We start from the raw sequence: 113927 nt of genomic DNA, 5'->3' as shown, positions 1-113927 counted from the left end.
CTCATGTAGAGGGCTTGGTCTTTTTCCAGGCTCGTCGAGAGAATCTGTGGGTGAAGAGGCCGAACTCAGCTCGCAATTGCAGGCGGAACCTAATGACCAATTGGCAGTTGACTATTGACGCTAGCTTCGCATTAATACATCCACTTGTGGATCAACGCCCGGCCGAACCGCTCAACGAGTAGATCTTCCCCTGCTTCCTCTTTTTCATGCACATCGGCAAGCATCTTAATCATTAGCGCTTCAAGATAGCTATTGATATTAGACGCGAATAAAGTCAGCACTGGATCGGTATCGTGGTCAAAGTAATAGACGGCGCCGGTGCTTTTGTGGAAACAGAACATGTTGCCGTTTCCGAGATAGTCGCTGAACGCGACCATCTGCTTGGCCAGTACATCTTCCTGTTTTGACAGCCCTCTCTCCACCAGACCAGGAAAGGCCATAAACAGTGGCAGGATGGGTGTCGGCGCTTCTTTTTCCAGGGCGCACAGTTGTTCGGACAGCGCTAGAGTGCCTATTTCCAGATGGTAGCGTCGAAGATCGACGGGCAGCGCGCACCCAATCCGTCCTTCAGCCTGTGACACCGCATCCTGCGTAGCCGGTGTCAACTTCGGCATGGTTACGTGCCCGGCCCACAAATCAGCATAGGCCTCGATAACGGCGCGAAACCAGGCAAGACGCGCAGCCTCATCCGGCAGACTCGGCCATTCGAGAGGTGGCACGGAAGAGTTTGTAAGTGTCATCGGTTTTCTATCGTTAATGTTGACAACCGCCGCCGAAGCGGCGGGACTATTGCAACACTCGAATCACTCGTGCAGAAAGCAAGCTATATACACATCTCAGAAAATGCGAACAGTTTCTCGCCATGCTGCTGACTCGACTGCTCAATGCTTGCCATCATTTTCCTGGTTTCGTGTACGACGGTGCGCGGCGGTGCGAAGCAACTCACAGTATCGAGATCGACGTGCGGCCGCGAAGGGGCTCCCAACCGGTTTGCTCTTGTTGCAACAAGCCTGGTAGCGGGTACGACACACTGCATGAACGTCGCTTCGAATTCATTCCGGTCTGGGGTTTTGCCGTGATTCTGCTCTATTCGATGCGCCGCGTCGACTGCCGCCGGTGCGGCGTTAAGGTCGAAGCGGTACCGTGGGGCATCGGCAAGCATACGCTGACCAAAGCATACATGCTGCTCTTGGCACAGTGGGCACGCAAGCTGTCGTGGAAAGAGACCGCCGAAGCTTTCGCACCAGTTGGGAGAAAGTCTTCCAGGCGGTGGAGTGGGTCGCAGATTGGGGGCTGAATCGTCGTGAACTCTGAATGATTCGCGCCTTCGGCGTGGATGAGATTCAGTATGGACGTGGGCACCAGTACCTCACCCTCGTCTACCCTTCATGTCGCTGAGATTGATCGAATCGATAGTGGGTGACCGGTACGAAAACCATCGCCGGCGCTTGACAAGCCGGAATGAAATATTCCTGACTGAATGAATCAAGATGCCGCGACTGAAATCGACAATCGTTTTTATTTGAATGACCGATGTCGGCGGGAGAATCCCGTGGCGAGAATCAGGACGCACCTGCGTCGTCACTATCGACGCTGACGATGGCCTTGCCGAGATTGCCGCCCGAGAGCATCGCGAGAAAGGCGTCGACGATGTTCTCGAAGCCCGTCGTGACCGTTTCCGGCGCGACGAGGTCGCGACGCTGGAGGTGTGGGATCGCGAACGCCTCGAGTTCCTGCTGCAAGCTGGTGTAATTCTTCACGAGGAAGCCCTGCAGCGTCAGGCTCTTGCCCACTGCATCGAAGAGATTGCGCGGCGCGGCGGGAGGCTGCAGCGCGCTGTATTGCGCGACCGCGCCGATCAGCGCCGCGCGCCCGTGGTCTTTCAGGACGGCGATCGCCGCCTCGAGCTGTTCACCGCCGACGTTGTCCAGGTAGACGTCGATGCCTTCGGGAGCCCGCTCGCGCAATTGCGCGCCGACTTGCCCCGGCTGGTAGACAAAGGCATCGGAATACGCGAGATCGCTCGTCAGGCGCCGCGCCTTGTCCGCGCTGCCAGTGCTACCGATGATCCGGCCCGCGCCCAGCAATCTGGCGAACTGGCCGGCCGCGGTGCCGACGCCTCCGGCCGCCGCCGAGACATACACGGATTCGCCGGGCTGCAGGCGGACGATACGGGTCAACGCCACCCAGGCCGTCAATCCGGTGCCGCCCAGGATGCTCAGCCAGGTGGTGAGCGGCACGCCCTCGGCGGGCCGGATCACCCGCAGCGCCTGCGCCGGCAGCTGGGCGTAGGTGCGCCATCCCTGGCGGTGAAAAACCCAGTCGCCGGGCTGGAGTGCGGCATCGGTGCTGCGCAGCACCTGACCGATGGTGCGTCCCTCGAGCGGCGCGTGCAGCGCCCAGTCGCCGTCCATACATTCGCGCATATAGGGGTCGACCGAAAAATGCCAGTTCCTCACCAGGACTTCGCCAGGGACCAGCGGCGCCAGCGGCTGCCTGACAAAACGAAAATGTTCGCGACGGGGCTCGCCATGGGGCCGTTCGACCTGGTGGACCAGCGTATTGTGGGACGGCTGGTGCTGAAAATCGATTTCGCTCATTAACTATCCAGACTAATTGATAACGGACGGCTCAATACCGTGTTCGAACGACGATATATATGCAATGTCGATCGATCAATGGAGAAAAATGTCCACGCCATAACCTTATTGGCGACGAGAATTAAAAAAAACACCGAAGTGAGGCATCTCGATATCGAGGGGATCGAATTGATTCAATTCGTTTTGTTTGCGTGGACATTCTGCATACTTGCAGACACAATAAAAATGGAAATTTTTCAATTTCTCGTTTCCCCTTTTATGCGACTGATCGATCAGTTCCACCGGCTCGGCGAGTTTCTCGAAGGACAGGACAACCAGCCCGGCCTGCCGGCGCTGGCGCGCGCCCTGAACTGCACCGAACGCAACGTGCGAAGCCTGCTGCGCAAGATGGAAGCGCAGGGCTGGCTGCGCTGGGAGGCGGCCCGCGGCCGTGGCCACTTTTCGCGCCTCACCATCCTGGTGCCGCCGCAACACGCGGTACTCGACCGTCTGTCGGACTTGCTGGCGGAAGGGGAACTGGAGCAGGCGTTTGCCAGCCTGGCGGACGAGCAGCGCCGACAGCTACTGAAACGGTTGCCGGATTTCCTGGGCATCGATGCGGAGGGCTCGCGCAGCCATTGCCTGCGCATTCCCCTTTATCGAGCGGTGGACGCACTCGATCCGTATCGGGTAATCAGCCGGCTGGAAGCCCATCTGGTGCGGCAGATCTTTTCGCGGCTAACCGAATTCGACCGGCACACGCAGCGCGTCGTGCCAGCGCTGGCACATCACTGGGAGCCGGAAGAGGCCGGGCGGGTCTGGCACTTCTGGCTCCGGCCGAACGTCGTCTTCCACGACGGCAGGCCCCTGGAACCGGAGGACGTGCGGTACACGCTGCTGCGCATGCGTGACGAGCCGAGCTATTTCCAGCGCCTGTACCGGCATCTGCTCGACGTGGAAATCGCCGAAGGCCGGCGGATCGTGTGCCGCCTGAGCGACGTCGATCATCTGTGGCCGCAGCGCCTCGCGGCGGCCAACGCGTCGATCGTGCCGCGTCACCGGAAGCCCGACTTCGCGCGCATGCCGATCGGCACGGGGCCTTTCAGGCTGTCGCGCCACAGCGAATACCGCATCACCCTGTCGGCCTTCGGCCATCATTATCGCGAGCGTGCCCTGCTCGACGAACTGGATCTCTGGTTTCTTCCCTCGACCGAGCTGGCAGACGGCTTCGACCTCCGGTTCGGCCACTCCGCTTCCCGCGCGCGGGGCAACAAGGGCATCGTGCGGCTGCAGGCGGGCTGCACCTACGTGGTCTGCAACGCCACGCGCGACGGTTTTCGCCAGCGCGAACAGCGGCTTGCGCTGGCGGACTGGCTTGCACCCGACCGCCTGTTCGGGGCCGACGATCCCGCGCGACGGCCCGCGGCTGGCCTGTTGCCGGCCTGGCAGCATCGCATCGCGGCATCGGGCCCCCTGCCCTCGTTACCCGGGCACACCGAACTCACCCTGGTAACCGGGCAGACCCATGACGAACTGGCGCTGGCGCGCACCATCGAGGCCAGGCTGCGCGAGGCGGATATCCGGCTGCGGGTGATGGCGCTGCCTTATGCCGAGCTGATCCGGCGCGACTGGCTGGATGCGGCCGACCTGGTGCTGGGCAGCGAGATACTGCACGACGACGAGGATTTCGGATGCTACGAATGGTTTGCCGCCGACAGCATTTTCCGGCGGTGGATGCCGGCCGATGCCACGCTTGAGCTGGATCGCGTGCTGCAGGCGCTGCAGGCGCAAGCCGATGCGCGCGTGCGCATGACGGGCTACGAGGAAATCGGCAGGCAACTCGTCGAAGCGGGCTGGCTGATCCCGATCTCGCACGAGCATCAGCATATCGAGCTGGAGTCGCACGTTGCCGGCGTAGAGGCCGCGCCCCTGGGTTTCGTGCCGTTCGCCGATCTCTGGGTGCGGTGACGGACTCCCCCGCGCCGGAATAGTTGTCGCCTGGACAGGATCTTGAAATCCGGGGGCGATATTACGACGCATAGTGGCAAAATCTCGGGCTATCGCCCAATCTACAAGGTGCGCGCCGACGACTGATCATCCTCGCATCATGAATTCATTGACACCACTAGTGTCTGCACGGGGCACCAACGTAAGGCGGAGGTCTGGCGTTTGTCTCCCGAGGCACATCCACACACATTCTGGATCGGTCGACGTGTTGAAGTAGCCGAGGGTTCAAGAGCTGTAGGCGTTGCCGACGTCCTGCGGATACTCAGCCCCCTGCTCGAAAAGCCCGCAGATGGCTGACTATTAACGCGCTTGCCGAGTACCCGAGCCAACTGCGGATTCACGGATAAGCGTGCGGAACTGCGAGCATGTCGATACATAGAAAGCCTGGACCCAACCAGAAACCCCTCTCGCTACTCTGCATGCTCACGATCGAACGCACGATTGCTCGCTTCGATTGTCGCGAGCGCATTCTCCGCCCATGCCTTGAGATCGATGACGAGTGGAAGCAGCGTACCTGCCAGAGGGCTCAGCATGTACTCGACACGCAGCGGCAGTTCGTCATAAACATTGCGCACCACAAGTCCATCGCGTTCCATCGCGCGCAGCGTCTGGGTCAGCATCTTCTGCGACACACCTTCCAGGCGACGCTTGATGTCACCGAAACGCATCGGCCCATCCTTCATCGCGACCATGGCGAGCACCGTCCATTTCTGCCCGATACGCGCGAGCACCGCACGGGACGGACAAACCTTCAGGAACGCATCAGGCGGCAACTTGATCTTCTTCGTCATGGTTACTCTCAGGTACCTAATTGATTGCAGAAACCATTGTTGGAAGAATGATGCCACCCAATCAATCGTGAGGTACATGCCATGAAGATCGCATTCCTGGGCGGTGGAAACTTTGGCGGGAATCTGGCCGAATTGCTGGTAGCGGCGGGACATGACGTGGTGGTCGGTCTGCGTGATCCCTCGCGGGCGCGCTTGGGCGCACGGTACCGTATCGTGTCGCTGGAAGAGGCTGCGGCGCATGGTGACGTTGTCGTCATCGCCATCCTCTATCAGGCGTGTGTAGAGGTACTCCCGCCCCTTGCGCATCGGCTGACTGGCAAGATCGTGGTGGACGCAACGAATGCGCTCAAGGACGACTGGTCGCCACTTCCGCTGGGTGCCGACGGATCGGCGGCCGAGGCGATTGGCCACCTGCTGCCAGGCGCGCGTCTCGTGAAGTGCTTCAACACGGTGTTCGCCGACATCATGACGCTGGATCGCATCGATCGGGGTGGTCATGCCGTTACCGCATTCATCGCGGGCAACGACGTCCAGGCCAACACCACAGTCGCCGAGATCGCGGAAAGTGCGGGGTTTGCGCCCGTCGTGACCGGCCCCTTGCACAACGCCCGTTATCTTGAAGCCATGGCACACCTAAATATTCAGATCGCGGTAGGCCGGGGCGGCGGAACGAATGCCGGCTTCGTGTACCACCGCGCTCACGCTTAGCGACCCGGGCTCTCAACCTCGACGCAGTCGCCAATGCGGTCGCAGCCGTGCTGAAGTAGCGCGGCACCAGCGGGAGGCGGGCGCTTCGGGTCTCAGGTGCCATGCACTCGGGACGCGTCACCCGCTAAGACGCCTCCCGCCCCGCTACATGCTCGAGCAAATGCGCCACGAAGCGGGTCAGCTTCGGCAGTGGCCGCCGATCGTGCCGATACACGATATGAACCGGGTGTGGCTCAGGCAAATACGCCTGCATCACCGGCACCAGCGCCCCACTCGCCAGATCGTGCGCCACCAGGACTTCAGGCTGCAACAACAATCCCGCACCCGCGATAGCGGCCATGCGCAGCCCGTTCCCGTCGTCGCACGTGAAGACCGGATACTGCGAAACCTGCGGCCCGTCCCACCCGCCGAGCTTCCACCCGTTACGGCCATTCCACACCGAGTGCGAGAGGCAGTGATGCACGCCCAGGTCCTGCGGCGTCTCCGGACGCCCATGCCGCGCGAGATAACCGGGCGATGCACAGATCACCATGCGATAAAGGGTCAACGGCTTTGCGATCAGATCGACATCACCCAGTTCACCGATACGAATGGCGAGATCGAAACCCTCGTCAACCAGGTCGACGACGCGATTGCTCAATGCCAGCTCGATACGCACGAGCGGATACATCTGCTGGAAAGTCGCGGCCAGCGGCGCGACGACACACGCACCGAAGGTAATCGGCGCGCTGATACGCAACGTGCCGGACGGCGACGCGCGCAACCGTTCGACCGACGTCTCGGCGATCCGCACCTGTTCAAGCGCACGCTTGGCATCTTCGTAGAACACGCGCCCCGCATCCGTGAGGCTCTGTCGTCGCGTGGTGCGCTCCAGCATGCGCGCACCGAGGCGCTCTTCGAGTTCGCGCACATACTTGCCCACCATGACCGCCGATATGCCGAGCCGCTGCGCCGCCTCGGTGAAGTTGCCCCCTTCCACGACGGCAACGAAGGTTTCCATTGAACGCAGCTTGTCCATATTGCGAACCGGCGATTAGTAGTGTCGGAAATTAGAGCACATTTATCTCAATATTGGTTCGACGAACAATGGCCGCTCCAACCTGAAATCGAAAAGGAGTGGTTCCATGAAGATCGTTGTAATCGGTGCCGGCGGCGACGTAGGTCGTGCCGTGGCCAATGAGCTTGCGCGTGACGGAAAACACGACATCATTCGCGTGGGTCGCACCTCCGGCGACCATCAGGTCGACATCACCCGTGACGAGAGCGTCAGCGCGCTGTTCGAGAAGATCGGGCAAGTCGACGCGATCATCGCTGCCGCGGGCAATGTGATCCTTGCTCCGATCCAGGAGATGACGGCCGCCGATTTCCACAAGGGATTGCAGGACAAGCTGCTGAGCCAGGTGCGCGTCGCGCTGGTGGGTCAGCACTACCTGTTCGATGGCGGGTCGATCACGCTGACCTCGGGCATCGCGGTCGATGACCCGATTGCGCAGGGCGCCAACGCCGCAACGTCGAATGCCGGGATCGAAGGATTCGTGCGCGCGGCCGCATGCGATTTTCCGCGCGGCATCCGGATCAATGCCGTGAGCCCGACGGTACTGACGGAATCCATGGATCGGTTCGGTCCGTTTTTCCCAGGCTGCGAGAGCGTGCCGGCGTCACGTGTGGCAATGGCTTATCGACGCAGCGTGGAAGGCGTGCATAGCGGTCGCGTCTATCGGGTTGGTCATTGACGCAGCGGGCTCGCCTCGCGAGCCCGAATCCCGCGCGCCCCTGCCGCCCCCAGATTCCGCCAGGCCATTGCCGCGCCAACCACCAGCAACAGCACCGAAACGATCAACGCCCGCTCCATCCCGTGAACGAACGTCACGCCCCCGGCCTCCCGAACGAAGAAGCCGAACAGCGCGACGCCCATTACGCCGCCCACCTGCCGTGCCGTATTCAACAACCCAGACGCCACACCTGACTGCGTGCCACTCACCGCCGCGAGCGCCGCATCCGTGATGGTCGGTATCGTCAGCGCGATGCCGCTGCCTGCCAGCAGCATCGGTATCGCGAGCAGCCCGTTGGATTGCGCGGCGATCGCCGGCCACATCGCCAGATAGCCAATAGCGGAAATCGACAATCCGGCCGTCGCAAGCGTGCGCGCACCCAGCCGGCCGGTCAGTCGCCCGGCAACGATGCTCATGACCATCAGCACCCCCATCATCGGCAGAAACGCGACGCCCGTGCGCACGGGCGTCATATGCCACACCGACTGAAACAGCAGGCTCAACGTAAAAACAATGCCGTAGAACACCAGATTCGCGATCGCGCCGATCACGATCGAACTGCGGACGACCTTGTCCTGCCACAACGCGGCCGGCAGCATCGCGTCCGGATTACGCGCTTCCAGCCGGACGAACGCGATGCCCAGCCCGACGCACAATGCGAACGCACCCACGATGACCGGACTGCGCCACCCCAGAGCACTGATCTCGGTCGACGCGAACGTGAGCGCGGCCAGCGCCAACGCACCGGTCAGTTGGCCGGGAAGATCCAGGCTCCTTCCGCGCTGCGCTTTCGTGTCGGGCGCAAACCGCCAGGTCATCCAGATACCGGCCAGGCCGATCGGCACGTTGACCAGGAAAATGCTGCGCCAGCCCACTGCGGCGATGAGCAACCCGCCGGCCAACGGCCCCGCGGCCAGCGCGATACCGCCGCCCGCGCCCCACCAGCCGATCGCCCGGCTGCGCGCCGCTGCGTCGTCGAATGCGAGGCGCAGCACGGCCAGCGAGTTCGGCACCAGCAGCGCGGCGCCGATCCCCTGAACGAGACGCCAGGCGATCAACGCTTCCATGGAATGCGCCATGCCGCAGCCGATCGACGACAGCGTGAATATCGCGTAACCGGCAATGAATACGCGCTTTGCACCCAGCCTGTCGCCGAGGGCGCCGGCCATGAGCAGCGTCGCCGCGAACACGAGCGCATACGCATTGACGACCCATTGCAGGTCCGTGACCGCTGCCCCGAAGGCCGTTCGCAATGCATCGAGCGCGACATTGACGACGCTGACGTCGATCAGGACGACGGCAAAACCGAGGCACGCGGCCGTTTGAACCAGCCGCGGGTGATGTCTGGATGAGGTCTGCATCGGCAATCCTTCGTATTCGGAGGAGTGAAGCGTAGAGGATCGCCTTCTGTGCGAATATTCCGCAAAACAGCACAGCCACCTGGAGAAAATGCACCGATGTTCGACTGGGAAAACCTGCGCTACTTCGTGGCCGTCGCACAAACGGGGAGTCTATCGGCGGCCGCCAGGCGGTTGAATGTCGACCACGCGACCGTCAGCCGCCGCTTGAGCGCGCTCGAAGCCGAACTGAAGATCCGCGTGATCGACCGGTTGCCGCGCGCGTGCCGGCCGACCGCCGCCGGCCGGCAGATGCTCGAGTTCGCCGAGAAAATGGAGGAGCACGCATTTGCGATCGAGCGCCTCGCACGCACGGAACACCTGCCGATGCACGGCACCGTGACGATCAGTGTGCCGCCCGTACTCGCCAACAACTTCTTCGCGAATCATCTGCATGCATTCGCGCAATTGCATCCGGGCATTCGGCTGTCGATGGCCAGCCAGGCACAACGCGTGTCGCTTGCCCGTCGTGAAGCCGATATCGCCGTGCGCCTGTTCCGCCCGGAGGAGCCGCAAAACGTGACGCGCAAGCTGGGCGAGATGGCTTTCGGGCTCTACGCGAGCCGCGACTATGCGCACGCGTCGACGCCCGACAATTGGGCCTTCATCTGCTACGACGCGCAATTCGCGGAAATGCCGCATCAGAAATGGCTCGAATCGATCGCTCGAGGCCGTCGTATCGCGTGCGAGGTGAGCGACATCACGACCCAGCAGGCGGCGGCCCGTACGGGCATCGGCGTGGCTGGCCTGCCCGTGTTCATGGGCGACAGCGATCCCGGGTTGCAGCGACTGCCGTTCGACGGAGAACCGTACGCGCGGGACATCTGGCTGGTCGTGCATGCCGACCTCAGACATTCGCCGACGATTCGTGCGGCAATCGACTTTATCGTGGACGTGACGGGCAGGACCTTCGCGGCGGATGCCCGACCGTAGCGACGGCCGCCACGGGCGCCTGAGATGCCTGGCACAGGCGCCCGATAGCCCTGCCTGAGCCCGCCCTCACCTCACCGCTTCAACATGGACGAAAGCGGAGCGGAAACCGCCCGCCCCGGGCATCCGCGCACCGATCAGACCACCGACCTCAACCACGCAAGCACGTCCGACGGCGCACGCCCAGCCACCACCGGCTCCGGCGTCAACAGGCAGTAGTGCGAACCATCTTCCACGAACCCCATCGGCGCGACCAGCACACCGCTTTCGATATCGTCACGAACGAGATGCCACGGGCCGATGGCGACGCCGAGCCCCGCAACCGCCGCCTGCAGACTGAAGTAGAAATGGTCGAACACCTGCCCGCGCCCGCTGACGGCCGGCTGATTCGCGGCCACCGCCCATTCCTTCCACGCGTCCGGCCGTGTCCGCGCATGCAATTGCGGAACGTCCGTCTTCAACGAGCGCGCGCCGCGGCGAGCGGAAAACCACGCATCGACCTTGTCCGGCCGGCAAACCGGCCCCACCCGCTCCGCGAACAGACGCTCCGCGTGATAACCCGTCGGCCATGCAAAGTCATTGCGTCGAATCGCCATGTCGATGCCGCTGTCGAATGAAAACGGGCCACCCGCGGCTGCGAGATGAATGTCGACGCCCGCATGGCGCGCCTGAAAATCCGGCCAGCGCGGAATCAGCCAGCGCATCAGAAGCGTCGGTTCGCACGACAGCACCCAGCGCCGTGCGCGAGCGGCCTCGGTACGCAACTCCTGCGCGGCGTGACGCATCAGCCCCAGCCCGTCATGGACGGCCTGCGCCAGCTTGCGCCCCGCATCGGTCAGGAAGACGCGACGGCTGCGCCGCTGGAACAGCGCCACGCCCAGGTCGTCCTCGAGCAGCCGCACCGCGCGGCTGACCGCGCCGTGGGTCAGGCACAGCTCGTCGGCGGCACGGCTGAAATTCTCGTGACGCGCCGCCGCCTCGAAGCAACGCAGGGCCATCAGCGAAGGCAGGTTCGCACGAACCGGTTGTGAGTCAATCTCACCATTCTGGTCAGAAATCATCGCTTTTCCCGATGAAACGTGGCCCATAAGATTGCGCCATCAAGCCATCAATCGCAAGGACAAGACAATGACAGAACTGATAGTTGTAGTCACCATCACGCTGCTGGCCGTGATCAGCCCCGGCCCGGACTTCGCGATGGTCACGCGCAACAGCCTGATGCTGTCGCGCCGCTCGGGCGTGCTCACCGCGCTGGGTATCGGGCTGGGCGTGACGGTTCACGTGAGCTACACGCTGCTGGGCGTCGGCCTGCTGATCCGGCAATCGTTGTGGCTCTTCAATGCCGTCAAGCTGATCGGCGCGGTCTACCTGGTCTACCTGGGCGTGAAGATGCTCATGACGAAGGCCGGCAACGGGCAGCCCGACGCACCGGCCGCACCGCTGTCCGACCTGGCCGCGCTGCGCACCGGCTTCCTGACCAATGCGCTGAACCCCAAGACCACGGTGTTCATCGTCAGCCTGTTCATGCAGGCCGTGCGGCCCGACACGCCGTTGATCGTGCAGATCGGCTACGGTGCATTCATCGCCATCGCGCATGCCGGCTGGTTCAGCCTGGTGGCCGTGTGTTTCTCCGCGACGGCCGTCCGCGATCGCCTGCTGTCGCTGCGCCACTGGATCGACCGTACCTTCGGATGCCTGCTCGTCGGCTTCGGCGTCGCGCTCGCCATCGCACGCGGCGGGCGCTGATTCGAGCGTCCGCGCCGCACGCCGGCGCAAGCGCCGGGCGCGCCGCCGGTGCGCCGGATGCGCCGGATGCGGGGCGCAGCGCCGCGCGGCGCTGCGCGGCAGCGGCAGCGGCAGCGGCAGCGGCAGCGGCAACGGCAACGGCAACGGCAACGGCGCGTCAGCGTCAAAACACGCGTGCGATCGTGCGGGCTTCATCGATCGCGCGGCTGCGATCGACCTTTCCGTCGGCACCGAACAAGGTACGCTCGACGACGATGCCGGTGACGTCCGTCACGCCCACGAACCTGAGCCAGGTTTCCATGTACGGGCGCTGAAGATCGAACTCGGCGGCCGGCGTAAACGAACCCGGCGACTGATACCCGAGCCCGCGCGCGTAGACCACTGCCGCCTTTTTCCCGGCCAGCTTGCCGGTGAAGCCCGTCTCGTCGAATGTGAACAGCACGTCCTTCTGCGAGATCGCATCGATCAGGTGCTTGAGCTTGTACGGAATGCTGAAATTCCACAGCGGCACGCCGAACAGCAACTTGTCCGCTGCATGGAACGGCGCCGCGAGCTGCTCGATCCGCTGCCATGCCGCCGCCTGCGACGGCGTCAACGCGGTACCGCTCAGCCCCGCATATTTCGCGGCCAGCGCGTCTTCGTCGAATTCGGGCATCGCCAGATCCCAGACGTCGAGCTTCCGTATTTCATGATCGGGATGCGCGTGCCGGTACGCATCGAGAAACGCATTGCACACGTCGATGGATGCGGAATAGGCCTTGTTGGGTGAGCCTTCGATATAGAGCACGCACGTCATGGAGCCGGTCCTTGCCAAGAGTGACGGCGACGCGCCGGATGCGCGGTCGCCCACTGCGATTCGCAGCGTATCGAGCGCGCTTATAATTTTGAAACGATATTAATTGATTGAATTAACCCGGATTGGTGATCAATGGAGAATCCCCTCGACACGGCGCTGCTTCAGACGTTCGTCGCGGTCGCCGACGTGCGGAGTTTCACCGGCGCCGGTCGCAGGCTGCATCTCAGCCAGTCTGCGGTGAGCGCCCAGATCGTTCGTCTCGAAGAACAGGTCGGCCGGGCGCTGCTGGTGCGCAATACGCGCAGTGTCACGCTCACCGCGCATGGCCAGACGCTGCTCGGCTACGCGCGCGCGATGCTCAATCTGAGCGGGGAAGCGAGAGCCCGGCTGGGAACCGGCGACCCGGTCGATACCAAACTGCGTATCGGCGCATCTGAGGATTTTGCGGAAGGGTGGCTGCCGGACGTGATGCGCCGCCACGCGGCCGCGCGGCACGGCTTGCGGCTGGATCTGACGGTCGACATCGGCGACAGCCTGTTTCGACGGCATGCCAACGGCGAATTCGATCTCGTGATCGGCAGCCGCTGCTCGCACACGGATCAGGGCGCGACGTTGTGGCAAGAGCCGCTCGTCTGGGCCTTTGCGCGCCACGAGCAGTTACCGGAAGGCGAGGTGCCGCTCGCGTGCTTCCCCGATCCGTGCCCGTACCGGGGCGCCGCCCTCAAAGCGCTCGCGCTGGCCGACCTGCGCTACCGGATCGCATGCGAAAGCCCGAGCGTCATGGGCATCCGGACATGCGTGCGTGCCGGCATCGCAATCGCGCCGGTGCCGCGCAGCGCGATCGACGACACGCTCCGGGAGCTCGGCGTGTCCGACGGTTTGCCGGAACTGCCGGCAGTCGAATTCGTGCTGATGCATGACGCGCGGATGCCGGCCGCCGTCGAATTCGCCGCGACGATCTTCGACGAAGCCGCCGTTCGCACGGGGGCAGGCAAGCGCACCATGCCTTAGCCGACATCGTGCGGCCTGCTGATTCCGCCACGGCCGTGCGCGATCGCTTGCTGCCGCTGCGGCACTGGATCGATCGCATCTTCGGTGGCTTGCTCATGCGGGTTTCGGCATCGCGCACGGCGGGCGCTGATTCGAGCATCCACGCCGCACTGCCGATGCAATCGTCGTACACGCCGCGCCGATGCCCATCCGCCCCGCTCAGCGCTTGGCGCTCAATCCCGCCCGCACGCCCACCGGTTCCCGGCTCCGCCCGAGCAGCGCCGCCAGCGAGAGATCCGCGAGCTTGCCGAACGGCGCGCGCAGCAGGCTCGGCAGGTTCCAGCGCCCCTGCACGAACACCCCCTTCGCGTGACTCATCGCGCGGAATCCCTCGATGCCGTGATACGCGCCCATCCCGCTCGGACCGACGCCGCCGAACGGCAAGTCTTCCTGCGCGACATGCAGGAGCGTGTTGTTGATGCCGACATTGCCCGACGTGGTGCGCTTGAGCAACGACTCGCAGTCGCCGTCCTGCGCGCCGAAGTAGTACAGCGCGAGCGGACGCGGACGCGCATTCACGTAGTCGACGACTTCGTCGATCGTGCGATACGTGCGCACCGCCAGGATCGGCCCGAAGATTTCTTCCTGCATGACGGCCGTATCGTCGCCGGCCCCGACGATCAGCGTGGGCGCGAGGGTCCGCTTGCGGGTAGCGGCCTGCTGCGGGCTCACGCCCGCCTCGATCACGCGCGCGCCCTTGCTGCGCGCTTCGTCGACGAGACCCTTCAGGCGATCGTAATGCCGGTCGCTGACGATCGACGTGTAATCCGGGCTCGTCGGCCCGCCCGGATAGAAGCGTGCGACGGCCGCATCGTATTGCGTGACGAACGCGTCCAGGTCGTCTTCATGCACCAGCGCATAGTCGGGCGCCACGCAGGTCTGTCCGCCGTTCGACAGCTTGCCGAACACGATGCTGGACATCGTACGGCCATCGACGTGCCCCCTCGCGACGATCGCCGGGCTCTTGCCGCCGAGTTCGAGCGTCACCGGCACCAGGTTCTCGCTGGCCGCCTTCATGACCTTGCGGCCCACCTGCGTGCTGCCGGTAAACAGCAGATGATCGAACGGCAAGCCGCTGAAGGCGGCGCCGACTTCCGGGCCGCCCAACACGACCGCGACTTCTTCGCTCGGGAAGGTCTCCGCGAGCATCCGGCGCATCACCTCGCTCGTGCGCGGCGTCAGTTCCGACGGCTTGAGCATCGCGCGGTTACCCGCGGCCAGCGCGGTAGCCAGCGGAATGAAGGTGAGCGAGAACGGGTAATTCCACGGTGCCATCACGCCGATGACGCCCAACGGCTGGTACTCCACGTGCGCCTGCCCGGCCCGATAGAAAATCCCGACATGCCGGCGCTGCGGCTTCGTGAAGCGGCGCAGGTTGCGCGTCAGGTAGTCGATCGCCTGGATCACGCCGACCAGCTCCATGATCGCGGTCTCGTGCCGCGAGCGATTCCCGAAATCGGCGCTGATCGCCTCCTCCACTTCGCGGCGATATGCCAGCACCACGGCGCGCAGCCGCGCGAGCCGGGCCTTGCGCTGCTGCACGCTCGGCGGCCCCTCGCTGACAAACGCGTTGCGCTGGCGGGCCAGCAACACCGCCGGGTCGAAGCTCGAGATGGATTCGATGGATTCTGCGGAAACGGCCATGATGCACCTCACGAGGTTGCGTCGATGTAGACACTGTCAACTTGCATGCGGCGGATCATAGGCCCACAATGTGTTCCCTGTCAACATAGGAGCAACGCGATGTCGTCGGATGAGGATGCGGACGCCGGGCAAAAGGCTTATCACCACGGGGATCTGCGTCGCGCGATCATCGAAACGGCGCTCGACACGCTGCAGGAGCAACAGGGCTGGCAGTTCACGCTGCGTGAAATCGCGCGCCGCGCGAACGTCAGCCACTCCGCGCCGTACCGGCATTTCCCGGACAAGGCCGCGTTGCTGCACGAACTCGCGCTAATCGGCTTCGATCGCTTGCGCGACGATCTCGCCGCGTCCATCGATCCCGCGGCGGACGCGCCGGACGTGCTGCTCGCGCTCGCGTACGCCCATCTCGCATTCGGGCAGCGCAACCCGGATCTCTATCGACTGATGTTTGCCGCGGATGCCGGGGAGCCCTCGGACATCCATCTCGATCCGCGCGTGCAGGCGCCCTTCCTGCTGGTCGTCGACATCCTGGAACACGGCCAGCGCGCCGGCACGATCCGCCCGCGCCCGGCGCTCGGCCAGGCAACCGCCTGCTGGGCGCATCTGCATGGCCTGACGATGCTGGCGATCGACGGGCGGCTGGTGCGCGAGAAGGTCGGCGATCACGCGATCGAAGATGCGCTGACAACCTTGCTGGACGGACTCGTACTGCCCGCAAGCCCGGCGCGGGCCACGAAAACGAAAGGGCCTTGACCTTCAACTTTGCTTGAAGGTTATGGTTTGCCTCGGCAGCGTATCGAGGCCATGGGTATGGGTACTGCCATCCGACAATCCGGCGACGCGTCGAAGACGTCCGCCCGTGGCCGATGAAAGGGAAACCGCATCATGAGCAAGCGCATCCTTCACGTCGTCAGCAACGTCGCGCACTACGCCGATCCGTCGCAGCCGACCGGCCTGTGGCTGTCCGAACTGACCCATGCCCATCACATCTTCGCAGCGCAAGGCTATGAACAGATGCTCGTGAGCCCCAAGGGCGGCGTGTCGCCGCTGGAGCCGCGCTCGCTCAAATGGCCGCATGCGGACGCCGCCGCGAAAGCGTGGCGCGCCGACAAGGCCAATGCGGCACTGCTTGCCAACACCGCGCGCCCCGACGAGATCGATCCGGCCGATTTCGATGCGATCTACTTCACCGGCGGCCATGCCGTGATGTGGGACTACCCGGACGATGCGGGGCTGCAGCGGCTCACGCGCGAGATCTACGAGCGCGGCGGCATCGTGTCGTCGGTCTGTCACGGCTACTGCGGGCTGCTGAACACGAAGCTGTCGGACGGCTCGCTGCTGGTTGCCGGACGCCGGATCACCGGCTACTCGTGGGTGGAGGAAATCCTGGCCGGCGTCGCGAAGAAGGTGCCCTACAACGTCGAGGAGCAGATGCAGCAGCGTGGCGCGCGCTACGAGAAGGCGCTGCTGCCGTTCACGTCGAACGTCGTCGTCGACGGCCGCCTCGTGACCGGCCAGAATCCGCAATCGGCGAAGGCGACCGCCGAACAGGTCGTCGCGCTGCTGTGAGGTGACCGCCGGCGCCCCGCTAGGCACGGGTCGACCGGCGCACAACCGGTTCGTCACGATCGGCGGCGGCGGCAGCCTCGCCGCCATCCGCCGCGTCCGCCGCATTCCCTGGCGGAATCCGCGACAGCAATCGCTGCGCATGAGTTGCACAATCGACCGACTCCGGCTTCGCGGCGATTTCGGCGATCAGCGACATGACCTGCGCCTTGCTGCGCGCCAGCCGCGCCTCCAGCGCCTCGATGTCCCGCACCTTGCGGCCCAGCGCATCCAGCAGCGAATCGCATGGCCACTGCGCGAGGTCGGCCGGAATCAGCGTGCGAATCTCGTCGAGACTGAAATCCGCCTTCTGCGCGGCCGTGATCAGGTCGAGCACCGTCACCGCTTCCTGCGGATAGGTGCGATAGCCGTTCGCTTCGCGCTCGACGAGCGTCAACAGACCGATACGCTCGTAGAAGCGGATGCGCGAAGGGCTAAGGCCGGTGCGTTCCGCCAGTTCCCCGATCTTCATGTTCCGATACTCCCTGGCCGGATCGCGTCCGGTCATCTGCCCCGTCGTGACTGCAGGTCGTCTCCTGAATTTTGTTCGCAATCCGATCTTTATCGGCTTCCTGTCGAATGGCGGGCGGCGCGCGCGCTCAAATCACGTCGAAACGCAGCCCCGCATGGCGAACCAGACGCTCGATGTAGCGCTCGTCGAACATCGTCGCGGGCGTCCAGAAGCCGCCGCCGCGGCCGGTCTTGACGCCGTCGCCGACGCAATCCAGCGCGAGACTGATCGCGGCCTGGCCGAGCATCTTGCCGGTGGAGCCATAGCCCGGATCGCGATCGCCGATGACTTTCACGCGCAAGGTTCGCCCGTCGTCGGCACGGCCGAAGAAACGCAAATCGTAGCGGCCGGCCAGTTGGGCCGCAGCGCTCGGCCCCTCGCCGGGCTTCGGCAGCAGGAAACGCTCCATCAGGCTGCGCACCGGCTTGATGAGGACACCGACCATGAACGCGCCGAGGCCGGCCACCATCGTCAGCGCCGTCAGGCGACCCTTGAGACCCGTGCCCGTCATCACCGCTTCGTCGTACGTGAAGCGGCTGCCGTACGCGTTGCCGGCAAGCGCATTCGAGCGATGCACAACGCGCTCGTTGATGGCCGCCATCACGAATGGCGCGATCCACGCGTCGAAGTCGCGATCGAATGCCGCGGATCGCACCGCATGCTGGCGCACCGTGAAACCATGCCCCTGCGGGCACAGCGAATAAGGATCGAGCAGTTCCCTGCGCAATGCGGGATCGGCGGCCGCTTCCCGGACGACGTTGATCACGCTCGCCACGGTGCCGCCCGACGCGCCGCCCTTCAGCGTCCTGACACGCATCTTCACCTGCGCGGCCGGCGCGCCCCACTGCTGCCGCGCCTGTTGCTGCAGGAAGAACACGCCCATGTCCGACGGCACCGAATCGAAGCCGCAGCAATGGACGATGCGCGCGCCGGACTGCCGGGCCACCGGCTCGTACTTGTCGATCATCCGTTTGATCCACTGCGTCTCGCCGGTGAGGTCGCAGTAGTCGGTGCCGGTTTCCGCGCAGATCTTGACCAACGGCTCCCCGTAAAGCGCATAGGGGCCGACGGTGGACACGACCACCCGCGTCTGCGCGCAGAGCGCGCGAAGCTGCGCTTCGTCGGCCGCATCGGCGACGATGATCGGCACCGACTGCCCGGCCGCACCCAGCGTATCCCTCACCTGCCTGAGCTTCGCTTCGGACCGGCCGGCGATGGCCCAGCGCAGCGTCTCGCCGGAGCCCGGCAGGTACTCGGACAGGTAGCGGGCCAGGATCTGCCCGACAAAACTGGTGGCGCCAAATACGACGAGATCGTGGGTCGGCCGGGTCATGGGCGATTCCTCATGGGCGATTCCTTCGGCGCGGGCGTACCGCGGACAGGTGTGGCGTCAGCGCTGCTTTCCGGGTTCATCGAAGGCCTTCAACGGGGTCGGCAGGTTCAGGACCAGTTGCGCGTCCTTCACCACGTCGAGACGCAGGATGGTGGACGCGCCAAGCCCGTCGAGCAGCTGGCTCAACGGACCGCCGTGCCGCACGAGCTCGACGTTGCGCGGCAACAGGCGCTGGGCGAACGATAGCGCATTCGTCTGCACCGATGTCTGGTGCCATTCGCCGTCGATGCGATTGATCATCGTCGCCGTGCCCATGTGCGACTGCGACGGCACGTTGGTCAGTGCAGGCAGCGGCACGCTCAGACTCAGGTCCGGCCGGCCGCCCGGGCCGGCGATACGGGCGCTCGCGGTGGCGCCGAGGCTCACGTCGATGTCGGCGAGCCACTTGGGCAGCTGATAGCCGTGCACGCCGCGCACCCGCGCGATTTCCGTGGTGACCGGCAGCGCCAGCACGTGCGCGAAGAAGCTCCGGCGCCGCATCGAATCGATCAGCTCGAGCGCGTGCGACCCTGTCGCGCCGGGCCGGCGGACCACCACCGCGACGGACACTTCGTCATACGGATCGTTGTCGCACACCGAATACGAGAAGAAGGTCAGCGCGACCAGCCCGTAGCCGGGGAGCGCACGCAGCGGTTCGAGCGGCACCGGCAGCGTGGTCCGCAGGCGCTCGAGCGGCGCAAGAAACAGGAGCTGGATGCTGCTGGAACGGTAGTAGAAGTTCGGCGCCCAGGTCGGGCCGACCCGCGAAGCGGCCTGACGCTTCGGAATCCGACGGAAAAAATCGATGTTCCCCGCAGCGGGATCGCGCGCCACCTCGTCGAGGTCGGGATTCATCCGGAACCGGTCGTAATACCCGCCTTCGGGCACGTCGACCTTGTGCGGACCGAATTCGACCTGTGTAAACCGCCTGTCCATGTTCGTTGCCTCTCGTCGATGATCGACCGTGGCAGGCAACACCCGAAGCCTGCTGACTCACCGCCGTCAGCAAGCACTCTAAGATTAAAGTCAACTTTAAGGTCAAGGACCGGAATAGAGGGGCAAGTCGGATTGCGTTCACACGACCGGCCGGTGCGCGCCGTGGAGGCGCCGACTCACTTGGTGGTCGTGCGACGGCCCTTGCCGCGTATCGGCACCCCCTCCGGTTTGCGCAAACGATCCATCACCCATCGCGTACGCTCCGAGCAGTTCAGTTCGGTCGGCCGGTTCCGGTCTCCTGTCGGCGAAGCTGGCCAGGAACAGCATGCTGAAGACATACGCGGGTTTCCCGCATGGCATACCGACGTCCAACGCCGAGACGATCAACGCCGATCTGCTCGCGTTCATCCGCGGCTGAACGCCGAAAACGCCATCGCGGCCCTCAACGACAATCGCCGCTGAAGGCCGTGTTCTACCCGCTCTCGACAGCCGCTAGTCGAGCCCGCGAAGAAAATCGGGAACCGCTTCTCCGATCGATGCAAGATAGCCGGCCATCGCGCCGGCGACCTTTCGCACGGCGGGACGTGCCGTCACCCGTTCGCGCCACGCGAGCAGGCGGGGCGTTTCATCCGTCATCGGTGCGCCCTTGCGCGCGCCGAACAGCTGCGCCATGTAGAACGCGATGTCGGCATAGGAATACGATCCGGCCAGGAATTCGCGATCCGCAAGCACGCGCTCCATGCGCCGATAGTATTGCGCCGCTTCGTCACGCGCGGCGCGCGCGGCCGGATCATCCGGCGTCGCTTCCAGCCCCATCAGCCGGACGACGTGCGGAAAATAGATTTCGTCGCTGCAATGTTCGAGCTGACGCGCGATCGCGCGCGCCGCCGGATGCGCCGGCCACAGCGCGGGATCGGGCTTCAGATCCTCGAGATACTCGAAAATCTGCGTGGAATCGAACAGTTCCAGATCGCCGTCCATCAGCACCGGCACCTGCCGCTTCGGGTTGATGCGCAATACATCCGGATGTTTGGGATCGTAGCCGCGAAGCTGGCTGAACGGCGTCATCACCAGCTCGAAGTCGATGCCCTTCTCGTGTGCCGCAATCTCGACCTTCGCCCCGAACATGCTCAGCGGCCCGGAAATTATCTTCATGGTTCGATCCCTTGTGAGGTCATGCGCGACCCGCGTCGAATACGCTCACGCGTACACTGCCGAGCGTGCGGTCGGTACCAGCCGATGCGTCTCGGTCGCGCGGATCGGCCAGTTCGCCCATTGCGGCGCCATCTCGTGCGCCCATCGATTCGAGCGGCCGAATGCGTCGAAACGCGCGATGTCGGGAAATACCGCGATGCCCGCCAGCACCTGCTCGTTTGCCCGCACCGGCAATCGGCGAAAGTCGTTCTCGCGCGGCTCCGTGACATACCACCCCTGAGCGGTCGCTCCACCGGTGTCGAGAACGACTGACATGCATTCGCGACAAAACGCCAGCAGCTGCGCCGACGCCGGCTCGTTCAGATAGAAGATCGTGATATCGACGCATCCCGGCGGGATAACCCCGGCGTCGCGGCCGGCCCGGCGCGACAGGTCGACGGGCAGGTTCGATCCTTCCCACGCCGGGCGCAACAGCAGGACGTCGTCCGAATCGATCATCGTCGCGTTGGCCGCGTCGGCATGCGCTTTCCACACGGGGCCGCCGTAGAAATCCGTGAGCCCGCCCAGCCGGGTTTCCATGCTCTCGAAACCGCGCAACCAGACGAACCGGTCCGGACGATCGAGGTCGCGAAACTGCCCCATGACCGTCATGCCGACCGCTTCCTGCGGCTCGACCAGCTCGCGATCGAACAGATCGATCAGCACGTCGCGTTTGCCTGGATGGAGGGTGTACCGGCGCAGCTCGACGACGTCGAGTGGCGTTACTCGAATGCGCTCGTTCATGTTTGACCTCGGTGTCGATGGAACGGATCAGGCATGCGGCAAAGCATAAGTCCGATAACATGACACCTCATGTCAGGTATTCGAGCGAGGTGCTTCCGATGAAAGCCGGTCGCCTGTTGTCGATCATGATGATGCTGCAGGCGCGCGGCCGGATGACCGCGCCGGCGCTGGCCGACGCGCTGGAGGTATCCGAGCGCACGATCCTGCGCGATATCGACCAGCTTTCCACGGCGGGCGTGCCCATCTGGGGCGATCGCGGCCGCAACGGCGGATTTCAGCTGCGCGACGGCTGGAGCACCGATCTCACCGGCCTGACCGAGCACGAGGCGCACGCGCTGATCCTGGCGGGCCTGCCCGGCCCCGCGAGAGAACTGGGGCTGGACGGCATGGCGACCTCCGCACGGCTGAAAATGATGGCCAGCCTGCCGCCTGGCTCGCGCGAGCAGGCCGATCGCGTCGCCAGCCGGCTGCACATCGATACCGTCGACTGGTATCGCGCGCAGGAAACGCCCGAATTCCTGCGTGAAGTCGCCGATGCCGTGTGGGGTTCGTACCGTATCGACGTGAAGTATCAGAGCTGGCGCGGGCTGTCCCGCCGCGAGCTCGAACCGCTCGGCCTCGTGCTCAAGGGCGGCGCGTGGTACCTGATTGCCAGGGTGGTCGGCAAGCCCGGTGCACTCACGTTCCGGCTCGCGAATATCCTCGAACTCCATGCATTGCGCCGCCGCTTCAAGCGCCCCGCGCGATTCGATCTGGCGACGCACTGGCGTGACGCGATGAGCCGGTACGAAGCCGACCTCGATCGGCTGACCGCCCATATCGCCGTGTCGCCGCGCGGCGAAACCTGGCTGGCCAACGCACGGATCAAGACGGCGCCGGTCTCGCAGGATGCACGCAGCGCGGAAGTGCCACCGGGATGGAAAGCGTTCCTGATGCCCATCGAATCCATCGAGCACGGCGCGCGGAAACTGCTGGGGTACGGCGCGCACGTGAAGGTGCTTGGGCCGCAGACGCTCAAGGAGCGATTCATCGAAGAGGTGTCGCAGGTGAAGGCGCTCTATCCGGCGGGCGGTGTTTGACGCGTCGACACTGGCCGCAATGCGATCGTCGAACGGCATGCCGTATCGACCGTTTCCGGCGCCATCGTGCCATCCTGCAATACGTCAGGTCCGTTGCGCCTTCAGATGCTGCCAGATCTTCGCGAGAATGCCCTGCAGCGCATGGCGGTCGTGCTCGTCGAGACAGTCCACCAGTGACGCGCACATCGCCCAGAATGCCGGCAGCGCCCGGCCGAGCACGTCGCGCCCCTCGTCCGTCAACGTCAGTGAAATGCTGCGCCGATCGTCCTGATTCAGCGCGCGCGTGAGCAGCGCGCGCTTCTCCAGCCAGTCCAGCAGCCCCGTGACCGTCGAGCGCGTCACACCAAAATAATCCGCGATATATGACGGCGTCACCGCGCGGCTGTCGATCAACCCACGCTCGGCCAGCCCGAAGATCATCAGCACGTCGAGCTTGCTTTCCGTCAGCCCGAACGCCGTCAACGATGCGTTCGCACGATGCTCGACATCGTCGGAGAGCCAAAGCAGCAGCAGCCCCAGCCCGGCCGCCCCCGCATCGGTACCGCGCGACGCCGTTTGCGCCATCAACGCAAGATGCGGCCGTGCGGCCGACACGGCGTCGCCGGCCGGCGTGTCCATCTCGGGCTGGGGTGTCCGGGCAGCCTTCATCGCTTTCACGACTTTCGTCGCCTTCGCGGTCTTGTTGATCGTGGCAGGGGTCTTGCGTGCAGTCATGGGCGTCAATCGAATCGGCAATCGAGGAAGGGGCGGGTCAAATTATACGACGACCGAATAATTCGTTTACGTATAGTACGGTTTACGTACTATAATTTGTCACGCCGATGCCCTCCCGGCTTCCGCAACCTTCTGCCGCCCCGTCGGCGGCGCTATCCTGAACCGCATGAGGACACTGCAATGCCCATCAACGTACTCGAACTTCATCACGTCGGATTCGGTGTGACCCACGCCCAGGCCGATGCCATGCTCGACTTCTATCGTGATGTCCTGAGTCTGCCGCAGGATCCGGCGCGCTGGAAGATTCCCGGCATCTACGGCTCGTGGATCAACCTGCCCAACGGCACCCAGTTGCACATCCTGGGCACCGAAGGCGTCTCACGCTACGCGAAAGGCCCTGGCCAGGACCCCGTGTCGAATCACATCGCGCTCGCCGTCGAGGACGTGCTGGCTGCCGAGCAGGAACTCGTCGAGCGTGACATCGCGTACTTCACGCTCGACAACGTCGCGTCGCCCGATCTGAAGCAACTGTTCCTGCACGACCCCGCGGGCAATCTGGTGGAGCTTCACCAGTCCAATGCGCGCCGCGCCGGCATCGACAAGCCCGTTCAGAATCCTGCCCGCGTCGGCAACGAGTAACGACCGCTCCCGCTTCCAACGGATACTTTCCATGTATTTCGACATGCAAGCACTCAGCGGCCGGCAGCGCAGCAATCTCGTGCACTCCACCGTGCTGCCGCGCCCCATCGCCTGGGTGAGCTCCCGCAACGCCGAGGGCGAACTGAACGTCGCGCCGTTCTCGTTCTTCAACGCGATGTCCGGCGATCCGCCGGTCCTCTGCTTCTGCGTCGGCTCCCGAGACGGCGTGCTCAAGGACACCGCGCGAAACATCGCCGCACACGGCGAATTCGTGGTGAACCTGGTGTCGTCGGCACAGGCCCGCCGCATGGTCGTGACGTCGATCGACTTCGACACGGCCGTCGACGAATCCGTCGAGGCCGGCCTCGCGATGGCGCCGGGGCGCCTCGTCGACGTTCCGCGCATCCAGGACAGTCCTGCATCGATGGAATGCCGCGTGCGCCAGCTCGTCGATATCGATGCGCGCCGCACCCTGGTGATCGGCGACATCGTCGGCATGCATCTGATCGACGAATCGGTGACCGATACCGAGCGCATGTTCATCGACCCGTTGCCGATGCAACTGATCGGCAGGCTGCACAACCCGGGTTGGTATGGCGAAGTCACACACGCTTTCCAGATGCCGGCGCCGTCGCTCGCGCAGTGGCGTGACATGCAGCATGACGGTCTGGACCAGCAATATCTCGATGCACCGCTGCCGGTTGCGCCGGTACGTCAAGGACCGCCCCGATGCTGACTGACAACGACATTCGAACCTTCGCCCGCGAACTCGACGCCGCGGAGCAATCGCGTACCCAGATGAAGCAGATATCGCTCACCCGGCCCGATATCACGGTTGCCGACGCCTACGCGATCCAGCGGACCTGGGTCGACGCCAAGCTCGCACGCGGGCGCACCGTCATCGGCCACAAGATCGGGCTGACGTCTCGCGCCATGCAGATGGCATCACGGATCGACGAACCGGACTTCGGCGTGTTGCTCGACGACATGCGCTGGGAGGACGGTGGCGAGATCGATTGCGCGCGGCTGATCGTGCCGCGCGTCGAGGTGGAACTGGCATTCCTGCTCGACCACGCGCTGACCGGCCCCGACGTGACGCTCTTCGATGTCCTGGACGCCACCCGCTACGTGGTGCCGGCACTCGAAATCATCGACGCCCGTTCCGAGCAGTTCGATGCCCTGACCGGCCAGCCACGCAAGGTGTTCGACACCATCGCCGACAACGCGGCCAATGCCGGCGTGATTCTGGGCGGCAGGCCGGTGCGGGCTGCGGACGTCGACCTGCGTTGGGTCGGCACACTCCTGCAACGCAACGGCGTGATCGAGGAAACGGGGCTGGCCGCCGGGGTGCTCAATCATCCGGCCAACGGCGTAGCGTGGCTGGCGCGCCGACTCGCGGCCTTCGGCGAAGGGCTCCAGCCGATGCAGATCGTCCTGGCAGGATCGTTTACGCGCCCGGTATACGCGCGGCCCGGCGACACCTTCCACGCGGATTTCGGCCAGTTGGGCAGTGTGTCGTGCCGCTTTGTCTGATGCTGTCGATCTTGATCCGCCGCCTGGCTCCGCGTTAGTAACGTGCCCTTCCGGCCACGCTGCTTTCGACGCGTGCCGCATGCGGGAACGACCTGGGCCGGCACGGTGCTTCAACGGAGCAGGCAACGCACCGTTCACCGTACCCGTCATCGCACGCGACGAAACACACAAGCCGGACGCAGACATTGAAAACGTCAGAGCCGTTTCTGCTGAATACGATTCCGACTGAAAAGGCGAGCGCTCCGTCGCGCAGTGCTGTGACGAGAGGTAACGCAATGCTACATCGAATGCGACCGGATCAGATCTCGTCCGCAAACTCGTCGAGAAAGCGCTGCAACCGATCGCGGCGGACGATCGCGAGACGGGTACCGGTGACGGTCTGGAAACCGGTTGAAAGCTTCAACAGTTTCGTGCGGAAGTGATCGATCGCGAATCGTTTGTCGTCGAGTTCCCGTTCCGTTGCGTGCGGATCGGCCGGGTCATACAACGCGCTGCCCATCCGGCCCGCGACATAAAAGCACCGTGCGACGCCCACCATGCCGATCGCGTCGAGCCGGTCGGCATCCTGCAGCACCTTTGCTTCGAGCGTCGTCGGCGCGATACAGGCAGAAAAACTGTGCGCCTCGACCGCGTGCGCGACGGCGTCGATCTTCGCGTCCGGCCAATCCAGCAACTTCAGCACCTGCCGGGCCTTTTCCGCCGACAGCCGCGATGCCTGCGCGCGAAGCGGGGAATTTTTCTCCACCGCCACGCAGTCGTGCAGCAGTGTCGCGGCAAACAGCACCTCGGCGTCTCCGCCCTCCTTCGCCTGGATCGCGGCCGCGTTCTTCCACACGCGTTGCAGATGCGACGTGTCGTGGGAGCCGTCGCCATTGGCATCGCTCCAGTGAGCCAGCAAGGCCGTGGCCAGATCCTGAAAGGGGGCGAACGCAAGGAGAGTCATGGGGGAAATCGGTCGAGATCGGAATGCCGATTATCGCCGCAAGTGCCGCACCGCACACGATCGACTGTCCGATCCGCCATTGATCCCGACGGATCAGGCAAACCATTCCATCCGCGTGAACCCGGTTGGCTTATAGTGCGGCGTGCCAATACAACGAGGAGCGCTGCAATGACACTGCTGGCCAACGGTCCGTTTGAAGTGAAGCTGAATCCGGAATCCCTGAGTCCCGTCGCGGAACATACCGGGCTCGGGCGCATGTCGCTGGACAAGCAGTATCACGGCGACCTGGAGGCCGTCAGTCATGGCGAGATGCTCGCGTTTCGAAGCAGCGTCCAGGGCTCCGCAGGCTATGTGGCCATGGAAACCGTGCAAGGCGCGCTGGGCGGCCGCCACGGCAGTTTCGTCCTGCAGCACAGCTCCACCATGACCCGCGGGCAGCCGCAGCAGTCGATCACCGTCGTGCCCGATTCCGGAACGGGAGAGTTGCTGGGGCTCTCCGGCTCGATGATCATCGCCATCGACGACGGCCGGCACTCATACCGCTTCGACTACACGCTGCCTGACTCGCCTCGGTAAGCCGACTGATGGGAATGCGGCTGCCTCATGGTGTGCCGCGCCGGCGCAGTGACGCAGTCCCCTCTCATTCACCTGCACGATACCCGGCGCTTGCGCGTCGAAGGCATCGCCGGGTTCGCTCATGATCGTGTGAATGCGCTCGACCTCGGCGACGCGCTCAGCAATCGCCGAACCATCACGCCACGATCACAACCGGTTCAATTCCACGCATGGCGCGCCGGGCGCACGCCGTTCAGGTAGTAGTTGCCGACGAGGTGATATTTCCAGCGCACCGGATCGTGCAACGTATGCGTGCGTGCATTGCGCCAGTGCCGGTCGAGGTTGTGCTCGGCCAGCGTCGCCTGCGTGCCGGCCAGCTCGAACAGCTTCTCGCCCGCGAGCAGCGCGATCTCCGTCGTCAGCACCTTCGCCTCGCCCACCGCCACCGACGCACGCGCGACATCGTCTTCCGTCACGTCGCCGCGCGCCGCGATCTCGTCGAGCGTACGCGCCGCGCGCTCGAGCAGCGCCTCCGCCGCATGCAGCTGGATGTGCAGATGGCCGATTTCGCGGATCGTCAACGGATCGTCGACCGCGCGCTCGACGCCGCTGTCGACCCACGGCCGCGTGCGCGTGCGCACGAACGCCAGCGTATCGTCGAGCGCGGCCCTGGCGATGCCCGCGTCGATCGCGGCCTGGATGATCTGCGACAGCGGGCCGTTCAGCGTCGGCAGATCCGACACGCGCTGGGCCGGCAGCACGTGCGATGCCGGCACGCGCACGTTGTCGAGCACGACGGTGCCGCTCGCGGTGGTCCGCTGCCCGAACCCCGACCAGTCGTCGATCACGGTCAGCCCCGGCGCCGGCTGGCGAATGTAAGCGAGCCACGCGTGGCGCTCGTCGTCGAGGCCGAGCACCGGCACGTAGTGCGCGAACAGCGCCCCGGTCGAATAGAACTTGGTGCCGTCGACGACGTAATCGTCGCCGTCCCGGCGCACACGCGTCTTCAGGTCGAGCACGTGCTTCGTGCCCTTCTCCGAAAAGCCGTTGCCGAACCGCTTGCCGCTCAGCACTTCCGAGAACAGGTGGCGCTTCTGCGCGTCGGTGCCGGTCAGCGCGATCACGTCGACCAGCCCAAAATGATTCTGCGGCAACTGCCCGAGCGACGGATCGGCCGCCGCGACGATCTTCACCACCTCCGTCAGCGTCACATGCGAGACGCCCGCGCCGCCATAAGCCTTCGGCACGGTGATGGCCCACAGCCCCGACTGCGAGAACCATTCAATCTCGTCGCGCGGCAGCCGGCGCTCCCGGTCACGCTCGGCCGCACCTTGCGCGAGCCGTTGCGCAAGCGCATGCGCGGTCGCGATGGCCTGCGCGTCGTCGGCGATCACGTGCGCCACCTGCGGTTGCGTATCGGCGGGCCGTTCCTGGATCGTGGCGCTCGTCTCTGACATCGGGCTCTCCTGCTGATTGACGGAAACGTTCAATCTAACAGCGCCCCGCGCGCCGGCAAACCGAGCGATTCGCACAACGATATTCCTTCGAACGGCAAACGATGCGGCACGCCGCACGCAAGAAACCACGCGTCAGCAGCGGCATCGACGCTCCGGCATCGATGCCGCGCCGCCTCGCCTGCGTAATGCCCGGTGGCGATAACGATGTACGAATCCGTTATTGGATCGTCCGCATCGTGCTTCCTATACTGGCCTGCCGGCATCGACGGCCCCCGCCTTTCAAGGACCACCGCATGACTTCGTCTCCCGCAGCAACCGAGCTTTCCACCGGCACCGACTATGACGCGCTTGCCAGCCGCTTCAGGCCGATCTTCGAACGCATCGCGGCCGGCACCGCGGAACGCGAACGCCGCCGCGAACTGCCGCACGAGGCGATCGGCTGGCTGAAGGCCGCCGGCTTCGGCGCCGTGCGGCTGCCGGTGCGCGATGGCGGCGCCGGCGCATCGCTGCCGCAGCTGTTCCGGCTGCTGACCGAGCTCGCCGCCGCCGATTCCAACCTGCCGCAGGCATTGCGCGGGCACTTCGCGTTCGTCGAGGACTGGCTGAACGCGCCGCCCGGCGCCGACCGCCAGACGTGGTTCGACCGCTTCGCGAGCGGCCAGCTCGTCGGCAACGCGTGGACCGAGACCGGCGACGTGTCGCTCGGCCAGACCATCACGAAAGTTTCTGAAAAGAATGGCCGGCTCGTGCTGAACGGCCGGAAGTTCTACAGCACCGGCAGCCTGTTCGCCGACTGGATCGACGTGTTCGCGCAACGCGCGAGCGACGGCAGCGACGTGATCGTCGCCGTCGCGACCGCGCAGCCCGGCGTGATCCGCGAAGACGACTGGGACGGCTTCGGCCAGACGACGACCGGCAGCGGCACCACGCGCTTCGAAGACGCGACGGTCGACGCACGGGACGTGATCGACTTCGCGCGACGCTTCAAGTACCAGACCGCGTTCTACCAGCTCTTCCATGTCGCGACGCTGGCCGGCATCGGCCACGCGATCGTGCGCGACGCCGGCGACCTGGTGCGCCACCGCACCCGTGTATACAGCCACGGCAACGCCCCGCGTGCAGGCGACGACGCGCAACTGCAGCAGGTGGTCGGCGAGATCGCGTCGTGGGCCTATGCGGCCGACGCGCTCGCGCTGCGCGCCGCGCAGCCGCTGCAACAGGCCTATGAAGCGCACTTCGGCGGCGACGCAGCGGCCGAGCACGATGCGAACGTCGCGGCCGAGATCGAATCCGCGCAGAGCCAGCTCGTCGTGTCGGAACTCGTGTTGCGCGCGGCGACGCACCTGTTCGACGCACTCGGCGCATCCGCCACCCGCAGCACGACGGCACTCGATCGCCACTGGCGCAACGCGCGCACCGTGTCATCGCACAATCCGCTCGTCTACAAGGCGCGGATCGTCGGCGACTGGGTCATCAACGGGCGCACGCCGCCGTTCGTCTGGCAGGTCGGCAACGGCGCGGGCGATGGCGCGAGCACGCATGCAGAAACGGGAGCCGCCCAATGAGCAAGACCAGCAAGACCATCCGCTTCAATGCATTCGAGATGAACTGCGTCGGCCACCAGTCGCCCGGGCTGTGGGCCCATCCGCGCGACCGGTCGTGGCAATACAAGGATCTCGACTACTGGACCGACCTCGCCCGCGTGCTCGAACGCGGGATTTTCGACGCGATCTTCATCGCGGACGTGATCGGCTACTACGACGTCTACAAAGGCAGCAACTACCACGCGCTGCACCAGGCCGCGCAGATCCCGGTCAACGATCCGCTGCAGCTCGCCGCGCCGATCGCGATGGCGACCGAGCATCTCGGCATCGGCATCACCGCGTCGACGACGTTCGAACACCCGTACACGTTCGCGCGCCGGCTGTCGACCGCCGACCATCACACGAAGGGCCGGCTCGCGTGGAACATCGTCACGTCCTACCTCGAAAGCGGCGCGAAGAACGTCGGCGACCACGGCCTGCGCACGCACGACGACCGCTATGCCGTCGCGGCCGAATACGTCGAGGTGCTGTACAAGCTGTTCGAAGGCAGCTGGGAAGACGGCGCGGTGGTGCGCGACCGCGACGGCCGCGTGTTCACGCATCCGGAGAAGGTGCACGAGATCGGCCACAAGGGCCGCTTCTTCGACGTGCCCGGCTACCACCTGTGCGAACCGTCGCCGCAGCGCACGCCGGTGCTGTTCCAGGCCGGCGCGTCCGGCCCCGGCAAGACATTCGCCGCGCAGCATGCCGAATGCGTGTTCGTCGCCGCGCCGACCCGCGCGCAGCTCGCGCGCTACGTGGCCGACGTGCGCGCGCAGGCCACCGCCGCGGGGCGGGACGCGAGCAAGGTATTGATCTACAACCTCGTCACCGTGATCGTTGATGAGACCGACGAGAAGGCGCAGGCCAAGTTCGACGAATATCGCAAGTACGTGTCGTACGACGGCTCGCTGGTCTTCATGTCCGGCTGGACCGGCATCGACTTCGGCCAGTACGCGCCGAACGATCCCGTCCGGCGCGTCGAAACGAATGCAATCGTGTCGGCGGTCGAGCACCTGTCGGGCGGCGACACCGCATGGACGATCGAGGAACTGGCGGCCTGGGGCGGCATCGGTGGCCTGGGCCCGGTCTTCGTCGGCTCGGCGGCGACCGTCGCGGACATCCTGCAGGAGTGGGTCGCCGCCACCGACGTGGACGGCTTCAACCTCGCGTATGCGGTCGCGCACGAAACTTTCGAGGACGTCGTGCGTCATCTCGTCCCCGAACTGCAGCGGCGCGGCGTGTATCCGACCGGCTATGCGCCGGGCACGCTGCGCGAGAAACTGTTCGGCGGGTCGGCACGGCTGCCGGACGAACATCCGGCCGCGCAGTTCCGCGACATCGAGCAGGTCAAGCGCGATGCCGAGCGGGTAGCGGCCTGAGCGTACCGCAACGCGGCAGCTGGTCGGCCCGTGTGCGGGCCGGCCGGCGCCACGACAAGCAGAGCAACCGGTACGTCGGGCCGCTCGCCCGACACGCCGCCTGATCGCCCCACTCCCCTCAGTCGAAACCCGGTGCAGCCCCGCTGCGCATTCTGCTTGCGCACCCGCGCATCGAGATGCGATGCGGGTATCTCGGCAACGACTACGCGCGCACCGAAGAAAGCGCGCGCATGTTCCAGACGACGAGCGACAGAGATCCTGCGCAACTGCGCGCGTCTCGACACGCGAAGCCGTCTAGCTCCGGCTAGCAGGCATTCTGTTCTCCCGATCCGGTTCTCCCAAGCGATATAAATCGATAAATTAATCGGCCCGCGTCATAAAGGTGCCCGTGCCCGCGCTTAGCAGCAACGCGCATGTTCAATCGCGGATTTCTTCGTTACCGGAACCCCGGTGCTTCGTTACATTAGCCGGTCACCCTGCCTGTTTCCGGCTCGCTGCCGTTCTTCCGGAGAATCCCCGATGAAGCTGTCCTGGTCCCGCGCATGGCAATCCGCGGCCCTCGTCGTTGCCGCGTTCGCCGGCCTCGTCTCGGTGCACGCACGCGCAGCGACGCCCGCGGAAATCCGCGTCGACTACGCGTACTACTCACCGGAGAGCCTGGTGATCCGCCACTTCGGCTGGCTCGAAGACGAATTCAAGGCCGACCGCACGTCGATTCGCTGGGTGCTGAGCCTGGGCAGCAATCGCGCACTCGAATACCTGAACAGCGGTGCGGTCGATTTCGGTTCCGCCGCCGGTCTCGCGTCGGTGCTCGCGCGTGCGAACGGCAACCCGATCCATACGGTCTACGTGTTCTCCCGCCCCGAGTGGACCGCGCTCGTGGTCCGCAAGGATTCGCCGATCCGCTCGCTCGCGGACCTGAAGGGCAAGAAAATCGCCGCGACGCGCGGCACCGATCCGTTCCTGTTCACGCTGCGCGCGCTGCACACGGTCGGCCTGACCCGCGACGACGTCGAGATCGTCAACCTGCAGCATCCCGACGGGCGGACCGCACTCGCGAACGGCCAGGTCGATGCATGGGCCGGTCTCGATCCGCACATGGCCGCGGCGCAGCTCGACGACGGCGCTCGCCTGCTCTACCGCAATGTCGCGTTCAACACCTACGGCTTCCTGAACGTTCGCGACGCATTCGCCAGCCAGTACCCGCAAGCAGTCACGCGCGTACTGAAGGTCTACGATCGCGCGCGCCAGTGGATCGTCGCGCATCCGGCCGACACCGCACAGATCGTCGCCGACGAATCGAAGGTATCGCTGCAGGTCGCGAAACTGCAGCTTCAGCGCAACGACTTCAGCGATCCCGTTCCCGGCGAAACCCAGCGCGCGGCGCTGAAGGCAGCCGCGCCGGTGCTGACGGCCGAGCAGTTGACCAAGCCCGGCGTCGATCCCGCGAAGATCGTCGATACGCTGATCGATCCGACGTTCGCGCGCCCGCTCGTCGCCGCTTCGCACTGAGGCTGTCGCCCATGACGAACACCGCCGCCCGCGACGACACGCTCGCGCCTCGTCGCCCCGCTTCGCCGCGCGCCGGCCGGCGTGATCCGCTTCGCCGGTGGCGGATCGCGGGCCTCGCGCTGCCGTTCGCGGTGCTCGCGTTGCTGGAGGTCATCGTGCGGCAGGGTTGGCTACCGGACCATCTCGTCCCGGCGCCCAGCGAGATTCTCGACACGCTCGCCCGGATGGGCATCACGCGCGTGGCGCGCCATGTCGGCGCGAGTACGCTGCGGGTCGCGGCGGGTTTTGCGGCCGGCGCCGCACTCGCGCTCGTCGTCGGTGCGGCGATGGGCCTGAGCCGCCGGATCGACGCGCTGCTCGAACCGACGTTCCAGGCATTACGCGCGATTCCGTCGCTCGCATGGGTGCCGGTGTTGCTGCTGTGGCTCGGCATCGATGAAGCGCCGAAGATCACGCTCATTGCCATTGGCGCATTCTTCCCGGTGCACCTCGCGGTGGTCGCCGGCATTCGCGACGTCGACCGCAAGCTCGTCGAACTTGGCGCGGTGTACCGGCTCGGCCCGCTCGCGCTGTTCCGGCGAATCCTGCTGCCGGCCGCGCTGCCGCAAATCGTCACCGGCTTGCGTACCGGCCTCAGTCTCGCGTGGATGTTCATGGTCGCCGCGGAGTTGATCGCGGCCACGCGCGGCCTCGGCTTCCTGTTGAGCGATGGCCGCGAAACCGGGCGGCCCGATCTCGTGTTCGGTGCGATCCTGCTGCTGGCCTTGCTCGGCAAGCTGACCGACGGCGCAATGGCGCGCATCGAGTCACACTGGCTCGGCTGGCGCGACGCATTCGATCACGCGCCAAGCAAGGTATCGGAATGAGCACACGTCCTTCCGCACACACCGCAGCGGACACCGCGACACCGCTGCTCGATCTGCGAATCACCCGCAAGCTTTACGGCGATCGCACGATCCTCGCCGACGTCCCGCTGCAGGTCACGCGTGGCGAGATCGTCTGCGTGGTCGGCCCGAGCGGTTGCGGGAAGAGCACGCTGCTGCGGATCGTCGCCGGCCTCGACACGGATTTCCGCGGCCGCGTGAAGCTGGGAGGCATCGCGCTCGACGGCCCCTCTCCGCGCGTCGGCGTGATCTTTCAGGAGCCGCGACTGCTGCCGTGGCTCTCGATCGCGGACAACGTCGGCTTTGCGGCCGGGCCGCGAGGCGGGCGCGAGCCGGCCGTCGCCCGGCTGCTCGACGAAGTCGGCCTGGCCGGTGTCGCCCGGCAACTGCCGGCCACGTTGTCGGGCGGGATGGCCCAGCGCGCCGCGATCGCGCGCGGGCTGTTCGGCGAGCCCGACCTGCTGCTGCTCGACGAACCGTTCAGCGCGGTCGATGCGATGACCCGGATGCGCTTGCAGACGCTGCTGCTCGATGTCGTCGACCGGCACCGGATGGCCGCGATCGTCGTCACGCACGATCTGGACGAAGCGCTGTACCTCGGCGATCGCGTGCTGATGCTCGCGCCCGACCCGGGCCGCATCGACGACGAGATCCATGTCGAGGTCGCACGGCCGCGCGACCGGCGCGACCCGTCGCTGGCCGTGCTGCGCGCGCGGCTGCTGGACGCATTCCAGCACCTTCAGGATCGTGCCGACGGGGCGAGGCGTCCGCCGCGCGGCTATCAAGGTGCAGAATCCGGAATTCGCGTGAGCTGATTCGTCAGCGGCTGATTCATCGCCTGCCTATCCCGGCCGCGATCCGGCACGCGTTCAGCGCCGAGACTACACATCCGTCGTCGTGTCGTGCCAGTGCGACGAGCGTCTCCGTCGTATCGGGGCCCCAATAGGGTGCGCGGGGGAACAGGCGTGCCCGCTCACGTCTCGGCGATGTGAAATGCTGCGATACGCCGGTGCACGCGCGCACTTCAACCGTGCGTATGTCGCAATTCGCCGTCGATCGTCTGCGGCAATCTCAGCAGGTTGAAGATCGGGCACACGGCCTCGACCGCCTGATGCAGTTCACGAATCGTCTCCGGCGGCTCGGGCGAAACGATATCGAGCGTGTAGCGGAGGTTGTGCGGGAACACCGGCACATGCTCGAAGCCCGGCTGCTGCGCGAGCGGATGCTGGTCGCCGGTCACTTCGACTTCGATCGAATCGATCTTCAGGCCGCGCTCCGCGGCCTGGATCAGCGTGATGTGCGTCAGGCAGCTGCCCAGCACGCCGAGCTGCAACTCCGGCGACGCCGGCCCGAGGTTGTAGCCCGCGAAATCGGGCGGACTGTCGCTGATCACCTGGAAATCGCGAATGCGGATCTCGCGCACGCCGCTGCGGCCCAGCGCGCGCACGGTCGCTTTCAGCGGGGTCGCCTTGACATCCGGATCGTTGCGGGCCGCATCCTTTTTCGCGAGCCAGGCGTCGCGCTTCTGTTCGAGATAGTCGTTCAGTGTCGTCATGATCGCGCCGCCAGGGTCGCAATGATTGGCCTCGCATACGGCGGCCGATTGAGGGGAGTGGTCATGCTATTCCCTTCCGCTTCGGCCACTAAACGATCTTTCCAGCAAAGCAATTCGCGGCGCGTGATGTCACATTGCGACATGCGCGTTCCGGTACCGTCGGACTTCCTTCACGGTCCCCTACTTATCCACAATTTCCGTGCATAACCCTGTGGAGAACCTTGACGCAATCGCGCTGCAGCCCTTGCCGACAGGCGTCACCGCGCCGCTATCGCCGCCTCGCAGGCACTGCACGTTTACCGCTCTCACCGGGTTCGGTGCTCGTCCGGATCTCGCGCCTCATCGGGCCGGCGCATGGGTCGCGTCGATATCGGCGGTCAGGATGCCCGCACCAGAAATGTGCCGCTTCGACGAGGTCCGCACCACGTCGGACGCGGGCGCGGCCCGACGATCCGGTGCCGGTTGCCCGCCTTGGTGCGTCACGCGAGCGCCTCGTCACGCAGACGGAACTGCGCGACCGCCGCACTCAGCCGCGCGCCTTGTTCGTCGAGCGACAGCGCCGCGGCCGCGGCCTCCTCGACCAGCGCGGCATTGCGCTGCATCGTCTGCTCGATCTGGATGACCGCGGCATTCACCTGCTCGATGCCCGACGATTGCTCTTCGAACGCGTTGCTCGTGTCGCTCATGATCGTATTGACGCGCTCGACCGCGGCGACGAGCTCGGCCATCGCCGAGCCGGCCAGGGCGACGAGACCGCTGCCGTCCTCGACGCGCTGCGCGGAATGGCCGATCAGCTCGCGGATTTCCTTCGCCGCCGACGCGCAGCGCTGCGCGAGCCCGCGCACTTCCGTCGCGACAACCGCGAAGCCGCGTCCTTGCTCGCCTGCGCGCGCGGCTTCGACGGCAGCGTTCAAGGCAAGGATGTTGGTCTGGAACGCGATGCTCTCGATCACGGCGACGATGCCCGAGATCTTCGCGGAGCTGTGCGATATCGCCGACATCGTCTCGACGACGCGCTGCATCGCCTCGCCGCCGCGCGACGCGATGCCCGCCGCGCCCTCGACGTAGGTGCGGGCGTCGCGCGCATTGTCCGCGTTCTGGCGCACGGCTGCCGTCAGTTGCTCGACGCTCGCCGCTGCCTGTTGCAGCGATACGGCCTGCTGCTCGGTGCGCGCCGACAAGTCGACGTTGCCGCTCGCGATCGTGCGGACGTCGCCGACGATCGTCTCCGTACTCGCGCGCACCTGGTGCACGGTGTCGACGAGGCCGTCCTGCATCCGCTTCAGCGCATGCAGCAGATAAGCCATCTCGTTCTCGCCGGGCACGACGACCGTTCCCGTCAGGTCGCCCTTCGAGATCTTTTCGAACTGGTCGACCGCGAGCCCGATCGGCTCGATGATCGCCTTCGCAAGCATGCGCTGCGCGAAGAAGCCGACGACGAGGGCGAACACCGCGACCGCGGCCATCCCCCCCACGATCCGATGGAAATGCACACCGGCCGCATCGTAGCGCGCCTTTTCACGCGCAACCTGGAACGATTCGAGCGCATCGATCGCCTCCTGGTAGGCGGCGAACAGCGCGGGCGGCGCGGTGAGTTGCGTGTCGAGGAAACCGAACGCGTCGTCGCCGTCGAGTTGCGCGAGCGCCTTCAGGAACACGCCGTCGAGCAGGGCCCGACGGCGATTCTGCAGCGTGTCGAACAGTGCCTGCTCGTCGGCGTTGCGCGCGTGCAGGCGCGCGTAGGCGTCCAGTTCGTCGTTGCTCTGCTTGAGGAGCGCGTGAACGTTCGCGACCTCTTCCCTGGCCGACCGGCCGGCGCTGATGACCTGCGCGACATCGCTCATGCGTTCGCGCAGCACGAGCATGCGCTCGGAGCTGGTCTTCAGGTGCAGCAGCGACGCGGTGTCGTCGCGGTACATCGCCTCGAGCGAAGCGTTGCCCATATAGAGGGCCGCGATGCATGCGCCGACCACCAGCACGAGCAGCACGGTATAGCCGGCAATGGTCGCGACGAGACCACCACGGATAGTGAGTTGTTTTCGCATGACGTTCCCTTGCGCCGGCGGGGTGTGGCCAGCGGCGGATGTGGACTCCGGATCACGAAAGACGCGCGGCGCATCGCAACACGCGGCGCATGGGCTGCGAACGGGTTAACGGCGGGAGAAACGAGGAGGTTTTATGTGCATGCGACGCGAATCTTGACGATTGCGACAGGTGTCGGTCTTGCGGCGGCGGCTTCAGTCGCGCAACCCGCGGCGGGCGGCGCCCTGTGCGTCCGCGCCCGGCATTGGCGACGACGCGGATGTTCGAGGCATAGCCGTCGCCGAAGCGCACGACACGCGCTGGTCGATCTAGAGCTGCCGCCCTTTTCTTTCTCGCATCACGCCCCAAATTTGCGAGAAGATTTGCACAAAACAATACGAAACGACAACGATTCTGAAGATGGTATAGGCGACGCCGCTTCTATCATGGATGGCATGAAGGGAGCCAATCCCGATGGATAACCAGATCACCACCGCGATACAAAATTTTAGATTTTTCATGGCAATGGATTTGCGGCGACCTGATGGTCGCTCGTAGCACCTGCGGGTTCTTGAGATTGCCCTGGTTGCCGCCCTTTCGTTTCGTTATTTCGTGGACGACGGTCCGTGCCGGATACTATCCCGGAAATCTACCTGGCATAAATTCACATGACAGAATCGCAACGGTGCAGGTGACCACCATCGTCGAGTCGGTTCGGTTCGGTTCGGTTCGGTTCGGTTCGGTTCGGTTCGGTTCGGTTCGGTTCGGTTCGGTTCGGCATCCGTTGCACCATAAGCGTCTCTGTCGGCAGCGCCGTTCAGTACCACCGGACGGTCCGCGTGCGTAACACGCACTCTTGCCAGCCGTACGATCAAGTGTCCGAATGGCGTGCATCGATTGCGAAAGCTTGCACAACAACGACTGAGGCCGAAGAAAAGCGATTCGAGAAGTGCTGCCCGCTCTCTCGCACCTTTTGATGCACCTGCCACACCAACCGCACCGGAATCCAGGGTCGACCGTTGCCGCCGCTACGTAACGGTAACCGTCCGCCCTGGCCTCGAGTGGGTCCACCCCGGTTTCCCCCAGTCCTGCGCATTTCGCAATCGGATGCCGCTGGCATGCAGCGTCGTTTGCCAGACGCCTTTCAATGGCGTGAGCCTGTCCAGGACCCGCAACGCGATATCTCTCGACGCCAGTTCGCCCATCAGGTCATCCAGCGCGTCGACCTGCGTGGGAACAACCGGCGTACGCGAGACATGCATCCCGACATCATCGATAGCCTCGAACGATTCGACCGGCAGACGGTAGCGATAGATGCGGGCTGTCCTGAAGCGGTCGAGCCACGCGCGCTCGATATGAGCGATCGCACGAAACGACGTTCCGCCGAACCATGCGGCCCGATCCTCGATACTCGTTGACGGCGTCGGCCAGACGATAATGCGCGGACACTCGCGGGGAAACAGGTACAGCAGTTCGTGCGCCTCGTCCGTCGACCATACCAGTGGCCCATTCAGCCATTCCTGCCCGGCCGGGCGCTCAACCGCAACACGCACCGGCCTCGGATGAAATTCCGCGATGGTCGAATCGTCGCTGAAATGGAAGAGACGGCTTGTCATGTCGCGGCGGCCCACAAGAGAGACAACCCCGAACACAGCATGACCGCGTCCAGCACATGATGGAACGCATGCACGCTCATGCGCCGAACGACCGCCTTGCCGACGAAAGCCCCGATCATCACCGACGTGCCGATGATCAGCCCGCGAACGATGGACGGCAGCGGCAATGCCCCGAGCTGCTTGAACGTCACGATCTTGCTGACCATCAGCGCCAGCGAGCTGGCCGCCTCTGTCGACAGGAACGCGCCCTTTGCCAATCCATACGCGGTGAAGGCCGGTACGCTCAGCGGCCCCGTTGAAAGCACGATCCCCGTCAGGAACCCGACGACTGCGCCCGCCACCGCGAACTGCCATAACCGAATCCGGAACTGCCGCGCGTGGAGCCAGCGCCGCCCCGGGATCATCGCGAGGAAAAACACACCCAGCGCGACATCCACCACCTGCGGCGGCAGGATCAGCAGCGTGCGCGCGCCCAGTGCCGCCGCCGGTACGCCCGGAACCGACCACGCTGTGAATGCACGCCAGTCGATCTCGCGCCACCAGGACAACACCTTCGCGACGTTCGACATCAGCGCCGCAATCGCCATGATCGGCACGGCCTGCTGCGGGCCGAACTGGAACACGAGGACCGGCAGGAGCAGGATCGACGACCCCGCGCCGACGACACCGCTCAGCGCACCGGCGACGAGCCCGACCAGCAGCACGAAGAGGTAGGTCATGTTATTGACGTTTCATGCAGCACTGAAACGAAGTGGTCCCGATCACGGTGAAAATGGAGTGTCGAAATTTCTCTCCGAATATCATGGAAACCCGCAGCATCAGCCTTCCTGTTTTGTACTTCGGCACGCCTGTTGCCCTCGTTTCCAGCCTGAGTCCAGACGGAACCACGAATCTTAGCCCGATCTCATCCTATTGGGCACTGTCCGATACGTTACTGATCGGCCTGAGCGAAACAGGTCAATGCTGTCGCAATCTGAAACGATGCAAAGAGTTGGTACTCAATTTGCCGGATGCGTCGTTGTGGACGAACGTCGAGGCCATCGCAGCAACTTCCGGGGCAGAAGCCATGCCTGATGCGAAGAGGAAAATGGGCTACAGGTTCGAACGCGACAAGTTCAAGCGCGCAGGCCTCACTGCGACAGCGAGTGAATGTGTTGCTCCAATGCGAGCCGCTGAATGCCCGATCCAGATCGAAGCAGGTGTGGTTCGCGTTCATCCGATTGGCAAGGAAGCAGATGCTTTGATCGCCGTCGAGGTGCAGGCGCTGCGCATCCATGTCCATACCGAACTACTTACCCTCTCGGATCGAATCCAACTCGATCGATGGCATCCGCTGTACTACGTCTTCCGCCAGTATTTCTCGCTTGGACAACATCTGGGGAAAAATTTCAGAGCATAGCTCAGCGTTGTCTCACCGAGATGCTCCTTGACTCTGAGGGGCGTCATGGATGGATCGCATACGTTCAATGCCATGCAGACGAGTTTGAACTCGGTTTGCACCTTCGCCAAACCACGCATGCTGAATTGCCTGAAGCGCAGGGTGCGCCTTAATTCAACCGTTGGGCGGTTCGACGATCCATTTACGTTTGCGATACTGTGCGTGTCGCGACACGCCTTCGATGCAAAAAAACAAGACCTGGATCGAAGCGCCACGCTGAGCGGAAACTGATTGCGCGTGATGCCCGGTTTCCCTGGCAGGATCAGGCCGCCCTGCCTGTTTGCGACGTATTGCGGTCGCGTCGAGAGACTTCCGCATGGCCGTCGACGAGCAATACCGCGAAAACTGCATGGGTGGCGCATCTCGAGTGCGGCGAAAAAGAGCAAAGGCCCGGCATCGCGGCCAGGCCTTTGGGTTGAATGGCAAGTCTCGCGACCGAACGCGCGACAAACCGCGTTCGACTGCTCGCGGAAGGCGCGCGGGCTCCGGTCAGGCGTGCCCGTCAGCACGCTGCACGGCACCGCCCCCGGGCGTCGTTGCGCCGGAGGTCGGTGACGTAAGCTTCTGGGCAACCAGCAACTCGAACAGCTGCAACAACGCATTCCCGCCGGTACCGGAACTGGTGATCAACGTGCTGGGGACGATCGGCAGCTTGGCCTCCCTGACGGCATCCGCTACGCGCTCGAACGCAGCGAGCGTCAAGCCATAATCGGCACCGCCGGCGGCCTCGAATCGTGCACGGGTGGCTTCCGCTTCACCTCGGCCAATGCTTGCAAGCCGTTCGCCTTCGCCCTGACCTTGCAGCTTCGCGGCTTCGGCGTTGGCCTGCGCGAGCGCCTTGATCTTCTCCGCTTCGCGGTTTGCGCGCCGCACCTCGGCCTGGCCGTTGTTCTCGGCAATTTCGATTTCGATGCTCGATTGGGTCAGGTGGCTTTGCTGCTGGGCTCGCGCCTGTTCTTCATTCAACTCGCGCAGCTTTGCAGCGGACAGCTTCTGATCTTCGTATGCCTTGACCTGTTCTTTTGCGATCTGGCTGGCCCGCATCTGCTCCAGGACAGGTTCGATACTGGACCCGGTCGGCGTACCGAGCACGACGTCGACCAGTTCGAGATCGTACTTCGCGAACTCGACGGTCAGGTGCTCCTTCGCTTCGTTCTGAATCGTCATGCGGTCGTGCACGAGCGACGTCGCGGTCTTGCCTTGTGCGACGTTCTTGAAATATGACGACACAAGCGGATCGAGCGTCTGATTCACCAGTTGATCCAGGTTGCCAAACCGTTGCACGACCGACGAGGCCTTCTGCGGATCAACGTGCAGGACGACGGACAGCGGCAGATCCGGTTCGAATGCATCGAGCGTAATCAAGCGGACCTCCTTCAGCCTCGCGTCCAGGTTGTGCTCGGATGTCTCGCCCTTTTGCCACAGCAGGATGGTATTGGTGGTCGGTACCAGCGTCACCTGTCCGGCGTAGGGGTTGAACGGATACTTGCCGGGCGGCAGCGAATTGCGGCGCACCCCTTTCGCATCGTCACCGACGAGCCGGCCATGCTTCAGCGGCTTGTCGTTCACGTCGTCCGTGGCCCCGGCCTGACCTGGCGTTTCACCCCTGCCGAAGTTGGATACGATGACGCCGACTTTCCCGACCGGAATCACGAGCTTGGAGATCAGTTCGACGGTCGCGAACATGCGGTTGATGTAGTACGAACCGTCGACCAGCACCTGGTACTGACGCCCCTTGAAGCCACCGGCACGGATAAATGCGTCGGGGGCCTGAAACGCGTGGTGAAACGTCCCGACGTTGCTGGAATCCGTGCCGACGGCGGGCTGCACCAGCTCGCCACTGGGCGGACCATCAAGCACCGTGACAATACCGATTTCATCACGGGCGCCGTCGATCACGACGGGATCGTAGCCGTTGATGTCGAGCAGGCTCTTGTGCGCCTCCGCGAGCATCGCGGTTTCTTCCTTGTCGAGGTTCAGCGCGTATACCTTGCTTTTCGTCAGAATCGCGAACTGTGCAAGGTTGATCGGGTGGACACCGCCGCGCAGGACGAGACGCTGCAGACCTTTCTGGCCTCCGGCCTCGAGAAATGCCCGCACGTCCTCGAACTGGTTGGCCGTCTCGTTGGACGCCAGTGCCTGGGAGGGCGGCAACTGTACGCCGCTTCGCGCAAATACATAGCCGAGTTCATTATTCGGTACGACCGGAATGGGCTGGTGATGGAGTCGATACGAATACGGCCTGAAAATGTGAATCCCGCCACGCAGCAGATCCGGTAGCAACCCGGCCTCTCCATTCAATGCGATGACGCCGCTGGTGAGCGAGCCCCTGGCGCTCCAGATTCGCTCGACGACAGCGGCATCCGAGTTCGACACGTACCGGACCACGCCAGCCGTGCGAACAACGATGGCGAGGACAAGGATCGGAATCAAGACAATCGCGGCGTGGGCCGCAAGATCTAAAATGTTCACGGCTTATGGTCTCAAGTGGGCAAGGAGAAAGTGATCGCAGCGCACGGCATCTCGTCAATTCACAACCTTTCAAAACCATCCCGCACGGCTTCGATTTCCGCGGCGTGAAACGCTTGTTCGGACGCGCGACCGCCTCGTAGCGTGCGGCAACCTCGACTTCGTCGGGGGCAAAGAGAGGCTTGGCGAGATCGATTCCTACGGTAACAACGGACAGGTCTTCCGTCCAGATGACGTTGATGAACGACTGTCACTGCATCATGGCATATTGATGCCGATTCGCGACTTCCGTCCCGGCCCCGGGACGGGGAAGTGCCTTTCATTGCCTGAATCTCGCCGTGCACCGTCATGAATTCACGACAGCTTCGCCCGCCACCGGCGTCGGCCGGTGAAATGACATCCATGCTTCGCAAACCGGGAGCGCCCATGCACGGCCTGTGGAATGCGTACCCCATGCACTTGCGTCGTATCGTGCTGTTGATCCTGTGCATGTCGTTTTCATTTCTTTCCGGATGCGCGGCGCTGCACCTATGCGGCCCCTTCGAGACTTACGAGGAAGGCATCGGAACGTACGTTGACTGGCAGCCCGATACGTTGGCGGCCCACCGCCTGGGGGTCGAGCAGGCGCGGGGCCAGTGTCGCTCGGCGCTGCAAGAGCAATGTGTCGCGAGCTATGTCGAAACCTGCCAGGATCGCTCGAACGAGCGTTTCAGGAACATGAGCCAGGCCGATGCCGATCGCGCGTGCGCCGCAGCCGCTCCCTATATCCGGGAGCCTGGCATGACGTGCGATCGGTTCGAGCAACGCGCCACCGCTGCCGGAACATGGAAATCTTCCGAATTGCCCTGGGTAGACGCGTGCATGCGGTGTACCTATATACCCGACTATCAGCATCACAATCCTCTTGTCCCGCGACCCGACAACCGCATGTTCGAAGCCTGCATGGTCACCAAGGGGTTCAAGCTGGTCACGAAGACGAGGCGGGGAACGTGTGAGCCGCGTGGAATCCTGAACGGCGTCCTCTGACATCAACAGGGCGTTAAAGATCTGTCGGCCTGATCGAAGGCCGGCAACTTGTCAAAGGCGAGGAACGGGAAACCGCCGCCGCGATCACGCTCCGTCCGGCGGATCGCGACATCGATCGCAATCCGAAGCACATCCGGATTCGAGAGCCCGATACGGGCATCATCGGGCGCGCGATCGACGATCTCGATGCGGCCGTCATCAATACGGACCGGGCGATCAAGACCGGCATCCGCATTCCAAAGGAACGCCTCGCGCAGGAGAAGGTGGCCGGCAACCCGTATCGCAAAGTGCTTGCCGTCAATGCGAAGGATGCGGACTCGTCATGGGTCCGCGCCCTCGTCGACAGCTATCAGCAACCGGACGTGGCGGCGAAGATCATCAGCGTCTATCACGGCGAGGCACTGCCGGCATGGCAAGGGGCGCCGCAGCCGTGACCGCGAACGGGTCGGTGCGGTGCGGTGCGTCGCGCGGAGGCGGCGCCGCGCCGAACCCGCTCACCGATCCGCCACGTGCGAAGACGCCTGACGCGCGCCGGGCTTACGCGGCCCTGGCAAGCTCCGCATCGATCGCGGCGACGAGCTTCGGGTCGTCCGCGACGGTGTCGGGCGAGAAGCGCGCGACCACTTCACCCGTCCGGCTCACGAGAAACTTCTCGAAGTTCCACAGCACGTCGGGCGCCGGATTCGGCTGAATGCCGTAGCCTTCGAGGCGGGCACGGAACGGGCCGTCGCCGGCCGCCTGCGGCTGCGCCTGAGTGAGCGAGCGATAGAGCGGATGCTTGTCGTCGCCGACCACGGAGATTTTCGAGAACAACGGAAACTTCACGCCGAAGGTCCCGGTGCAAAAGGACTGGATTTCGGCATCGGTGCCCGGTTCCTGGCCCTTGAAGTCGTTGGCGGGGAACGCCAGCACTTCGAGGCCGTCGGCGCGCTTGTCCTCGTAGAGCGTTTCGAGACCTTCGTATTGCGGCGTCAGCCCGCATTTGGACGCCACGTTCACCACCAGCAGCACTTTGCCTGCGTAGGACCGCAGCGTGGTTTGTGCACCGTCGATGGCGGTGACGGGAATATCGTAAATCGCGCTCATGTCTGCATCCTTCAATGGATTGAATCGACGAGTGAACCACTGGAATCGCCGTGTATCGCGTTCCTTCGGGAATCTCACACGTCGTCAGTAAAGTCACCCGAGAGATCGCGCTGATGCGTAGCGATCTGCCATGTATTCCCCCACCTGTCTTTCACCATCGCCCGCCTGTCACCATACGGCATGTCGGCCGGGGCCTCGAGCGGGATCGCTTGTGCTGCGAGCGCCCGCTGATAGGTCAGATCGGCATCCTCGACATAGACATACAGAAACGCGGGCATCGGATCGCGCAGGCCCTCTTCGCCGCTGATCATCACGACGGAATCGCCGATCCGGATTTCCGCGGGCAACCCGGGACGGAACGCGCCCTGTGCGTGAAACACCGATCGCAAGAATTCGATCAGGTTTTCCGGATCCGGTACGACGATGCGGGGCGTGACGGTGTGCCATCCGTCGGGCTGAAATCCGGCCATGTCAGGGAGCCTCCGAAGCGATTTCCGCCGGTATTGTCCTCCCGCTTCTGCAGCCTGCAAAGGGCAGGCTGCGGCCGGCCGCCAGAACGCCCCCGGTTCAATCGACGATGAACAGTTTCGCGCCCCCTCGGGTTGACGATCGATGCGCCTCCGCGTGATCAGCCACCTGGTAGCTCATACCCGGCGCAAGCGTGAACTGCCGCCCGTCATCGAGTTCCGTCAGCAACTCGCCTTCGAGGCAATACAGGATGTGGCCTTTGACGCACCAGTGATCGGCCACGTAACCGGCCGAATATTCAACCTGCCGCACCCGGATATCGCCGAATTGCAGCGTGCGCCAGCGCGCCATCCCTTGTTCTCCGCGGTGCTCGGTCGGTTCCACGGTGCGCCAGTCGGTCGTGCCAAACGGGATGTCGGTCATTTTCATCATTCATCTCCCTGATGCGACCCGACCGTCGGCTTGTCCGGCTCGACGCGGCAAAGTATTCGCGCACCTTTTAGCGCGCGTCTCAAAGAATCTCCACTTCCACGAACACCACTTCGTGGCTGGACGCGTTGACGACGTTGTGTTCGACACCCTTCAGCCCCGCATAGCTGCGCCCGGCGTGCAACTGCGATTCGCGGTTACCTTGCGCGGTTTCGAGAAGAAGCTGTCCGTCCGTTTGCGGCACGACGACATAGTCGTGCTGATGGACATGCCAGCCGGTCTCGGCACCGGGCGCGAATCGCCATTCGGTGACGATCACGCGCTCGTTCGCAACCTGCTGCGTCGGAACGGCTTTCGGACGGTGCTGCATCGGATGTCTCCCAAAATATCAAGCAGGCTGGCCGACGATGGCGGCAACCGCACTTTCGCCGGTTGGTGTACGCCGCCGGCCGGATGTAAGGACGTCTTGCCACGCCCGATGTTCCCGACGGCCATTCTAAAGACGAAGCGCCTCCCTCGACACATTCAGATCGTTGCCGTTTTCCCGCACATCTGTTGTCGCCGATGATGCAACCCAACCGATCGCGAATGTCCGAACGGCTGCTTCGGCAACCCGCCGTCTTGCCCCGACGCGAATGCGGCCGGGGCACGCGCAGTCAATCCCGCGCCCATCACGTCACGCAATCGGCGGCTCGTGCGTGTCCGGCATCGAGCGACCGCGCAACGCGAACGCCGAGACCGTCGATTGCCAATGCCAGATGACTACGATGGCAGTTCGTCACAAGCCAGCTTCGTTGGACACCGGCAGATCGAGCGTGTCAGACAGATACTCCATGTCCCCCACGCTGCCGCACCTTTATGAAACCGACCTGACGGCGCCAGCTTCGTCATAAGCCACGATGTTCAACCCTTCCGTCGCTGCCGGCGCGACGAAGTACCGCGTGATCCGTTCGAACTCGGCGTCCGACGCCTGGAACGGATGGTCGCCGCGCGCATTGCGTGCGCGCAGCCGTGCCTTGCAGACCGCATCGCTGACGTCGAGGTAATGCAGTCGATGATCACAATCGGCCGCCTGCGCTACGGCAAGCCCCCATGCACGCGCAGCGACGGTGTTGAACGGCAGGTCGAGCACCACGGATACGCCGGCCTGCAGCAACGCGCGGGCGTGATCGGCCAGTACATCCCGGAGGCGCGTTGCACACCGGACATAGTCATCGATCGACAGAATCTCGCCCGGATAAAGATGCGCGAGCCACACGTCTTCGCTGATCGAAACGACCGGCCCGGCGCTCGCGAGCCGCGCGACGAGCGTCGATTTTCCGGAAGCGATCTTGCCGCATACCATGTGGAGCAACACGGCATCGTTCGATGCCGTCGCGTGAAGTGACTTCCCTGTCTGCATTTCCAGGCTCTCCATCGAATGCCCAGAAAGCAAAAACCCGCCTTCCGGGCGGGTTGTGACGATATCCATTCAGTCGATCGTTATCCCGCCGGCAAGATTGCGGCGCGAATAATCGAACGGGTTTGCGAATGGGTCATGCGCATCAGAATAATCAACTACCCGATCGCGAGCAAGCGGATTGGAAGCGGCATACTTCAACCTGCAGGCTTAAAACTGATACGCTTGCCGGAAAACAAAGATGGAATTCCGTGGCGGCTCCACGCCACCTCCATTCAGATAACAGATAAAAGAGGGCATTCCGAAATGAAACGTGGTTTTGTATTTGCCGCCCTGCTGGCAATGTCGTTGTTCGCCGCGCAAGCGGCACAGGCGCAGGAAAAGGCCGCGCCGCCTGTCTATACGTGGCTGTCCGAGCGTTTCCCGGATTACACCCGCTACGATTCCCCCGCACTGACCGTCACCGATTCCGGCTTATCGGCTGACCAGGGCATCGTCGACGCGCAATTGACGCTCGTCCAGTCGCCGCAAGGCGTCGATTCCGTCCTGGGGCTGGCCGTCGCCTTCCATACGACGCAGAAGTGGAATTTCAATACCGTGCGCGACTACGGGAAATACGGCACCCACTACCGGCAGCCGAAAATCCCGGTCGTGATTCCGACGCTGAACGGTGGCGGCTACGCCGACACCGCATACTGGAACACGACGGCCGACGGCGCCAAGGCCTGGCCCGTCAACGGCGGCGTCTTCATCATGCTGGACCGCCTCTACCTGAAGACCTACGAGATCAGCGGGACCGACCTCGTGCTCACCCTCTCGGACTACAACGCGGTCGACAAGGGCTTCAGGATCCGGATTCCGGCCGCGTACCTGTCGCGCTTTCTCGCCGGCATTCCGAACGACCGCCGTCTGGTGCCGGAGGAACTGAAGGGCCGGCCGATGGGCTTCGGCGTGCATTTTGTCGATCTGGACGAAGGGATACAGGAGGGGATGAAGGTCCCCAGCAGCGCGATGCAGATCCTCGGTGTGCTGCCCGGCACCGTCGCCGATCGTGCCGGCCTGAAGAACTACGATGTGCTGATCCGGTTCGGCGATCGCCCGCTCAAGCAGATGGCCGACCTGGCCGACGCCGTGCATGCGACCGCCAAGGGCACGGTGGTGCCGCTGACGGTCTGGCGCGACGCCAGGGAAGTCACGCTGCAGGCGCAGTTCTAAGAGTGCCGCCGGCGCCGGGTCGCGGCGCCAACGCGGCCGGGCGCCGCGATGCAGGGCTCACGCGGCCCCGTCACGCCCCTTCGGAAACGCACCGTGGCTCATCGCGTCGAGCTGCCGACCGATCTCCGCACGCAATTCGGCGGATATCTCGACGCTGTCGAGCAGCTGCGAAATCCATAGCCCGTCGGCGGCGAGCCGGCAGATCATCAGCGTCGCGGCCTGCTCGAGCGGCACCGGGTCGGGCCGCGTCCATTCCCGCATCGGCACCGACCATCGTTCGCGCGTGTCCTGGTCGGTCATCATCGACGCGACCAGCACACGCAGCACATCGGTACTCGCGACCGGCTGCGACTCGTCGAGCACCGCGTGCATGTAGGCCCGCGCCGCCGCACCGGCGCCGCCGGCATCCGCCGCCACCCGCGCGGCCATCTGCGCGGTGAACCGCTCGGTCGCCTGGCCGAACAGCGCATCCAGCAGCCCCTGCTTGTTCGCGAAGTGATACTGCAGCGCGCCTTTCGTCACGCCGGCGCGCTCGGCCACCGCATCGAGCGTCAGCGCGGCCACGCCGTGATGTGTCGCGATTTCCGATGCAGCCGCCAGCAACTGCGCGCGCACCTGATCCGGCGCCTTTTTGCGACGCACGCCGGCGGTGGCGACGGCCGGCGCCGCCGATGCTTCAGGCGCCCGCGCACCGGCCTCCGCAGCCGGTTCGACAGGCGCGGGCACATCGTGCGGCGCGGGTTCGAGGTGTTTTTTCATGGAGCGGATGGTAGCACCCGGGCGTCTCGATATAAACATTCCGGCTGGATGGTATGATCCGCCGCATGAATAAACCCGCCCCTTCCCCCTGGTCCGCGCTCGACACCGCCATCGCCCGTGGACGCGACGCCCTCGTGCGTCTCCAGCAGCCCGACGGCAGCTGGTGTTTCGAACTCGAATCCGACGCGACGATCACCGCGGAATACATCCTGATGATGCATTTCATGGACAAGATCGACGACCTCCGCCAGGAGAAGATGGCGCGCTACCTGCGCGCGAACCAGCGGCTCGACACGCACGGCGGCTGGTCGCTGTACGTCGACGGCGATCCGGACGTGTCGTGCAGCGTGAAGGCGTACTTCGCGCTGAAGGCGGCCGGCGACAGCGAACACGCGCCGCACATGGTCCGCGCGCGCGACGCGATCCTGAAGCTTGGCGGCGCGGCACGCTCGAACGTGTTCACCCGCATCCTGCTCGCGACGTTCGGCCAGGTGCCGTGGCGCGCGGCGCCGTTCATGCCGATCGAATTCGTGCTGTTCCCGAAGTGGGTGCCGATCTCGATGTACAAGGTCGCGTACTGGGCGCGCACGACGATGGTGCCGCTGCTCGTGCTGTGCTCGCTGAAGGCGCGCGCGCGTAATCCGCGCAACATCTCGATCCGCGAGCTGTTCGTCACGCCGCCGGACGAGGAGCGTCAGTACTTCCCGCCCGCGCGCGGCATGCGCAAGCTGTTCCTCGCACTCGACCGCACGGTGCGTCACGTCGAGCCGCTGATGCCGAAGGGCCTGCGGCAGCGCGCGATCCGCCACGCCGAGGCGTGGTGCGCGGAGCGCATGAACGGCGAGGACGGGCTCGGCGGGATCTTCCCGCCGATCGTCTACAGCTACCAGATGATGCAGGTGCTCGGCTACCCGGACGATCATCCGCTGCGGCGCGATTGCGAAAACGCGCTGGAAAAGCTGCTGGTCACGCGGCCGGACGGCAGCATGTATTGCCAGCCCTGCCTGTCGCCGGTGTGGGATACCGCGTGGAGCACGATGGCGCTCGAACAGGCGCGCGGCGTGGCGGTGCCCGAAGACGGCGCGCCGGACGACGCGCGGCGCGCACTCGACGAACGCATCGCGCGTGCGTACGACTGGCTGGCCGAACGCCAGGTGAACGACCTGCGCGGCGACTGGATCGAGAACGCGCCGGCCGACGTCCAGCCGGGCGGATGGGCATTCCAGTACGCGAACCCGTACTACCCCGACATCGACGACACGGCGGTCGTCACCGCGATGCTCGATCGCCGTGGCCACACGCATCGCAACGCGGACGGCACGAACCCGTATGCGCCGCGCGTCGCGCGCGCGCTCGACTGGATGCGCGGGCTGCAATCGCGCAACGGCGGCTTCGCGGCCTTCGACGCCGACTGCGACCGCATGTACCTGAACGCGATCCCGTTCGCCGATCACGGCGCGCTGCTCGATCCGCCGACCGAGGACGTGTCGGGTCGCGTGCTGCTGTGCTTCGGCGTGACGAAACGCGCGGACGAACGCACGTCGGTCGCGCGCTGCATCGAGTACGTGAAGCGCACGCAGCAGCCCGACGGCAGCTGGTGGGGCCGCTGGGGCACGAACTACATCTACGGGACGTGGAGCGTGCTGGCCGGCCTCGCGCTCGCCGGCGAGGACAAGTCGCAGCCGTATATCGCCCGCGCGATCGAATGGCTGCGTTCAAAACAGCATGCGGATGGCGGCTGGGGCGAGACGAACGACAGCTATATCGACGCGAAGCTCGCCGGCACCAATGGCGGCGAGAGCACGTCGAACTTCACCGCGTGGGCACTGCTCGCGCAGATGGCGTTCGGCGACTGCGAATCCGATTCGGTGAAGCGCGGCATCGCGTATCTGCAGTCCGTGCAGCAGGAAGACGGCTTCTGGTGGCATCGTTCGCACAATGCGCCCGGCTTCCCGCGCATCTTCTACCTGAAGTATCACGGCTATACCGCGTACTTCCCGCTGTGGGCGCTCGCGCGCTATCGGCGGCTGGCGGGTGCGGCGGCATCGACCGGCTCGACGGCACGCGATGCGGCCGCTACGACTGCTGTGACCGCAGCCGATACGGCCGTCGTTTGACGGACGACGGCGCTCGCTGCCATGTGCGGCGAGCGCGTCAGACAAACCCCTCTTCGACCAGCGTACAGCCGTTCGCGGTGATCTCGTGCCGCTGCCCCGAGCCGCCGACCACGCGGCTCCAGCTCGACGACACGAGCATGGCCGCATTGCGGTCCGCGTGCAGCGCATAGTCGAATCCGCCATACATGCCCGGCACCGCGAACCACATGCGTTCGGCCTGTACATCGAGTTCGAGCAGCGGTTCGAGTTCGGGCAGGCGCAGCGCGTCGACACGCAGGTGTGCGATGCGGCCGAGAATCATCTCGTGGAAATGGCGCTGAATGGCGAGCAGCGTATCGTCGGGCACGAAGCGTCGCGGCTGCGGTGTCAGCACATCGACCAGATGCCGATGCCCGCGCCGCGCGGCGATATCGACCGCGCGCTCGCGTTGCGCATCGCGCAGCATCCGCCATGCCCCGAGCCGCAACAGTTCGGCAACGACCGCTTTCGGCGCGCCGCCGTAAGCAGCCTGATGCAGCGGCGCATAAAGCGACGTACCGCCGAGCCGCGTCGCGTTGACGAGCGCAGGCTCCTTCGCCACGAGGTCGAGCATCGTCGCCCAGTCGCCGTTCCTTGCCGCGTCGGCCAGTGCGTGCCGGGTCGCGACCTGCGCGTCGCCGAGCATGTCGGCGTCCGTGATGCCGTCCCATGCGATGCTCAATCGAATCTCCTCGTCAGTCGCGTTTGCGTGACCGTATTGACCGCTCATCATAAGCGTTCGTCGCGGCTGCGCGATCATGCGGCACTGCTTCGAGTCGGGATTCCCCGGCTCCGCATCCGGCCACTGCCCGCGCCGCCCCGTCGATCTGCGATGATGTCGGACGCGAGACCGCTCATCACCATCGCCTCGCACGGGCGCGCCGCAGGCGCCCCACTCCATCCAACCCGACGAAGCATGCCCATCATGATCGACGTTTCCTCCATCACCGACGCGTTCGCCCCGAGCGGCGAGCCGACGCAGTACCGCGTATCGCCCGAGAAACTGATTGCCGGCGACCCGCTGCAAACGCTCACACCCGGCTTCGCGAGCCCGTGCGGCCGTTTCTCGACCGGCATCTGGGAAAGCACGCCCGGCTGCTGGCACGTCGCGTACACCGAAGCGGAATACTGCGAGATCCTCGAAGGCACGTCGGTGATCACCGATCTCGACGGAAACCGGAAGACCCTGCGCACCGGCCATCGTTTCGTGATTCCACCGGGCTTTCGCGGCACGTGGGAAGTCGTCGAACGCACGCGGAAGATCTTCGTCGCATACGACGAGCAGCCGCCCGAATGAGCGGCGAACGGGCGCGACTGATGCAACATCGCGCCCCAATTTGCCACGCGCATCCACGCCGATGACACGGCATTGACACACGCGGCCGGTAAGTTCCGCTCGTCTCGTCCCGTGTGTCGCCATGCTTGCCCTGCTTCTCGCCGCCTTCTACGAAACCGCCCGTCAAGGGAGCGTGACCGCGGCCGCGAAGCGCCTCGACGTGAGCCAGCCGACGATCACGTCGCGCATCCAGCAGCTCGAACGCCACTACGGCGTCGAGCTGTTCCATCGCCGCGGCAACCGTCTCGATCTCAGCGACGCCGGCGCGGCGCTGATGCCGATGATCGGCCAGATGCTGCAGATGGAGAACGACATCGATTTCGCGCTGCGCAACGAGCGCGAACTGCACACGGGCAACCTGCGCGTCGGCACGACCGGCCCGTTCTACATCCTGCCGGCGATCGCCGCATTCCGCCGCCAGTATCCGGCCGTGAAGATCAGCATCGAGATCGGCAACTCGCAACAGGTGCTCGATGCGCTCGTCGATTTTCGTGTCGACGTCGCCGTGTCGTCGCAGCGCGACGACGATCCGCGTTTCGTCCGGCATACGATCGCGAACGATCCGCTGGTGCTGGTCGTGCACCGCTCGCATCCGCTCGCCGCGCGTGACTCGATCGCGCTCGCGACGCTGGCCCGCGAGACGCTGCTGCTGCGCGAGGCCGGCTCGCGCACACGCGCGCTGATGGAACACGTGCTGAAGCTCGCGGGCATCGACGTGCCCGCGAACGCGATCGAGCTCGGCAGCCGCGAAGCGATCCGCGAAGCCGTGCGGCACGACATGGGCTGCACGCTGATGCCGCGCGGCGAGGTCGGCGCGCATCCGGAGCTGCGCGCGATCGCGCTCGCCGACGATCTGCCGCCGATGCACGAATACCTGTATTACCTCGACGCGCGCGCCGGTACGCGGCTGATTACCGCGTTCATGGCCAACGTCGAACGCCGCGACGAACGCACGCCGGCGCGCGCATAACGACGCGCACGCTCACGCCGTTTCGAACAGGTCGACGATCTGCCAGCCTCGCTGCATCGCCACCGTGCGCAAGCGTTCATCCGGATTGGTCGCGACCGCATCGGTCACCTTCTCGAGCAACGGCACGTCGTTGTGCGAATCGCTGTAGAACCAGCTGCGTTCGAAATCCGTCCACGCGAGGCCGAGCGACGCGAGCCATGCGTCGGTGCGCACGATCTTCCCTTCGCGATAGCTCGGCACGCCGGCCGGGCGGCCCGTATAACGCGACTCGGGCCGTCCGTCGACGGTCTCGAGTTCGCAGGCGATCAGCGCGTCGATGCCGAACGCGCGCGCGATCGGCCGCGTGATGAACGCGTTCGTCGCGGTGACGACGCAGCACAGGTCGCCGCGCGCGCGATGATGTCGCACGAGTTCGAGCGCGGCCGGCGAAATCGCGGGCCGCACGACGTCGGCCATGAAGCACGCGTGCCAGTGCGCGAGCCGTTCGCGCGAATAGCGTGCGAGCGGTGCGAGCATGTCGCACAGGTGCGCATGGATGTCGAGCGTGCCGGCCGCATAGCCGGCTGAAAATGCCGCGTCGATGCGGTCGAATTCGGCTGCGTCGACGAGGCCGTGCTCGACCATGAAACGGCCCCAGGCCTGGTCGCTGTCGAACGGAATGAGGGTGAGGTCGAGATCGAAAAGCGCGAGTTGCGTCATCGAATGAAGCGTCGTGTGAACAGGAAGGAATGAAAAACGCGCGGCCTCGCCCACGCGAAGCCGCGCACAAAAGCCGCCGGCGCGGGTCGTGCGCGCCGGCGGCACCCGGTGATGCGACGCCGGCCGCTCGGCCGGCGTCCGTCAGCTGGACACGCCCATCGCCGGATCGCTGATGCTGTCCTTGCCGGTCTCGACGCGGCCCGCGAAGCGGCGCACGAGACCGTTCTCGGCCGCCAGCGTGAAGTCGTACCAGCCGTTCGACGCGGCGAGCGTCCAGTACGGCTCGACCTGCATCCCGGCGGGCACCGCGTAGCTCCACGGGCCGTCGGTGCGGTACGCGTTCGACGTGACCGTGACCTGGCTCGCCGCGTTGCCGACGTTCATGATCGTCAGGTACACGGCATCGTTCGCCGGGTCGTAGCACACGCGGATCTCCGGCACGGGGCCACTCGCGGCCTGCGCGACGTTGCCCTGGAATTCGCGCAGGAAGCCGTTCGGCCCGAGCACCCACAGGTCGTAGTTGCCTGCATCGTCGGCCACCGCGCGCCACGAATCCGACAGCTGCTTGCCCGCTTCGACCGTATAGCGGCGCGGCGCGCGATCGAGATGCAGCTTGTCGTACACATGAAACACTGCGCCGACCGTGCCCGTGTTGCTGAACGTGAGCCACAGCAGCCCGCCCGATACATCGGCGCTCGCGCTCGTATGCAGCTCGTACGGCAACGCACGTGAGGGCCGCGTGCCCTGCGGCTGCACCGGCATCTGCTGCGACGCGACCGGCGGCACAGGCACCGCGCCCATCAGGGCCTGCTGCACGTGCTGCGCATCGGCCGCGGCCTTGGTCGGCGCCGGCAGCGACGTCGTCGGGTTGCCGTTCGGGTTCCTGAAATTGAACGCCGACGTCATGTCGCCGCACACCGCGCGGCGCCACGGACTGATGTTCGGCTCCTGCACGCCGAAGCGCTGCTCGAGGAAGCGCAGCACCGACGTATGGTCGAACACTTCCGAGTTGACCCAGCCGCCCGTGCTCCACGGCGATACGACGAACATCGGCACGCGCGGGCCGGGCCCGTACGGGCGGCCGTCCGGCGCGAGCGGCGACGAATCGCCGGGCGGGTTCGGCAGCGTGAAGTACTCGTACTGCGTGGTCACGGTCGACTTGCCCGCATACGTGCCGTCCGTGTTGCGCGACGGCGGGTTCGGCGGCGGCATGTGATCGAAGAAGCCGTCGTTCTCGTCGTAGTTCACGAACAGCACGGTCTTGCTCCACACGTCCGGATTCGCGGTCAGCGTGTCGAGCAGGTGCTGCAGGTAGTACGCGCCCTGCCCCGGCGTCGACGCGCCCGGGTGCTCGCAGTACGCGGTCGGCGACACGATCCAGCTCACCTGCGGCATCCGGTTCGCCGCGATGTCGTCGGCGAGCGACTGCAGGAAGCCACCATCGGGCATCGTGTTGCCGATGCCCTTGTACAGCGGCGACAGCGCCTCCATCGCAGGCGTGTACGGCGCGTTCGGCGAGCCCGGCACGGTCTCGTTGACCTTGCGGAACGTCGCGAAACCCGCGAGCGGGTTGTCGGTGTAGTTGTCCGGCATGTTCTGGTAGACCTTCCAGCTCACGCCCGACGCCTGCAGGCGCTCCGGGTAGGTCGTCCACGTGAGGCCCGTCTTCGACGAACCCAGGCCGTCCCAGCCGTCGTTGTTCACGACGGCCGTGTTCGAGCCGGTCGGGCCGTTCGTGCCGGTCCACAGGAAGATCCGGTTCGAGTTCGTGCCGCCGTGCAGCGAGCAGTGATACGCGTCGCAGACCGTGAACGCATTCGCGAGCGCGAAGTGAAACGGCAGGTCGGACTGGCGCAGGTAGCCCATCGACGCATCGCCCTTCGACGCAGGCCATGCGGTCATCCGGCCGTTGTCCCACGCCGAATGCGAATCGGTCCACGAGTGCGCGCCGCCGACGAGCAGCGCATTGCCCTTCGTGCTGTCGAGGTAGAACGGCAGCACCGGGCGCTTGCCGTCGTTCTGCTGCCACACGGGCGTGCCGCCCGGCTGCGGGATCGTCAGGCGATCGCCGAAGCCGCGCACGCCGGGCATCGTGCCGAAGTAATGATCGAACGAACGGTTTTCCTGCATGAAGATCACGACGTGCTGGACGTCGTTGATCGTGCCCGTCTGGTTGTTGGCGGGAATCGCGAGCGCGCGCCGGATCGCCGGCGGGAACATCGAGAAGGCCGTGCCGGCAGCGGCGGCACGGAGAAACGAGCGGCGGTCGATGGAAGTCATGATCGGGAAGGAAGGTCGTTCCGGAAAGGCGCGCGCGTCACGGCGCGCAGCGCAGCTGCGAGTTCAGCAACGGCGACGGCAGCGCGGCCGTGCCCGACGCGGCGCACGGGCCGGCGCCCGGCAGCGCGACGATCGGCACCGGCGCGCTCGCGCCGCCGGCGCCGGCCGGCGCGGCATTCGCCTTCGCGGCGCTGGCGGCCGTGCCGCCCGAATCGTCGCCGCCGCACCCGGCGACCAGCGCGCTCAGCACGCAGGCGGCGAGCGCGACGCGCACGCGGCGCAGGTCAGTGAGGTTCATGTCGGCACTCCGTCAGTGAAGGATCGTCGACAGCGGCTTGCCCGAGCCCGCGACCGACTGCAGTTCGGTTTCGGTGACGACGCGGTTCCACATCGCGACGTCGGAGAAGCTCTCGACGTTCGGCTTCACCGTCGTGCACGCGTTGACCGTGTAGCCGCCGCTGTAGTGGCTGGCCGGATAGCCGCACGCGAGCATGTGGTACTGGCCCGTGCCGTCCTCGTTCACGCCGAAAGTCTTCGTGCCGAGGCCCGGCAGCGCACTCGCCGACACCGTCAGCGGCGTGCTCTGCTTCTGCTCGCCGAGCACCGGGTCGAACGTGTAGGCCGTCATCGTCTTGCCGACGGTGTCGATCACGAACGCCGCGTACACCCATTGGTTCGCGGTCACGCTCATCGTCTTCAGGTCATTGCGGTTGGTGCCGTCGCCCGCGTTGTACTGGATGTTGCAGGTGCCCGACGGCGCGCCCGACGCCTGCGGGAACAGCCCGATCGCGATGCCCGCGTTCTTGCCGCTCTGCCAGTTCTTGTTCGCGAACACCGGCGTGCCGAAGCCGACCACGTCGGTACACGGCGTCTTGAGCCACATGCCGATGGTGAACTGCGATTGCGTCGCGATGTCGGCGTTCTGCACCAGCTTGTAGCCGTCGTAGCCGTTCGTGTCGACGGTCTGCGTCGTCACCTGCAGCGCCTGCCCGCCGAACGGATCGGCGGTGAGCGAGCCGCCGTTCGCGGCGGCCGAGAACGGGCCCATCGTGCTCGCATTCAACGCATCGACGACCGGCAGCGCGCCGAACGGGTAGTACGACGCGAGGCCGCTCTTCAGCGTCGTCGCAAGCGGCGGCGGCGGGGGCGGCGGCGGCACGTACGCGATCCGCGCGATGCTGCCGAGCGGTGCGGCGCCCGCCGTCACCACGTAGTCGAAGCTGTAGGTGCCGGCCGCGGTCAGGCCGAGCGCGCTGTCGGTGTAGGTCGTCGTGCCGACCGGCAGCGTCGCGATCTGCTGGCCCGCGCGGTACACCGCAATCGCGCCGCTCGCGGGCGCGGCCCACGTCAGCACGACGCTGTGGCCGTCGGCGCTGGCCGCGCCGGCGAGCTGCGACACCGGCTGCGCACCGATCAGTTCGCCGCCGTCCATTTCATACGCGGACGGAGCCGGCAGCGCGCCGAGTTGCGCGAGCACGGTCGGCGCGATGTCCGCGATGCTGGCGCGCGTGTGCAGGTCGGCCAGCGATGCCGGCTGCGCGGCGCTGCCCAGCCGCCCGTTGTCGGCCTGGTTCATCGCGACGAAGGTCGTCGATTCGGGCAAGAGCGGGAGCCCGTCGCTGCCGCCGGCCGCGTTCAGGCCGTGGCCGCCGGTGACGACGACCAGCCAGTTCTCCTTGTTGCGCTTCGCGGTTTCGGCGATGAGCGCGCCGACGGCCGTGTCGAGCTGCTGAAGCGTGCTCGCATACGCCGACGCGCCGAGGCCGTAGTTCAGCGCCGCATCCTGCGCCGAGTGGTACTGCGCGACGACCAGCGAGTAGCCCTGCTGGATCATCGTGGCGCCTTGCTGCGTGACGCAGCTGTCGACCGCCGCGCAGTTCGCGAGCGTGTCGAGGCTGCCCGCGTTGCGCCCGGCGGTCAGCAGCGACGCGAGCGCCGGCGACCCGACGGCCGCGCCGAGCAGGCCCGCGTTCGCGGTCTTCAGCGTGTCGAAGGCGGTCGGCGCCTGCAACGCCTGGTTCGGTGCGTCGGACAGCACCTGGTGACGATTGCCCCACGCGCCGGTGAGCAGCGTGGCCCAGCTCGGCGTGTCGAGGTTCGGCTGCTGCGACAGCAGGCCGTTGACGCCGCCGCTGTACGCGGGCGCGACGTGCAGCTTCGCGAGATTCGGCAGCGTGCCGCCCGCAATGCCGGCCGCGAGCGCCGCATACGTGACGCCGTCGAGCTCGATCACGAGCGCGCGGTTCGCGACCTGCTGGCCCGGCGGGTTGCCGCCGTTGCCCTTGCCGTTATCGGTACTGCCGGTACCGCCGGCCGCGTTCGCCGACGGCCCGGCCGCACCGCCCGTGCCATCCATGTTGCCGCCGCACGCGCCGAGCGCGCCGACCAAGGTCAGCCCGCACAGCAGTTGCGCGAGAGTGGTCTTCCGCATGTTTCCCCCTGACTGGACTATCCGGACACGCCCGGAGATCTGCCCGGATTCTGCTCAGGGGATGCGATGCGCGTATTTCGTTTTGCAGAAGCGCGCCGATACAGGTATCAGCTTTTTTGGGGAGAGCCGGCCGTGTGAAACGACCGGCTCGCCGGCGTAAACGTTACCGCCGGCCGTCGAGCGCCTCGAGGATCCCGTACGCGGCCTTCACGCGGTCCTCGTTCGGATAGCTGCGGTTCGCGAGCATCACGATCGCGATCCGCTTCGAGGGAACGAACGCCACATAGGTACTGAAGCCGTTGGTCGAGCCCGTCTTGTTGATCCACGTATCCGCGCTCGGCGCGAGCGGCGGCTTGATCGCGGTGGCCAGCACCCCGTCGCGCAGCATCTTCATCGAGTTGCCCTCGAGCAGCGTCGGCAGCGCGACCGGATACGGATACTGCTCCCAGATCAGGTCCTGCGTCAGCGGCCCTGCGCGGAAATAGCCGGTGTGCGTGCGTTCAAGCGCGCGCTGCAGGCGCGGCGCGGTGTCGATCAGCCCCATGTTCGCCTGCACGAAGCGCAGCAAATCCGCCGCCGTGGTCCGCACGCCGTACGCCGGCTGCCACAGCATGCCGCCCGTCATCCGGATCGGCTTGCCGTCCTGCGTATAGCCCTGTGCATAGTCGGCCTGCCGCGCGTCGGGCACGTTGATGTACGTGTGCGTCATCCCGAGCGCGGGAAAGAGCCGCTGCTCCATCAGCGCCGCGAATTCCTTGTGCATCGCCTTCGCGGTGAGCCAGCCGAGCATCCCGATCGCGACGTTCGAATACGTGCGGTACGTGCCCGGCGCATAGGCCGGCCGCCACGCGTCGAGATAGCGGATCAGGTCCGCGTCGTTGCGGATGCTGTCCGGCACCTGCAGCGGCATGCCCCCGGGCGTATGCGTGCCGAGGTTGAGCAGCGTCACGACGCCGAACGGCTTGCCCTGCAGCGCGGGCAGGTACTTGCCGGCCGGGTCGGCCAGCGACAGTTCGCCGCCCTCCTGCGCGTCGGCCGCGAGTGTCGCGGTCAGCGTCTTGCTGACGGAGCCGATTTCGAACAGCGTGTCGCCGGTGACGGGCTTGCCGGTTTGCGTCGACATCACGCCGTAGTCGAACACGTAGGGCTTGCCGTCGGCGACGATGCCGATGGCCATGCCGGGAATCGCGTACTGCTTCATCAGCGGCGCGATGTGGCGGGTCACGGTGTCGTGAAGGTCGTCCTGGGTGACGGCGGCCGCGCGGCCGGCCGTGGCAGTGGCGCACACGGCGACGAACAGGGTCGCGGCGAAGCGTGTCGCGTTGAATCGCATGGTTGCGGTTCCTTCGATTTCTGATGGTTGCGTGGACAACAGATCCGGCCGCGCCCTGCGGAAATCGCAGCGGCCGGCCTGCCGAAGCAGGACTATCCGCTGTAAGCTGTCCGTCAACAATCGACGTTATGTTGAGCGAGCCTAAAGAAAAACTTATGAGACAGGCGAAGCAGTGGTGACCGCTGCCGCCATCGCGGCACGCTCGACGGTTTGCGCGGAACATCGGGTAGCACCGTCACGCGCCCTGCGACGAGCGCGACACGTCCGGGAATTTGCCGTACCAGCGGGTCAGCCTACGCGTCACGGCGCACGCGACCCTCGGCGCCGAAACCCGACGGTTTGAGCGCGTCAGCCCGGCACCCGCTCGAGGAACGCCAGCAGCGCCGCGTTGAACCGCGCGGGCCGCTGCAGCGGCGCGAAATGGCTCACGCCGGGCAGGATCGTCAACGTCGCGCCCGGGATCGTCCGCGCCAGGTACGCCGCATGCTCGGCCCGGATGAATTCGTCGTGCTCGCCCAGCACGATCGCGACCGGCACGGCGATCGCCGCGAGATCCTGCGCGCGGTAATCCGGTTGCGTGCGCATCATTTCGCTGACGGCCGCGACGAATGCATCGAACTGGCCGGGTGTCGCGGAAAGCGCCGCGTAGTCCTTGCGATGCCGCGCGAAGCAGCGGTCGAGCAGCGGGCCCGGCACCATCTCCTTCGTTCCGCTCGGGTCCATGTTGCACGCGAAGAAGAACACGCCGGCCGCCCGTGCCGGCGCGCGATCGGCCAGCACGAGCGCGATGCACGCGCCGTCGCTCCAGCCGACGAAGCGCGCACGGTCGACGTGCAGCGCGTCGAGCACCGCGAGCACGTCGGACGCCATGCGTTCGTAGGAATAGGGTTGGTCGTCGCGCGTGCTGCGGCCGTGGCCGCGGCTGTCGATCACGATCGCGCGGTAGCCGGCCGTGAGCAGCGCCGGCACCTGCTTGCCCCAGTTGCCGCTGTGGCCGAGGCCGCCGTGCAGCAGCACGACCGGCGGGCCCTGGCCGAACGACGCGTGCCAGATGCGCGCGCCGTCGTGTTCCAGCCAGCCTTGTTCATCGGCCGCGGGCAGCGGCGTGCCGCCTTGCGCGTCGAAGCGGACGAGGTCGTCGTCGTCGAGTTCCGCATTCATCGTTCTGCCGTCCTGTCGAGGGAGACGCGCTTGCGATTGTAATGCGTGCGGCCGACGCGGCCGCAACCGGTCAGGCCTGCGTCGACACCAGCCCGCCCGCCGTCGAGCCGCCCGTCTTCTCGATCGCCGCCGCGAGTTGCGAGATCGCGGTCGAAAGCGCCCCCGAGATCGCGCCGGCTTCCGCGCTCAGCGACTGCTGCTCGATCGCCGCGGCCGGGTCGTCCTTCGCGCGCTGCGCCGCGCTCGCCATCTGGCGCTCGATCGTGGCCAGCTGCTTCTGCAGCCGGTCGATCAACGCTTTCAGTTGCGCGACCGCCGGGCTGTCCGACGAGCCGCCCGATGCGCCGGGCGTTTCGCCGGTGGCGCCGGAGCCGTTGGTCGAACCCTGCGTGCCGGTGGTGCCCGTCGTACCCGTCGCGCCCGTGGCATTCGTCGCGCCATCGGTGGATGACGTTGCGGCGGGCGCGGCCGACGCAGCGTTCGCGCTCGGGCTGGCGTCCGCCAGCGGGGCGCGCGTGGTCGTGGAGAAATCGATCTGCATCGTGTCGGTCCGTCTATCGGTAAGCGAATCGTGACTGGGGCGGAATTGCCTTCCAGCTCGTTTACGGCATTCGTCACACGAAACTTGAGTATCGGGGCCGGACTGATTTGGCGAAAGTTCGCCGGTTTTAGTCGCGAAAGGGCCAGATTGGCGGCATCGCAGCGCTGATAAAATTGCGGCTTCGCCGGCGGGATTCGCGCGCCCACCGCCTCCGGGCGCGAGCGTGCAACGCCGCCGGTGTCGACTCCCGCCCTGCCGGGCGCGGCACGCAACACGTGCCGACGTCGCGGTCGCGGCTGCGCGGGTCGCCCTTTCCGTTCGCCTGCGCGCCCCGCTCGCCGCTTCAAGCGGTGAACGCCGGGCGGCGCGCGCTCACTTCATCACGCATTCGAGGAACACACGATGGCCCGCATCGGCGCCTTCTGCATCACGACGTGGCTTGCCGCCGCGATTCTCTATTTCGGCCAGCACTCCGTCGCAATGATCGTGTTGAGCGGTGTCGTCGTATTCGGCGGGTTCGATCTGCTGCGTCCGTAAGCGCGCAGGGCAACGCGGCCGTTCACGGTCGCGACGGCCGACGCGACTGTGATAGCCTCTCCCGCACCCTCTGTCACGCGCACGCCTCGCCGGCTAACAGGAGTACGGAATTTGAATCACGGTCCGAGCCGCCATCCGGCGGCCCTCACCTGCAAAGTGTGTTCGGCCCGCGCCCCCATCTGCGGCCTGGTCGATTTCTCGCGCTGCGGCGCCGACTTCATTGCCGGAAAAAAAGTCGACCCGTATGCGGGGGTGCCCGTGTATTACCACGCTTGCGAGCAATGCGGCTTCACGTGGGCACCCCTGTTCGACAGCTGGACCCACGACGATTTTGCGCAGCACGTCTACAACGCCGACTATGCGCGCCACGACCCCGAATATCTCGAGATCCGTCCGCAACAGCATGCCGACCTGATCTGCACCAGCTTTCCGGAAATGCGCGAAGGCCGGGTGCTCGATTTCGGCTCGGGACTCGGCTTGCTGGAACGGAAACTGGCGTCGCGCGGCTTCACGAACGTGACGTCGTACGATCCGTTCTCGCACCCGGTTCCGCCCGAAGGCACGTTCGACACGATCCTGTCGTTCGAAGTGTTCGAGCATCATCCGGCGCCGTTCGACCTCTTCGACCAGATCATGCGTTACCGGAAGCCCGACGGCGCGCTGCTGTTCCAGACGTCGCTGATCACCCCGGACATCCTCTCGCGCGGCATCGAGCAATGGTGGTACTGCGTACCGCGCAACGGGCACATCTCGTTTCACACCGCCCGCTCCCTGACGCTGCTCGCCCAACGCCACGGGCTCGAATACGGCGCGTTCAGTCCCGAGCTGCACGTCGTCTTCGATCGCGCGGCGACACCGCGCTGGCTCGACCGGTTTCTCAAGCCGTAACGGCTTGCCGGCCATCGGGCACGTAACGACCGCCGCGCGCATTCGCCCGGCGCGTCAACGGCTCGCTACCGCTTGCGCGGCATCGCACGCACGCCACCGTCAGCACGCCCCGAATGTCGGCACCGCCGGGTCGACCGCTAGCGCGCGCTCGTTGAACACGACCGGTACACCGCCGAGCCCGAGCCTGCAGTTCGGCCGATCGAGCCGCCACCCGTCCACGCGCAGCGCGACGCGCGATACCGGCGCACCGCTCGCATGCGGCAGGTCGATCGTGATCTGCCGCTTCGCGCCCGGCACCAGGTTCAGGTAGTTGTCGCTGTAGAACGCGGGCAGCACGCGCGCGCTGGTCGACTGATCGAACACCTGCAGGTGCGTCATCAGCGCGACGGTCGCACCGATGTTCGCGACGTCGACCGTGATGCGCGTCGTCGTGTCGTCGGCCTCGGCCGATGCCGCGCGGATGGAAACCGCCGCGCCCGGCATCGTATCGAGCGACGTGTACGCGTTGTCGCCTCCGTCGCGCTGACGCCAGTACACGTTCTCCGCAAGCGTATTGCCGCCCGAATCGGTCAGCACGAGCGACACGATGCACACGGCGGATTTCGCGGCAGCCAGCGCCGACGCGAGGTTCGCCACCACGCGATACGACGCCTTCGCCACGCCGCCGACATCCGCGCTGGCCCGGCTGTTCAGCGTGCCGTCGAGGTTGTACACGCGCATCTCGACGCGGCCGGTGACGGCCGCCGCGGAGTGATTCGCGATCGTCACGTCGGCCGTGCCCGCATCGAGAATCGCATTGACGCGACGGCACCCGTGCTGCACCGCGAAGAACGACGCATGCTCCTCGAGATCGTGGCTGTACATCTGCCACACGAAGCTCGGCTGCGCGGGGTTCGTCATCCACATGATCACGCCCGTGGCCGGCGACGTGATGTTCCCGGCCACCGGGCCGATCATCACGGCCGCGTTCGCCTCGTAGATCGAGCGGATGCACTCGTAGTTCATCATCTGCGCCTTGCGCACGAAGTCCGCGAGATTCCGGATCGCGCCGTAGCGCTGCGCCGTCATCGCGATGTAGCCGGCGCCGCCCTGCTTGCCGACGGCCGGGTAGTACGCGCCGTTGCCGTTCATGTCGCGGTCGGCCCAGAAGTCGTCCGGGCATTCGTACGAGCCGGGCGGCAGCATCGCTTCGACGCATTCGAGCGTGGGGATCGAATGCGAGCCGACTTCGTTGTGAAACGCGATCGACGTCGTGCCGTAGCCACGGCTGAACGCGGCCTGCGGCGAAGCCCAGTTGTACGGGCCGCCGGACGAATAGCCGTTCACCGCGCCGGCGCCCGTATCGCCGGCCGAACTCGTGAGGCACAGGCGTTGCGGGTCCAGTTCGGCGACGAGCGCGTCGAGCCCCTTGACGAGGGCCGGCGGCGGCGAGCCTTCGTTGCCGCCACACCAGAGCAGGATCGACGGACGATGACGGTTGCGTGCGATCACGTCGCGGAGGTTGTCGAGATCGCGCGGCACGTTGGCCGGGCCCGACCCGTCGCCTTCGGTCGAGAAGAAGAAATCCTGCCAGACGAGGATCCCGTAGCGGTCGCATGCGTCGAAGAAATCGTCGCTCGTGCTCTGCCCGTTCCAGTTGCGGATCAGGTTGAGGTTCGCGTCGCGATGGAGCCGCACCTGGTTGAACAGCCGTTCGCGCGGAATGCGCTTGAGCGCTTCGTCGAGCCCCCAGTTGCCGCCCATCACGAGGATCGGCAGGCCGTTGACCGTGATGCTCAACTGCGGCCCCATGCCGATGTCGCGCGCGTATTCGATGCGACGCAGGCCGACGTTCAGCGTGCGCTCGTCCGAGCGCCTGCGCGCCACCTCGATACCGACCGTCACCGCGTAGAGATTCGGCTCGCCATACCCGTTCGGCCACCACAGGCGCGGCTGCCTGATCGACAGCGCCGCGATATCCGACGACGTGAGCGACACCTTCGTCGTCGTACGTGAGGCGGGAATCGCGATGTCGTGGCGGAACGGCGCACCGTTGCCGATGGTGCCGACGACGGTCGCGACGATATCCGCGCCGGAGCCGTTGTCCAGTTCGAGATCGAGCCGCAGCTCGGCGCGCGACAGGTCGGTGGACAGCGTGTGCGCGACGTTGATCGCCGCGATGCGCACCGCGCCGGTCGTGAACCATGCGACCGGCTGCCAGATGCCGAGCTCGCGATCGGGGATCGTCGGCAGCCAGTCCCAGCCCGCCGAGCAGAAGAACGTCGGCCCGTTCTTCAGCGTGACGCCGGTCGGGCCGCCGTTGCGCCCGCCGCGCGTGACGCCGCTCGTGTAGCTCGGCAGCAGCGGCCCTTCGGAGAAATCCAGCTTGACGACGCGCACCGCGAGACTGGCCGCGCCGCCCGCTTGCGGCACCAGCCTCGAGATATCGAACGCACCCTGCTTGAACGCGCCTTCCAGCCGGCCGACGAGTGCGCCGTTCAGCCAGACTTCGGCGCAGTAGTTGACGCCGCCGAAGCGCAGCCACAGCCGCTGCCCCGGCTGCCGTGCCGGCGCGGCGAAGGTCGTCCGGTACCAGTAGTCGGTGTCCTTCAGCGTATCGGGAATCGTATCCGTGACGATGCGGCCGTAGAACGGATCGGGATACTTGCCGTTGACGATCATGCTGTTCAGCACGGTGCCGGGCACGGTCGCCGGCATCATGCCCGTCACGCCGGCCGTGCCCGACAGTTGCGCACCGCCGGCGCCCGGCAGGCTGCTCGCCGACGCGAACGTCCAGTTCGCGCTGAGTTCCTGTGCGGCCAGCAGGCTGCGCTCCGGATCGTTCGGCACCCCCGGCACGGTGGGCGTGGCCGTCGCCGGGCCGTCGGCGCCCGGCGTGCCGGCGGCGCCCGATGCGGAATCGATATCGCCATTGCAGCCGGCGAGCCAGCCCGTGCCGACGAATGCCGCGCTGTAGGACAGGAATTTCCGGCGCGCTTTCGATTTCATGCTGTCGTCCTCCCGGATTGCGTCGTGTCGACGCGCGCGCAGGTTCAACCTGGCGCGCGCCCGCTTGCGTTTATCGCGCGCCGGCCTGGCGCATCCGCATCGCGACCGACGAGCCGCCGGCCGTCATCTGCGTGTAGTCCGCATTCGGCCCGGACGGCGGCGTCAGGTTGTCGGCGGCCGCCCATTGCGTCGGCGCAGCCGACAGCGTGTAGTTCATCGTGCCGCCATTGGCGATCTTGCCCAGCGGCAGCCATGAGCCCGCGTAGTCCGCGCCGTTGACCTTCAGCGACTGGATATACGCAAACGACGGGTGCCCTGCACTGTCCATCGCCACCTGCTTGTCGCTTTCGAGCCGCAGCGTCTTGCCGTTGCCGAACCAGACGGTGATCCCGCTGAACTGCGGCGTGGACAGCGCGAGCCCCGCTTCCGACGGAATCACCGGGAACATGCCGAGTGCCGCCCACACGTACCAGCTCGACGTCGCGCCCATATCGTCGTTGCCCGGCAGCCCGTCACGGCCGGTCGTGAACGTCTTCGACATGATGATCGGGAGAACGTACTGTGTGCCGCTCGGCTGCCCGGCCCAGTTGTACCCCCACGGCGACTGGAACGACGGTTCGTTGCCGATGTACAGGTTGTTCGACGATTCACCCCCGTTCAGGTCGCCGGAGCTCGGCACGGTCGAGAACGGTGTCGTGATCGCAAACAGCGTGTTCAGCCGCGCGACGGCTGCCTGCTTCCCGCCGATCGCGTCGATCAGCGCGCTCCAGTCCTGCGCGAAGGTCCAGAAGTAGTTCGGTTCCGTCGACTCATGGAACGAACCCTGCACGAGCGTGCCCAGCGTGCCGGGCGCCGAGCCGGCCGGCGGCGCGTTGCGCGCGGCGATCACCTTGTTCGTGTAGTCGAAGATGTTGCGCCACCACCCCGCCCGTGTGTACAGCGTGCCGATGTTGTCGGGCGTCACGCCGACCGACGGCGCGTTCAGCACGCTGGCGGGCAGCGCCTGCAGGAACGCGGCCGCGGAACGGTCGCTCAGCACGCGCTCGATGGTCGCCGAAGACGAGTGGCCGTCGTCGCTCTGCGACAGGTAGTGGGCCGTCAGGAAATTGGCGAGCCCCGCCGCGCTCGTGCGGTCGTTACACGCGCTGGACGGATCGAACACGGACTGCTTCGTCAGGCGTGCGGCCGACACCAGGTCGAAATCGGTCGCGCCGAACTTGTACGCGCCGGCAATCACGTTCAACGCGTTGTCGCCCGCCATCGGCGTCGAGTCGTCGCTGCCATCGACCCAGTGCGGGAACGCGCCGCACTGCAACGCGTCGACGACGAGCGACTGCATCATGTCGCTCGATTCCTTCGGCGCGAGCAGCGCCAGCAACTGTGCCTGCGACCGGTACGTGTCCCACAGCGAGAAGCCCGTGTAGTGGTTGCCCGCGCCGCCCTGCGAGCCGTCGGCACGCCTGAATGTGTAGTCGCTGGCCTTCGCCGTCGCGCGCGGCGGAATGGTGCCGGTCTGGTCGACCGACGTCGGGTACCTGCCGTCCGCGCTCCTGGGCTGGCGCATGCTGCGGAATTCGCCATTCGTGTCGCTGTAGAGCGTCGGCGTGCCGAACACGCGATAGAGCGCGGTGTAGAACTTCGTCAGGTTCGCCTTCTGCGTCGCATTCAGCGATGCGGGCGTGGCGGCCTGGTCGATCTGGATCGTGTTGAGCCGGTCGTTCCACGAGCCGGACGCCTGCTTGCGTGCGTCGTCGAATGCGAGCTTCTCGCCCTCGGCCTTCAGGTTGGCCTGAGCGTTCCCGATGCTGACGGAGGAAATCCCGACTTTCACGGTGACGGTCCGGTCCGCGTCGGTCAGGTCGAACTGCAGCGTCGCCGCGCCGTTGCTGGCGGTATTCACCGCCGATGTGCCCGCCTGCTTGCGCAGCGGCTTGTCGAAGGTCGCGTAGAAATACACGGGCGCATTCCACACCGTGCCGTACGGCGTGCAGAACGCGGGCGCGACGGCCTGCCCGCTCATCGACTTGCCGTCGCTCGCGATGGCCAGTGCGACGTTGTTGGCGGTGACCTTCGTGCTGCCCGAATCGCTGTTGCCGTTCAGCTTCGCGTCGATCGAGAAGAAGCCCTTGTCCTTGTTCGTATATGTGAAGCGCGCGATGCCCGAGCGCGCCGTCGCGCTCAGCTCCGTCACGATGCCGTTCGCGAGGCGGACCTTGTAGTACCCGGGTTCGGCCGTTTCGTCCGCGTAGCTGTACCCGATGCCGATCGGCCGGCCGCGCGATGCGACGGCCGTCGCCGCGTCGGTCGGCAGCATCGCGACCGTGCCCTGCCCCGGGCACCCGACGCCGCTCAAGTGCGTCACGCTGAAGAAGTCGATCGTGCCGCCCGACCCGCCCGACGACAGGTAGCCGCCCGAGCCGTTGAAGTTGTAGCGCGGCGTGTTGGGCCCGAAATTCACCATCCCGAACGGCACCATCGCGCCGGGGCTCACGTTGCCCGCGTAACCGGAGTCCGAATTAACCTGCGTGCCGATGAGCGGATTGACGAACTGCGTCAACGGCATGTTGGTGCGCGTCGGCTGGGCCGGTTGATCCGGCCGGGACGGTTGCGACGGCCCCGAGGTCGACGGCGTGTCTCCCGCGCCGTTGCTGGCCGCCGGAACACTGTTCACGTCGTCGCCGCCACATGCGGCGAGCGCTGCACAAGTCAGTGCGACGACGAGCAAGAGTCGTGGATTTTTCATTTTTTCGTTTAGTACCGTTAATTAAAACGATTGATCCGGCGTCGCGATCATCCGGCACGCCGCCTGGCTTGCGGCACTGCGCGGCAAACGAACGCCGCGCGGCGCGGCGCCGGCTGGTCCCCCCAAGCGGCATCGCGCCGGCATTCACATGCGCACATCCGGCGACGATCGTTGCTGTTGCAGCCGTCGCTGCCTTCTACGCTTCCGGGATACAGTCACATGCTTGCCAGGTGCTTACAGTGCCGCAACAACTGTTTATTCACCACGAGAAGTTTCCCGAATTTTCAGTTTGTTTAACTAAACACGATCGAGATGCGTGGGGTAAGGACGAGGCTCGGTCACTTCCGCGGCGCGCACAAGAAAGTCACGATTTGGCTTTTTTGCATTGATCTCCGGCCGCAAGCCTCTCGTGATAGCCTGAAAAGATTCGATCAACTGCAACCCGGCTCCACTCGGATGACAGAGTTTCTTGACGCAGTCCAATTGTTCGACTCACTCTGCGACGAACAACGCGTCGCAAATGCAGTCGAGCTGATCAAGGAAATTTCGGGGCAAGCGTATTGGCTGGATGAATACATTGCACTTGGATACGGTTTCTCCCGCGTCGGAATGTTCGAGGAATCCGAGCGGGCACTGGAAGCCACACTGCCTCACCTTCCCCCTGTCGAACAAAGAACGGCGCAGATCATCGACCGGCTGGCAACTGCCAAGCTTCATCTCTGGAAGATTGACGAGGGGGCCACACTCGAGAAGTTGATCCACGGCAGGGACTGGCATCAGGTCAGATCGGACATGCCGGATGATCAACGAGCAGTTTTCAATCGGCTATTTCGCGAGAAATTGCTGACCGATGAAAATTCCGTCGATGGCAAAGCGATATTTTTTCTCGGTTGCGGCGGATTCGGGGATCAGGTTGAACAGTATCGCAACATTGAACGCCTGCTTGCGGAAGGCGCAAGCGTCGTATTCGCCGACCCGCCCGCTCCCTTGACGCATCTTCTGGCGAGTAGCAGCCTGCCCGTCGTGGTGCAGCAGTCGACTGCCGAAAACCTGAGCCGCTGCGATGCGCTGGCCTTCGGCAACATGCTGAACTGGCGCTACCGCCATTCCCGATTGTCAGCCATCCCGGGTGCCGGTTATCTGAAACCGGTGCGAAAAAGCGGGCTGTCGCTCCCACTCCCCCAGACGCCTGCGAAAAGAAAGGTGGGTATCGTCTGGCGAAGCGACAACGCGTCCTGCCGCCATGAACCATTCCGCTCAATGGAGCTTGCAACACTGCAGCCGCTGCTCCAGCAGGCCGGCGTGCAGTTTTACTCCCTGCAATTCGGCGCATTGCGTGACGCGGAAGAAGATCGTCTGACGCGCTCCGGCGTGATCGACCTGTCGCCGCGTATCCATACGTTTCTGGATATGGCGGAACTCATGATGCAACTGGACCTCGTCGTGACGATCGACTCCGCGCCGGCTCACGTCGCCGGCGCACTGGATGTCCCCGTCTGGAACATGCTGGCGCGCGTCGCCGATTGGCGCTGGGAACAACCCGGCCTGAAGAATACGGCGCTGTATCCATCCATGCGCCTGTTTCGCCAGCAGGAACTCGGTGACTGGGGCCCGGTCGTCTCGGACGTGATCACCGCGCTCGGCGATGTCGAGGGCGCTAACCGCGCGCAATAGCGCCGGATGCTACAGGCACGTTTGAACACGTCGCGCTTCCGGGCAAACTCGACAGTAATCGCGTTCGCGAGGGCCGCTCCTTTTGCATGAAATGGCGCATGTGCGGGGCAAACTCCATGCGCGCTCAGGGTTCAAGACCCTCCATGCCAGCCTCCATCGCTTTGACGGTGACCTCCCGGCGCTTCTTGTTCGATGAGCAGATGAGGGAAGCGGATCGACGCACCGGCTTGCGCCGATGCGAGCGCCGACCGAACGGTTATCGCTCCGGGGCGAGCAACGGCGCAAGCAATTCGGCTTGCGGATATCGGCTGATCGTTGCCAGCGCGGCAGTTTCCAGTTGCTTGCGCCTTTCCTCGTCCCGGACCAGTTCCACACAAGCATCGACCAGCCCGTCATACGGAACCGCACGGAATCCGTCGGTATAGACCGGATCGATGGCCGTCTGTGACGAAACCTCGCCGACGACTGCCTTGGCATTCGACATCAGGAAAAATACGCGCACGATCTCGAAGATCTGCGACGCCGAGTGATGCAGGTTGAGCACGACTTTTGAGCGGGCGATCAGCGAATCGCGCGCTTCGCCATAGACGTTGAAGACGGCGGATACCGTCAACCTGCGGGCGTGCAGCGCTTCCAGTATCGCCAGGCGCCGAGGGCCGGTGGACCCGTAGAACAGCACGTCGATATCCTGCTCGGCGTCGGACGCGATGCGCCCCAGCTTCGGATGAAAGCCAAGCTTCAGGTATTTCGCGTGCATGATGCCGCGGCTGCGAAGTTTGGCGATGTTGCGTTCGTTGTAGTCCCAGGTTTCGTAGTGCGACGCCCAGAAATAAACGTTCTCGTTCCAGCTTAGTTCGTCGACGTGGAGCTGTTCGGTGTTGACGATGATCGTGTCGGCAGGTAGATCGCCTGACGTTTTCGGATCGGCGAGATGGCAGCCGATCACGATGTTGCGCGAGCCGGGCACCACGTCGTTTTCGGTGAACTGCACGACGTTGCCGAGATCCTCGAGCGCATACCCGATCACCTCCGCGAGTTCCGTGAAAGCGCTGGAATGGGGATATCCCGTAGGACGGACAATGCAGATGGTGTAATGCATGGAGACACTTCCGTTCCGATCGCGGTTGCCGGGGCCGCGGACAGCGTCGATGTCCCGAATGAACGCCCCCTCACTGCCACATCCCGGCAGAGATTGAACAACGACACCATGGGAATTGACCCATCGGAGGCTGATTCAGCAATCGTCAATTCTCAATCAACGAGTAATAAAACACTTAATACACGAGCATGAGTGAGCAATTTGACTTCCGAATCTCCCAGACGCTAATTTCGAAGACTGTGTAAACAGATAGCTGTTGCCTGCCGAAAGATGGCGCAGTAACGTCCTCGAAGCGCGCGAACACAACGGCACCGGCACGGCATTGTTGACCCGCGGCGTAAAGATTTTCACCCTGAAACAACACGGCAGCAAGGTGCAAACCGACAGGCCGAATCCAGGCAGATCATGCAACCGATAAAACACGGCATCTTCGTCGCCACCCCCGCGTACGGTGGAATGTGCTATCTGCCTTACGTGAATGGACTTCTGGAGCTCCAGCGTACCTGCCTGACGGCCGGCATCGGCTTCGAATATTTCTACATCACCGGAACCGCGTTGTTGCATGAACTGCGCAACGTCGCGGTCGAGCGCTTCTTGCGAAGCGGCCTGTCGCACATGATGTTCATCGATGCCGACATCGGCTTTCGTGCCAATGACGTCATCCGGATGTTCGAACAGCCGCACGACGTGAAGATCGGACTGTGTCCGGCCAAGAACATCAACTGGACGGCCGTGGTCAACGCCGCCCGCTCGGATCCCGCGATGCCGGTCGACCAGATCGCCCTGTTCGCCGCCGATTACAGCCAGACAGCCTATGCGCTCGACACCGAGGAGCCCACGATCAAGCTGGATCCGATGTTCGAAATCTATGCAGGCGGAAGCGGATTGATGATGCTCTCGCGCGCCGTCTTCGAAAAAATGGAGACCGCCTATCCTCACACCAAGATTGAGTTTCCGCCCAATTTCCAGAATCTCGTTGCGGATGCAACAAGCATGTACGAGCATTTCGAGTTTCTGCGGGACCCGGACGGACGATCGTTCTCGGAAGACATTTCCTTCTGCAAGAAATGGCGCATGTGCGGAGGCAAGCTTTATGCATGCACGTGGTTCAAGACCGTACACGCCGGCCTCCATCTCTATAAGGGCGACCTGCCGGCGCTTCTCGGTCAATAGGCCCGTACAGACGTTGCAGAGGGCAACGGCGGACGCCAGGCCCGCCGTCGCACCGGTTCAACCGCTCAGCGCGGCAACGTCCGCAACGACGACGGCCCGCCCGTCAACGCGATCCGCTTGCCCGTATCGCGCAGCTTGCCGCCTTCCACCGCATACAGCGCCAGTTGCCGTTCGACGTTGAACTGCACGATCACGTGCCGGCTGTCGGCGGTGAACACGATACCTTGCGCGGCTTCGCCGCCCGGCAACTCGCTCACCTTCACGGCCTGCTCGCCGCGGATCTCGAACAGCAGCACCTTGCCGATCTTGTGGCGGCCCGGATTGTCGGGCGTCAGGTTCGAACCGTCCATCGCCTGCACGGCGATCCACTTCCCGTTCGGCGAGATCGCGACGCCTTCCGGCAGCGACGGCACCGTCAGGTACTGGACCGTGCGGAACGGCACGCGCGACACGTCGATCAGCGCGATCGAATCGGCATCGCCCGCCAGGGTGCCCGTATAACCCGGCAGCCCGGCCAGCCCCACGTTGCTGACGACGGCCCAGCGGTTGTCGCTCGACACGTCGATCGTGTAAGGCGCGACGCCGGTGCTCAGGCGCGACCCGCTGTCGGTCACCTTGCCGTCGTCGACGTTCAGCACCGCGACGCCCTGCTCGTCGCGCAGCGACACGAGCGCATGCTTGCCGTCATGCGTGAAGCTGATCCCGGCCAGCCGCTTCTTGCCGATCTTCAGGCTGCCGTCGAGCGTCACGTGCGTGCCGTCGATGCGAAGGATCGACACGCTGCCGTCGACGTTTGCGACCAGCGCGAGCTTGCCCGAGCGGTCGATCGCGATCCCTTGCGGATGCGCGCCGAGCTCGATGCGCGTGACCGTCGGCGGCGCGGCCTCGAGATCTACGACCTGCAGGAACGTGTCGTACACGAGCTGCTTCGCGGCCGTGTCGTAACGCGTCGGCGCGCCGACGAGCGCGATCTTCGCGTCGGGCGTGATCGCGACGGCCTGCGGCGGCCCCTGGATGCCGTTCTCGACGTCGACCTGCAGCGCGACCTTCGGCGGGAACGTGCTGGCGTCGAGCAGCGTCAGCGTGTCGGCGGGCGGCGAGGCCAGATAGGTATCGCGGCCCTCGACGCGCTGGTACTTGCCGTCGTTGCCGGACACGATCCAGTCGGCGGCGTGCGCGGCAACGGCCGTCGTGGCGAGGGTCAGCGCGGCGAGCAGGCGCGCGCTGCGCGGGCGGAAAGGATTCGAATGCATGTCGGTCGGTTCTCCGGATCGGTTGCGGACGCAATGGATGGCTCGACCCTGCTGCTCGACGGGTCGATGCCATCGCATGATGCCCGAAAGCCGGCGAATCCGCCGTTTCGCACCCGGTTCGTTTCGGTCAAGCCGCCGGTCGCGCGCCGGACGGCCACTCGCCGGCCGCGTCGAGCGGATACACCGGCCGCGCAAGCCGCTCGTAGTGAAACAGCCCATAGTCCGAGCCCGTCACGCCGCGGCTGTCGCACTCGACCAGCGCGGCCGCGATCGGCACGAACACCGGCCGGCAGTACATCCGCGATTTCAGCAGCAGGAAGCGCGCGCGGCGCGGATCGACGCCGACGCTCTCGAACACGCCGAGATCCCACGGCTCCTGCGTCCGCTCGGTGATGACGAGCGTGGCCGCGCCGATATCGAGCACGGCCGTGCGGCCCATATACGCGCGCTGGCCCGTGTAAGTCGGCCCCGTGATCACGTATTCGCCGTCGGTGAGCGCACGCACGATGCCGGTCGCGCGAAACGGCTCGCGCCGCACGCCGCCGTGCGACGGCAAGCCGTTGCCGACCGGTACCGTGACGGTCGCGCCGACACCCGCGTCGATCAGCGCAGCGACGGCGTGCGGGTCGCACAGCGGCCCGCTGACGATGCCGTCGAGCCCGTGCTCGAGCGCGGCCTCGAGCAGATCCATCGTGTCGCACGGGCCGCCCGACATGCAGTTGTCGCCGTGATCGAGCATCAGCACCGGGCGATCCGCGCCGCGCGCGAGCGCCGCGGCCTGCGCCACCGATTCGGCGAGCGGCGCGCTGCGATAGACGAACGCGTCGCGCTCGTCCCAGATCTGCCGCGCGATGCGCTCGGCCACCGCATCGGCCGCGGCCCGGTCGCCGTCGGCCACCACCACCACGCTGATGCACGGCGCGGGAATGTCCGCGAGCGAGAAGCCGGGCAGCACCGAAACCGCGAGCATCCCGTCGGCCTCGGCCACGCGCGCGGCCTCCACCGCGCGACGCATCGCGCCTTCCGCGCTCGCGCTGCGCAGCGTCGACGTCATCAGCGGCGGCTGCCGCCACGCGAGCACGGGCCGTGCGCGGCCGTGAAGCTTGTCGAACAGCACGCGCGCCGCATGCTCGCCCGTCTCGACCATGTCGACGTGCGGATAGGTCTTGAAACTGACGATCACGTCCGCGTGGTCGATCATCTTCTGCGTGACGTTCGCGTGCAGGTCGAGCGCCACCGCGATCGGCGCGTCGGGCAGCGCCGCGCGCACGCGCTCGAGCAGGTCGCCCTCGCCATCCGCGCTCTGCTCGGCGACCATCGCGCCGTGCAGGTCGAGCATCACCGCGTCGCAGCCCGGCGCGGCCGCGACGATCGCGTCGCAGATCGCCGCATACGCGTCGGCCGCGACCGGCCCGCTCGGGTTCGCGGCCGCCGAGACGGGCGTGACGATCTCCGCGCCCTCGCGCGCCGCCGCATCGATGAACGCGGCCATCGCGGTGCGCATCCCGCGATTCGCGCGATACGCGTCGTCGCCCCAGTCGGGGCCGTTGCGGCCGAACGCGGCGAGCGGCGTCGGCACCGGCGAGAACGTGTTCGTCTCGTGGTTCATGCGGGCGATCAGGATCTTCATCGTGCGCCGCCCTCCGCGTTCGCGGCCGTATCGCGTTGGTCCGCTGTCGTCTCCTTCACCCGCATCGTCGAATTCCTCGCAATCGATCAAACGATCAAACGATGAAACGGCACGGCACGCGCAGCGTGCCGTCGCCGGCATCGCACCGCCGCCCGCCGGCTCACTTGCCATCGCGAACCGGGGCAGAGGCGCGCACCGCTCAAGCGTACCCCGTCGTGCCCTTCGTCTCCAGATATTCGACGAGGCCGAACTCCGCATACTCGCGTCCGTTGCCCGACCGCTTGTAGCCGCCGAACGGCGCGGCCGGGTTCCACGCAGGATAGTTGATGTGCACGTTGCCGACCCGCAACCGTGCCGCGACCCGGCGCGCGCGCTCCGGGTCCTTCGTCTGCACGTACGCCGCGAGCCCGTAGACCGATTCGTTCGCGAGCGCGACGGCTTCGTCCTCGGTGCGATAGGTCATGATCGCCAGCACCGGCCCGAAGATTTCCTCGCGCGCGATCGTCATGTCCGGCGTGACGTTCGAGAACACCGTCGGCCGCACGTAGAACCCGTCGCCGAGCCCTTCCGGCCGCCCGGGGCCGCCGGCGACGAGCGTCGCGCCTTCTTTGATCCCGAGCCGGATGAAGTGCTGGATGCGGTCGAACTGCGTGCGACTGACCACCGGCCCGATGCCGGTTTCCGTCGAACGCGGATCACCGACGACGGTGCGCGCCGCCTCCCGTCGCGCGGCCTGCTCGGCCAGCGCGAGATGGTCGACATGCACGAACATCCGCGTCGGCGCGTTGCACGACTGCCCGCTGTTGCTGAAGCAGCTGCGCACGCCGCGCGTGACCGCATCGTCGATATCGGCGTCGGGCAGGATCAGGTTCGGGCTCTTGCTGCCGAGCTCCTGGTGCACGCGCTTCACGGTATCGGCGGCCGCCTTCGCGACTTCGACGCCCGCGCGCGTCGAACCGGTGAACGACACCATGTCGACATCCGGGTGCCGCGACAGCGCGTCGCCCACTTCATGCCCATAGCCGTGCACGAGGTTGAACACGCCGGGCGGCACGCCGGCTTCGTGCAGGATCTCCGCGAACAGGATCGCGCTGAACGGCGCGATCTCGCTCGGCTTGAGCACCATCGTGCAGCCGGCCGCAAGCGCCGGCGCAACCTTGCACACGATCTGGTTGATCGGCCAGTTCCACGGCGTGATCAGCGCGCACACACCGATCGGCTCGTGCGACACCAGCAGCGAATCGGTCTGCGTACTGAAGCGGAACGACTGCAGCGCGCGGATCGTCTGCTCGAGGTGCGCGGTGCCGACCGCCGCCTGCATCGCACGGGCGAATGCGATCGGCGCGCCCATCTCCTGGCTGATCGTCTGCGCGACCTCCTCGTAGCGGCGCTGGTAGATCTCGAGCACGCGCCGCAGCAGCGCGACGCGCTCGTCCACCGGCCAGCGCGAATACGTGTCGAAGGCCTGTTTGGCCGCGCCGACCGCGTGATCGACGTCGGCGGCACCGCCGATCCTGAGCTGCGCATACGGCCGCGCCGTGCTCGGGTCGATCACGTCGATCGGCTGCGCATCGGCAGGGTCGAGCCACTGGCCGTCGATATAGGACTGTCGTGACGTTCGCATCGAATGCTCCTGTTGTTCCTGTTGTGACGGATGCCGGTGCCGCGCTCAGCGCGTCGCGCGCGCGAAGGTGTCGACGAGGATGTCGCGGATCTGCGCGACGAACCACACGATCTCGTCGCGCGACATCACGAGCGGCGGCGAGAACTGCACGATCGGCGTGCCTTCGTGATCGACGCCCGCACGGCACAGCAGCCCCGCGTCGAAGATCGCCGGCGCGAGCAGCGTCGACACGAACGCCTGCGCGCTGATGCCGGCCGCCCAGCGGCGCGCCGCCTTGTCGGTCACGAGTTCGAGCGAGTAGTGGTAACCGTCGCCGCGCACGTCGCCGACGCACGGCAGTTCGAGCAGGCCGTCGAGGGTCTGGCGGAACACCGCTTCGTTGCTGCGGACGTTCTCGAGCACGCCTTCACGCTCTATGATCGCGAGGTTCGCGAGCGCGGCCGTGCACGCGACCGGATGGCCGCCGTAGGTCGCGCCGTGCAGGAACATCTGCTGCGGGCCATCGAGCACGGTGTCGACGACCGCGTCGCTCGCGATCACGCCGCCGAGCGGCACATAACCCGACGCGATGCCTTTCGCGAACGTGATGATGTCTGGCTTCAACCCGTAGCGCGCGGAGCCGAAATATTCGCCGAGCCGGCCGAACCCGCAGATCACTTCGTCGGCGACGAGCAGCACGCCGTGCCGGTCGCAGATATCGCGCAGCCCGGCCGCGTAACCGGCCGGCGGCGTCAGGCTGCCGCCCGCGTTCTGCAGCGGCTCGACGACGATCGCGGCAACGGTATCCGGCCCTTCCTGCACGATCAGCGATTCGATCTCGTCGAGCAGATGGCGCGTGAACTGCGCTTCCGTCTCGCCCGCCGGCCGGCCGTAGCGCTTCGTGTTGCCCACGTGCCGCACGCCCGACATCAGCGGCTCGAAATGCTTGCGGAAGTTCGTCATCCCGTTCAGCGCGAGCGCGCCGAACGACGTGCCGTGATACGCGACGCGACGCGCGATGAACTTGCGCCGCTGCGGCTCGCCGCGCGACTGGTGATACTGGCGCACCAGCTTGATCGCCGATTCGTTCGACTCCGAGCCGCTCGACGTGAAGAACACGCGGTTCAACCCGTCCGGCGCGAGCGTCGCGAGCTTGTGCGCGAGCGTGATCGCCGGCTCGTGGCCGACACCCCAGTTGGTCGCGAACGGCAGCCGCACCATCTGCTCGCGGATCGCGTCGCCGATTTCCGCGCCGTGGCTGTAGCCGACCTGCACGCAGTAGAGCCCGGCCAGCGCATCGAAGTAGCGCTTGCCGTTGCGGTCGACGAGCCAGCAGCCTTCACCGCGATCGAACACGGTCAGCGCGTTGTCGCGATACGCATCGGCGTGCGTGAAATGCATCAGCAGGTGGCGCTTGCCGAGCGCCTGCAGGTCCGCATCGAGATTGACGTCAACAGCGTTCATGGTTCACTCCTCGTTCAGGGTTTCAAGTCCGGCGCGGCGCGTCCGGTCATTCAATTCATCGACAGCGTCGGCGCGGGGCGCGTGAAGCCGCGCGTCAGCCATACGAGCTGGCAGAGTCCGAGCACGAGCCAGCCGATGCCGACGTAGAACGTCTGGCGCGACAGCCCCGACCAGAGCCACACGTTCATCGCGAAGCCGATCGCCGGCATCACGCCGAACGTGATCCAGCCCGCGAAGCGGCGATGCTCGTGGCGGCACAGATAGCTGCGCATCACGCACAGGTTCACGATCGCGAACGCGACGAGCGCGCCGAAGCTGATCATCGTCGACGCGAGATCGAGCGTGATGAACAGCGCGGACAGCGACACGATGCCGACCGCGAGCGTCGCGCGCACCGGCGTGCGCAGCCGCGCATGCAGGTGGCCGAACACGCGCTCGGGCAGCACCCGGTCGCGGCCCATCGCGAACAGCACACGCGTCACGCTCGCCTGCCCGGCCATCGCGCTCGCGAAACAGCCGGCCACGTACACCGCGACGAAGAACGCCGACAGCGTGCCGCCGCCGATGCGCCGCATCAGTTCGAGGCTGGCCGAATCGAGATCCTTGAATGCGCGCCAGTCGGGAAACACCACCTGCCCGACGTACGCGATCAGCATGAACAGCACGCCGCTCGCCAGCGTGCAGAGCAGGATCGCGCGCGGCACCGTGCGCTTCGGCTCGCGCGTTTCCTCCGACAGCGTGGTGACCGCATCGAAGCCGAGGAACGACAGGCACAGGATCGCGGACCCGGCGAAGATCGCGCGCGCATCGCCCGACGACGGCAACGCGACGGCCATCGACAGCCCTTCGCCTGCCGCGACCCGCGCCGATGCGACGACGAAGATCGCGATGAACACGAGCTGGCTCGCGATCAGGATCAGGTTCACGCGATTGACGAGCCGGATGCCGACGATGTTCAGCCCGGTGATCAGCGCGATGCTTCCGACGATCCACACGCTGGCCGGCACCAGCGGAAAAATCTGCTTCATGTAGATGCCGATCGCGAGGTAGCTGATCATCGGGATGAACAGGTAGTCCATCAGCAAGGCCCAGCCGACCATGAAGCCGGCCGACGTGCCGAAGTTGCGGCTCGCGAACGTGTAGGCCGACCCGGCGCTCGGCATCAGCCGCGCCATGTGGCCATAGCTGCGCGCGGTGAACAGCATCGCGACCAGCGTGACCGCATACGCGGCCGTCAGGTGCCCGTTCGTCGCGCTCGTGACGAGCCCGTAGGTCGTGAACACCGTCATCGGCAGCATGTATGCAAGGCCGAAGATCACCAGCGTCGCGAGGCCGAGCAGGTGCGGCTTGCGGCGTTCGTCTGCATCGCCGCGCATCGCGTGCGCGCCGAAGTCATGCGTCGCGGCGGCCGATGCGTATCGACCCGGGCTGTCGTTGTCCATGCTGTCCTCACGTGGGTGGCATTCACGGTTTCAACACTCGTTCGCCCGGCACGGCCGGCGGCGCACGACTGGAAGAAAGTGTGGTGCGCCAAAAATTCCGCCACGAATGAGAAATGCGGACGTAATCAGGGGATATTTGCGGACAGGTCGCCACGCGTCGCGCCGGCGAGTCATGCATGGTGCTGTGCCGCACTGGCGTTTTGCGGACATTCCGGCTATGTTCTACGCGACCCAGTCGCCCCGTCAGCACCATGGACAGCCGTTCCCATCGAAACCAGAGCCGGGCCGAGCGCAGCCTGCGTTCGTCGCTCGGCCTCGCGCGCCCGGCCGGGCGCCAGGAGGACATTCCCGCCACCGTCCACGCGATCGCGGTCGCGCTGGACGAGTGCCGCGTGCGCCATATCGACGGTGCCGCGCTGCTCGAAGGCACGGGGCTCGGCGCGGCCGAAGTCGCGTCGCCGAACCTGCACGTGAATCGCGGCCAGGAGCAACGCTGCTTCCACAACCTGCTGCAGCGCAGCGGCGTGCCGTCGATCGGGCTGTCGATCGGCGCGCGGCTGCACGTGTCGACGCTCGGCCTCGCCGGCTACGCGATGCTGATCAGCGGCTCCGTCATGCAGGCATTCCGGTGCATGGGCCAGTTTCCGCTGTTCATGGGGCTGTATTTCGATGTGCGTATCGATGCGCACGCGGACGGCATGAGCGTGACGATCAGCCGCTACAACGGCGAGCCCGATCTCGAGGTGTTCCAGGTCGACATGTGCCTGTCGAGCCTGCGCCTGATCGTGTCCGATCTCGTCGGCAAGCCGGTCTGGCCCGCGCAGGTGCAGCTCGCGCGCCGCACGCCGCGCAACGTGGCCGATTACACGCGCCACTTCGGCTGCAAGGTCGCGTTCAATGCGGGTGACAACCGGCTCGTGTTCACGTCCGTGAACGGCACCGAGATGCCGCTGCTCGCGAACGAAGTCAGCTTCAATGCGCTGCACGGCCAGTGCGAGGCGCTCGAACGGCAGTGGGCCGCGTCGGTCGGCACGCGCTTCGCCGATCGCGCGAAGGAGCTGATGGCGCGCGACCTCGCGCGCTTCAAGTCGATGACGTCGCTCGCGAACGCGCTGCACCTGACGGAGCGCACGCTGCGCCGGCGGCTCGACAAGGACGGCCTCTCGTTCCAGTCGCTGCTCGACGACGTGCGCCGCGACGAGGCGGTGCGGATGCTCGACGACCCCGCGCTGACGGTCGCGGCCATTGCCGAACGTCTCGGCTACAGCGAGCCGCGCAGCTTCCGTCATGCGTATCGCCGCTGGACCGGGCGCACGCCGCGCGCCGGCACGGATCCCGACGCGTAGCGCGCAATAGGCGCCCGTTTGAAAGGGCTGCAGCACAAGCTTTCCCGGCGAACGACGGCGAGCCGGCTTCATGGCCGGCATCGGCGCTTCCCGCACACGTGATTCATGACCTGCGTCCGAATGGCGTCGCGTTCGACGTGGCGGCAGTCATCCGGGTCTACTCGCGTAGAATGCGCGCAACCATCAAGCCGAGCGGGCCACGCCTTCATTCCACTCGCGCCGGCGCAACGCGAACACGACAACACGAACAAGACCCGCGGCATCCGCCGACGGCGCCGCCCCGGCCGGGCAAGCGCCGCCGCGACGAATGCCCGCCGACGACGCCTCCATGAGCAAACCGATCCTGTACCTCCTCGCCGGCAACGGCAGCGCGGCCGACTGGTGGGACGATGCGTTGCCCCACTTCCGGCATTACCGGCCCGTGCCGCTGGAACTGCCGGGCTTCGGCGACAACCCCGCGCCGCCCTGCGAAGATCTCGCCGCGTATGCGCAAGCACTGCTGGACGCGACCGAACCGGGCCACGCGATCATGGCGGTGGGCGTGAACGCGCTGCTGGTGCTGCACGCGCTGCAGCGACGCCCCGGCCACTTCAGCCGCAGCGTGCTGCTCGCGCCCGTCGGCGCATTTCTGTGGGAACGGCGCCTGCCGAAACTGATGGCGCCGAAGCCGCTGCGCAAGACCATCCACTGGCTGCTCGCGCACTACCCGGCGCTGTTCGCCCGCAAGTTCTCGAACCTGACCTGGACGCGCGCGCAGTACCGCCGCATGGGCGCAGGCTACGCGCGCTGCCGCGCGTTCCTGCCGCACTGGGATCTGGTGCGCGCCGATACCGCGCTGCCGCTGTTCGAGTGGGTCACCGATCGCATCGAACTCGTGTGGGGCGACCAGGACAACGTGCTCGGTGTGCGCCAGGCCGCCGCGTGGTCGGCCATCCTCGCGCGCGCCGAGCTCACCGTCACGCTGCAGGCCGGCTGGGGACACTATCCGTGGATCGACGTGCCGGCCGCGTTCGCGCAGTGGCTCGAAGCGGGCGACGCCGGCTTCGTCGCGCACACCAAGGGCGGGCGCCTCGCGCTGGCCACGATGGCCGGCCTGCCTGTGCCGCCTGCGCTGTCGCTGACCCGCGCCGACGATCCGCGCCTGCCCGGCTTTCTCGCGAGCCAGCCCGACGCCGAGTGGGCGATCCGCTCGTCGAGCCACGGCGAAGACCAGGCCGATGCGGCCAACGCCGGCCTGCACACCACGTTCCTGCGCGTACCGGCATCGCAGGCCGCCGCGCGCGTGGCCGAGCTGCTCGACGGCGGCCTCGAGGAAACGGTCGTCCAGCGCTTCATCACGCCCGTGCTGTCGGGCATCGCGTTCGTGCGGCATCTCGCGGCCGAAGTCGAGTGGGTGGAAGGCCACCTCGAAACGCTCGCCGACGGCCAGGCCAGCCCGCAACGTGCGATCCTGTCACGGCTTGGCGAGCCCTGGCAACGCGGCACGTTCCCGACCGCGCACGGCCTGGGTGAGACGCGGCTGTGGGCCTTCCTGCAACGCGTGCTGCACGCGTTCCACTACGTGCCGGGCGATGTCGAATGGGCGTGGGACGGCAAGCAGCTGTGGCTGCTGCAGTACCGCCCGATCAGCAGCTACGGCTGGCACCGGCACCTGACCGCCGCGAACATTGCCGAGATCCTGCCACCGCAACCGAGCCGGCTGGTCGAGTATGCCCAACGGCGCGCGGCCGGCAGCATCCCGGCCATCATGGCGCGCTGGGATGCGCGCGTACTGCAGGACAACGAACCATTCACCGCGATCTATGGCGGCGCGTCGTACATCAACAATGACCTGTTCCTCGCCCGTCTCGCCGACTGGGGCGTATCGGCCGGCAACTACAGCGGCGAGATTGGCGGCGCGACCCCGCCGCTGCGCTGGCGTCCGCTGCGGCTACTGCGTTCGCTGCCGGTGTTCTGGCGCATGCTGCGCGTCGCGCGCGGGCATCTGCCGACGCTCGAACGCGGCTTGCAGCGCTTCGACCAGGAACTCGCGATGCTCGTCGAGCGACGCGCCGACGGCCAGCAACTGGCCGACTGGTTCACGCGCTTCTACGTGTTCGTCGTACAGGGCAACCTGTGCATCGCGTCATCGCTGGCCAGCAGCGGCGGCGCATTGTGGGGCCGGCCGCCGACCGCATACGGCCAGCTCGAGAACAGCCCGCATCGCCTGCCGTGGGAAACCGATCCGGGCACCGCGCGGCCCGCGCCCACCGACCTCCCGTTGCAGGCGTTTCCCGCGTGGCCGCTGCCGGTCCGCGTACTCCACGCGCTCGGCGCGCCCGGCATGCGCGGCTGGTATCTGCAAGTACGCGAGTGGTATCGCGACAACCTGATGCGCGTGTTCTTCCGCCTGCATCACGCGATGCCGGCCGCCGACCGCGAAGCGTGGTTCGCGCCCCATCCCGATCGCCGCGAACGCAACGGCAGCTTCTGGCAGGACGGCAGCGAAGGCACCGACGAGGCGGCCGGCTTCATGATCTATCCGGGCCACACGCAAGGGGTGCTCGGCCACGACATCCTGCTGGAAGACACGCTCGACCCCGGCCGGCACGCGCAGTACCAGGCCGCGCGCGCCGTGATCGCGCGCATGGGCGGCCGGCTGTCGCACGGTGCGACGCTGCTGCGCGAACTGCGCAAGCCGTCGGCCGTGCTGCCGCGCGTCGATGCGGCGTGGATCGGGCGCGAGGTGCGGCTCAGCGACGGGCGGTTGACGCTGGTCGAATAGGCGCGGCGCGGTTGTCGCGTGTCTGGGTCTGGGTCTGGGTCTGGGTCTGGGTCTGGGTCTGGGTCTGGGTCTGGGTCTGGGTCTGGGTCTGGGCCTGGGTCTGAGTCTGAGTCTGAGTCTGAGTCTGAGTCTGAGTCTGAGTCTGAGTCTGAGTCTGAGTCTGAGTCTGAGTCTGGGCCTGAGCCTGGGCCTGAGCCTGAGCCTGAGCCTGGGCCTGGGCCTGGGCCTGGGCCTGGGCCTGGGCCTGGGCCTGGGCCTGAGCCTGAGCCTGAGCCTGAGCCTGAGCCTGAGCTCGTGCCGGTGCCGGTGCCGGTGCCGGTGCCGGTGCCAGTGCCAGTGCCAGTGCCAGTGCCAGTCCCAGTGCCGTTGCCCGTGCCCGTGCCCGTGCCCAAGCCCAAGCCCAAGCCCAAGCCCAAGCCCAAGCCCAAGCCCGAACTCAGCGTACCGGCGTGCGGACTTTCCCGTCGACCTTCAACGTGCGCCGGTCGTGCGCGGCTTCGTATTCGACCGTCTGCGCGGGCGTGACGGCGCCGTACGAACGGCCATTCACATAGACCATGCCGTCCCGCAGCTCGACCCGGTCGCCGTTGACCGTCGCGGTGGCCCGTTCGCCCTGCAGCACCGCGCCCGAGCAACCGGCGGTCGAAAAGCTGCGGACCGACGTGCCCGGCATCGCGGCGATCCCGCCCTGATCCGCTGCATGCGCCGCGCTGCAGGGCGGCGCGTCCATGCTGCCGGCAGCGTGGACCGCGCCGGCGCTGATGCCGCATCCGGCAAGCAACGCAATCGTCATCGGCTTCAGATGGTTCATGGTGAGCTCCGTTGTCCGCCGCCGCGGATCGATGACCGGCCGACACCCGTGCTCGCATCGCAGGCCGTCCGGATGCACCGAGTATGCGTCCGGTTCGCGGCACTCCGCCATCCGCGCCAGTACCACTCCCGGCCCGCCCCATCCGCCCCCGTGATCCGCGCCGGCGCCGGTCCCGGAAGCGCCCCCAGGCAAAACCCGTCCCGATGAAAATCCGCCTTGATCAAGTTGCGACCCGCAACTATTATTGATTGCGATCCGCAACCATTCCGGGCTGACCATGGACCTCATCGACCCTCCCGCCAAGCCTCGCGAAGCCACCATCCTCGAGCTGCGCGACTTCTCCCGCAAACTGGTTCGCGAGCTCGGCTTCATGCGCGCGACGCTCGCCGACAGCGACTGGGCGCCTTCGGCGGTTCACGCGATCCTCGAGATCGGGATGGCGCCCGGCATCAACGCCCGCGACCTGGGCAACATCCTCCGGCTGGACAAATCGAACACGAGCCGGCAACTCGCGCGGCTCGAGGCGGCCGGCGTCGTCGAACGGCGCGTGTCGAGCGACGATGCGCGCGCGACCGAGCTGTACCTGACCGCCGACGGAAAAAAGCTCCAGAAAAGAATCGACACGTTCGCGACGGATCAGGTGTCGAATGCGCTGCGCCGCATGGTGCCTGCCGACCAGCAGGCGCTGCTGCGCTCGCTCGCGCTGTATGCCGATGCACTCGCGCAGGACAACGCCGCCAGGGCGGGCGACGCGACACCCGATACGCAGTCGATCCGCGAAGGCTACCAGCCGGGCTGTATCGGCGATATCGCGAGCCTGCACGCGCGCTTTTATTCGGAACACTGGGGATTCGGCGCCTTTTTCGAAAAACGGGTGGCGACCGAGCTGGCCGAGTTCGCCGGTACGCTGCCGGCCGACGGCAAGGCGCTGTGGCTGTGCCAGGAAGACGGACGCACGCTCGCGTCGCTCGCGATCGACGGCGACCCGGCAACCGGCGTCGCGCACCTGCGATGGTTCATCGTGAACGATGCGTTGCGCGGGTCGGGCGTCGGGCGCCGGCTCATGACGGAAGCCATGCGCTTCGTCGATTCGCAGCGGTTTCGCGAAACCTATCTGTGGACGTTCAAGGGCCTCGATTCGGCGCGCCATCTGTACGAGTCGTTCGGCTTCACGCTGACGAGCGAATCCGCGGGCACGCATTGGGGCACCGAGGTGGTCGAACAGCGTTTCAGCCGGCCCGGGCCGGCCGGCGGCTGAGGGTCAACGGGCCGTCTGCGCTGCGAATGCCCTGATGGTCTGTCGACACGATGCTCCCGCCCCGCCAACCACGACGCCCGGCATGTTCGAACGTCTCGCAGCCCTCGCACGCTGCGCGGCGGCCGCCCTTGCCCTGCCAGCCCCCGCCGCGCAGATCATTCATCGGGTTCCGCAAGTTCATAAAGCTACGGACTTGCCTGGCATTACCCGGTGCCGACCGACACGACGCCGTATCGCGCGACTAGGTGCGAATCATCGCAAGATCACGCCACCCCGGCCGGTCACCGATTCACCGCGCGCTTACGTCGATGCAAAGCGATTGCGCGGATGGCGCACTCCAAGATGGTCGCGCAAGGTCGTGCCGTCATACTCGGCACGGAACAGGCCGCGTGCCCGAAGGATCGGCACCACCTGCTCGACGAAGTCGGTAAATGCCCCGGGTGTACCGCCCCCGACAATGAAGCCGTCCGCGGCGCCAGCCTCGAACCATTCCTGCAAGCCGTCCGCGATGTGCTCCGGCGTACCGATAAAACGTGGACGCGGTGCAGCCAGCTCGAGCGCAACCTGGCGCAACGTCAGCCCACCCTCGCGCGCCTTGTGCTTGATCTCGTCCGTCACGCTTCGGAAGCTGTTGCTGCCGAGGTCGCCGATATCCGGAAACGGCGCGTCGAGCGGGTATTGGCTGAAATCGTGATGCTCGAAAAACCGCCCGAGATGGTCGAGCGCGCTTTCGATCGTGATCAATTCCAGACTCTCCTGGTATTGCCGCTCCGCGTCCTCGGCGGAACGGCCCACGATCACGCCGATTCCCTGGAACAGCTTCAGGTCGTCGGGCTGCCTCCCCTGCTCGATCACCTGCTGCTTGAGACCGGCATAGAACTCGCGCGCCTGCTCCAGCGTATCGTGATGAGTGAAAACGGCATCCGCATGTCTGGCGGCGAGTTGCTTGCCTGCGTCCGACGCGCCCGCCTGAAACAGGATCGGACGGGCCTGCGGTGTACGCCCCACGTTCAGCGGCCCTTCGACAGAGAAATACTTGCCCTTGTGATTGAGCGTGTGAAGCTTGGCCGGATCGAAGAACACCCCGCTTGCGCGATCGCGTACGAATGCGTCCTCCTCCCATGAATCCCAGAGCCCCTTCGTGACCTCGAGATATTCGTCGGCGATTCGATAACGTTCGTCATGCTCGGGATGCTCGCTGCGCGAAAAATTACGCGCCGAACCTTCGAGCGGCGACGTCACGACGTTCCACCCCGCCCGCCCCCGACTCAGGTGATCCAGGCTGGCGAACTGCCGGGCAACCGTGAACGGCTCGCTGTAGGACGTCGACAAGGTCCCCACCAGCCCCACCCGCTCCGTGACGGCCGAGAGCGCCGACAACAGCGTGATCGGCTCGAACCGGTTCAGGAAGTGCGGAATCGACTTCGCGTTGATGTGCAGGCCATCGGCAACGAACACGAAATCGAACTTGCCGGCCTCGGCCTGGCGGGCCACGCGCTTCGCGAAGTCCGGGTTGATGCTCGCATCGATCACCGCGTCGGAATGCCGCCAACCGGCGTAATGCCCGCCCGGCCCGTGAATCGTCGCGCCAAGATGAATCCGTCTGGGACGCCTGTTTTGCCCCGCCGCCTGCGTGTCACTCATGATCACGTTCTCTTCGCTGTACTGACATTAATGGAAGGCGCCACGCCCTTTTCACACCCATCCTCGTCATCTCGCGGTTCAAGGCACCCTGCCCGCCCCGTGATGGACGCCCAGCCATCGCTGGCCGCGGGTGAAACGCACATCGGCGCCGCCGCGCGCGTCACTGCATGAACTGCTCGTTGCCGATCAGGCCGATCTTCGTCGCGCCTTCTCGCTGGGCCGAAGCCAGGACCTCGGCCACCGCCCGGTAAGGCGCGGCCTTGTCCGGGCGCAACCGGATCTCGTCCTGATCGGCCTCGGCGGCCACTTCGCGAAACTTCGCATCGAGCGCGGGCCCGCCGCGTACGGCCGCACCGTTCCAGTTGACCGAGCCGTCCGGGGCAATGTCGATCTGCACCACCTGCGGCGGATGCGGAGGGGGCGGCGGATTGCCCACCGGCAGGTTCATCTTCACCGAATGCATCTGGATCGGGATCGTGATGATCAGCATGATCAGCAGCACCAGCATGACGTCGATCAGTGGCGTGGTGTTGATGTCCACCATGACGTCCGGCTCGTCGCTGCCCGCTCCGGAACCTACGTTCATACCCATCGTTCGAACTCCCTAGCCGCCCCTAGCGGGCGGCTCCGTAATGAAGGAAACCTTGCCGATCCCGGCCCGCTCGAACGCCGTCACGACCTTGCCGATGTACTGGTACGGCGTGGCCTGGTCGCCGCGCACGTGCACGTCCGGCTGCGGCGTCTGCACGGAAACGCCTTTCAGCCGCGCCACGAGCGTCGGCAGATCCACGTGCTCGATGCCCCAGAAGATGTCGCCCTGCCGGTTCACCGCGATCTCGATGCTTTTTGGCTGCGTCTGCAACGCTTGTATCCGCTCCTTCGGCAGTTGCACCGGGATCGTATGGGTCACCACCGGGATCGTGATCAGGAAGATGATCAGCAACACCAGCATCACGTCCACGAGCGGCGTCGTGTTGATCGCCGAGATGACCTCGCCGTTGTCGTCACTGCCGCCGACACTGATCGCCATGACCGCCCCCGCTCAAGACTGAACCGCCAGCACCTGCGGCGCCTGTGCCACAGGCGTCGCGATGCCGCCGGCCGCGCGCCGGCCGCTCGCGAGCAATACCGTATGCAGTTGTGCGCCGAAGTCGCGCACGCGCTCCATCACGGACTTGTTCCTTCGTACGAGGAAGTTGTAGCCGAGCACGGCCGGTACGGCCACGGCGAGGCCGATTGCGGTCATGATCAGCGCCTCGCCCACCGGGCCGGCGACCTTGTCGATCGATGCCTGGCCGGCAATGCCGATGGCCGTCAGCGCGTGATAGATACCCCATACGGTGCCGAACAGCCCGACGAACGGCGCCGTGGACCCCACCGTGCCCAGAAAGGCCAGGCCGTCCTGCAGCCGGTTCGACACGTTGGTGATCGAACGCTCGATGCTCAGGTCGATCCAGGTATTGCGGTCGACCGAATCGAGCAGCGCCGTATCGTGATGCTCCCCGGCCTCGATCGCGTTCTCGGCGATGAAGCGGAACGGCGACGCATCATCGAGCTGGGCCGCGCCCTCGGACAGCGTCGGCGCATTCCAGACCTGTTCGTCGGCCGATTTCGCACGGCTGTTTGCGCGCACCTGCTCGAGGAACTTGGTAATCATGATGTACCAGCTGCCGAGCGACATGACCACGAGCAGCCCCAGTACGAAGCGGGCCACGAAGTCTCCGTTTGCCCACAAGGCCCCGAGGCCATACGGATTCTCGACGGTTGCCGACGTCGCGGGCGCGGGCGGCGGCACCGCGAGATCTGGCGCACTTGCGGCACCCGGTTCCGCCACGGCCGGTGCCGCGCCGGCTACCGCCCGGCCCGGCGCCGATGCCGCCGCGTCCTGTGCAAGCACGGCTTGCGGTGCAACCAGCGTGCCTGCGGCTACGGCCGTGATCATCAGACTCGCCGCGAGAGCGGCACGAAAGCGTTTTTTCATAAGGACTCCGTATGCGTCGTATATCGATTCGGAACACTGGCCAGGTCGATCGGCTGTCCGTGGCCTGCGTCAATTCAGATTGAAGGAAAACGGCACCCGCACCCGCACGGGCTGCCCCTGGGCAATGCAGCGAAAGCGCTTGACCGCGTTCAACGCCGCACGGTTGAGCACCGGGTCAGCCGGTTGCGCGACCCGCAGGTTCGTGACGTGACCGTCCGGGTCCACTGTGAACTCGACCGTGACATCGCCCGTGATGTTGTTGTCCTGCGCCTCCGCCGGATAGACGATCGACGCGCGGACTTCGTCCGAATTCGGACAAACGACACCGATCTCCTGGTTCACCGGCTTGGCGACCGGCACGGGCGCCGGTGCGGGGGGCGCCTCGTGCACCGGCGCGCTCGGCGCCGGCGCGGCCTGGTGGGTGATCGTCGGCGGCGGCGGAGCCTGCACGTGTACCTCCGGCGGCGGCACGAACGGCGGCGGCGGCGGTGCGACCCGCGGCTTCGACACGACCTTTTCGACCGGCTTCGGCGGCGGGGGCGGCGGCGGGGGCTTCACCGGAACGATGATGCGGGTCTCGATCGGTTGCTGGACGATTTGAACGACCCGGGTTGCCAGGCCGTTCACCAGCGCCCAGATCAGAACGAGATGCAGGCCGATGGCAATCGCGATGCCGCCGAAGCGACGCACCGGGTGAGTCCGTTTCTTGCCGAACGAGCGCGGACGGCTGACGGCCGCGAGTGGTGATTGAGAGACGCTGCTCATGGTCTGTCCAATGGCATTGAGGTCGGGGGGCGGGCGGCGCACGCCGGACGCGGGCGCCTGACGTTCCGGGCAAGCATCGGCGAGCCCCTCCCGGCCGGTGCAAGCGCATCAGGTCGATCGCCGGATTCAGTCGCGCACGCCGCCCGATGCATGTCGTATCGATCCCGTCAGGCCGCGGCCGGTTCGCGCCGGTCGGCCGGACGCCAGCCGAGTGCCGGAGCGATACGCGCGACGAAATCCTCGAGGATCTGCCGGTAATTCTCGAATGGCAGGTCGTAAGGCAATTCGAGGCGCAGTTCCCGCACGTGCCCCACCACCGGATCGGCGAGCAGCCGCTCCACGATCTCGTCCGAGGTGCCGACGAGATCGGGGGCGAAGAGCGTGCGTCGTTCACCCTGCGGCGCGAGCGTGCGGGCATGGCGCGCGTCGGCGAACGCCCGATAGCGTTCACGCTCACGCGCGTTCGCACCGTCGGTCGGTACGATCACACGCCCCAGCGCGATACGCGGTTCGGCGGCTCCGCTCCAGTGGCTGCGGTACAACTCGAGCTGCCGCAACTGCGCGTCGACATAACTGTCGGTGCCCTCGCCCGAGGTCAGGTTGCCGATCAGCAAGTTGAAACCGTTGCGGGCGGCCCACTCGATCGAGCGCCGGGAACCCCCTCCATACCAGAGCCGGCTCGTCAGGTCGGGCGCATACGGGCTCACCCGAGGCCGCACCCGGCCGGCGGCCGATTCCACGAACGTGTCCTCGTCGCCGAGCCATTCGCCGGCGAGATTGCGACGCAGGCGCGCCACGCGCGCATGCGAGAAGTCGACCTGATCCGGATCGGTATCGAACAGCCGCTCGCCCAGCAGCGCGCCGTGATTCGGTGCGCCCGCGCTGAGTCCGACATGGAGCCGCCCCTTCGACAACACGTCCACCGTCGCCAGATCCTCGGCCAGCCGGAAAGGATTCTCGTAGCCCATCTGGATCACCGCGGCGCCGAGCCCGATCCGGGTCGTCCGCTGGCTCGCCGCCGCGAGAAACGTGGCGGCAGAGGAGACGGCGCGCTCGAGATGGCGCTGCCGTACCCACGCGCTGTCGTAACCGAGCGCCTCTCCCACGCGGAACAATTCAAGCGTCCGCTCGAATCCGGAAGCGGCGTCGTCGTCGGGATAATTCCCCGGCGTCAGGAATGCAATATGATCGATTCGTCCGTTGCTCACCATTTCCATCCTTCTTCATTTGCCACGGTGCCCGCGTCATGCCGTATCCGCCGCGAGCCGGCGCAAGCAGCCGGTCGGCAGGAACGGCCGAGCTAGGACAGCACCTTGGACAGGAACTCGCGCGTACGCGGATGCTCGGGCGCGCCCAGCACCGCCGACGGCGGGCCGGACTCCACGACGCGTCCGCCATCCATGAAAACGATCGTGTCGGCCACTTCCCGCGCAAACCCGATTTCGTGCGTCACGACGATCAGCGTGGTGCCGGAGCGCGCGAGCTGACGAATCACGTCGAGCACTTCGTTGACGAGTTCCGGGTCGAGCGCGGAAGTCGGCTCGTCGAACAACAGCACCTTGGGCTTGAGCGCGAGCGCACGCGCGATCGCCACGCGCTGCTGCTGCCCGCCGGACAGCTGACGCGGCCACGCATCGGCCTTGCCGGCCAGGCCCACGCGGGCGAGCAGCGTGCGCGCTTCCGCTTCCGCCTGGGCGCGCGGCAGGCCCGCCGCGACCGGCGCCTCGATGATGTTCTCCAGCACGGTCAGGTGCGGGAACAGGTTGAAGCTCTGGAACACCATGCCGACCTCGGCACGGCGGCGCAGGATGTCCTTTTCCTTCAGCTCGTATAGCGTGCGGCCGTCGCGGCGATAGCCGACCAGTTCGCCGTCGATGGCGATGAATCCGCCGTCCACGCGCTCGAGGTGGTTGATGGTGCGCAACAGCGTCGACTTGCCGGAGCCTGACTTCCCGAGAATGACGGTCACGCTCCCGGACGGAATCGCCAGCGAAACGTTGTCGAGCACCTTCTGCAATCCGAAGCTTTTCGATACCCGATGAATGCCGACGGCCGCTCCGACGCGCTGCTGTGCCCAACCGGCCACCTCGGCGCCGGACGCTGCGGCGACGCCGGGCCGGGTGCTCGCCGCCGCGCCCCGGAACAACAGCGTCCCGATCGAACGCAGGCCGTTGCGCAAGCGCGCCGCGACACGCGAGACGGCCACCGGGTCGCGCGTCGCACCGCGCGCATAGTGGCGCTCGATATGCACCTGGATTGCCGACAAGGCGGTCAGGATGACCAGATACCAGACGGTCGCGACCATCAGCATCGGAATCACTTCCAGGTTGCGGTGGTAGATGATCTGGACCGTATAGAAGAGATCCGGCATCGCGAGGATATAGACGACGGCCGTCCCCTTCGCGAGGCCGATCACATCGTTGAACGCGGCGGGCAGGATCGCCCGCATCGCCTGGGGCAACACGATGCGCCAGGTCTGCCGTGCACGCGGCAGACCGAGTGCCGCCGCGGCCTCGCGTTGCCCCTGGTCGACTGACAGGATGCCGCCGCGGATCGCTTCTGCCGCGAACGCGGCCTGGGTCAGCGTCAGTCCGAGGATGGCCGCCATGAACGGTGTGATCAGATCCGTGGTCGGGCCGTGCAGGAATACGATGTTCGTGAACGGGATCCCGAGCTGCACCGTGTCGTACAGATAGCCGAGATTGTTCAGCAGCAGCAACAGCACGATGGTCGGAATCGAGCGGAACAGCCAGATGTAGGCCCAAGAGCACGAGGACAGCAGCGGCGAACGCGAGAGCCGCGCCAGCGCGAGGGGAATGGCCAGTGCGAAGCCGAGCACCGAGCCGAGCGCCGTCAGCAGCAGGGTCTGCCCCAGCCCTTCGAGCACGGCCCGCGAGAAAAACCACTGCGCAAAGACGCTCCAGCCCCACTGCGGGTTGCCGAGCACCGAATGCAGCACGGCAGCGATCAGCACGATCGTTGCGACGGTCCCGACCGTCCTTGCCGGATAACGGGCGGGAACCACCCGGTCGTGCGTGTAGTCGGGCGCCGCCGGCGCTGCGCTCTCCGGCACGAAGGGGGTATTGCCGGCGATCCGGGAAATATCGTTCATTACGCTGCCTTTGCGCATGTCAGGTCGATCCGTCACGCCGTCGCGGTGGTTGCGTAGCGATTCGCGCGACGCGGCACGACGGGATGGTCCCGCAGCGAGGCGCCCGGTAACGCACCGTGGTCGCGGCCCCGCGCCTCGTCGGCGATCTCGTAGCGCAGCGCATGATCCGGATGCTCGTCGCCGTCGTTCTTCGCCGAGCGTTCGAGCGGTGAGGTCACGAAACCGAGGTCGACGCTTGCATCGGCGGGACCGGCCGGATGCCGCCACGCATTCATGTGGCCGCCGGCGCCATGCAGCATCGAGCCGAAAGTGAGGTTGTGTTGGATCATGTTCGAATCCGCACGCTGGAAATTCAAACCGGGACAGTCGCCGTCAAGTGCCGACCGGCTGCTCGACACGTGCCAGCGCTTCAATCGAAGCGAGACGTATCGCAGGGTCCGCCACCGGGTTGTCGATGACGAACTCGTCGATCCCGAAGCGCTCATGCAGCGCGTCCAGTTCCCGACGCACCTCATCCGGCGTACCGGCGACCACCTGCGGATGCAGTTCATCTACACGGTATTCGGTAACACCGATCTGGCGCGCGTAGTCGGCCGCCGCCTCCGGGCTTTGCAGGTTGACGGTCTGCCCGTTCCCGAATCGCAGCTTGAAGATTTTCAACGTGCCGACCTGGCGTTTCGCGTCCTCCGACGTTTGCGCCGCGACCGCGAACAGGGCGAGCAACGGCACGCGCCCCGTCGCATCGCGATAGACGTCGATCGATCGCTCGATATTGGCGATATCGCCGTTGAAGTGGCCGGCGTAGCAGAACTGCCAGCCCTGGCGGGCAGCCAGTGCGGCACTTTCCGGACTGCCGCCCAGCAGGATGCGCTGCGGCGGCTCGGGCGGCGTGGGCAAGGCCAGCGCACCGGCCAGCGGGTGATCGGGGGCGACACCGTCGCCGAGAAACGCATCGAGTTCGGCGAGTTGCCCCGCGAAGTCCGGTTTCTTCGCCTTGTCGTGAAACCACTGCAATGCCCGCGTCGTGAGCGGCAGCCCACCGGGTGCCTTGCCGACGCCCAGGTCGACGCGTCCCGGCGCGAGCGCGGCCAGCGCGCGAAACGATTCGGCGACTTTGTAAGGGCTGTAATGCTGAAGCATCACGCCGCCCGAGCCCACGCGAATCCGGGACGTATGCGCGAGCAGATGCGACACGATGATTTCCGGCGCCGAGCTTGCGAGGCCCGGCGCGCCATGGTGTTCCGCGATCCAGAAGCGCTTGTAGCCCAGCGCGTCGGCCCGCTTCGCGAGCGCGATCGTGAAACCCAGTGCATCATGCGCGCTCGCCCCTTCGGCAATCGGGCTTTTATCGAGAATCGACAGGGAATAGGACATGAGACTCAACCTCGAGAGAATGCGGAGAATGCGGACACACACCAGATTCAGATTCTCGTCACGCGGTATCGATGGGGCTGACAATTCCGCGCTGGATTTCCATTATGGAGAACGCGTCGCCGCCCCGTTGCGGTCATTTCTGCTATGGATATGCGCGATGCATCAGAACAGATAGCGCGCGCGCAGATAATAAAATCCGCCATTGACGCCGATCGTGCTGCCGCCGCTGTACTGGATGCCTTCCAGCTGCGCTTCATACGGGAGCTTCGATGGGCGAACGTCGAACAGGTTTTGCGCGCCGGCCGCGATCTGGAATGCCTTGGTCACGTCATAGCGCACCTCGACATCGGTCACATAGCGCGCGGCCTCCTCGAAGTGGACGAACTGCGAGGTCGAGAATGCATTCGGGCCGACGATGTAGGTCGCTTCGCCGGACGTCTTGCCGTAGCGCGTTTCGTGCAGCGTGACCGCCCACTTGTCGAGACGCCAGGTACCGCCGACGATGATCTTGTTCTTCGGTGTCGTGGTGGACAGCGACGCAATCTGTTGCGCGTTCAGCGACGGCTTTCCGTTCGATCCGTTCGCCACGTGCGTGACCGAAGTCGTATTCAGGTTCACGCCGAAATCCCAGTCCACCTGGCCATAACGACCGAAGCCGGTGTGATAGGTGCCGGCCAGGTCGATCCCGCGCGTGCGCGTGTTGGCGCCGTTGGTAAAGTAGCTCGCGCTGACCGCCGATGTCGGCACCGACCCGGGAACCGCCAGGCCCGCACCTTCGAGCGCCGCGATGGCCGCGGTGCCCGCCGCGGTTCCACCCAGGACGATCCGGTTGCGGATATTGATCTGATACGCATCGATCGTCAGCTGCAGGTTGCGCACCGGACTGAGCACCAGCCCGAAGTTGTAGCTGGTCGACTCTTCCGGCTTCAGCGCCTGTGCACCGATCAGGTGAGCGCCCGGCGATGTCGTCGCCAAGATCCCGTTGACGGAAGCCGGCGACGTGGTCACGCTCGTATAGGATTCCTGAGCGAGCGACGGCGCACGAAAGCCGGAACTCACGCTGCCGCGCACCGCAATGGCCGGCGAGAACTGGTAGCGCGTGGAAATCTTGCCGTTGGTGGTGTCGCCGACGTCGTTGTAGTGCTCGTAACGCCCGGCCAGATCCACCTGCCATTTCGGTGTCAGGTAGGTCGACAGGTCGATATACGTGCCGATCACGTTGCGCGAGATGTCGCTCGCGCTGACCGGCGCCAGGCCCGGCAATGCCGCCGAGCCGCCGTAGATCCACGACGCCTCATCGCCATTGCGGATCGTATAGGTTTCGCGACGCTGCTCGACGCCCACCGCGACATTCAGCGGCGCAGGCAGCAGCGGGACATTGAACGCTCGCGACAGGTCGAGGTTGTTCGTCAGCTGGGTGTTGCTGACGGTCGACAGATGAAAGGTGGACGGCGTATATCCCGATGCCGCATACAACCCGGTGTTGGCGGAATTGCGCATCCCGAACACGCTGTAATCTCCGCCGTAGGTCGTGCTCAGGTCCCACGCCCAGCCGAACAGGTTCTTGCCCTTGATCCCGGCGGTCACCGAGTAATCGTTCTCGTTGATCGTCTCGACCGGCACGAACCCGTTCGGATAGACCTGCGGCAGCACCGAAGGCGGACGATAGTTCTGGTACGCGTCGCCGTTGCGGTGCGCGTAGGTGCCGAACCCGTAGAGTTCGACGTTGTCGCCGAGGTAGTAGCCGGCGTTGAAGCCGACCGTTTCGCGCGAACTGGCCGGGTCGCCCAGGATCGGGTTGTAATAGCCCTGCCCCTGCGGAAACCGCCCGAAATAATCGTCCGGCCCGGTCCGGATCGTATGGTTCTGCCGGTCGAATCCGGCGCTCAGGTCGAGGAAGCCCTTGTCGGCGAGATTCAGGCCGATCGTGGCGGACTCGCTGGTCTTGAAGCCGTCGCCCGAGTATGTCTGCCCGTTGGTCGTCGCGAGTTCGCCGCCGTGCGTGTTGCGCTTCAGGATGATGTTGATCACGCCCGCGATCGCATCGGAACCGTACTGCGCGGACGCGCCGTCGCGCAGCACTTCGATATGGTCGATCAGGCCCACCGGGATCGTATCGATGTCCGCGCCGGTCGAGCCCTGGTTCAGCCCGGGATCGAGCGTGATGTTGGCGGTCGTATGGCGGCGCTTGCCGTTCACGAGCACGAGCACGTGGTCGGGCGTCAGGCCATGCAGCGACAGCGTATCGGTCAGCACGCCGGCATCGCCCGAGTACGAGGTCCGGGTGATCGACGGCGACAGTTTCACCAACGCATCGCGCAGGTTGGTCTGCCCCGTCGCACGCAACTGGTCGCCGCCGATCACGTCGATCGGCGTCAGGCTCTTGCTCGCGCGCGTCTCGGTGCGCGAACCGGTAATCACGACCCGATCCTGAACCTGCACCTTGCCGTCCGGCACGGTCGACGCCGATGATGCCGACGCTGCCGGTGCGACCGCACTACTGGCGGGCGTCGCGTCCGAAGCCGTGCCGTCCCCCGCCCCCGCTTCCTGCGCCCAAGCCGCGCCGTGAAACACGCCGGCCGCTACCGCCACCGATAGCACTGTCCTGCGCGTCTTCGGCGAAACCCCTTCGCCCCGTGTGTGCCGCATGATTTCTCCGCTCTTTGCCAATGAGAGGCGTACCATAAACCGTGTAATCATTAGTCATGCAAACGATCACGAAAATGCTGCCTCGTGCAGAATCCCCTTCATCTGCTCGCGCCGTATCAGAGATCCGGAAGCCCCGGAGGATTCGTCGACGCCTTCGTGATCGCTTCGCTGTCGAGATTCCAGCGGCCCAGCACCTGGCGATACTTGCCGTTCTGGATCAGGTCATTGATCGAATAGGTAATGGGCGCGGCGAGGCCGCCGCCCTTGCGCGTGGTCACGGCCACTTCGGCCGTGCGAGGCCATCCGCCGCTGATCGTGCCGACCTGCCTGATCTTCACGCCCTGGCTCACCTGAAACGCCAACGCGGCGTTGACGCTGAAAATCGCGTCGGCGCGGCCCGATACCAGCGCCAGCGTCCGCACCGACGAGTCCTCGTAATACAGCACGTGAATCGGCTTCAGCCCATGTGCGACATTTTCCTTGTCCCAGGCCAGCAGGATTTTTTCCTGATTGGTCCCGGAGTCGCCGATGATGCGCAACCCGGCGATATCCTTTGGCTCGCGAATCTGCTTGATGGCGCTGTTCGGCCCGACGTAGAAAGCCAGCACGTCGCGACGATAGGTCGAGAAGTCGAACTTCTGCTTGCGCGTCTCGGTCACGGTCACGTTCGACAGCACCGCGTCCACCTTGCCCGACGAGACGGCGAGCGGCCAGTCCTCCCATGCGAGCGGCACGAGCTTGAGCTTCAGGCCGAGTTCGTCCGCAACCAGCTGGGCGAGATCGGGATCGGCCCCGATGATCGTTTTCGTATCCGTTGCGTACGCACTGATCGGCGGGCCGCCCACCGCGATCCCGATCGTCAGCACGCCCGGTTCGACGAAGCGGAATTTCTCCGGGATCAACTTGATCGCCTCCGCATCCGGCGTACCGCGTGGGCGATCGTGCTGATCGGGACTCAGGTTGAATGGCGTCGCCGACTGCGCCAGGCCGGCGGCCCCCATCACCACGACCGCAAACACACCCGACAACGCCAGGCCGATTCCGCGACGACGATTCATGTTTCGATACCCCGTTGAAGTAGTCATTCGTCATGCGCCGGGCGGCCGACCCAACGGCCCGTCCGGCTTCAGATCCTGTCAATGGTCGATACGACCGGGCGCCAGCAGATTCTTTGCAAAAGGCAGTCACCTGTGCACGTCCCGCGCAGTCGCCGGATCGTGTAGCGGTGCATGGCCGATGCCGAGATAAAGCGCGGAGGCTTCCGGTTGACGAAGAATGAATCAATGCGTTCGACACGCTTATTCCGCGTATCGCGTCATGCAATAGTGCGCGTGTGTCACTCACGCGCAAACCAAGCTTTTCCGAAATCGTTATTCAACCGAACACACATAATCAGGATTACATATCGTAATTGTTGGACTGCACGGCGGATGCGATTCAACTGCGTCCGGCGAGGCACGCAGGCGTTACGCCGCGCACACAGGATCACCCTGCCGCACGCCGTGAATGCTTGCTTGTCCAGTCCGCACATGCCGCTGCGAATGCGCCGGCCACCAGCAGCAATATCGGCATCAACACTTCAACGAATGCATTCCGGTATGCCGTCAAACCGGCCGACGACGATGCCTGCACCAGAAATACCCCGGTTCCCCACGACATGCCGATCGAGCAAGCGAGCCGCTGCGACAGCTGCAAAAAACCCGCAGCCAGCCCACGCCCTTCATCCTGGCCGATCTCCGCGAGCGTCATGGCCTGATTCGGCGCATGGATCAGGCCGCTGGCGACCCCCTGCAACAAGACGATCGCGGGATACGCCCAAAGGAGCCAGCGAGCCGCGAAGTATTCGGTCGCCAGACCTTGCGCGACGACGGCGAGCGCATAACACGCGATGGCGAACACGGTTCCGGCACGGCCGAAGCGCCCGACGAATCGCCAGCTCCACATGGCCGATGCGATCGAGGCCAGCGCGGCAGGAATCGACAGCGCGGCAAACAGCCGTGGATCGAGATGCAAGCCGTCGAGAAAAAACAATGCACTGACCATCCCGAGGGTCACGCCCGCCGCAAACTGGCACATCGCCACGAGCGTGCCGAAGACATAGCCGCTCGAACCGACCAGGCCGCGGGTCAGGATCGGCGTGCCGCCACGACGCTGATACGCCCGCTCCCACGCGAGGAACAGCAGCAGCCCGGCAATCGCGACCGCGACACAGACGCGTCGCGGCGGCAATCCGGCGGCCCCGACCAGCGTTGCCAGCATCAGCGCGAGCGTGGTCGCGGACAGCAGGATCAAGCCGACCAGGTCGATCGAAAACCGGGCATCCGACAGCCGGTGGCGCGGCAGATGCCGCAGCGCCAGATAGAACACGGCCATCCCGAACGGCGCATTGACGAGGAACAGCAATCGCCAGCCGAGATCCGACGGCACCGACGCAAGCACGAGCCCGCCGAGAACCGGTCCGACGAGCCCCGACAAGCCGCCTGCCGACGCATAGCGTCCGAGTGCCCGGGCCTGCGCCGCGCCGCGGAACAGGTCCTGGATCAAGCCGAATATCTGCGTATTGATCATCCCCGCGCCGAGCCCTTGCAGCACGCGCGCGACGATCACCGTCCGCGCATCGTCCGCCAGCCCGCCCAGCACGCTGAAGCCCGAAAACATCGCGAGTCCGACCAGGAACAGCAGCCGGCGCCCGATCACGTCGCCGAGCCGGCCTGCGGGGACGAGCGCAATGCCGAACGCAATGGAATAGACCGACGTGATCAGCTGTATCTCGGCCGTCGATGCGTGCAGCCCACGCCTGAGCGTCGGCACCGCGAGCGTGAATATCGCCTGATCGAGAAGCGTGGTGAAGCCCATCGCGACGCAGATGCCCAGCACGATGTTCGCGCTGGCGCTCGCATCGTTCGGACGGCCGTGGGCATCGCGCCGCCGCACCAGCCACCCGGACAGGCCAGCGGGCCGGCCCGGGGCGACGGGTTGCGCCAGGTCGTCATGCACCGGCGCGGGCGCGTCATCGCGAGTCATCGATTCAATCCGGGCTGCCCGAGTGCTGAACCGGCAGCAGGTATTTCTCGAACAGCACACCGGGCGGCGCGTCCTCGCCGAAGTCGTGCGACGACAGCACCGTATAGCCGGAGGACCGGTACAGACCTACCGCTTCGGGTTGTCGGGGCCCGGTTCCGAGATGGACGCGCGTGTAGCCTTGCCGGGCCGCCTGCGTCTCGAGCTCGGCCAGTACGCGCCGCGCGAGCCCCTGACGGCGATGCGCATGACTGACCCAGATGCGCTTGAACTCGGCGGTGGCAGGGGTGTGATGGCGCATGAAGGCGCCGCCGGCGATGGCCTGCCCTGCTCGCAGCAGCAACAGGAACGCGCCGTGAGGCGGCGCAAACGCTTCCACCGGATAGCGCACCAGTTCCTTGCTCAGCTCCTCTTCAGGGATGTAAGCCGCGTAGCGGCTGCTGTACTCGTGCGCCAGCTCGTCGAAGAGCGGCCGGGTGAGCGGGTCCGTGGCGGACACATAGACGAACCGGTCAAGCAGGTCCAGCGAAGATTCGACTTCAGACATCGACTGCCTCCTCACGTGCCGTTGCCCGGCATCCGGGCCGGCTGTTTCATGGTCCATCGGCGGGCGCTCATGGCGCAGGAGCCGGCTGGACGACGCGCTCGAGCAGGGACCGCAAGGCGGCGTTGACCGCATCGGGCTGCTCGAGCATCAGTTGATGGCCGCAGGCGGGCAACACGCCGAACGATGCGTTCGGCAACGCATCGGCGAGTGCGCGTCCGCCGGCGGGCGGCGTTAGGCCGTCGGCGTCGCCGGCCAGCACGGCGACCGGCAGGTCGAGCGTGGCCAGCCGGGCCGAATCGGGCCACGGCGCATCGCTCACCACGGCCTGCAACGTCGACATGCGGTTGCGGCGCGCGATGCGCGACTCGTAGGCGATGAGCGCCGGATCGGCCTGCGGGTGCCATGCGAGCCGCCGGAAGCGCCGCGCGAACACGGGCTTGATCCATTCGAGCAGCCAGCCCGGCAGCGCCGGCGGTCGTGTCACCGGGCGCGCGAGCCGGGTGCCGAGCAGCAGCGCGCCGCCCGCTTCGTGCAGCCGACCGAGCGCGGCCAGCCGCGCGAGCAAGGCGAGCGTGCTGCCCGTGCCGAGCGAATGGGCGACCAGCACGTTGTGCGTGCCCTTGTAGCGGTCGAACAGCGCGAGATAGTCGCGCAGCGTTTCGTCGCCGTGGTAAGCGCCGCTTTTCGCCGGGGGCCGCGGGCTGTCGCCGTGGCCGAGAAAATCCCATGCCACGAGCCCGTAGCCCGCATCGGCGAAGGTTCGCCACGCGTCTCGCCACTGGTTCTTGTTGCCGCCGCCGCCATGCGCGAAGAACAGCACGGTGCCCGCATGCGGCGAGCCCGGCGGCGCCGCGCGATGCGCGACGCTCAGCGTGCGCCCCGCGCGCACCTCGACCGGCGCGCCGGCCACGACCGCCGAGGCGGCGGCCGCGAAGTTCGAAACGGACGTCATGATTGCTCCTCGTTGATTCGGTGGACGTGCGAGGCGGCACCGTTCCTGTCGGTCGCGGGGATTCGCTCGGGCAACACCGGCATCGCATCGAGCAGCGCACGCGTGTACGGATGACGCGCGGCGCCGAAAACCTGCGCGGTGTCGCCCAGTTCGACGACCCGCCCTGCGCGCATCACCGCGATCCGGTCGCAGATCTGCGCAGCCACGCGCAGGTCGTGCGTGACGAAGACGATCGCCATCGCGCGGCGCCGCTGCACCGACGCAAGCAACTCGAGCACCTGCGCCTGCACCGACACGTCGAGCCCCGACACCATCTCGTCGGCCACGAGGATCGACGGATCGAGCGCCAACGCACGCGCCAGACTGATGCGTTGCCGCTGCCCGCCGGAGAATTCGTGCGGATACCGGCCGAGCGCATCCGCCGGCAAGCCGACCTGCGCGAGCAGGTCGGCCGCGAGCCGATACGCGGCAGCCCGGCCGACGCCGTGCGCGATCGGACCGGTCGCGACGATCTGCGCGATCGTCTGGCGAGCGTTCAACGATGCATACGGATCCTGGAACACCATCTGGATGTCGCGACGCAGCGGCCGCAGCGCCCGTTCGGTCAGGTGCGCGAGATCGTGCTCGCCGCGCAGTACGATGCGGCCCGCGTCCACGCGCGCCAGCCGCACCAGCGCGCGCGCGAGCGTCGTTTTCCCGGAACCCGATTCGCCGACGATACCGAGCGTCTCGCCGGCATGCAGCGTGAAGCCGACGTCGATCAGCGCATCGACGCCGCGCCGGCCTCGCGCCGGCAGGAACGGCAACGCGCGGCGCGGCGCATGGCGCTTGTCCAGGTTGCGCACCTCCAGCAGCGGCGCCCCGCTGCGGACGACGGCACGCGGTTCCACGCGGCCGTGCGGCACCGCATCGAGCAGCGCACGCGTATAGGGATGACGCGGCGCGCGCAGCACGTCGGCCGCGCGGCCGCTCTCGACCGGCTCGCCATCGCGCAACACCACGACGCGATCGGCGATGCGGGCGACCACGCCGAAGTCGTGCGTGATCAGCAGCACGCCGGTCCGTCGCGTGCGGGCCGCATGCTCGATCAGCGCCAGAATGCGGGCTTGCGTGGTGACATCGAGCGCGGTGGTGGGTTCGTCCGCGATCAGCAGCGCCGGTTCGAGGGCGAGCGCCATCGCGATCAGCACGCGCTGACGCTGGCCGCCCGACAGCGCGTCGGGATACGCATGACGCAGGCGCTCGGGCTCCGGCAGGCCGACGTCGCGCAACAAGGCCGTCACGCGCGCCGCCCCCTCGCGACGCCCGCTCGACACGCGATGGATGCGCAGCACCTCGTCGACCTGCGCGCCGACGGTCATCAACGGATTCAGCGCGGCGAGCGGCTCCTGAAAGATCATCGACACGTCGCGGCCGCGAATCGCGCGCCACTCGGCTTCGCTGCAGTGCGCGAGATCCCGGCCGCGCAGCGCGATGCGCCCGCCGGCGTGCCGCACGCCGCGCGGCAGCAGGCCGGCGATCGCGGCCGCAAGCAGCGACTTGCCGGACCCGGACGCGCCGACCACGCACAGCACTTCGCCGGGCGCGATCGTCAGCGACACGTCGCGTACCGCATCGCGACGCTCGGCACCGGCCGGCAAGGCGAGCGTGAGCTGCTCGATCGACAGCAGCGGCGCGGCGCTCATCGCACACGCTCCGCCATCGTCGATGCGTGGCGCAAGCCTTCGCCGACGCGATTGACCGCGAGCGCGGTCGCGACGATCGCGAGCCCGGGCCAGATGCTCAGCCACCACGCGTCGCGCATCACGTTGCGCGCCGCGCCGATCATGAAGCCCCAGCTCATCTGGGACGGATCGCCGAGCCCGAGAAACGACAGCGCCGATTCGGTGAGGATCGCGCTCGCAACCATCAGCGCAGCCAGCACCGCGAGCGGCGGCCACACGTGCGGCAGGATCTGGCGCCATACCAGCGCGGCCGGCGACTCGCCGGCGAGCCGCGCCGCCAGCACGAACTCCCGGCGCGCCAGCCCGATGAACTCGGCGCGCACGAGCCGCGCGATCGCCGGCCACGACACCGCGGCGATCGCGACGATCGTCGATTCGAGCGACGCGCCGAGCACCGCCGCGATCGTGACCGCGACCGCGAATTGCGGCACGGTCTGGAACAGCGTCGCGAGCGCCATCAGCGCGCGGTCGATCCAGCCGCCGCACCAGCCCGCGAGCGCGCCGACCGACGCACCGAGCACGAAGGTCGCGGCGGTTGCCGCGAGCCCGACGAACAGTGACACCCGCGCGCTCCACAGCAGCCCCACCAGCACGTCGCGACCGAGCATGTCGGTGCCGAGCGGATGGCCCGCGTGAAGCAGCGGCCGCAGCAACGGCTCGCCCGCCATGCGCCACGGCGACGGCAGCCACAGCGGCGCAGTCAGCGCAACGAACGCGGCGACGGCAAGAAACAGTGTGCCGGCTGGCGCTCCGGGCGTGCGCGCGAAACGGCGCAGGAAGCGCCCCGTCATCGCGCCTCCTGCCAGTCGACGCGCGGATCGACGAGGCCATACAGCAGGTCGGTCAGCGCGTTGAATCCCACCACGAGCGCCGCGACCACGGCCAGCAGCCCGAGCAGCACCGGATAGTCGCGCTGCAGCAGCGCGTCGTACATCAGCCCGCCGAGCCCCGGCCATGCGAAAACGATCTCGGTGACGAGCGCGCCGCCCGCGAGTTGCCCGAGCTGCAACCCGCCGAGCGTGACGACCGGCAGCAACGCGTTGCGCAGCACGTGACGGATCATCACGCGCGGCTCGGACGCGCCTTTCGCCCGCGCGGTTCGCACGAACTCGCACTCGATCACCTCGAGCATCGCGGCGCGCGTGAGCTGGACGAAGATCGCGCCGTACACGAGCCCGAGCGTCGTCGCGGGCAGCGCCAGGTGGGCGGCCACGTCGAGCGCGTGGCGCCACCCCGTATAGCCGGCGCCGACGCTTTCCATCCCGAAGGACGGCAGCCAGCCGAGCACCACCGAGAACGCGATCGCGCTCATCAGCGACAGCCAGAACAGCGGCGTCGCATAGACGACCACCGCCAGCGCGCCGATCGCGCGCGCCGCGCGGCGCGCCCACGGGCCGCCGTGTGCATCGCCATACGCCGCCACCGCGCCGGCCGTCACGCCGGCGACCACGGCGATCGCGAACGCGGCCGCCATCAGCAGCAGCGTCGCGGGCAGGCGCTCGGCGACGAGCTGCAGCACCGGCATTTGGTTGCGGTACGAGAAGCCGAAATCGACGTGTGCGAGATCGCGCAGATACAACCCGAACTGCTCGACGAGCGGCCGGCTCAGCCCGAGCTGCGCGCGTAGCCGCTCGACGTACGCGGCATCGCCCGAGCCCGCGTCGCCGGCGAGCACGAGCGCGGGGTCGCCCGGCGCGAGCCGGACCAGGAAGAAGTTGACGATCAGTACGCCGAGCACGACCGCAAGGCCCCGCAGCACCGTCGACGTCAAGCGCAGCACCGTGTTCATCGCATCATCCGATCCACGTGTCCTCGAGGCTGTCGTTCACGCTGGTGGCCGTGCGCAGCAGGTTGTGGACGTTGCGCCGGTACACCGTCGGGTTGACCATCTCGAAGATGTTCGCGATCGCCGCGTCGTTCGCCAGCGTGGTCTGGAGCTGCGCATAGCGCGCGCGGCGCGTGGCCGGATCGGTATCCAGCGCGGCCGCGTCCCACAGCGCGTCGGCCTTCGGGTTGCGGTAGCCCTCGACGTTGCCGAACGGCGACCCCTTCGAAATGCCGTCGATCCGGTACAGCGGCGCGACGCCGAAATCGGGATCCGAGTTCTGGAACAGGAAGTTGTAGCTCAGGTCGAAATCCCAGTTCGCGACACGCGCATACCAGCCCGCCGCATCGGTCGTCTGTACGCGCAGCCGAAACCCGGCCTGGCCGAGCGCCTGCTGCGTGTACTCGGCGACGCGTTCCCACGCACCGCCCTTTTCGCCGTTGAGCAGCACGAGCGGAAACTTGCCGACATCGACGCCCGATTGCCGGATCAACGCGCGCGCCCGTTCCGGGTCGTACGCGAAGCGCGGCACGTTCGGATCGTAGAACGGCGACGACGACACGAACGGCCCGTTCGCGACTTTTCCGTAGCCGAAGAAGATCCGGTCGACGATGAACTGGCGATCGAGCGCATGCAGCACCGCCTGCCGCACGAGCACGTTGTCGAACGGCGGCTTGCGCTGGTTCAGTTCGAGAAACGCCATCCCCGTGAACAGCTCCCAGCCCTGCGTCGTGATGGCGACGCCCGGCAGCTTCGCGAGCCGTGCGATGTCCGAGTAGTCGACGTCGCCCGCGCGCAGCGCATGGATCTGCCCGCGCTCGAACGCGATCGAGCGCGCGGCCGCGTCGGGCACGATGTTGAATACGATCCCGTCGAGATGCGGCAACCCCTTCTTCCAGTAATCCGGGTTGCGCGCGAGGCGGATGTACGCGCCGCGTTTCCATTCGCGGAACACGAACGGCCCGGTGCCGACCGGATGCAGGTTCGCCGGATTGTTGCGCGGATCCTTGCCCTGGTACAGGTGCGCCGGCACAATCGGCAGCAACCCGCTGCCGAGCAGGTTGATCAGCCCCGCGTACGGCTTCTTCAGGCGGATCGTCACCTGCAGCGGGCCGCTCGCGTCGATCGACGCGACGTACTTGTCGAACGTCACCTTCGTGCGCGGCAGCGCCTGCGGCGCGATTTCGTTCAGCGTGACGACCACGTCGTGCGCGCCGAACGGCTGCCCGTCGTGCCAGCGCACGCCCGGCTGCAGTTCGAAGGTGTGGGTCAGCCCGTCGGCCGATGCCCGCCAGCTGCGTGCGAGCACCGGCACCGCGCGCAGTTGCGGGTCGAAGCCGAGCAGCCCCTGGAAGATCTTGCCGCCGACGTATTGCGACGCGACGTGCGGCGTCAGCGCGTTGACCAGCGACGGCGGCTCCGGCTGCGCGAACAGCGACAGCGTGCCGCCGCGCACCGGCGCCACGGCGGCATCCGCCGCGAACACGCGGGCCGCGCCGCCGATCCCTGCCGCGGCCCCGGCGGCGGCGAGCACGTAGCGGCGCCGCGCCGGGTCTTCCGGTGCGAACGGCGACGGATTCGAAAGCGTGTCGTTCATCACAGATAGCCGTGGCGCGGCGGGTTGACCTGGTTGAGCACGTAGTTGCCGATCGCGTGATATTTCCAGCGCACCGGGTCGTGCAGCGTATGGGTGCGCGCATTGCGCCAGTGACGGTCGAGGTTGTATTCGCTCAGCACCGAGCGCGTGCCCGACAGTTCGAACAGCTTGTTGGTCGCGAGGATCGCGAGCTCGGTGCTCAGCACCTTGGCGGCCGCGACCTGCACCGACGCGTGCGCCACCTGCGCATCGTCGAGTTCGGCCGGCAACGCCTCGAGCAGCGCGGCGGCGCGGTCGAGCAGCGCTTCGGTCGCGAGCAGGCGAATCTGCACGTCCGCGACGTCGCGGATCACGTACGGATCGTCCGACGCGCGCGCGATGCCGCTGTCGGCCCACGGCCGGCTGCGCGTACGCACGAACTCGAGCGTGTCGGCCAGCGCCGCGCGCGCGATGCCGACGTCGATGTTCGCGTGCAGGTATTGCGACACGGGGCCCGCGAGCGTCGGCCGCTTGAACGCGGCCTGGATCGACACCACGTCCTGTTCGTCGACCTCGACGCCCGCCAGCGTCAGCGTGCCGCTCGCTGTCGTGCGCTGCCCGAAGCCGCTCCAGTCGTCGACGATCTCGAGCCCCGGCCGGTCGCGCTCGACCAGCGCCTGCACGTAGCGGCCGTCGTCGTCGAGCGCGAGCACCGCGATCCAGTCCGCGAACAGCGCCCCCGTCGAATAGAACTTCTGGCCGTCGAGCACGAGCCGCCCGCCGCGCCGCGTCAGCCGCGTGCCGATCTCGAGCGCGTTCTTCGTGCCGCGCTCGGACGCCGCGTGGCCGATCCGCGCACCGTCGAGCACGAGGCCGAAGAACTTGCGCCGCTGCGCGTCGTCGCCCGTCAGCCGGAGCACGTCGAGCGCGTGGAAGTGATTCTTCGGCAACTGGCCGATCGACGGGTCCGCCTGTGCGATGGTCCGCACGACCTCGCCGAGCGTCGCGAGCGACACGTCCGCGCCGCCGAATGCGCGCGGCACGGTGATGCCCCAGAGCCCGCTGCCCGAGAACAGGTCGAGCTCCGCGAACGGCAGCCGCCGCTCGCGGTCGCGCTGGGACGCGTCGCGCGACAGCTCGCCGGCAAGACGGCGCGCGATTTCGAGCGCATGCGCGTCGTCGGCGATGCGGCTCGCGGGCGGACGGGAGGAAAGCGGGGAAGACGCGCGAGCAGGCGTGTCGGCGGACGTGAAGGCGTTCATGAAGATCCTCGTGGACAGATACATGGCCTCCGTCGGGAGCAAGCACCGTGCCACCACCATCCGGCCGGCCTGTGCGGCCATGACGCCGCATGCGGCGCGCTGGATTTCCAGCGAGATGGCGCAAAAGCAGCACGCCGCGCCCCGCGCGACGGCACTGCTGGAATTCCAGCAAAACGACGGAAAGACAGAGGCGCAGTTGCGAGCGGCCAGCCTGCCCTTTCAGCGTCAACCCGTTGCGGGGCGTGGCGAAGCGCAGGTTGGTACACCTTTTGCGAATCCCCGCTCACGCGCCGCCGATCCGCGGCGCCATCGACCGGATGCGCGGCGCCGCGCCGGACCACCCGCATGACACGCGCATCGACTTGGGGATATACGGATGAAATACACGATGTTGAGCGCCTCGATCGGAGCGTCGGCGCTGCTGACGGCCGCATCGGGGCTGCATGCGCAGGAATCGCCGAACCTGACGGCTGCGCCGGCGGCAACCGCCGCGCCGGCCACCGCGCCGCAGGGCGCGACGCGTGCGACGACCGGCGCGCCGATCGCCGAAACACAGCTCAAGGACGTCGTCGTCACGGCCCAGCGCCGGCTGCAATCGGCCCAGCGGGTGGGCACCTCGATGTCGGTCATCTCGGGCCGCGACCTGAAGACGCTGAATGTCGAGACCGTCAACGACCTGCAGCACGCGACCCCGAGTGTCGAAGTCGAGCCGGCGTTCGGCGGCGGCCAGCCGCAGTTCCGCATTCGCGGCGTCGGCTTCAACGATTACACGTCGAACAACGCGTCGACGGTCGGCATCAACGTCGACGACGTCGCGTATGCGCTGCCGATCCAGACCCAGGGGCAACTGTTCGACATCGCGCGCGTCGAGGTGCTGCGCGGCCCGCAGGGCACGCTGTACGGCCGCAACACGACGGGCGGCACGGTGAACTTCATCACGAACCAGCCGACCCGCGACTTCGAAGCGGGCACGAGCGTCGAATATGGCTCGCACAACCTGCTGACGACCGAGGGCTACGTGTCCGGGCCGCTGAGCGATCGCGTGCGCGGCCGCTTCGCGTTCACGACGCAGGACTTCGGCGCATGGCAGAACAACCGCGTGACCAACCAGACGCTCGGCAACCACGACAGCGCCGCCGCGCGCGGACAGCTCGACTGGGACGTCACGCGCGACTTCAAGCTGCATGTCGGTGCGCACGGCGGCTTCGACAAATCCGACAACGAGGGCCTCTACCTGTTCACGCCGTATACGTCGTCGAAGACCGGCGAGGTGATCCCGGCCGATGCCGATCACACGAAGACCGGCTGGGGCGTAAGCCCGGCGTTTTCGCGCGCGACGGGCCTGTCGACCGACGCGAAGCCGGGGCGGAACAACCTGAACGGCGGCGTCGACCTGACCGCGACGTGGAATCTCGGCCCGGTCGAGCTGAAGAGCATTACCGCGTACAACTACCTGCACCGCCGCGAATATGCGGACTGGGACGCGACGCAATACCACGACTCCGACGAATACTTCGACGACACCGTCAACGAAGTCACGCAGGAGCTGCGCGCGTCGTCGCGCGGCGACACGCGGCTGCGCTGGGTCACCGGCCTGTTCTACTCGCACGACGATCTCGACGAGAAGTTCTATTCCGACTTCAGCGACCGGCTCGGCTTCATCGCGCTCACGCGCTACCGGCAGTCGGTCGATACGCTCGGCGTCTACGGCCAGGCGACCTACGACATCACGAAACGCCTGCGCGGCATCGTCGGCGTGCGCCAGGAACACGAGAAGCGCGAGTTGCGCGGCTTCACGTCGGGCATGCTGACGCCGTCGTTCGTGCCGTTCGCGGGCTTCCAGGGCGGCGACGCAAACCAGTCGCTGACGTCCAACGGCACGTCCGGCAAGGTCGGGCTCGAGTTCGATCTCGCGCCGGCGACGATGCTCTACACGACGGTGAGCCGCGGCTACAAGTCGGGCGGCTTCACCGCGCACAACACCGGCAATTCGAACGCGCTCGCGCCGTTCAAGCCCGAATCGCTGACCGCGTACGAGGTGGGCTTCAAGAGCGACCTCACGCGCTCGCTGCGCTGGAACGTGTCGGCGTTCCACTACGACTACCGCGACCAGCAGGTGCTGTCGGCCACCTTCGACCCGAACTCCCAATCGCTGGTCGGCACATTCGTCAATGCGCCGAAATCGCGCATCGACGGCTTCGAGACCGACCTGAAATGGCAGCCGGTGCGCGGGCTCGAAATCTCGCAATACGTCGGCTACAAGAGCGGCAAGTACACGTCGCCGTTCGTCACGTACAACACGCAGGCGTCGGCGGCCAGCGGCCACAACGTGTTCACCGATTACAACGGCACCGCGCTCAGCTTCCCGCGCCTGAGCTACGGCGGACAGGTCGCATACAGCTGGCTCGCGGGCGGCTACCGGCTGCGCGCGGAGACAAACTACAGCTATCGCGACGCGTATTCGCAATTGCTGCTGCTCGGCCCGAACTACACGGTCGACAGCTACTGGCTCGTCAACGCGAGCCTGACCGTCACGTCGCCCGACCGGCACTGGGACGTCGCGCTGTGGGCGCGCAACCTGTTCAACCGCCAATACGACCTGACGAAGAACTTCTTCCTGCCCGGCACGAACGTTGCCGCGGCCGGACAGCCGCGCACGGTCGGCGTGCGCGTGACCTACACGTATTGAGGAGGCCCGCCGGATGACGCGCCGCACCGACACCCTGAAACTCAACGCGATGCTGAACGGCGCCGGCAGCCATGTCGTCGGCTGGCGCCATCCGCTCGCGCAGCCGAACGGCAACCGCGACTTCGCGCATTTCCGCCGCATGGCGCAGACGGCCGAGCGCGGCAAGCTCGATGCGCTGTTCGTCGCGGACGTGGTCGCGACGCAGGGCAGCCACGTCGACTCGCTGCGCCGCAGCGCGCGCGCCGACACCTTCGAGCCGCTCACGCTGCTCGCCGCGCTGGCGGCCGTCACGCACCGCATCGGCCTGATCGCGACCGCGACGACGACCTACAACGCGCCGTACCACGTCGCCCGCAAGTTCGCGTCGCTCGACCACCTGAGCGGCGGCCGCGCGGGGTGGAACCTCGTCACGTCCGTCGTGCCCGACGAAGCGGCGAACTTCGGCGCGAGCCCGCACCTCGCGCACGCCGAGCGCTACGCGCGCGCCGACGAGTTCCAGCGCGTCGTCGCGGGGCTATGGGACAGCTGGGAAGACAACGCATTTATCGAGGACAAGGCCGCCGGCCTGCATTTCGATCACCGCAAGCTGCACGTGCTCGATCATCAGGGGCCGCACTTCAGCGTGCGCGGCCCGCTGAACGTCGCGCGCGCGCCGCAAGGGCATCCGGTGCTCGTGCAGGCCGGCTCGTCGGAGGCGGGCCGCGAACTCGCGGCACGGTGCGCGGAAGTGATCTTCACCGCGCAGCACCGGCTCGACGACGCACAGGCGTTCTATGCGGACGTCAAGGGCCGGCTCGCGCGTCACGGCCGCCGCCCGGCGCACCTGAAGATCCTGCCCGGCGTGATGCCGATCGTCGGCGCGACCGAAACCGAGGCGCGCGACAAGCTGCGCGCGCTGCAGGACCTGATCGACCCGGTGCTCGGGCTGCGGCTGCTCGCCGACAATGCCGGCGATTTCGACCTGTCCGGCTATCCGCTCGACGGGCCGTTGCCCGACCTGCCGCCGAGCAATCGCAGCAAGAGCCGGCAGCAGCTGATCGTCGATCTCGCCCGTCGCGAGAACCTGACCATCCGCCAGCTCTACGAGCGCTTTGCCAGCGCCGGCGTCGTGACCGGCACGCCGAAGACCATCGCCGATCGCTTCGAGGAATGGTTCCTGTCGTACGGGGCGGACGGATTCAACGTCGCGTTCGCCTGGGTGCCCGGCGGGCTCGACGATTTCGTCGATCTCGTCGTGCCCGAATTGCAGCGCCGCCGGCTGTTCCGCACCGAGTACGAAGGCCCGACGCTGCGCGATCAGCTCGGCCTGCCGCGCCCGCCGTTCTTCCGGCGCCCGTCGTCGCTGCGCGGCGATACGGTCGCACCGGTCGGCGGAGGTGCCGCATGACGCGCCCGTTTCGTCTCGGCGTGCTGACGCGCGTCTATGCGCCCGATCCGTCGCCGCGCGTGCTGCACGACACGCTCGCGCTGATCGAGGCTGCGGAAGCGCTCGGCTTCGACAGCGCATGGGTGGCCCAGCACCATTTCGGCAGCGAAACCGGCCGGCTGCCGTCGCCGCTCGTGCTGCTGGCGGCCGCCGCGCGCCGCACGCGGCGCATCGCGCTCGGCACCGCCGTGATCGTGTTGCCGCTCGAATCGGCGTTGCGTGTCGCGGAGGATGCGGCCGTGCTCGATGCACTGGCGGACGGCCGCCTTCAGCTCG

Annotated in this window: 98 protein-coding genes and 4 pseudogenes (1 of these 102 running past the window's edge); 38 read left to right on the top strand and 64 right to left on the bottom strand. The window is 66.2% G+C overall.

Going from position 1 to position 113927, the window contains the following annotated elements; genetic code table 11:
- Positions 1–131: 131 nt before the first annotated feature.
- Together ACPTTF_RS34295 and ACPTTF_RS34290 are read right to left on the bottom strand one after the other, a co-directional pair.
- Complete coding sequence (locus ACPTTF_RS34295) at positions 132–740, bottom strand: SMI1/KNR4 family protein (RefSeq protein WP_423372062.1); 609 nt, start codon at positions 738–740, stop codon at positions 132–134.
- An 822-nt stretch (positions 741–1562) separates the two neighbouring features.
- Positions 1563–2600, bottom strand: coding sequence for an MDR family NADP-dependent oxidoreductase (locus ACPTTF_RS34290; protein WP_423372061.1), 1038 nt, complete (start codon positions 2598–2600; stop codon positions 1563–1565).
- Between the two features lie 78 nt (positions 2601–2678).
- On the opposite strand from ACPTTF_RS34290, the gene ACPTTF_RS34285 reads away from it, so the two are divergent.
- Entirely contained in the window at positions 2679–4547 is a 1869-nt protein-coding gene (locus tag ACPTTF_RS34285) for an SgrR family transcriptional regulator (RefSeq protein WP_423372060.1), read from the top strand.
- A 449-nt stretch (positions 4548–4996) separates the two neighbouring features.
- On the opposite strand, the gene ACPTTF_RS34280 is transcribed toward ACPTTF_RS34285, so the two are convergent.
- Positions 4997–5377 carry a winged helix-turn-helix transcriptional regulator gene (locus tag ACPTTF_RS34280; RefSeq protein WP_423372059.1) on the bottom strand — a complete coding sequence of 127 codons (381 nt, stop codon included), beginning with the start codon at positions 5375–5377 and terminating at the stop codon, positions 4997–4999.
- Between the two features lie 81 nt (positions 5378–5458).
- Between ACPTTF_RS34280 and ACPTTF_RS34275 the strand changes: the two genes are divergently transcribed.
- Positions 5459–6085, top strand: coding sequence for an NADPH-dependent F420 reductase (locus tag ACPTTF_RS34275; protein WP_423372058.1), 627 nt, complete (start codon positions 5459–5461; stop codon positions 6083–6085).
- A gap of 124 nt (positions 6086–6209) precedes the next feature.
- Here the strand turns inward: ACPTTF_RS34275 and ACPTTF_RS34270 are convergent, their stop codons facing one another.
- Positions 6210–7103: a LysR family transcriptional regulator gene (locus tag ACPTTF_RS34270; protein WP_423372057.1), complete on the bottom strand. Its 894-nt coding sequence runs from the start codon at positions 7101–7103 to the stop codon at positions 6210–6212.
- A 106-nt stretch (positions 7104–7209) separates the two neighbouring features.
- On the opposite strand from ACPTTF_RS34270, the gene ACPTTF_RS34265 reads away from it, so the two are divergent.
- Positions 7210–7818, top strand: a complete 609-nt coding sequence (locus tag ACPTTF_RS34265; RefSeq protein WP_423372056.1) for a short chain dehydrogenase — start codon at positions 7210–7212, stop codon at positions 7816–7818.
- Here ACPTTF_RS34265 and ACPTTF_RS34260 read toward each other — a convergent pair.
- Positions 7812–9218, bottom strand: a complete 1407-nt coding sequence (locus tag ACPTTF_RS34260) for an MFS transporter (RefSeq protein WP_423372055.1) — start codon at positions 9216–9218, stop codon at positions 7812–7814. The genes ACPTTF_RS34265 and ACPTTF_RS34260 overlap by 7 nt on opposite strands.
- 96 nt (positions 9219–9314) lie before the next feature.
- Between ACPTTF_RS34260 and ACPTTF_RS34255 the strand changes: the two genes are divergently transcribed.
- The gene (locus tag ACPTTF_RS34255; protein WP_423372054.1) at positions 9315–10187 is read left to right on the top strand and encodes a LysR family transcriptional regulator; all 873 of its coding nucleotides are present in this window, start codon (positions 9315–9317) and stop codon (positions 10185–10187) included.
- A 134-nt stretch (positions 10188–10321) separates the two neighbouring features.
- Here the strand turns inward: ACPTTF_RS34255 and ACPTTF_RS34250 are convergent, their stop codons facing one another.
- Complete coding sequence (locus ACPTTF_RS34250) at positions 10322–11245, bottom strand: LysR family transcriptional regulator (protein ID WP_423372053.1); 924 nt, start codon at positions 11243–11245, stop codon at positions 10322–10324.
- Positions 11246–11312: 67 nt separating this feature from the next.
- Here ACPTTF_RS34250 and ACPTTF_RS34245 point away from each other — a divergent pair, with 67 nt between their 5' ends.
- Positions 11313–11930, top strand: a complete 618-nt coding sequence (locus tag ACPTTF_RS34245; protein WP_423372052.1) for a LysE family translocator — start codon at positions 11313–11315, stop codon at positions 11928–11930.
- Positions 11931–12093: 163 nt separating this feature from the next.
- On the opposite strand, the gene ACPTTF_RS34240 is transcribed toward ACPTTF_RS34245, so the two are convergent.
- Positions 12094–12726 (bottom strand): FMN-dependent NADH-azoreductase, encoded by a 633-nt coding sequence (locus ACPTTF_RS34240; protein ID WP_423372051.1) that lies wholly within the window; start codon positions 12724–12726, stop codon positions 12094–12096.
- 132 nt (positions 12727–12858) lie between these two features.
- Here ACPTTF_RS34240 and ACPTTF_RS34235 point away from each other — a divergent pair, with 132 nt between their 5' ends.
- Positions 12859–13737, top strand: a complete 879-nt coding sequence (locus tag ACPTTF_RS34235; RefSeq protein ID WP_423372050.1) for a LysR substrate-binding domain-containing protein — start codon at positions 12859–12861, stop codon at positions 13735–13737.
- A 198-nt stretch (positions 13738–13935) separates the two neighbouring features.
- On the opposite strand, the gene ACPTTF_RS34230 is transcribed toward ACPTTF_RS34235, so the two are convergent.
- Positions 13936–15420 carry a coniferyl aldehyde dehydrogenase gene (locus tag ACPTTF_RS34230; protein ID WP_423372049.1) on the bottom strand — a complete coding sequence of 495 codons (1485 nt, stop codon included), beginning with the start codon at positions 15418–15420 and terminating at the stop codon, positions 13936–13938.
- 45 nt (positions 15421–15465) lie between these two features.
- On the opposite strand from ACPTTF_RS34230, the gene ACPTTF_RS34225 reads away from it, so the two are divergent.
- Positions 15466–16173 carry a TetR/AcrR family transcriptional regulator gene (locus tag ACPTTF_RS34225; protein ID WP_423372048.1) on the top strand — a complete coding sequence of 236 codons (708 nt, stop codon included), beginning with the start codon at positions 15466–15468 and terminating at the stop codon, positions 16171–16173.
- A gap of 132 nt (positions 16174–16305) precedes the next feature.
- The gene (locus tag ACPTTF_RS34220; protein WP_423372047.1) at positions 16306–16989 is read left to right on the top strand and encodes a type 1 glutamine amidotransferase domain-containing protein; all 684 of its coding nucleotides are present in this window, start codon (positions 16306–16308) and stop codon (positions 16987–16989) included.
- Between the two features lie 19 nt (positions 16990–17008).
- Here the strand turns inward: ACPTTF_RS34220 and ACPTTF_RS34215 are convergent, their stop codons facing one another.
- The 3 genes from ACPTTF_RS34215 to ACPTTF_RS34205 form a co-directional block, all read right to left on the bottom strand.
- On the bottom strand, positions 17009–17497 hold the full coding sequence (locus ACPTTF_RS34215; RefSeq protein WP_423372046.1) for a MerR family transcriptional regulator: 489 nt from the start codon (positions 17495–17497) through the stop codon (positions 17009–17011).
- Positions 17498–17624: 127 nt separating this feature from the next.
- Positions 17625–18869 carry a saccharopine dehydrogenase family protein gene (locus ACPTTF_RS34210; RefSeq protein WP_423372045.1) on the bottom strand — a complete coding sequence of 415 codons (1245 nt, stop codon included), beginning with the start codon at positions 18867–18869 and terminating at the stop codon, positions 17625–17627.
- Between the two features lie 57 nt (positions 18870–18926).
- Positions 18927–19844 (bottom strand): acetoacetate decarboxylase, encoded by a 918-nt coding sequence (locus ACPTTF_RS34205; RefSeq protein ID WP_423372044.1) that lies wholly within the window; start codon positions 19842–19844, stop codon positions 18927–18929.
- Between the two features lie 283 nt (positions 19845–20127).
- Between ACPTTF_RS34205 and ACPTTF_RS34200 the strand changes: the two are divergent.
- A pseudogene (locus ACPTTF_RS34200) lies at positions 20128–20262 on the top strand (alpha/beta hydrolase); the annotation flags it as partial.
- A gap of 74 nt (positions 20263–20336) precedes the next feature.
- Here ACPTTF_RS34200 and ACPTTF_RS34195 read toward each other — a convergent pair.
- The gene (locus tag ACPTTF_RS34195) at positions 20337–20999 is read right to left on the bottom strand and encodes a glutathione S-transferase family protein (protein ID WP_423372043.1); all 663 of its coding nucleotides are present in this window, start codon (positions 20997–20999) and stop codon (positions 20337–20339) included.
- Positions 21000–21044: 45 nt separating this feature from the next.
- Entirely contained in the window at positions 21045–21782 is a 738-nt protein-coding gene (locus tag ACPTTF_RS34190) for an NIPSNAP family protein (RefSeq protein WP_423372042.1), read from the bottom strand.
- Here ACPTTF_RS34190 and ACPTTF_RS34185 point away from each other — a divergent pair.
- A complete protein-coding gene (locus ACPTTF_RS34185) occupies positions 21755–22861 on the top strand; it encodes a helix-turn-helix transcriptional regulator (RefSeq protein WP_423372041.1) in 1107 nt (368 codons plus the stop codon). The two genes, ACPTTF_RS34190 and ACPTTF_RS34185, sit on opposite strands and share 28 nt — an antisense overlap.
- Positions 22862–22945: 84 nt before the next feature.
- On the opposite strand, the gene ACPTTF_RS34180 is transcribed toward ACPTTF_RS34185, so the two are convergent.
- The gene (locus ACPTTF_RS34180) at positions 22946–23509 is read right to left on the bottom strand and encodes a MarR family winged helix-turn-helix transcriptional regulator (protein ID WP_166958834.1); all 564 of its coding nucleotides are present in this window, start codon (positions 23507–23509) and stop codon (positions 22946–22948) included.
- Between the two features lie 246 nt (positions 23510–23755).
- On the opposite strand from ACPTTF_RS34180, the gene ACPTTF_RS34175 reads away from it, so the two are divergent.
- Genes ACPTTF_RS34175 through hpaH form a run of 3 tightly spaced genes read left to right on the top strand, consistent with a single transcriptional unit; the run spans position 23756 to position 25747 of the window.
- On the top strand, positions 23756–24214 hold the full coding sequence (locus ACPTTF_RS34175; RefSeq protein ID WP_423372040.1) for a VOC family protein: 459 nt from the start codon (positions 23756–23758) through the stop codon (positions 24212–24214).
- 31 nt (positions 24215–24245) lie between these two features.
- Complete coding sequence (locus ACPTTF_RS34170) at positions 24246–24950, top strand: flavin reductase family protein (protein WP_166958836.1); 705 nt, start codon at positions 24246–24248, stop codon at positions 24948–24950.
- Positions 24944–25747 (top strand): 2-oxo-hept-4-ene-1,7-dioate hydratase, encoded by an 804-nt coding sequence (hpaH, locus tag ACPTTF_RS34165; protein ID WP_166958582.1) that lies wholly within the window; start codon positions 24944–24946, stop codon positions 25745–25747. The genes ACPTTF_RS34170 and hpaH overlap by 7 nt, the downstream gene beginning before the upstream one ends.
- A 298-nt stretch (positions 25748–26045) precedes the next feature.
- On the opposite strand, the gene ACPTTF_RS34160 is transcribed toward hpaH, so the two are convergent.
- Complete coding sequence (locus ACPTTF_RS34160; protein ID WP_423372039.1) at positions 26046–26690, bottom strand: HD domain-containing protein; 645 nt, start codon at positions 26688–26690, stop codon at positions 26046–26048.
- 168 nt (positions 26691–26858) lie between these two features.
- Between ACPTTF_RS34160 and ACPTTF_RS34155 the strand changes: the two genes are divergently transcribed.
- Positions 26859–27266, top strand: coding sequence for a DUF3224 domain-containing protein (locus ACPTTF_RS34155; RefSeq protein ID WP_423372038.1), 408 nt, complete (start codon positions 26859–26861; stop codon positions 27264–27266).
- A gap of 197 nt (positions 27267–27463) precedes the next feature.
- Here the strand turns inward: ACPTTF_RS34155 and ACPTTF_RS34150 are convergent, their stop codons facing one another.
- Positions 27464–28702, bottom strand: a complete 1239-nt coding sequence (locus ACPTTF_RS34150) for an SfnB family sulfur acquisition oxidoreductase (RefSeq protein ID WP_423372037.1) — start codon at positions 28700–28702, stop codon at positions 27464–27466.
- Between the two features lie 293 nt (positions 28703–28995).
- Between ACPTTF_RS34150 and ACPTTF_RS34145 the strand changes: the two genes are divergently transcribed.
- The 5 genes from ACPTTF_RS34145 to ACPTTF_RS34125 all read left to right on the top strand — a co-directional run bounded on the left by ACPTTF_RS34145 (position 28996) and on the right by ACPTTF_RS34125 (position 34878).
- Entirely contained in the window at positions 28996–30267 is a 1272-nt protein-coding gene (locus ACPTTF_RS34145; RefSeq protein ID WP_423372036.1) for an acyl-CoA dehydrogenase family protein, read from the top strand.
- On the top strand, positions 30264–31667 hold the full coding sequence (locus ACPTTF_RS34140) for an LLM class flavin-dependent oxidoreductase (RefSeq protein ID WP_166958592.1): 1404 nt from the start codon (positions 30264–30266) through the stop codon (positions 31665–31667). The genes ACPTTF_RS34145 and ACPTTF_RS34140 overlap by 4 nt, the downstream gene beginning before the upstream one ends.
- Before the next feature lie 519 nt (positions 31668–32186).
- Positions 32187–33179 carry an aliphatic sulfonate ABC transporter substrate-binding protein gene (locus ACPTTF_RS34135; RefSeq protein WP_423372035.1) on the top strand — a complete coding sequence of 331 codons (993 nt, stop codon included), beginning with the start codon at positions 32187–32189 and terminating at the stop codon, positions 33177–33179.
- An 11-nt stretch (positions 33180–33190) separates the two neighbouring features.
- Positions 33191–34045: an ABC transporter permease gene (locus ACPTTF_RS34130; RefSeq protein WP_423372034.1), complete on the top strand. Its 855-nt coding sequence runs from the start codon at positions 33191–33193 to the stop codon at positions 34043–34045.
- Positions 34042–34878, top strand: coding sequence for an ABC transporter ATP-binding protein (locus ACPTTF_RS34125; protein WP_423372033.1), 837 nt, complete (start codon positions 34042–34044; stop codon positions 34876–34878). Before ACPTTF_RS34130 ends, ACPTTF_RS34125 begins: the two co-directional genes overlap by 4 nt.
- Positions 34879–35087: 209 nt before the next feature.
- Here ACPTTF_RS34125 and ACPTTF_RS34120 read toward each other — a convergent pair whose 3' ends face one another.
- From ACPTTF_RS34120 to ACPTTF_RS34105, 4 genes are all read right to left on the bottom strand, one after another.
- Positions 35088–35618, bottom strand: coding sequence for an OsmC family protein (locus ACPTTF_RS34120; protein ID WP_423372032.1), 531 nt, complete (start codon positions 35616–35618; stop codon positions 35088–35090).
- Between the two features lie 479 nt (positions 35619–36097).
- Positions 36098–37663 (bottom strand): methyl-accepting chemotaxis protein, encoded by a 1566-nt coding sequence (locus tag ACPTTF_RS34115; protein WP_423372031.1) that lies wholly within the window; start codon positions 37661–37663, stop codon positions 36098–36100.
- A gap of 1005 nt (positions 37664–38668) precedes the next feature.
- The gene (locus ACPTTF_RS34110) at positions 38669–39256 is read right to left on the bottom strand and encodes a DUF6886 family protein (protein ID WP_423372030.1); all 588 of its coding nucleotides are present in this window, start codon (positions 39254–39256) and stop codon (positions 38669–38671) included.
- Positions 39253–39975 carry a sulfite exporter TauE/SafE family protein gene (locus tag ACPTTF_RS34105; protein ID WP_423372029.1) on the bottom strand — a complete coding sequence of 241 codons (723 nt, stop codon included), beginning with the start codon at positions 39973–39975 and terminating at the stop codon, positions 39253–39255. Before ACPTTF_RS34105 ends, ACPTTF_RS34110 begins: the two co-directional genes overlap by 4 nt.
- Positions 39976–40058: 83 nt before the next feature.
- Here ACPTTF_RS34105 and ACPTTF_RS34100 point away from each other — a divergent pair, with 83 nt between their 5' ends.
- Entirely contained in the window at positions 40059–40655 is a 597-nt protein-coding gene (locus ACPTTF_RS34100; protein ID WP_423372028.1) for a flavin reductase family protein, read from the top strand.
- A 59-nt stretch (positions 40656–40714) separates the two neighbouring features.
- On the opposite strand, the pseudogene ACPTTF_RS34095 reads toward ACPTTF_RS34100, so the two are convergent.
- Together ACPTTF_RS34095 and ACPTTF_RS34090 are read right to left on the bottom strand one after the other, a co-directional pair.
- A pseudogene (locus tag ACPTTF_RS34095) lies at positions 40715–40856 on the bottom strand (transposase); the annotation flags it as partial.
- A 327-nt stretch (positions 40857–41183) separates the two neighbouring features.
- Positions 41184–43166, bottom strand: coding sequence for an SPFH domain-containing protein (locus ACPTTF_RS34090; protein ID WP_166958606.1), 1983 nt, complete (start codon positions 43164–43166; stop codon positions 41184–41186).
- A 423-nt stretch (positions 43167–43589) separates the two neighbouring features.
- Here ACPTTF_RS34090 and ACPTTF_RS34085 point away from each other — a divergent pair, with 423 nt between their 5' ends.
- Together ACPTTF_RS34085 and ACPTTF_RS34080 are read left to right on the top strand one after the other, a co-directional pair.
- Positions 43590–44189, top strand: coding sequence for a hypothetical protein (locus tag ACPTTF_RS34085; RefSeq protein ID WP_423372027.1), 600 nt, complete (start codon positions 43590–43592; stop codon positions 44187–44189).
- Positions 44190–44284: 95 nt separating this feature from the next.
- Positions 44285–44623 (top strand): annotated as a pseudogene (locus ACPTTF_RS34080) (MetQ/NlpA family ABC transporter substrate-binding protein); the annotation flags it as partial.
- Positions 44624–44726: 103 nt separating this feature from the next.
- On the opposite strand, the gene ACPTTF_RS34075 reads toward ACPTTF_RS34080, so the two are convergent.
- The 5 genes from ACPTTF_RS34075 to ACPTTF_RS34055 form a co-directional block, all read right to left on the bottom strand.
- Positions 44727–45275, bottom strand: coding sequence for a glutathione peroxidase (locus ACPTTF_RS34075; RefSeq protein ID WP_423372026.1), 549 nt, complete (start codon positions 45273–45275; stop codon positions 44727–44729).
- Positions 45276–45349: 74 nt separating this feature from the next.
- Positions 45350–45745: a VOC family protein gene (locus ACPTTF_RS34070; RefSeq protein WP_423372025.1), complete on the bottom strand. Its 396-nt coding sequence runs from the start codon at positions 45743–45745 to the stop codon at positions 45350–45352.
- Between the two features lie 97 nt (positions 45746–45842).
- Entirely contained in the window at positions 45843–46172 is a 330-nt protein-coding gene (locus tag ACPTTF_RS34065) for a DHCW motif cupin fold protein (protein ID WP_423372024.1), read from the bottom strand.
- Between the two features lie 82 nt (positions 46173–46254).
- Positions 46255–46542 (bottom strand): cupin domain-containing protein, encoded by a 288-nt coding sequence (locus ACPTTF_RS34060; protein WP_423372023.1) that lies wholly within the window; start codon positions 46540–46542, stop codon positions 46255–46257.
- Between the two features lie 486 nt (positions 46543–47028).
- Positions 47029–47574 carry an AAA family ATPase gene (locus tag ACPTTF_RS34055; RefSeq protein ID WP_423372608.1) on the bottom strand — a complete coding sequence of 182 codons (546 nt, stop codon included), beginning with the start codon at positions 47572–47574 and terminating at the stop codon, positions 47029–47031.
- A 135-nt stretch (positions 47575–47709) separates the two neighbouring features.
- Between ACPTTF_RS34055 and ACPTTF_RS34050 the strand changes: the two genes are divergently transcribed.
- A complete protein-coding gene (locus tag ACPTTF_RS34050; protein ID WP_423372022.1) occupies positions 47710–48786 on the top strand; it encodes a PDZ domain-containing protein in 1077 nt (358 codons plus the stop codon).
- A 57-nt stretch (positions 48787–48843) separates the two neighbouring features.
- On the opposite strand, the gene ACPTTF_RS34045 is transcribed toward ACPTTF_RS34050, so the two are convergent.
- The gene (locus ACPTTF_RS34045; protein WP_423372021.1) at positions 48844–49545 is read right to left on the bottom strand and encodes a TetR/AcrR family transcriptional regulator; all 702 of its coding nucleotides are present in this window, start codon (positions 49543–49545) and stop codon (positions 48844–48846) included.
- A gap of 53 nt (positions 49546–49598) precedes the next feature.
- Here ACPTTF_RS34045 and shc point away from each other — a divergent pair, with 53 nt between their 5' ends.
- Positions 49599–51662 carry a squalene--hopene cyclase gene (gene shc / locus ACPTTF_RS34040; protein ID WP_423372020.1) on the top strand — a complete coding sequence of 688 codons (2064 nt, stop codon included), beginning with the start codon at positions 49599–49601 and terminating at the stop codon, positions 51660–51662.
- 37 nt (positions 51663–51699) lie between these two features.
- Here the strand turns inward: shc and ACPTTF_RS34035 are convergent, their stop codons facing one another.
- Positions 51700–52362 carry an ankyrin repeat domain-containing protein gene (locus ACPTTF_RS34035; RefSeq protein ID WP_423372019.1) on the bottom strand — a complete coding sequence of 221 codons (663 nt, stop codon included), beginning with the start codon at positions 52360–52362 and terminating at the stop codon, positions 51700–51702.
- A 243-nt stretch (positions 52363–52605) separates the two neighbouring features.
- Here ACPTTF_RS34035 and ACPTTF_RS34030 point away from each other — a divergent pair, with 243 nt between their 5' ends.
- Complete coding sequence (locus ACPTTF_RS34030) at positions 52606–52977, top strand: cupin domain-containing protein (RefSeq protein WP_423372018.1); 372 nt, start codon at positions 52606–52608, stop codon at positions 52975–52977.
- Between the two features lie 121 nt (positions 52978–53098).
- A complete protein-coding gene (locus ACPTTF_RS34025; RefSeq protein WP_423372017.1) occupies positions 53099–53986 on the top strand; it encodes a LysR substrate-binding domain-containing protein in 888 nt (295 codons plus the stop codon).
- 12 nt (positions 53987–53998) lie between these two features.
- Here the strand turns inward: ACPTTF_RS34025 and ACPTTF_RS34020 are convergent, their stop codons facing one another.
- From ACPTTF_RS34020 to ACPTTF_RS33990, 7 genes are all read right to left on the bottom strand, one after another.
- Positions 53999–54685, bottom strand: coding sequence for an HAD family hydrolase (locus ACPTTF_RS34020; RefSeq protein WP_166958630.1), 687 nt, complete (start codon positions 54683–54685; stop codon positions 53999–54001).
- 141 nt (positions 54686–54826) lie between these two features.
- Positions 54827–56965, bottom strand: coding sequence for a phosphocholine-specific phospholipase C (locus ACPTTF_RS34015; RefSeq protein WP_423372016.1), 2139 nt, complete (start codon positions 56963–56965; stop codon positions 54827–54829).
- Positions 56966–57002: 37 nt separating this feature from the next.
- Entirely contained in the window at positions 57003–57263 is a 261-nt protein-coding gene (locus ACPTTF_RS34010) for a hypothetical protein (RefSeq protein ID WP_166958634.1), read from the bottom strand.
- Positions 57264–57275: 12 nt separating this feature from the next.
- Positions 57276–59396, bottom strand: coding sequence for a hypothetical protein (locus ACPTTF_RS34005; protein ID WP_423372015.1), 2121 nt, complete (start codon positions 59394–59396; stop codon positions 57276–57278).
- A 163-nt stretch (positions 59397–59559) separates the two neighbouring features.
- Positions 59560–60729 carry a class C beta-lactamase gene (gene ampC / locus ACPTTF_RS34000; protein WP_423372014.1) on the bottom strand — a complete coding sequence of 390 codons (1170 nt, stop codon included), beginning with the start codon at positions 60727–60729 and terminating at the stop codon, positions 59560–59562.
- 348 nt (positions 60730–61077) lie between these two features.
- Positions 61078–61890, bottom strand: coding sequence for an alpha/beta fold hydrolase (locus ACPTTF_RS33995; RefSeq protein WP_423372013.1), 813 nt, complete (start codon positions 61888–61890; stop codon positions 61078–61080).
- A gap of 70 nt (positions 61891–61960) precedes the next feature.
- Complete coding sequence (locus tag ACPTTF_RS33990; RefSeq protein ID WP_423372012.1) at positions 61961–62431, bottom strand: hypothetical protein; 471 nt, start codon at positions 62429–62431, stop codon at positions 61961–61963.
- A 402-nt stretch (positions 62432–62833) separates the two neighbouring features.
- Here ACPTTF_RS33990 and ACPTTF_RS33985 point away from each other — a divergent pair, with 402 nt between their 5' ends.
- Together ACPTTF_RS33985 and ACPTTF_RS33980 are read left to right on the top strand one after the other, a co-directional pair.
- Positions 62834–62968 carry a hypothetical protein gene (locus ACPTTF_RS33985; RefSeq protein WP_006767081.1) on the top strand — a complete coding sequence of 45 codons (135 nt, stop codon included), beginning with the start codon at positions 62834–62836 and terminating at the stop codon, positions 62966–62968.
- Between the two features lie 111 nt (positions 62969–63079).
- The gene (locus ACPTTF_RS33980) at positions 63080–63856 is read left to right on the top strand and encodes a class I SAM-dependent methyltransferase (RefSeq protein ID WP_166958644.1); all 777 of its coding nucleotides are present in this window, start codon (positions 63080–63082) and stop codon (positions 63854–63856) included.
- Between the two features lie 99 nt (positions 63857–63955).
- Here ACPTTF_RS33980 and ACPTTF_RS33975 read toward each other — a convergent pair whose 3' ends face one another.
- On the bottom strand, positions 63956–66844 hold the full coding sequence (locus tag ACPTTF_RS33975; protein WP_423372011.1) for a glycoside hydrolase family 2 protein: 2889 nt from the start codon (positions 66842–66844) through the stop codon (positions 63956–63958).
- Positions 66845–66914: 70 nt separating this feature from the next.
- The gene (locus ACPTTF_RS33970) at positions 66915–69587 is read right to left on the bottom strand and encodes a GH92 family glycosyl hydrolase (protein ID WP_423372010.1); all 2673 of its coding nucleotides are present in this window, start codon (positions 69585–69587) and stop codon (positions 66915–66917) included.
- Between ACPTTF_RS33970 and ACPTTF_RS33965 the strand changes: the two genes are divergently transcribed.
- A complete protein-coding gene (locus ACPTTF_RS33965; protein WP_423372009.1) occupies positions 69575–69976 on the top strand; it encodes a hypothetical protein in 402 nt (133 codons plus the stop codon). The genes ACPTTF_RS33970 and ACPTTF_RS33965 overlap by 13 nt on opposite strands.
- A gap of 94 nt (positions 69977–70070) precedes the next feature.
- The gene (locus ACPTTF_RS33960) at positions 70071–71261 is read left to right on the top strand and encodes a glycosyltransferase family 9 protein (protein ID WP_423372008.1); all 1191 of its coding nucleotides are present in this window, start codon (positions 70071–70073) and stop codon (positions 71259–71261) included.
- A 256-nt stretch (positions 71262–71517) separates the two neighbouring features.
- Here the strand turns inward: ACPTTF_RS33960 and ACPTTF_RS33955 are convergent, their stop codons facing one another.
- On the bottom strand, positions 71518–72360 hold the full coding sequence (locus ACPTTF_RS33955) for a hypothetical protein (protein ID WP_423372007.1): 843 nt from the start codon (positions 72358–72360) through the stop codon (positions 71518–71520).
- Positions 72361–72765: 405 nt separating this feature from the next.
- On the opposite strand from ACPTTF_RS33955, the gene ACPTTF_RS33950 reads away from it, so the two are divergent.
- The gene (locus tag ACPTTF_RS33950; protein WP_423372006.1) at positions 72766–73533 is read left to right on the top strand and encodes a hypothetical protein; all 768 of its coding nucleotides are present in this window, start codon (positions 72766–72768) and stop codon (positions 73531–73533) included.
- A gap of 65 nt (positions 73534–73598) precedes the next feature.
- On the opposite strand, the gene ACPTTF_RS33945 is transcribed toward ACPTTF_RS33950, so the two are convergent.
- The 5 genes from ACPTTF_RS33945 to ACPTTF_RS33925 form a co-directional block, all read right to left on the bottom strand.
- Positions 73599–74786: a YncE family protein gene (locus tag ACPTTF_RS33945; RefSeq protein WP_166958650.1), complete on the bottom strand. Its 1188-nt coding sequence runs from the start codon at positions 74784–74786 to the stop codon at positions 73599–73601.
- Between the two features lie 127 nt (positions 74787–74913).
- Positions 74914–76416 (bottom strand): M81 family metallopeptidase, encoded by a 1503-nt coding sequence (locus tag ACPTTF_RS33940; protein WP_423372005.1) that lies wholly within the window; start codon positions 76414–76416, stop codon positions 74914–74916.
- Between the two features lie 199 nt (positions 76417–76615).
- Complete coding sequence (locus ACPTTF_RS33935; protein ID WP_423372004.1) at positions 76616–78040, bottom strand: aldehyde dehydrogenase family protein; 1425 nt, start codon at positions 78038–78040, stop codon at positions 76616–76618.
- A gap of 45 nt (positions 78041–78085) precedes the next feature.
- Entirely contained in the window at positions 78086–79483 is a 1398-nt protein-coding gene (locus tag ACPTTF_RS33930) for an aspartate aminotransferase family protein (RefSeq protein WP_423372003.1), read from the bottom strand.
- A gap of 50 nt (positions 79484–79533) precedes the next feature.
- Complete coding sequence (locus ACPTTF_RS33925; protein ID WP_423372002.1) at positions 79534–80925, bottom strand: APC family permease; 1392 nt, start codon at positions 80923–80925, stop codon at positions 79534–79536.
- A gap of 251 nt (positions 80926–81176) precedes the next feature.
- On the opposite strand from ACPTTF_RS33925, the gene ACPTTF_RS33920 reads away from it, so the two are divergent.
- The gene (locus tag ACPTTF_RS33920) at positions 81177–82271 is read left to right on the top strand and encodes an AraC family transcriptional regulator ligand-binding domain-containing protein (protein WP_423372001.1); all 1095 of its coding nucleotides are present in this window, start codon (positions 81177–81179) and stop codon (positions 82269–82271) included.
- A 328-nt stretch (positions 82272–82599) separates the two neighbouring features.
- Positions 82600–85035, top strand: a complete 2436-nt coding sequence (locus tag ACPTTF_RS33915; RefSeq protein ID WP_423372000.1) for a PEP-utilizing enzyme — start codon at positions 82600–82602, stop codon at positions 85033–85035.
- Positions 85036–85471: 436 nt separating this feature from the next.
- Here the strand turns inward: ACPTTF_RS33915 and ACPTTF_RS33910 are convergent, their stop codons facing one another.
- Positions 85472–86125 (bottom strand): hypothetical protein, encoded by a 654-nt coding sequence (locus ACPTTF_RS33910; protein ID WP_423371999.1) that lies wholly within the window; start codon positions 86123–86125, stop codon positions 85472–85474.
- On the opposite strand from ACPTTF_RS33910, the gene ACPTTF_RS33905 reads away from it, so the two are divergent.
- Positions 86124–87104, top strand: a complete 981-nt coding sequence (locus ACPTTF_RS33905; RefSeq protein ID WP_423371998.1) for a bifunctional helix-turn-helix transcriptional regulator/GNAT family N-acetyltransferase — start codon at positions 86124–86126, stop codon at positions 87102–87104. The two genes, ACPTTF_RS33910 and ACPTTF_RS33905, sit on opposite strands and share 2 nt — an antisense overlap.
- 300 nt (positions 87105–87404) lie before the next feature.
- On the opposite strand, the gene ACPTTF_RS33900 is transcribed toward ACPTTF_RS33905, so the two are convergent.
- The 19 genes and pseudogenes from ACPTTF_RS33900 to ACPTTF_RS33810 form a co-directional block, all read right to left on the bottom strand.
- Positions 87405–88748 (bottom strand): LLM class flavin-dependent oxidoreductase, encoded by a 1344-nt coding sequence (locus tag ACPTTF_RS33900; protein ID WP_423371997.1) that lies wholly within the window; start codon positions 88746–88748, stop codon positions 87405–87407.
- 160 nt (positions 88749–88908) lie between these two features.
- Complete coding sequence (locus tag ACPTTF_RS33895; protein WP_423371996.1) at positions 88909–89340, bottom strand: ExbD/TolR family protein; 432 nt, start codon at positions 89338–89340, stop codon at positions 88909–88911.
- A gap of 12 nt (positions 89341–89352) precedes the next feature.
- Complete coding sequence (locus ACPTTF_RS33890) at positions 89353–89778, bottom strand: ExbD/TolR family protein (RefSeq protein WP_423371995.1); 426 nt, start codon at positions 89776–89778, stop codon at positions 89353–89355.
- A 12-nt stretch (positions 89779–89790) separates the two neighbouring features.
- Positions 89791–90729 carry a MotA/TolQ/ExbB proton channel family protein gene (locus ACPTTF_RS33885; protein WP_423371994.1) on the bottom strand — a complete coding sequence of 313 codons (939 nt, stop codon included), beginning with the start codon at positions 90727–90729 and terminating at the stop codon, positions 89791–89793.
- A 69-nt stretch (positions 90730–90798) separates the two neighbouring features.
- Positions 90799–91494, bottom strand: coding sequence for an energy transducer TonB (locus tag ACPTTF_RS33880; RefSeq protein WP_423371993.1), 696 nt, complete (start codon positions 91492–91494; stop codon positions 90799–90801).
- 167 nt (positions 91495–91661) lie between these two features.
- Positions 91662–92711 carry an LLM class flavin-dependent oxidoreductase gene (locus ACPTTF_RS33875; RefSeq protein WP_423371992.1) on the bottom strand — a complete coding sequence of 350 codons (1050 nt, stop codon included), beginning with the start codon at positions 92709–92711 and terminating at the stop codon, positions 91662–91664.
- A gap of 83 nt (positions 92712–92794) precedes the next feature.
- Positions 92795–94606 carry an amino acid ABC transporter permease/ATP-binding protein gene (locus ACPTTF_RS33870; RefSeq protein ID WP_423371991.1) on the bottom strand — a complete coding sequence of 604 codons (1812 nt, stop codon included), beginning with the start codon at positions 94604–94606 and terminating at the stop codon, positions 92795–92797.
- A gap of 134 nt (positions 94607–94740) precedes the next feature.
- Positions 94741–94935 (bottom strand): annotated as a pseudogene (locus ACPTTF_RS33865) (hypothetical protein); the annotation flags it as partial.
- Positions 94936–94978: 43 nt separating this feature from the next.
- Positions 94979–95980 carry an LLM class flavin-dependent oxidoreductase gene (locus ACPTTF_RS33860; RefSeq protein WP_423372607.1) on the bottom strand — a complete coding sequence of 334 codons (1002 nt, stop codon included), beginning with the start codon at positions 95978–95980 and terminating at the stop codon, positions 94979–94981.
- A gap of 162 nt (positions 95981–96142) precedes the next feature.
- Positions 96143–98629 (bottom strand): TonB-dependent receptor plug domain-containing protein, encoded by a 2487-nt coding sequence (locus ACPTTF_RS33855; protein ID WP_423371990.1) that lies wholly within the window; start codon positions 98627–98629, stop codon positions 96143–96145.
- Between the two features lie 116 nt (positions 98630–98745).
- The gene (locus ACPTTF_RS33850; RefSeq protein WP_423371989.1) at positions 98746–99687 is read right to left on the bottom strand and encodes an ABC transporter substrate-binding protein; all 942 of its coding nucleotides are present in this window, start codon (positions 99685–99687) and stop codon (positions 98746–98748) included.
- A gap of 427 nt (positions 99688–100114) precedes the next feature.
- Positions 100115–101653 (bottom strand): MFS transporter, encoded by a 1539-nt coding sequence (locus ACPTTF_RS33845; protein WP_423371988.1) that lies wholly within the window; start codon positions 101651–101653, stop codon positions 100115–100117.
- Positions 101654–101657: 4 nt separating this feature from the next.
- Positions 101658–102197, bottom strand: a complete 540-nt coding sequence (locus ACPTTF_RS33840) for a GNAT family N-acetyltransferase (protein ID WP_423371987.1) — start codon at positions 102195–102197, stop codon at positions 101658–101660.
- A gap of 67 nt (positions 102198–102264) precedes the next feature.
- Positions 102265–103149 (bottom strand): alpha/beta fold hydrolase, encoded by an 885-nt coding sequence (locus ACPTTF_RS33835; RefSeq protein WP_423371986.1) that lies wholly within the window; start codon positions 103147–103149, stop codon positions 102265–102267.
- Entirely contained in the window at positions 103146–104834 is a 1689-nt protein-coding gene (locus tag ACPTTF_RS33830; RefSeq protein WP_423371985.1) for a dipeptide ABC transporter ATP-binding protein, read from the bottom strand. Before ACPTTF_RS33830 ends, ACPTTF_RS33835 begins: the two co-directional genes overlap by 4 nt.
- On the bottom strand, positions 104831–105664 hold the full coding sequence (locus ACPTTF_RS33825; RefSeq protein ID WP_423371984.1) for an ABC transporter permease: 834 nt from the start codon (positions 105662–105664) through the stop codon (positions 104831–104833). The genes ACPTTF_RS33830 and ACPTTF_RS33825 overlap by 4 nt, the downstream gene beginning before the upstream one ends.
- On the bottom strand, positions 105661–106662 hold the full coding sequence (locus tag ACPTTF_RS33820) for an ABC transporter permease (RefSeq protein WP_423371983.1): 1002 nt from the start codon (positions 106660–106662) through the stop codon (positions 105661–105663). The genes ACPTTF_RS33825 and ACPTTF_RS33820 overlap by 4 nt, the downstream gene beginning before the upstream one ends.
- Before the next feature lie 4 nt (positions 106663–106666).
- On the bottom strand, positions 106667–108295 hold the full coding sequence (locus ACPTTF_RS33815; protein WP_423371982.1) for an ABC transporter substrate-binding protein: 1629 nt from the start codon (positions 108293–108295) through the stop codon (positions 106667–106669).
- Positions 108295–109536 carry an SfnB family sulfur acquisition oxidoreductase gene (locus ACPTTF_RS33810; protein WP_423371981.1) on the bottom strand — a complete coding sequence of 414 codons (1242 nt, stop codon included), beginning with the start codon at positions 109534–109536 and terminating at the stop codon, positions 108295–108297. The genes ACPTTF_RS33815 and ACPTTF_RS33810 overlap by 1 nt, the downstream gene beginning before the upstream one ends.
- Between ACPTTF_RS33810 and ACPTTF_RS33805 the strand changes: the two genes are divergently transcribed.
- The 4 genes in view from ACPTTF_RS33805 to ACPTTF_RS33790 are tightly spaced (at most 27 nt apart) and all read left to right on the top strand, a layout consistent with a single transcriptional unit that may run on beyond the window.
- The gene (locus tag ACPTTF_RS33805; protein ID WP_166958703.1) at positions 109535–109885 is read left to right on the top strand and encodes a hypothetical protein; all 351 of its coding nucleotides are present in this window, start codon (positions 109535–109537) and stop codon (positions 109883–109885) included. The two genes, ACPTTF_RS33810 and ACPTTF_RS33805, sit on opposite strands and share 2 nt — an antisense overlap.
- Before the next feature lie 27 nt (positions 109886–109912).
- On the top strand, positions 109913–112225 hold the full coding sequence (locus ACPTTF_RS33800) for a TonB-dependent receptor (protein ID WP_423371980.1): 2313 nt from the start codon (positions 109913–109915) through the stop codon (positions 112223–112225).
- Between the two features lie 13 nt (positions 112226–112238).
- Complete coding sequence (locus tag ACPTTF_RS33795; protein ID WP_423371979.1) at positions 112239–113612, top strand: LLM class flavin-dependent oxidoreductase; 1374 nt, start codon at positions 112239–112241, stop codon at positions 113610–113612.
- Positions 113609–113927 carry the start of an LLM class flavin-dependent oxidoreductase gene (locus ACPTTF_RS33790; RefSeq protein WP_423371978.1) on the top strand. It continues 704 nt past the right edge of the window, so the window shows 319 of its 1023 coding nt (coding positions 1–319); its start codon is at positions 113609–113611; its stop codon lies beyond the right edge, outside the window. The genes ACPTTF_RS33795 and ACPTTF_RS33790 overlap by 4 nt, the downstream gene beginning before the upstream one ends.

Source organism: Burkholderia crassaminum (assembly GCF_964265005.1).
In the GTDB taxonomy this organism is placed as follows: Bacteria; Pseudomonadota; Gammaproteobacteria; order Burkholderiales; family Burkholderiaceae; genus Burkholderia.
This window is presented reverse-complemented; position numbering and strand designations above follow the sequence as displayed.

Bases quoted from the DNA above. Each gene is read 5' to 3' on its own strand.
- ACPTTF_RS33795 (WP_423371979.1), top strand. From the start codon at position 112,239: ATGACGCGCCGCACCGACACCCTGAAACTCAACGCGATGCTGAACGGC.
- ACPTTF_RS34170 (WP_166958836.1), top strand. From the start codon at position 24,246: ATGTATTTCGACATGCAAGCACTCAGCGGCCGGCAGCGCAGCAATCTC.
- ACPTTF_RS34110 (WP_423372030.1), bottom strand. From the start codon at position 39,256: ATGACAAGCCGTCTCTTCCATTTCAGCGACGATTCGACCATCGCGGAA.
- ACPTTF_RS34255 (WP_423372054.1), top strand. From the start codon at position 9,315: ATGTTCGACTGGGAAAACCTGCGCTACTTCGTGGCCGTCGCACAAACG.
- ACPTTF_RS34210 (WP_423372045.1), bottom strand. From the start codon at position 18,869: ATGACCCGGCCGACCCACGATCTCGTCGTATTTGGCGCCACCAGTTTT.
- ACPTTF_RS33995 (WP_423372013.1), bottom strand. From the start codon at position 61,890: ATGAATGCGGAACTCGACGACGACGACCTCGTCCGCTTCGACGCGCAA.
- ACPTTF_RS34055 (WP_423372608.1), bottom strand. From the start codon at position 47,574: ATGCAGACAGGGAAGTCACTTCACGCGACGGCATCGAACGATGCCGTG.
- ACPTTF_RS33945 (WP_166958650.1), bottom strand. From the start codon at position 74,786: ATGCATTCGAATCCTTTCCGCCCGCGCAGCGCGCGCCTGCTCGCCGCG.
- ACPTTF_RS34280 (WP_423372059.1), bottom strand. From the start codon at position 5,377: ATGACGAAGAAGATCAAGTTGCCGCCTGATGCGTTCCTGAAGGTTTGT.
- shc (WP_423372020.1), top strand. From the start codon at position 49,599: ATGATCCGCCGCATGAATAAACCCGCCCCTTCCCCCTGGTCCGCGCTC.
- ACPTTF_RS33985 (WP_006767081.1), top strand. From the start codon at position 62,834: ATGGCCCGCATCGGCGCCTTCTGCATCACGACGTGGCTTGCCGCCGCG.
- ACPTTF_RS34140 (WP_166958592.1), top strand. From the start codon at position 30,264: ATGAGCAAGACCAGCAAGACCATCCGCTTCAATGCATTCGAGATGAAC.
- ACPTTF_RS34060 (WP_423372023.1), bottom strand. From the start codon at position 46,542: ATGCAGCACCGTCCGAAAGCCGTTCCGACGCAGCAGGTTGCGAACGAG.
- ACPTTF_RS33885 (WP_423371994.1), bottom strand. From the start codon at position 90,729: ATGAAAAAACGCTTTCGTGCCGCTCTCGCGGCGAGTCTGATGATCACG.
- ACPTTF_RS34180 (WP_166958834.1), bottom strand. From the start codon at position 23,509: ATGAAGGCTGCCCGGACACCCCAGCCCGAGATGGACACGCCGGCCGGC.
- ACPTTF_RS34275 (WP_423372058.1), top strand. From the start codon at position 5,459: ATGAAGATCGCATTCCTGGGCGGTGGAAACTTTGGCGGGAATCTGGCC.
- ACPTTF_RS34085 (WP_423372027.1), top strand. From the start codon at position 43,590: ATGCACGGCCTGTGGAATGCGTACCCCATGCACTTGCGTCGTATCGTG.
- hpaH (WP_166958582.1), top strand. From the start codon at position 24,944: ATGCTGACTGACAACGACATTCGAACCTTCGCCCGCGAACTCGACGCC.
- ACPTTF_RS33835 (WP_423371986.1), bottom strand. From the start codon at position 103,149: ATGACGTCCGTTTCGAACTTCGCGGCCGCCGCCTCGGCGGTCGTGGCC.
- ACPTTF_RS33955 (WP_423372007.1), bottom strand. From the start codon at position 72,360: ATGCATTACACCATCTGCATTGTCCGTCCTACGGGATATCCCCATTCC.
- ACPTTF_RS33880 (WP_423371993.1), bottom strand. From the start codon at position 91,494: ATGAGCAGCGTCTCTCAATCACCACTCGCGGCCGTCAGCCGTCCGCGC.
- ACPTTF_RS33970 (WP_423372010.1), bottom strand. From the start codon at position 69,587: ATGAAAAATCCACGACTCTTGCTCGTCGTCGCACTGACTTGTGCAGCG.
- ACPTTF_RS34020 (WP_166958630.1), bottom strand. From the start codon at position 54,685: ATGACGCAACTCGCGCTTTTCGATCTCGACCTCACCCTCATTCCGTTC.
- ACPTTF_RS34225 (WP_423372048.1), top strand. From the start codon at position 15,466: ATGCGGCGGATCATAGGCCCACAATGTGTTCCCTGTCAACATAGGAGC.
- ACPTTF_RS33855 (WP_423371990.1), bottom strand. From the start codon at position 98,629: ATGCGGCACACACGGGGCGAAGGGGTTTCGCCGAAGACGCGCAGGACA.
- ACPTTF_RS33905 (WP_423371998.1), top strand. From the start codon at position 86,124: ATGGACCTCATCGACCCTCCCGCCAAGCCTCGCGAAGCCACCATCCTC.
- ACPTTF_RS34245 (WP_423372052.1), top strand. From the start codon at position 11,313: ATGACAGAACTGATAGTTGTAGTCACCATCACGCTGCTGGCCGTGATC.
- ACPTTF_RS33950 (WP_423372006.1), top strand. From the start codon at position 72,766: ATGCAACCGATAAAACACGGCATCTTCGTCGCCACCCCCGCGTACGGT.
- ACPTTF_RS33935 (WP_423372004.1), bottom strand. From the start codon at position 78,040: ATGCGAACGTCACGACAGTCCTATATCGACGGCCAGTGGCTCGACCCT.
- ACPTTF_RS34220 (WP_423372047.1), top strand. From the start codon at position 16,306: ATGAGCAAGCGCATCCTTCACGTCGTCAGCAACGTCGCGCACTACGCC.
- ACPTTF_RS34240 (WP_423372051.1), bottom strand. From the start codon at position 12,726: ATGACGTGCGTGCTCTATATCGAAGGCTCACCCAACAAGGCCTATTCC.
- ACPTTF_RS33910 (WP_423371999.1), bottom strand. From the start codon at position 86,125: ATGGTCAGCCCGGAATGGTTGCGGATCGCAATCAATAATAGTTGCGGG.
- ACPTTF_RS34250 (WP_423372053.1), bottom strand. From the start codon at position 11,245: ATGATTTCTGACCAGAATGGTGAGATTGACTCACAACCGGTTCGTGCG.
- ACPTTF_RS33930 (WP_423372003.1), bottom strand. From the start codon at position 79,483: ATGAACGCTGTTGACGTCAATCTCGATGCGGACCTGCAGGCGCTCGGC.
- ACPTTF_RS33800 (WP_423371980.1), top strand. From the start codon at position 109,913: ATGAAATACACGATGTTGAGCGCCTCGATCGGAGCGTCGGCGCTGCTG.
- ACPTTF_RS33820 (WP_423371983.1), bottom strand. From the start codon at position 106,662: ATGAACACGGTGCTGCGCTTGACGTCGACGGTGCTGCGGGGCCTTGCG.
- ACPTTF_RS34025 (WP_423372017.1), top strand. From the start codon at position 53,099: ATGCTTGCCCTGCTTCTCGCCGCCTTCTACGAAACCGCCCGTCAAGGG.
- ACPTTF_RS33900 (WP_423371997.1), bottom strand. From the start codon at position 88,748: ATGAGTGACACGCAGGCGGCGGGGCAAAACAGGCGTCCCAGACGGATT.
- ACPTTF_RS34195 (WP_423372043.1), bottom strand. From the start codon at position 20,999: ATGAAGATAATTTCCGGGCCGCTGAGCATGTTCGGGGCGAAGGTCGAG.
- ACPTTF_RS34075 (WP_423372026.1), bottom strand. From the start codon at position 45,275: ATGAGCGCGATTTACGATATTCCCGTCACCGCCATCGACGGTGCACAA.
- ACPTTF_RS34130 (WP_423372034.1), top strand. From the start codon at position 33,191: ATGACGAACACCGCCGCCCGCGACGACACGCTCGCGCCTCGTCGCCCC.
- ACPTTF_RS34045 (WP_423372021.1), bottom strand. From the start codon at position 49,545: ATGAAAAAACACCTCGAACCCGCGCCGCACGATGTGCCCGCGCCTGTC.
- ACPTTF_RS33875 (WP_423371992.1), bottom strand. From the start codon at position 92,711: ATGGAAATGGTGAGCAACGGACGAATCGATCATATTGCATTCCTGACG.
- ACPTTF_RS34005 (WP_423372015.1), bottom strand. From the start codon at position 59,396: ATGCGGAAGACCACTCTCGCGCAACTGCTGTGCGGGCTGACCTTGGTC.
- ampC (WP_423372014.1), bottom strand. From the start codon at position 60,729: ATGCGATTCAACGCGACACGCTTCGCCGCGACCCTGTTCGTCGCCGTG.
- ACPTTF_RS34100 (WP_423372028.1), top strand. From the start codon at position 40,059: ATGGAAACCCGCAGCATCAGCCTTCCTGTTTTGTACTTCGGCACGCCT.
- ACPTTF_RS34285 (WP_423372060.1), top strand. From the start codon at position 2,679: ATGGAGAAAAATGTCCACGCCATAACCTTATTGGCGACGAGAATTAAA.
- ACPTTF_RS33845 (WP_423371988.1), bottom strand. From the start codon at position 101,653: ATGACTCGCGATGACGCGCCCGCGCCGGTGCATGACGACCTGGCGCAA.
- ACPTTF_RS34145 (WP_423372036.1), top strand. From the start codon at position 28,996: ATGACTTCGTCTCCCGCAGCAACCGAGCTTTCCACCGGCACCGACTAT.
- ACPTTF_RS33940 (WP_423372005.1), bottom strand. From the start codon at position 76,416: ATGAAGATCCTGATCGCCCGCATGAACCACGAGACGAACACGTTCTCG.
- ACPTTF_RS33830 (WP_423371985.1), bottom strand. From the start codon at position 104,834: ATGAGCGCCGCGCCGCTGCTGTCGATCGAGCAGCTCACGCTCGCCTTG.
- ACPTTF_RS33990 (WP_423372012.1), bottom strand. From the start codon at position 62,431: ATGCAGATCGATTTCTCCACGACCACGCGCGCCCCGCTGGCGGACGCC.
- ACPTTF_RS34105 (WP_423372029.1), bottom strand. From the start codon at position 39,975: ATGACCTACCTCTTCGTGCTGCTGGTCGGGCTCGTCGCCGGTGCGCTG.
- ACPTTF_RS34120 (WP_423372032.1), bottom strand. From the start codon at position 35,618: ATGACGACACTGAACGACTATCTCGAACAGAAGCGCGACGCCTGGCTC.
- ACPTTF_RS33825 (WP_423371984.1), bottom strand. From the start codon at position 105,664: ATGACGGGGCGCTTCCTGCGCCGTTTCGCGCGCACGCCCGGAGCGCCA.
- ACPTTF_RS34190 (WP_423372042.1), bottom strand. From the start codon at position 21,782: ATGAACGAGCGCATTCGAGTAACGCCACTCGACGTCGTCGAGCTGCGC.
- ACPTTF_RS34205 (WP_423372044.1), bottom strand. From the start codon at position 19,844: ATGGACAGGCGGTTTACACAGGTCGAATTCGGTCCGCACAAGGTCGAC.
- ACPTTF_RS34050 (WP_423372022.1), top strand. From the start codon at position 47,710: ATGCGCATCAGAATAATCAACTACCCGATCGCGAGCAAGCGGATTGGA.
- ACPTTF_RS34115 (WP_423372031.1), bottom strand. From the start codon at position 37,663: ATGCGAAAACAACTCACTATCCGTGGTGGTCTCGTCGCGACCATTGCC.
- ACPTTF_RS34215 (WP_423372046.1), bottom strand. From the start codon at position 17,497: ATGAAGATCGGGGAACTGGCGGAACGCACCGGCCTTAGCCCTTCGCGC.
- ACPTTF_RS33870 (WP_423371991.1), bottom strand. From the start codon at position 94,606: ATGAACGATATTTCCCGGATCGCCGGCAATACCCCCTTCGTGCCGGAG.
- ACPTTF_RS33860 (WP_423372607.1), bottom strand. From the start codon at position 95,980: ATGTCCTATTCCCTGTCGATTCTCGATAAAAGCCCGATTGCCGAAGGG.
- ACPTTF_RS34155 (WP_423372038.1), top strand. From the start codon at position 26,859: ATGACACTGCTGGCCAACGGTCCGTTTGAAGTGAAGCTGAATCCGGAA.
- ACPTTF_RS34070 (WP_423372025.1), bottom strand. From the start codon at position 45,745: ATGGCCGGATTTCAGCCCGACGGATGGCACACCGTCACGCCCCGCATC.
- ACPTTF_RS33920 (WP_423372001.1), top strand. From the start codon at position 81,177: ATGGACAGCCGTTCCCATCGAAACCAGAGCCGGGCCGAGCGCAGCCTG.
- ACPTTF_RS33915 (WP_423372000.1), top strand. From the start codon at position 82,600: ATGAGCAAACCGATCCTGTACCTCCTCGCCGGCAACGGCAGCGCGGCC.
- ACPTTF_RS34230 (WP_423372049.1), bottom strand. From the start codon at position 15,420: ATGGCCGTTTCCGCAGAATCCATCGAATCCATCTCGAGCTTCGACCCG.
- ACPTTF_RS34290 (WP_423372061.1), bottom strand. From the start codon at position 2,600: ATGAGCGAAATCGATTTTCAGCACCAGCCGTCCCACAATACGCTGGTC.
- ACPTTF_RS33895 (WP_423371996.1), bottom strand. From the start codon at position 89,340: ATGGGTATGAACGTAGGTTCCGGAGCGGGCAGCGACGAGCCGGACGTC.
- ACPTTF_RS34030 (WP_423372018.1), top strand. From the start codon at position 52,606: ATGATCGACGTTTCCTCCATCACCGACGCGTTCGCCCCGAGCGGCGAG.
- ACPTTF_RS33840 (WP_423371987.1), bottom strand. From the start codon at position 102,197: ATGTCTGAAGTCGAATCTTCGCTGGACCTGCTTGACCGGTTCGTCTAT.
- ACPTTF_RS34010 (WP_166958634.1), bottom strand. From the start codon at position 57,263: ATGAACCTCACTGACCTGCGCCGCGTGCGCGTCGCGCTCGCCGCCTGC.
- ACPTTF_RS34150 (WP_423372037.1), bottom strand. From the start codon at position 28,702: ATGTCAGAGACGAGCGCCACGATCCAGGAACGGCCCGCCGATACGCAA.
- ACPTTF_RS33890 (WP_423371995.1), bottom strand. From the start codon at position 89,778: ATGGCGATCAGTGTCGGCGGCAGTGACGACAACGGCGAGGTCATCTCG.
- ACPTTF_RS34125 (WP_423372033.1), top strand. From the start codon at position 34,042: ATGAGCACACGTCCTTCCGCACACACCGCAGCGGACACCGCGACACCG.
- ACPTTF_RS34175 (WP_423372040.1), top strand. From the start codon at position 23,756: ATGCCCATCAACGTACTCGAACTTCATCACGTCGGATTCGGTGTGACC.
- ACPTTF_RS33805 (WP_166958703.1), top strand. From the start codon at position 109,535: ATGAAGATCCTCGTGGACAGATACATGGCCTCCGTCGGGAGCAAGCAC.
- ACPTTF_RS33850 (WP_423371989.1), bottom strand. From the start codon at position 99,687: ATGAATCGTCGTCGCGGAATCGGCCTGGCGTTGTCGGGTGTGTTTGCG.
- ACPTTF_RS34160 (WP_423372039.1), bottom strand. From the start codon at position 26,690: ATGACTCTCCTTGCGTTCGCCCCCTTTCAGGATCTGGCCACGGCCTTG.
- ACPTTF_RS34260 (WP_423372055.1), bottom strand. From the start codon at position 9,218: ATGCAGACCTCATCCAGACATCACCCGCGGCTGGTTCAAACGGCCGCG.
- ACPTTF_RS34295 (WP_423372062.1), bottom strand. From the start codon at position 740: ATGACACTTACAAACTCTTCCGTGCCACCTCTCGAATGGCCGAGTCTG.
- ACPTTF_RS34265 (WP_423372056.1), top strand. From the start codon at position 7,210: ATGAAGATCGTTGTAATCGGTGCCGGCGGCGACGTAGGTCGTGCCGTG.
- ACPTTF_RS33925 (WP_423372002.1), bottom strand. From the start codon at position 80,925: ATGGACAACGACAGCCCGGGTCGATACGCATCGGCCGCCGCGACGCAT.
- ACPTTF_RS34270 (WP_423372057.1), bottom strand. From the start codon at position 7,103: ATGGACAAGCTGCGTTCAATGGAAACCTTCGTTGCCGTCGTGGAAGGG.
- ACPTTF_RS33815 (WP_423371982.1), bottom strand. From the start codon at position 108,295: ATGAACGACACGCTTTCGAATCCGTCGCCGTTCGCACCGGAAGACCCG.
- ACPTTF_RS34235 (WP_423372050.1), top strand. From the start codon at position 12,859: ATGGAGAATCCCCTCGACACGGCGCTGCTTCAGACGTTCGTCGCGGTC.
- ACPTTF_RS33810 (WP_423371981.1), bottom strand. From the start codon at position 109,536: ATGAACGCCTTCACGTCCGCCGACACGCCTGCTCGCGCGTCTTCCCCG.
- ACPTTF_RS33975 (WP_423372011.1), bottom strand. From the start codon at position 66,844: ATGAAATCGAAAGCGCGCCGGAAATTCCTGTCCTACAGCGCGGCATTC.
- ACPTTF_RS34065 (WP_423372024.1), bottom strand. From the start codon at position 46,172: ATGAAAATGACCGACATCCCGTTTGGCACGACCGACTGGCGCACCGTG.
- ACPTTF_RS34015 (WP_423372016.1), bottom strand. From the start codon at position 56,965: ATGACTTCCATCGACCGCCGCTCGTTTCTCCGTGCCGCCGCTGCCGGC.
- ACPTTF_RS34135 (WP_423372035.1), top strand. From the start codon at position 32,187: ATGAAGCTGTCCTGGTCCCGCGCATGGCAATCCGCGGCCCTCGTCGTT.